The sequence below is a fragment of the Ruegeria sp. BH8 genome, assembly GCF_056538065.1.
Genome location: NZ_JBQFSP010000005.1, coordinates 57,672 through 173,014, shown reverse-complemented (window position 1 = coordinate 173,014; position 115,343 = coordinate 57,672). Strand labels below are relative to the sequence as shown.

Sequence of the window (115,343 nt, the reverse complement as noted above, 5' to 3'; positions counted from 1 at the left end):
CTGGTCATTGTAACGCACAGAACCAGTCTGCTGGAGCTTGTGGACAGGGTTATCGTTCTGGAAAACGGAAAAATCGCAGCTGATGGACCCAAGAGCCTGCTGACGCAGCACATGCGTCAGAAAGGGAGGCACCTGAATGTCGCAGCATCCTGATCTGGCGAAGTTGGCGCGCGAAATGCAGGGGCGGTCCCCCGTTCGTGGTTCATTGCTCTTGCTGTTGATCCTGTCGTGTATTGTCTCGGCCGGGTTGTGGGCGCATTTGACCGAATTGGATGACGTAACGCGGGTCGATGGGCGGATCGTGCCTTCGGGAGACATACAGGTGATCGACGCCGCCGAGCCTGGCGTGCTGCGGTCGCTTCATGTGCGCGAAGGCCAGTTGGTCGACAAAGGGGCATTGTTGATGGAATTGGACGCCACACAAATCGACAGCCAACTTAGCCAGGAACAACAGCGCGCTTTCGGGCTGCAAGCCCGTGCACAGCGACTGCAGGCAGAAATTGATGGAACACAATTGAATTTCGGTGCTCAGCTGATCGAAGGTGCGCCCAGTGTCGTGCGTTCGGAAACTGCATTGTATCAGGGTCGGCAAGCAGAGCTGGCAGCAGAAATCGCCATATTGGAACGTCAGCGTGAGCAAAAGCAGCGAGAACACGAAGAAGGTTTAGTGGATCAGGTAACAGCAGAAGAAACTTTAAAGGTGCTTGGGGAGGAGCGTGCAATCATAGCTCCGCTTGTTGAGCGGCAAATGGAACCGGCAACGACATTGCTGGCGTTACGGCGCAGCGAGGCTGAGTGGCGCGGCCGCAAAGTCCGTGCCGAAGCCGTGACCAGCAGGTTGCAAACCGGTTTAAATGAAATAGATGATCGGATTCAAGCTGCTCACAGCCGATTTCGAAGTGCGGCGCTTACTGAATTGGCCATTGCAACTGCGGAACTGGCGACCTTGCAACCCGCCTTGCCTGCCCTACGCGACCGCGCTGCACGAGCGCAGGTTCGCTCTCCGGTTCGCGGTATCGTCAACCGCATCCACCGAACCACCATTGGAGGTTTGGCGCGGAGTGGCGAAGATCTTGTCGAGATTGTTCCCCTGGACGACACACTATTGGTCGAAGCTTACGTAAAGCCCGAAGATATTGCATTCTTGCGTGCTGGACAGCCCGTAAAGGTAAAGATCACGGCTTACGATTTTGCGCGATACGGGGCGCTGGATGGTGAAATCGTACGGATTGGCGCCGATACCGTCACACGATCAGAGCGGAACGACGAAGAGGTGTTCGTTGTGGAAATTCGCACGAGCAACACCATGCTCGATGGAAATGGTGTCGCAGTGGAAATCATACCCGGCATGATCGCAGAGGTTGACATTTTGTCAGGTCGAAAATCCGTATTGGAGTATCTGCTGGAACCTGTCGTGAAGATAAAAGATCAAGCTTTGCGTGAGTGAACGCAAAGACCAAAATATTCGTTCTTGCGACGCTTACTGTGTTTTCTATCTACACTGCCTGACGCAGAGGGGATCGAAAGAAATTCAGGTTCACATTCTGGCCAACATAGCGTCGCTATTTCCAGTCGACATCCCCTAAAAAAATATACCCGGCACCGTAAATCGTTTTGATCAGGCGCGGATTCTTTGGGTCTTCACCAAGTTTCGTACGCAATCTGGAGATTCTGACATCCATAGCACGATCAAAGCTGTCGCCCGCTGCACCGCCCAAGGATTCCTGCATCTGCCCCCTGCTGATCAGCCGCTTGGGGCTTTCCAGAAACAGACGCAAAACCTCGCCTTCTGCATGGCTGAAAGGTGTTTCAGCCCCTGACCCGTCTTCCAGAACATACCGATCAAAATGCGCAATCCAGCCGTTGAATTCCGCCCTGTCCGATTGTGATGTCCGACCGCGCGGCGCGCGCAACCTGGCCCGTACCCGGGCTACGACCTCGGTGGGGTCAAACGGCTTGGTAATATAGTCATCTGCGCCAAGCTCCAGCCCTGTCACACGGTCCTGAACCTGCGCCCGGCCGGAAATAATGATCACTGCTGCACCCTGTTCCAGCGCCAAGCGATGAACAAGCGCCAGCCCGTCGGTATCTGGTAAGGACAGGTCCACAAGGCAGACATCAGGGGTTACTCGATTAAGGGATGCTTCAAACTCTCTGGCACGGGAAAAACTCTGCGTTCTGAAACCGGCATCCTCCAGCGCATCCGTCAGAATGCGCCGAATTTCGGGTTCGTCGTCGAGAATGGTCACCATTGGTTGCGACATCAGGCGGCCTCGGCTTGGATGAGAGCGGACAATTGGGCCTGTGAGAACGGTTTACGCAAAACAGGTGCCAAAGCAAGGGCCCGTTGATGCAGCGGATCTGAATTTGGCAGAGATGTCATAAGGATAAGCGGCAACCCCGGTTTCAACTGTTCAAGGATATCCAAGCCTGTACCGTGTCCTTCCAAACGGATATCGGACAAGACCAGCGAAATGTCCTTCACACTTGATATCAAGGCTAGTGCTTCATCAACTGAATTTGCTTCAATGACGGTAAAGCCCAAATCCACCAGCATGTCCCGAAACTGCCCGCGCAGGTCTTCGCTGTCTTCAACCAACAGTACCAATCCGTCCTGCGCCGGAGGAGCGGGCCGAAAAGGCAAACGCATGACAACTGAGGCCCCAGATGGCGTATTTCTTAGATTCAGATCGCCACCAGCAAGCTTGACCGTATCATAAACCATCGGCAGCCCCAGACCCGAACCGTCGCTCCCTTTTGTTGTGAAAAACGGGTTCAGCGCTTTTTCAAGCGCCTCGGGTGAAAACCCCGGCCCAGTGTCGGAAACCGTGACTTCGATCCAGATCTCACCAATGGCATGTGCACTGATTGTGATCTGGCCCGTGCTCCCGCAGGCATCCCTGGCATTCAGAACCAAATTCAAAAGCGCATCCTGAACCATACCCGGATCAAGCATCAATGTCTGTTTTGGCAAGGTGTTTACGACGGACAGGCCCACACCGCGAGGCAGCGAGGGCGTCGCCAGAATCCTCAGGTCTTCCAACAATCCCCCGATGTCAGTGGCCTGCGGTTGCGGCGTTCGGTTTCCAGTCATGTCGGCGATCCGGTTCAACAGCTGCCCGCCCCGGCGCGCCGTTTGTTGAGTTGCGGCCACAAGTTCCTGCGCGCCATCCGGCAAATCCATCTTGTCGAGGCGGGACTGCATCCCAAGGATGATAGTGAGCAGATTGGAGAAGTCATGGGCAAGCCCGCTGGTCATCTGGGCAGCCATCGCCCGGCGGCGGGTTTGCTGTAATGCAACGCGTGCCTGTGTCTCTTCGGTGATGTCCACCGACATCACGTACACACCCCCTGCCCCATCTGGCGTAAACGAAACCCGAATACGGCGGGAATCCTGATCTTCAGTGAACTCAAAGACCGACGGCTCTCCGCTATAGGCCTTAAGCAAATGGGCCTGAACCCGTTCAAAGGCGGCCGTGCCTAACGCTTCAGAAATATGAAGTCCCAGAATATCGGACGGACGCCCGGGCATGACGGCGCTCAGGCGGCGGTTCGAGTAATCGTAACGGCCGTCGCTGTCCAAATGCGCGATATGAGCCGGCATCATCTCGGTCACCATACGAGTACGCGCTTCGATTTCGGTCAGTTCCCGCTTGGCCTCTTCAAGCGCCGCGATCGTGGCCGCAAGTTTGCGGTTGGTTGCGGACAGTTCTTCCGCGTGGCTCAGCAACTGTTCCGACAGTTCCTCTGACCGCGCCCGCAACAGGTTTTCCGCCCGCCGCGTGCCGGTAATATCCGTGTAGACCGCGACCCACCCGCCTTGGGGCAGCGGCGCGCCTTCAATTGAAACAACCTGCCCATTGGGGCGCACGCGCTCCATGTAGTGGGGCTCAAACGCCAAGGCTTGCTGGACACGCAGATTGACCATTTCCTCGACACTTTCATCGTCGCCATACTCACCGCGGCTGGCAAGAAAGTGGATCGTGTCGCGAAACAGAGCGCCCCTTTGAACCAGCTCATCCGGCAAACCGAACATTTCCTGGAAGCGGCGATTGCTGAGCACCAGTTGCAACTTGCTGTCATAAATGGAAAGCGCCTGACCGATCAGGTTCAGCCCGGCGGTCGTCATCGCCTTGATACGCTTTTCGGTTATGTTCAAGTTGGTCTTCTCCACGGCTCATGCGTAGCATCAGAAATCACGCGCGGGTAGTGGAATTGAGAGGAGGCGTTTCGGACTCTGCCTTCGTTCAAGTGCTTTTGCCAATCCGCGAATGCGCAAAGAGAAATACGTCGACACACCTGCCCGTGACCGAGTGCCCGGTATAGTTAGAATAGATGAACGTTGACAAAAAACCGCGTTCTAAGATGTGTATCTGGGGCGGGATTTTGCACCCTCAGATGTGATCGAATGCAAGGACAATGTGTGGTCCATATTTTTCATCCGGTGGCGCAACATCTGTCGGCTTAACCGTGCGAGGTCCGTTGCAAAATCTGGATTCTCCGCGACGTTCTCGAATTCGCCCTTACCTTGGTGGTCGAACAGGATCGGGGGCAGATCGGCAGCGAACTCGACCAGTGTGAACCGTTCATCCCGCAATATTCCCAAACACGAGTCGCTGTTACCGGTCCCCAAGTCTTGCTGCCACAGCGTAGGGTTTTCAGGTTCTGAAAAATCAAGTTCACTGAAAGAATAGTCGCGCCAATCGTCTGGGATATTACCCCGCAACAATGGCAGCAAGGACCGACCATCCATAGCGTTCGGAACAGCCTGACCAATCCAGTCCAGTATGGTCGGAGTGACATCCACGGACTCGGTTGGAACGGTGATCTTGCTTCCTGCCATAGCTTCATTCCCGGGCAAACGGATCATCAGCGGTGTGTGATACGCTGCGTCGTAGACCGTCATTTTGCCCCAGCTGTGTCGATCCCCCAGCATTTCACCATGATCGGCGGTGATAACCAGCAATGTATCGTCGTATTGCCCGCTGTCCTTCAGGTACTGGACAACACGACCGATGTGGTGATCAACCTCGGTCGCCAGACCCAGATATATAGCACGCAAGGTGCGAATGTTTTCGTCCGTAGGTTCAACGTCATCGAAACCGTGAACGAATTTTTTCGCGCTAAAGGTATCCAGCTTTGGTCCAAAGAACGGGTGCACTGCTTTTTCTGCTGCTGCGCTTGGCAAGCAGTGCGGCAGAGGGATATCCGCCGGGTCATACATGTCATTGTACGGGGCCGGTGCGACCAAGGGCGGATGCGGGCGGATATAGGTCAAATGGGCGAACCAACCCTTTCCACGATGCGGCGCGATCCCATCAAGAAAGGCATCTGTCAGAAAAGCTGTATCGCTGTCTTCCGCCCGATACAGCGCGGGATCATTCAGCCGCGGGTGTCCACCGTCGGGCGAAACGGGCTTGTAGACATCCCAGTACTTTTCGAACTGGTACCCCTTTTTCATCAGATGCGCTTGCCAAGGATATGATTCTTCAAGGCGCATTTCGACAACTTCAACAAACCCGGTCATCGACTGTTCGTAAGACTTGAGGTCAGGGTCATTGGGATCATGGACGCGCGGGTCGGCGGAGGTATCTGTGTACCCAAACAACATTGGCAAGTAACCAGCTTTGCGCATCTCCGTGGCGATGTTTGGGGTATCGTGCCGTAACGGCGTTCCGTTTCTTACCGACCGATGATTCATCGCATATTGACCGGTCAGAATCGATGCGCGCGAGGGACCACAGGGATTGGTGACCGAAAAATGGCGGGTAAAGGTCACGGCCTCATCCATAAAAGCCCGCAAATTCGGAAGGTTCACATGGTCTGCCAAGGCCCCGGACAGGCAATCCGCTCTAAGTTGGTCGATGATGACAAACAAGACGTTCTTGGTCTGATGCATACCGACTTCTCCGATTCCGCGCCGTAACAAACAACGCGGAATGTGTATTGCTTCCCGCCATAGCGCAACCGATTTGTCGGTCAGGCAAAGGCGTGCTATCCCGACAAAGTTGTTGTGCGACAACCTCTGGCATGCACCTGTTCAGCATAGCTCCAATGCGACGGTCGGCGTGACGTCAAGGCCATCCAGCGCGGCAAAAAGAAGTCCAATGGCACAAAGCCATTGCGGTCACTGAATGTTTCACTTCACATGACCTCATGACGCAGCCTTCGATAATCTCAGAACACGATTCCAGCGGTACTCGTGTACGCATATCCGGAGAGCTGCTCACGCAATCGCTGCAAACCGTTGAACAAGGTTTTGCCTCTGTCCGCCCAACCGGAGACAGGCTTGTTCTCGATCTGTCCGAGGTCGAAGCCCTGGATACCGGCGGTGCCTGGCTGATCGCGGACCTTGGCAAACGCTTCACGTCACAAGGTGCAACACTTGAATTTCAAGGTGTGAAACCGGCACATGCCACTCTGATAGATACTGTAACCCGCAGCATACCCGACGAACCCGGTGAACTTGATAAACCGCGAAGTCTGTTGGATTTGATCGCACAGATGGGTCACATCACCGTAGGTGCCTGGCGGGATACGCTTTCCATCCTCGAATTTCTGGGTCTGACACTGCATCGGCTGTTTCGTACCATTGTCATGCCATGGCGACTTCGCAAGGCAGCGCTGGTCACACACATGGAAGAGACCGGGTTCAAGGCACTGCCAATCGTGGCCCTTATGGGGTTTCTGATCGGTGTCGTACTAGCATTTCAGGGCGCGACCCAACTGAAGCAATTTGGAGCTGAGATATTCGTGGTCGAGCTGATCTCGATCTCGGTTCTGCGTGAATTGGGCATATTGCTGACGGCTATAATCGTTGCCGGGCGCTCGGGTTCTGCATTCACTGCGTCAATCGGCTCGATGAAAGTGCAGGAAGAAATCGACGCAATGCGAACGCTGGGTCTGGACCCGATCGAAGTTCTGGTCATTCCGCGCGTTTTGGCCTTGTTGATCATGCTACCCATATTGGGTTTTGTCGCCGATATGGCAGGCCTGTTTGGCGGTGCCTTGATGAGCTGGATCGACCTGGGTGTAAGCCCCGGAATGTTTCTTACCCGTTTGAAGGAAAACACCGACGTCTGGCAATTGGCAGTCGGTCTTATCAAAGCTCCGTTCTTTGCGCTCGTCATCGGCGTTATCGCCTGCTGGCAGGCAATGCAGGTCAAGGGGTCCGCCCAAAGTGTCGGTCAACGTACGACAGCATCAGTTGTTCAATCCATTTTCATGGTGATCGCAATCGACGCTTTGTTTTCGATCTTCTTCTCAGAGATCGGGATATGACATGACCGGGGATACACCACAGCCATCAGCTGCCGCGACTAAAGGTCGTGAGGCTGTCATTCGTGTACGCGGGCTCCGAACTCAGTTCGGTACCCAGGTGGTACACGAAAACCTGAATCTTGATGTCTGGAAGGGAGAAGTTCTGGGAATCGTTGGCGGGTCGGGCACCGGTAAATCCGTATTACTCAGAACTATCGTAGGGCTGAACAAACCCGCCGCCGGAGAAATCGAGGTGCTGGGCGTCGATGTTCTGAATGGTCCGGAAGATGATCGTCGCAGAATCGAACGCCACTGGGGCGTTGCTTTTCAGGACGGGGCACTGTTTTCGTCACTGACCGTGCTCCAAAATGTGATGGCTCCTTTGCGGGAACACACAGGTCTCAGCGAAAAACTGATGGAGTCTCTGGGTGCATTGAAGATCAGCCTCGTGGGTCTGCCGCAGCTGAGTTGCGGCAAGTTTCCGTCAGAACTGTCGGGTGGCATGCGCAAACGCGCCGCGCTAGCACGAGCGCTTGCCCTTGACCCCGAGATCGTTTTTCTGGACGAACCGACCGCAGGATTGGACCCGATTGGCGCAGCCGCGTATGATGAGCTGATCGGCGAGTTGCAGCAGGCACTTGGGTTGACTGTTTTCATGGTCACCCATGATCTGGACAGTCTATACGCGATCTGCGACCGCGTTGCAGTGCTTGCAGAAAAGCGTGTGCTGGTTGAAGGTCCGATTGAGGATATAACCAAGGTCGACCATCCTTGGGTACAGGAATACTTCACAGGCCCCCGCGCCCGCGCGGCGCAACAGAAGGGGCAAAACAGGTAAAGGCAATGGAAACCCGGGCGAACTATATTCTGATCGGCGCGTTTACCCTTGCGGGGTTGTTGGGCGCATTCGGCTTTTTCCTGTGGCTCGCCAAGTTTGAGATCACGCGCCAATACGCTTATTACGATGTACTATTTGACAATGTCGCAGGTCTGTCGGCAGCCGGCGGCGTGAACTTCAACGGCCTGCCGGTCGGGCAGGTCGTTTCCTTGCAACTGGATGAAAATGATCCGTCAAAGGTTCGGGTGCGGATCGAAGTGGACGCAGACATTCCGATAACCAATGAGACAATCGCGCAGCTTCAGTCACTTGGCGTGACCGGTGTTGGCTATGTTGAACTGACCGGCGGATCGGCTAACGCTGAACGATTGCCACAAAAGAGTGTTATCAAGAGCAAACGCAGCGCAATTCAATCCCTGTTCGAAGGCGCGCCAAAAGTTCTGGATGAAGCCGTGACACTTTTGGAAAACCTGAACAAAGTCGTCGATGATAAAAACCGGGAAGCTGTGAGCGGTATTCTGGACAATCTTGCTTCGGCTACGGGTAAACTGGACAAGACACTGACAAGTTTTGAATCCGTCGCAAATGACATCGGCAGCGCTGCGCAGGATATTGGCGCGTTTTCAAAGCGGCTGGACCCACTGATCGAAACTGCGCAAACAACGCTCAAGACCGGCACGGAAACATTGGAAGCCGTCAAAACGGCATCCGGGTCCGCCAAAACGGCGCTGGACGAAGCTAAAACAACCCTTCAGACGGCGGACCGCATTTTGCAGCAGGACGTGAAGCCTTTCATCGAGCGAGGCTCGCAACTGGCTGAACGATTGACCGTTCTGTCTGATGAAGGCAGCATCACCCTTGGAATTGTAAACGAAACCGTGATGAACGCCAATACGACGCTTGGTTCGATTACTACGGCCATGGAGTCCGCCAAGGGGGCGCTGGCTTCGGCAGAATCCGCTTTTGACTCTGCAAATCGTGTCATGGAGGAAGACGTGGCACCTGTTGCGGAAGATGTCCGGAAGGCGGCCAATCAGGTGACTGAAACTGTCGCGGGCATAACGGAAAAGATTGACCAGATCTCGGACGACGTCCTGAGCGCGTCAAATTCCGCGTCCGAATTGCTGGGAACCATCGACGGCATTGTTCAGAGCAACCGCCGACAAGTGTCAGACTTCCTGCGGGTCGGGTTGCCTCAGTTTGTTCGTTTCATCGAAGAATCCCAGCGTCTTGTTATCAGTCTGGATCGCCTCGTAGACAAAGTTGAACGCGATCCGGCACGTTTCCTTCTGGGCACCCAAGCATCGGAGTTCCGTCAATGATCAAGCCTGCACTTGCAATGTTGATGGTCGCGTTGTTTGGCGGCTGCGCTGGTCTGGGCACGTTGCAACAAGCGGCGAAACCAAATGATTTGTATCTGCTGACCCCAAAAAGCACTTTTTCCTCCGCACTGCCCAGGATTGAAAAGCAGATCGTCGTTCAGGAACCCACGGCAACTGCCGCAGTGAACACGGACCAGATTGCCATTCAGCCCACCTCGTTGCAGGTTCAATATTTGCCCCGCGCCCGCTGGGTGGATCGCGCGCCCTTGATCGTTCAAACCTTGTTGGTTGAAAGCTTTGAGAACTCGGGCAAAGTCGCAGCTGTTGGACGCTCAACCGTTGGCCTGCGGGCCGATTATGTAATAGCCCCGGACCTTCGAGAGTTTCAGGGGGTCGTGATCGAAAATACCGAGAACGGAGCCAATATTCGCGTCGAAGTTCGTATTAACATCAAGGTGATCGACGAATACGAAGATAAAATCGTTGCATCCAGCTCGTTCCAGGAAAACGTCGTGGCGGCAAGCGATCAGACGCCGGATCTGATCAACGCGTTTGACCTGGCGTTGGGGCGCGCGATGAGAGACTCTGTTGAATGGAGCATTCGCAAGATCAATACCCACGTGGCAAACAACCCGCGATCCATTCCCAGATAACGAAAGTTGCATAAGACGGCGGAAAAAGCGGGCAACTACGGCCGCGCTTTCACATGACCAATCATCGCGCTACCCAATGTGGTTTTCAGAATTGTGCGGCCGAAGCTCGGTTCCAATCATCTGCAAATTCTTCGGGAATGTCGTCCTTTAACAAGGCACCGTCCTCCAGATAAATATAAAGCTCGGCATAGGTACGCTCATGCTCGTCCGCAGTTCGGCGCAGGATATCACGGGGATGTAACTCGGACGCTTTTTCCTTGCCCATCGCGCCCAAAAGCTCGCGGAAACTTTCCAGTGTGGCATCGTGATAGCGATGAACACGGCGGCGTTTCTGCGGCACGTTCACAGCGCGCCCGCGGATGGGATCTTGTGTAGCCACCCCTGACGGACAACGGTTTGTGTTGCAATGCAATGCCTGGATGCAACCCACCGCAAACATCATCGCGCGCGCCGAGTTGCACATGTCGGCACCAAGCGCCAACTTCTCGACCATGTCATAACCGGTCGCCACTTTTCCGGAACAGATGATCCGGATCTTGTCACGCACTCCGACACCGCGCAAACAGTTGCTGACAAAGATCAAGGCTTCGTTCAGGGGCATACCCAACCGGTTGGTAAATTCCACCGGGGCTGCGCCCGTGCCCCCTTCGGCCCCGTCAATTGTGATGAAATCCGGCAAGATACCCGTTTCAAGCATTGCTTTACAGATCGCCATGAATTCGGACGGCCTGCCGATGCACAGCTTGAACCCGACAGGTTTGCCGCCTGACATTTCTCGCAGGTGCTGGACAAAATGCATCAAACCTGTGGGCCCATCGAAGGCACTGTGGGTGGGCGGAGAAATCACATCCTGATGTTCGGGCACTCCCCGTATCTCGGCAATCTCGGCATCGACTTTGGCAGCAGGCAGAACACCGCCATGGGCGGGCTTTGCACCTTGAGACAGCTTGATCTCAATAGCCTTGACCACGTCCCTTCCTGCCTTTTCGGCAAACTTGTCCTTGTCAAATCCACCAGCAGGGGTCCGGCACCCGAAGTAACCCGTCCCGATTTGCCAGATGATGTCCCCGCCTTCGGCCAGATGATGCGGTGACAGCCCACCCTCTCCGGTGTTATGCGCGAACCCCCCATCCTTGGCTCCTCCGTTCAGCGCGCGGATGGCATTGGCGCTGAGCGCGCCAAAGCTCATGGCAGACACATTAAGGCGTGAGGCGCTGTAGGGTTGCGTACATTGCGGACCCCCCAGCACTATGCGTTCTTCACTTTTGTCTACATGTTTGGGGGCTAGTGAGTGGTTGGCGCGATGATACCCGGTTTCGGTAATGTCGTATTGCGTGCCGAACGCCTGTGTGTCCACCTGCCCCTTGGCCCGAGAATAAACCAGCCCTCGGACAATCCTGTTGAAAGGCCGTCCGCTTTCGTTGGTTTCCACAAAATATTGGCGAATTTCCGGGCTTACAAATTCCAGCATGTACCGGAAATGCCCAAGAACCGGGTAATTGTTCAGGACGTTATGCCTGGTCGTCAGAACATCATAAAGACCGATGATCGCGTACGGCACCAAAATGATCAGAAGCCAAAGCGCATGAGACCAGAAGAACCCAAGGATCAGAACCACCGGCAGACAGACACAGCTCAGAAAAAAGAAAATTCTGCGTACAATCATGTTCCATACTCCTTGTGTTATTATCGGGCTGATGAGCCATGCTGTCAGAACTCAACGTGAAACAGATTGAAATTTTATTTCAAGTGCCCGCGGAAAAATGTCTGCTGAGGGACGCAAACGTGAAATCATGTTACGAACCGCCCAACTGTTGAACCCGGTGCAACCGGCGGATAAATCACGCTTAACGGACGACAAAGGGCCGATCCTTGGCAAACACACAATCCCACCTCTGGCATGACCGAAAAAGCGTGATGTTTCTATCCGTCTTCGCAGGCGGTGCACTTGGGTCGTTGTTGCGTGAGGCGTTTACACTAGAGATCCCAGGTCTAAGCTTTCTCACCTCGACTTTTGGCATCAACGTAGTCGCCTGTTTTGTTCTGGGCTGGCTATATTCCGTGCGCCATAAGGTGCACGCGCATGTTCTGCATCTTGGCGCCGTCGGGTTTTGCGGTGGATTGTCGACCTTTTCGTCTTTTGTCGCAGATCTTGAACGAATAGCCGACGGCGGCCTATGGGTAACGTCCCTGGCAATCGGGCTGGAAGTTTCATTTGGCCTTGCTGCCGCGCTGTTTGGTGAAAGACTTGGACGGCATTTTCATTCCGAAAAGACGCCGTCATGAGCGAAGTGTATCTTCATTCCATGTTCGCGTTGGGCGGAGGTCTGGGGGCCGTGATGCGGCATTGGCTGGCGCTGAGGATTCGGCACGACTTGCCACTAGCAACCTTGCTCGTAAATGTGTTGGGTAGCTTGCTGCTGGGGATCTGGGTTGGGTTTTTAGGAGGTCCAGTAGACATTCCCGAGGACCAAAAACGCCTTGTTTTCGGGTTTTGCGGTGGTTTTACAACCTTCTCCAGCTTTGCCTACCAATCGCTCGAACTTCACCGCGAGCGCACATTGCTTTTGGCAGCAGGCAATATTCTGATCAGCCTTGCTCTGTGCTGGTTTTCTTTCTGGCTTGGCCTGTTGCTAACGAGCTAAAGTGCATCTAGCTGGGCAACAAGTTTGAACGCTGACCTGCTTTTCTTTCCGGCCAATGCTGGGTCCCAAGCCACACCAATAGTTCGACAAATAAAGAGTTTGAAAAGACTTATCGCAGTAAGCTGAACTGCATCGAGTGTTCTGGTGTGTGAGCAATGGCCTGTGTCCCTGATCCGGATATGGGCCATTTCTTTCTTGGATCAGACCCCATACCGGGCAAGAAACATGTCCACGGCTTGTGTCGCTACTTCAGCGATTTCTTCTTTGCTGAATGAATTCTGAATTCCAAATGCAGCCCGGGTCCAGATCCGTACTTTGCAAAGCTCGGAAAACTGCTCAGCCGCTATTTGGACATTTTCAACTGCTAACTCACCTTTAGCCACGGCTTTTTCAAGGTATTCTGCCATTTGACGCTGGCCGTTTTGCGGCCCCGCTTCGTAAAATGCGCGGCCAAGTTCCGGAAACCGGTCTCGTTCGGCAACACAAATGCGGAAAACCTGCTGCGCGAAATCTGAAACCAGAAACGCCGTCAACTGTGTGGCCGCGATCATCAAAACTTCTCGTGCTGGTTTGGTCTCGTCGATCATCGCAACGACCCGTTCGGCCATAAGACAGCATTCCGTTTGTGCAACTTCCATGAACAAAAGGCGCTTGTCCGGAAAATAGCTGTACAAGGTTGCTTTTGACACTCCAGCCGCGCGGGCAATGTCATCCACGCTTGCGCCCTCGAATCCGTCCGCCATGAAAACCTCTCGGGCCCCGCGCAAAACCTGATCAAACTTTCGGCCTGTGCGCAGGATGGTGGCGGTCTGGGTCATGTCATCTCCTCGATCAATACCTGTCACAGTTTATAAACCGTTCGGTTCAGATACAAGGATTCTCGTATTCCCCTTAACTCTGACCTCGCCCAATTTGGGGCGTTGAACTCTTGCGACGGTTCTAAACCGTGCTAGGACTTGGCCCATGGCCGATATCTTTTTGCGTACACTTCCCTTTTTTGCGATCATCGGCCTTGGCTTTTGGGCTGGGCGCACACGGTTCTTTACGGCCGAAGCAACCGCATATCTGACCAAGTTCGTATTCTTCTTCGCACTGTCGGCAATGCTTTTTCGATTTGCGGCGACCCTGCCCTTTGCAGAGATTTTCAACGCAAGACTGATCTTCGGTTACCTCATAGGCACCGCCGCTGTTTATGGCGTAGCCACTTGCGTAGCGTGGATTCGCGGCCTTGATGTGCCAACTTCGGCGGTTGAAGCACAATGCGCTGCCATTGGAAACGTTGGCTTTCTTGGCCTGCCAATGCTCGCGCTGCTGTTCACCGAAGCAGCTATTGGCCCGGTCATGCTGGTTCTGACCGTAGATCTGGTTGTATTCTCGTCTCTGATCGTGATCCTGATCAACGGTGGGCGTGACGGAAGGCTGACGCCAGCCACTTTCAAACTGATTGGAATGGGTCTGCTCAAGAACCCGATGATTGTCTCGATCTCTGCCGGGCTCGTCTGGTCATCCCTGCAAATCCCGGTTCCCGATCCGCTGAACAACTTTCTGACCATCCTCGGTGGTGCCGCAACCCCCGGAGCGCTTTTTGCAATCGGTGCGTCCCTTGCTGGCAAATCCGCGGAAAGATTTCAGATCGCAGCCTGGTTGAGTTTCTGCAAACTAGTGCTCCACCCGCTTTTCGTAGCAATCGCCCTGATCTGGCTGATCCCGATCGAAACATTCCCGGCAAGCGTTGCAATTGCAGCAGCAGCTCTGCCCGTAGCAGGAAATGTCTATATGCTGGCCGCGCATTACGGCATTGCCCCACAGCGCGCCTCGGCTGCTATTTTACTGTCGACGCTCGTCAGCATTGTCACCATACCACTTGTTATTGCGGCTCTAGGTACCCCCTGACCTTCACCCTTTCAAAAATACTCACTCCAAAGGCACTCGGACTTTACGCCGGGTCCGTGGATCGTTAGCCATGTTGCGACTCTAGAATAAGGACGATGCCTAATGGAAACCCTTTCGGAAAATGCCTGTTTCGGCGGAGTGCAAGGCGTGTATCGCCATGCTTCGTCGACATGCCAATGCGACATGACGTTTGGCCTTTTTCTTCCGGCCGAGGCGAAAGATGGCCCGGTTCCGATCTTGTGGTATCTGTCTGGTCTGACCTGCACCCATGAAAACGCGATGACAAAAGCCGGCGCACAAGCTTGGGCTGCGGAACAAGGCATTGCAGTGGTATTTCCCGACACTTCGCCACGCGGTAAAAGTGTTGCGGATCATGACGACTACGATTTGGGTCAGGGCGCTGGGTTCTACGTGAACGCCACGCAGGAGCCCTGGGCACCGCATTTCCGGATGTGGGACTACATTGCCGACGAATTGCCTACCCTGCTGTTCGAAAGCTTTGCCATCGATAGCGAACGTCAGGCCATTACGGGTCATTCCATGGGCGGGCATGGTGCATTGACGTTGGCCATGAACCTTCCAGGACGGTACCGCTCGGTTTCGGCCTTCGCACCCATCGCGAACCCGACGGGCGCTGACTGGGGGCGCAAACAGCTGGGCGCGTATCTGGGGGATGATGAATCCCTTTGGGCCAAACACGATGCTTCCCTGTTGATGAAAGAAACCGGTTTCGACGGCCCCATCCTGATCGATACGGGCACCAATGATCAGTTCATGGACCTGCTGCGCCCAGAAGCGCTTGCCCAAGCCATCGCTGAGCGTCGCCAGCAAGCAACCTTCCGCCTCCAGCCGGGGTATGACCATTCGTATTTCTTCGTATCTACCTTCATGGAAGATCACATCGTTTTCCACGCCGAAGCGCTGTACGGAGACTGAGATATGAGCAAATACGACTATGATCTGGTCATCATCGGGTCCGGGCCTTCGGGGCGTTCTGCGGCCATTCAGGCTGGCAAGCTCAAGCGACGGGTTCTGGTGATTGACCGAAAAGACCGTTTTGGTGGGGTGTCCGTTCACACCGGAACTATCCCATCCAAGACATTGCGCGAAACGGTTCTGAACCTGTCGGGCTGGCGCGAGCGCAGCTTTTATGGCCGTTCCTATCGGGTCAAGGACCAGATCCGCGCCGAAGATCTGAAAGCCCGCCTGCACATGACCCTCGATCACGAGGTCGATGTGTTGGAACATCAGTTCAACCGGAACCACGTCGATACTCTGGACGGTTTAGCCAAGTTCGTCGGGCCACATGAAGTGGAAGTCGCCACCGATGCCGGAGAGACCACACGTGTAACGGCCGCCAAGTTTTTGATTGCGACAGGAACCAAGACCTACCGCCCCGATTATGTTCCGTTTAACGGCAAGACCGTGGTCGATGGCGACGAGTTTCTGGAAATGGCGGAAATCCCGCGTTCACTGGTTGTTATCGGTGCCGGGGTCATTGGGGTCGAATACGCCACGATGTTCTCGGCACTGGACGTTCGGGTGACGCTGATCGAGCCGCGGGATACGTTTCTGGACTTCATCGATAGCCGCTTGATTCATGATTTCACCCATCAGATCCGCGAAAACGGTGTTGATCTGAGGTTGGGATCGGCTGTCGAAAAGATTGAAGATGCGGGCGAGCATGTGGAAGTGACCCTTGAAAACGGGCGCCACGTGCGGGCGGAAATGCTGCTGTTTGCAGCCGGGCGCATGGGCGCAACATCGAAACTCAATCTGGATTCAGTTGGACTGGAAACCGATCACCGCAATCGGATCAAGGTAGACCGCAAGACATATCAGACCGCGGTTCCGCATATCTATGCGACCGGGGATGTGATCGGTCACCCTTCGCTGGCCTCGACTTCATTACAGCAAGGGCGTGTGGCTGCCTGCCATGCGCTCGAGACACCTACACTGCCGGAAAGCCCGTGGTACCCCTATGGCATCTACTCGGTTCCCGAAATTTCCACCTGCGGCATGTCCGAGGAAGAACTTCAGGAGCGTGGCATTCCCTATGAGGTTGGCGTGGCCCGATTCCGCGAAACCTCGCGCGGGCATATCATGGGTCTGGAACACGGTATGCTGAAGATGCTGTTTTCGCTTAAAACCCGCCGTGTCTTGGGCGTGCAGATTGTGGGCGAAGGTGCGACCGAACTGATCCACATCGCTCAGGCGGTGCTGAACCTGAAGGGCACTGTCGATTACTTCGTTCAAAACACGTTCAACTATCCAACTCTGGCCGAGGCTTACAAGATCGCCGGGCTGGATGCTTTCAACCGGATGCCGATCCCGGACGAATTCAAGGTGCGGAAGAAACCTGCTCAACCAGAGAAAAAAGAGGCCAAAAAGGCGTGACAACGCTGTATGTCGATGGCGATGCCTGCCCTGTAAAGGCCGAGGCCGAACGGGTTGCAACACGACACAAGGTGCCTATGGCACTGGTGTCGAATGGCGGTCTTCGACCGTCAGCAAACCCGCTTGTACAGGTCATCGTGGTTTCGGAAGGTGCTGATGAAGCGGACAAATGGATTGCAGAACGCTGCGGCGCAGGGGATGTAGTTGTGACCTCCGATATCCCTCTGGCCGCAAAATGCGTCGAAGCGGGTGCCCGAGTTTTGCGCCCCAACGGCGAGGCCTTTACGGCAGCCAACATTGGCCAGCAATTGGCGATACGTGATTTGATGGCTGACCTGCGGGCCGCCAATCCATTGGGGGCCGGAGGCGGCGGCCGACCGTTCAGCAAAGCAGATCGTTCGAGGTTTCTGGATGCGTTAGAGCGGGAACTTCGCGCAGCGACCCGAGGGTAAGTGCAGTCACCGGCAAGCTAAAATGCCAGACGGTAACCAGAAACGCCCGTTTACAAGCCCGCCGAAAGAACGCAGGCTGCGAAAGACTTCTGATCAGGCTATTCGCAAACGGAGACCGAATTATGAAAGTACAGGGTGCTCATTACCGGTCGATTTGGTGGGACAAATCGGCAGGTGAGGTTCGGATTATCGACCAGCGTTGGCTGCCCCATGACTTTCGGGTGGTTGCCCTGAAAACGCTGGATGAATTTGCGACAGCGATCCGCGACATGTGGGTCAGGGGTGCGCCACTGATTGGTGCAACAGCCGCGTTTGGAATTGCCGAACAGATGTCCCGTGACAGCTCTAACGCTTCGTTCGACGCCGCGTATGACGTATTGCACGCGACCCGCCCAACGGCAATAAACCTGCGATGGGCCTTGGACAGATGCCGCGACTCGCTGATGCCACTTGCCCCAAGTGATCGTGCTGAACGGGCCTGGGCACTCGCACAGGAGGTTGCAGACGAAGATGTTGAGATCAATGCCTCGATAGGTCGCCATGGGCTGCAACTGATCAAAGAAATTGCAGCCCGAAAGCCCGCAGGTGAACCGGTGCGGCTATTGACGCATTGCAATGCCGGTTGGCTGGCAACGGTGGATTGGGGAACGGCGACAAGCCCGATGTATCACGCGCATGACGCGGGCATTCCGCTTCATGTCTGGGTGGATGAGACCCGACCACGAAATCAGGGGGCGCTGACATCCTGGGAACTTGGCGAACACGGCATTCCCCATCGTTACATCGTGGACAATGCAGGCGGTCACCTGATGCAACATGGTTTGGTTGACGCCGTCATCACCGGTACAGACCGGACCACGGCACAAGGCGACGTCTGCAATAAAATCGGCACCTACCTGAAGGCCTTGGCGGCGCGGGACAACGGGGTTCCGTTTTATGTCGCCCTGCCCTCGCCCACGATTGACTGGACGGTTCGGGATGGAGTGTCGGAAATCCCAATCGAAGAACGCGATAAAAAAGAAGTGACCCATGTCATGGGCGTGGATGGACAGGGGGATATTGCCGATGTTCGCGTCACCCCGAACGGGACGAAAGGTGGCAATCCTGCCTTTGATGTCACACCCAACCGGCTGGTGACGGGGCTTATCACCGAACGCGGCGTCTGTGCCGCCTCGGCCGAAGGCCTTGCAGGATTGTTTCCGGATCGAGTCGGCTAGATTAACACCCCACACGGCGTTACCGCTGGCACGCGCACGTAGGTCGAGCGCGAAACGTCACGTCAGGCGGGGACTGCCAGACGGTTCTCTCGGATAGGTAGATGAACGATGGCGCTGAAGGCCCCTATTGCCACACCGATCCACCAGACCAGGGCATAGTCACCATACTGGTCATACATACGCCCCCCCAGCCAGACGCCCAGGAAGCTGCCAACCTGATGGCTGAAGAAGATTATGCCATAGAGTGTTCCCATGTAACGCAAACCATAGAGGTGCGCGACAAGACCCGACGTGAGCGGAACGGTGGCCAACCAAAGCGATCCCATCACCAGCGAGAATGTAATGACGGACAGCGGCGTTATCGGGAAAACGATGAACAATGCCGCAGCAAGTGTCCGACCGGCATAGACCGAGGCCAGCAGGTATTTCTTAGGGAATTGATTACCTGCCCAACCCGCCAATAGAGTCCCGGCGATATTGGCCAAACCAATCAGTGAAATCGATACCGCGCCAAGTGCGGACGTGGATGTGATGCCGATGGAATACAGCACGCTGCCGGGTTCGATCGGGCCGCACATTTCGGTTACGAATGCCGGAAAATGAGCGGTGATAAATCCAAGCTGGTAACCGCAGCTGAAAAACCCAATAAATATCAAAGCATAAGAAGGATCTCGGAACGCCTTCCCCAGAATTTCTCCCATGCTTTCTTGCAACTCTGCCTTTGAAGCTGGTTGAGGCGCCCGCATGAAAGGCAAGGTCAATACAAGCGCAAGAATGGCAGCGGCAAACACGACGAAGACTTGTTGCCAGGGCAAGAATGACAGCAACCACTCAGCCGTCGGCGCGCCCAGAACCTGCCCGAAACTGCCCGCAGCAGTAACGATGGCCAGCGACATGGACCGGTTTTTATCAGAGGACGCGCGACCGACCACAGCCAAAACCACACCGAACCCGGTGCCAGCAATGCCAAACCCAACCAGCCACGCATAAACCTGATGCTCGAGCGGTGTGACGGACCAAGCCGACAGAACCAGACCAGCAGCATAGGTCAAGGCGCCGAGGATAATGGCCTTTCGGTCTCCTACTTTCTCAGCGATAGCTGCAAAGATCGGTTGACCGATGCCCCAAGCCAGATTCTGGATTGCAATCGCCAATGAGAAATCCGTGCGCAGCCAGCCAAATTCACTGGCGATCGGAATCTGAAACACGCCGAAAGACGCGCGCACGGCAAAGCTGACTGTGATGATGATGCATCCAACGATCAGGATCGGGTTCAACATGCGGGTGGATTGCGGCATAGAGACCTCGGGTAGCTTGGTCCGACGGACCGTACTGGATTTACGGGTTGCGTCAATTCAACAGATTTGCGGTCACGGATAATCAAATTTGATACGTCAGGGAAAAGGCTTCTTTTCAACGGGCTGGGTCATGGGTAAGGCTCTGGGTCATGACGGATCTGATTTCGCACTACGAAGCCCGCGTCGAGGATGGAACTCTGACGCGTGACGACGCTCAAGAAGCCGTGTTGCCCCAGTTTGAGCGCATCCGTGCGGCACTGGCCGAGCCGGTTAAACGAGGGTTTTTCCGCAAGGCTCCGCCTCCGCCTAAAGGCCTATACCTGTGGGGTGGCGTCGGACGTGGAAAATCGATGCTGATGGACATGTTCGTCGACACGCTGGGTGAAGTCCCCGCACGGCGCGTTCACTTTCATGCCTTCATGCAGGAAATCCATGCCGGAATGCACAAGGCCCGGAAAGAGAACGTCGAAGATGCTCTGGCACCCGTGGCAAAGGAGGTGGTGAAATCCGTCCGCCTGCTGGCCTTCGACGAGATGCAGATCACTGACATTACGGATGCGATGATCGTCGGCCGTTTGTTTGACCTGCTGCATGAAGGTGGCGTTGTTGTCGTGACCACGTCGAACAGGCATCCGGACGCGCTGTATAAGGATGGGTTGAACCGGCAATTGTTCCTGCCTTTTATTGCCCATATCAAAGACCAGTTGCAGGTATGGGAACTGGTATCGCCCACGGATTACCGTCAGAACAGATTAGAGGGGGCTCCGGTCTATTTTGCACCCATCGGACCAGAAGCGCGGCAGAAATTACGGGATGTCTGGAAAAATCTTGCAGGCGGACCTGCCGATCCGTTGATATTGCAGGTCAAAGGACGCGCCGTCGAACTGCCCGCATTTCGCAACGGGGTTGCACGGGCTTCGTTTTATGACCTGTGTGGCCGGATGCTGGGACCGGCGGACTATCTGGCTATTGCAGAAGCAATTAAAGTGTTGGTGCTTGAGGATATCCCCCGTTTGTCGAGAAATAACTTCAATGAAGCCAAGCGCTTTGTCATCCTGATAGATGCGCTCTACGAGGCAAAAGTTCGGTTGATCTGCTCGGCTGCGGCGGAACCCGAGATGTTGTATGTCGAAGGAGAAGGCACCTTTGAGTTTGAGCGTACTGCATCGCGCCTGCGGGAAATGCAGGACCAGAACTGGGGGAAGTAGGGGCTCTGCCCCCGTCGCGCTGCGCGCGCCTCCCCCGGAGTATTTGCGAAAAGATGAAGCTTAACCGTTTTCGCGCAGGATGTTTCCGGCAAGATAAAGGGAGCCGCAGATCAGGACACGCGCCTGTGGGTCTTTGTCCGTGATTGTCTTCAACGCTTCCGAAACACTTGCAGCGACTGAAGAAGGCAGGCCAACTTTGGTGGCAGCGGCGGCGGTTTCTTCGGCGCTGAGCGTGGCCGCCTCGCCCGGTATGGAGACGGCGGTCAGGCTTGCAACCTGTCTTGACAGTGGCGCGAGGTACCCAGTCACGTCTTTCGTGTTGAGCATACCGCAGATTATGTGCGTAGGGCGTTGCGGCATCTTTGCCAGCACATCGGCAAGCGCGATGCCTGCGGCCGCGTTATGCCCTCCATCCAGCCACAGTTCGACCTGGGGGGCTTGCTCGGTCAGCGGGCCGGTTTTGAGACGTTGCATACGCGCGGGCCAATTGGCATTGGACACGGCAGCCTCGTAGGCAGTGTCACCCATTGAAAGATGACGCAGAACCGCCAAGGCAGCACCGGCATTCTGGAACTGATGTGCACCCAGCAGGTTGGGGAGCGGCAGATCACGCAACCCGGTTTCGTCCTGATAGATCAAGCGCCCGTTTTCTTCATGAACGTGCCAATGCTGGCCATGTACAAGTAGCGGTGCGCCCAACCGGGCGGCTGTGTACTCGATCACCTCCAGTGCCTCGTCTTCCTGCGGGCCGACGATGCATGGCACACCGGGTTTGATAATGCCCGCCTTTTCGGCGGCAATCTTTCCCAGGGTGTCGCCCAGATACTGTTCATGATCGATTGAAACAGGCGTAATGACTGTCACCGCCGGTTCATCAATCACATTTGTTGCATCCAGCCGTCCGCCCAAACCGACCTCGAGCAGAGTGTAATCCGCTTTGCAGCGAGAGAAGGCCAGCAAGGCAGCGCAGGTTGTGATCTCGAAATACGTGATGTTTTCGCCGCCATTCGCCGCGTAGCACTCATCCAGAACCGCGGTCAGGCCGGGTTCCGAAATCAGTTCGCCCGCCAACCGGATACGTTCGTGAAATCGCGCCAGATGGGGCGAAGTGTAGGCATGAACGGAACGCCCTGCCCCTTCCAAGCCCGCCCGGATCATGGCCTGGGTCGAGCCTTTACCGTTGGTTCCGGCAATATGGATAACCGGAGGCAGCTTGAGCTGCGGATTGTCCAAAGCGGCCAGCAATCGCCAGACGCGATCCAAGGTCAAATCAATGATCTTGGGGTGCAGCGCCATCATCCGGTCGAGGATGGCGTCAGATGTCTTGGTGTTCATTTTTTCTCGGTCTCTTCGGCCTGAGCGACCTTGGCCGTTTCATCCGGTGCCGGTGCTGGCAGATCACCTTTGATCGCCGGTGGTTGGTTCATCAGCATCCGGGTGATGGTGATCAGTTCGTCACGCATCTCGGTGCGTTTGGTGACACGGTCCAGCATCCCGTGATCCAGCAGGTACTCGGCGCGCTGGAAGCCGTCGGGCAGCTTTTCGCGAATCGTCTGCTCGATAACTCGGGGACCGGCAAAGCAGATCAACGCGTTCGGTTCCGAGATGTGGACATCGCCCAACATCGCATATGACGCCGTCACACCACCGGTGGTGGGATGGGTCAGCACAACGATATAGGGCAAATTCGCTTCTTTCAGCATTTCGACGGCTACAGTTGTGCGCGGCATTTGCATCAGGCTGAGAATGCCTTCCTGCATCCGCGCACCACCAGCTGCCGAGAACAGGATCAGTGGGCGCTTTAGCTTAACCGCTTCTTGAGCGGCCGCGATGATTGCGTTGCCCACATACATGCCCATTGATCCGCCCATGAAGGAGAAGTCTTGCGCTGCTGCAACGATAGGCGTGCGCCCGATTTCGCCTTTGGCAACCAGCATCGCCTCTTTTTCGCCGGTCTTTTTCTGCGCCGCTCGCATACGCTCGGGATATTTCTTCTGGTCGCGGAAATGCAAGGGATCGTCTTTGGGTGCTGGCACTGCAACCTCAGTGAAAATACCGCCGTCGAACAGGTGATTGAATCGCTCGCGTGGGGTAATCGCCATGTGATGGTCACATTGGGTACAGACGTTCTGGTTTTCCGCAAGTTCACGATGAAACAGCATCGTTCCGCACTCGTCACATTTCTGCCAGAGGTTTTCGGGCACTTCGCGGCGAGAGAAGATCGAGTTGATCCGGGGGCGGACGTAGTTTGTGATCCAGTTCATGTCGGAACCTTGGCTTGTGCGGTGTTGACGTCAAATAAGACGCCACGGGAAGAATTGCAATCAACGCCTGAGCGCAAGCCGCGCTGCCAGCCAGCATACGAACATCACAGCCAAATCCACCAACAGCCAGGGACGAAGCTGTTCGGCGTCAGATGCATCGAAGGGAAGCGAGAAAAGCGCCAGCCCACTCAAGTTATCTGGCAAAGAAATGAACAATAATGCGATGATGTTATTGAAGAAATGCAAGGCGATAGCTGGCCCCAATGTGCCTGATCGCGCTGTGAGATCGGATGCAAGCATCCCAAAAACAAATGCCCACAGCACAAACAGAATTGCATTCTCTCCTGCCATCTCCGGTGTGTAATGGCCAGCGGCAAACAAAACAGACGGTATCCCCATCCAAATGACCGGCGACTGAAACCTGGCGGCAAGGGCTTGCTGAATGTACCCTCGAAACAGAACTTCTTCGGCGCTGGTCTGAATCAGGACGACCAATACCGAGACCGGAAGCAACAAGAGCCATGTTAAAAATGGCAGATTCTTTGACAGAGATCCCCCCAAACCGTAGGGCGGTAGCAAGACACCGACAGCGCCCAAGATGAGTAGGGCTTTCAGCACTTTCAGAAATTGGGCCGCAACCAGACCCCGCTGGCCGAAAATTGATCCTAAGGATCGGTGCTGCAGCTGACGTGCGGCCACTGCCACGCCAAGAATGATAAACCCGAAACTGGCCAGCAACAAAAGCAGCGCCAAAGGTGTGCTGCCTTGCAAAAGTTCCTGAGCCCACTTCGCTGAGCCCAACCCCGCGACCACGGTAAAAAACACCAGGTTCAAAACGCTGACCAACACGGCGATCAATGCCAGCCCCAGCAATAGACGCCAGAGTTCGGGTTTGGCGCGGGCTGTTTCGATCAAACGCGCATGAGCTGAATACGCACTAGGCATCCTTACCAATACCTTCCTGCACCGTTTCATCTGTCACGGGTGGAAACATGTCTTCGGCGTTCTGGGCCACGCTGATTCTGTTCGAAAGCGTCGTCAGATACCCTGCAACCGTCTGTAGCAACTGCATAGCGACCGAAGAATCGCTTTCAACAACGGCACGCAGCTCTTCCGCGCCAATACGCAAAAAGCTGCTATCTTCCGTCGCGACCAGATCCAGCTGCCTAAGTTCCCCTGTAATAATAGACAGGTCTCCGATAAGCCGACCGGGTTCTATGATCGAGATTGTACGTTTCGTTTCATCCTCGTTGGACCAATCCAGTTTGGCCTGTCCTGAAATGCACAAATAGGCCGCATCCGGCGCCTGACCGCGGGAAAAGATGACTTGCCCGGCGCTGGCTTCGTACCATTGCGCCGAAAACGCCAGCAGCCTCTGGTTTCTGCCATCCAGGCCTGAAAACAACTGCGTTGCTGACAGGATCTCGAGTTTCCGGCTCAGATCGTCCGACGTGCTGTCCTCATGCGCTGGTCTGCTTCGCGAGACGCCGTCGATCCGTCCATCCTTGATTTCCACAAACAAGTCATAGGCTTCGGGATGTGCAAAATGATCCTCCATGAATATCATGATGGAATCGGGCAGCAGTTCCCGCAGTTTCAGGCGCGTGCGCAACCGGCTTTCCGAGTCGTGGCTGGCTAGGGCTTTGTCCAGGATCAGGATGTCGGGGCGTTTGATGCCTGCGCGCGAAAAAGCGGCACGCTCCTGAAACACAGTTGGAAGGTTGTTGCCGCCCAGCCCGGACGGAAGGTCATAAATAATGGCCGCTGCCCGACGGCGCAGACCGGCTTCGTTCATGGCCTCTGCAACGATGTCTTCGATATCTTCGGCATGGGCACCCGCCATCAACGATATCCGGCCATAGATCGCGTTCTCCATCACGGTCAAGCGCGGCACATAGATGTCAGGCGCCACAGACATGAACAAACCGTCCATGGCACCACGCAACCGTTCAGCCTGGGTCTTGCGGATAGCTAGGATTTTTTCCTTGTATTCCTCTGGGAAATCCGGGCCGATCTGTTCTGCGGTCAGAAGGAAAGGCACTGTCAATAGCAAGGCGCGCTCCTGATCGCTCAGCGCGGCATTCCCTTTGGCTTTGCGCCGGTCCTGGATGTCGAGCAGCCGATGATACATGTCCTTTGACATGCCAAGCCGCAGAAACAGAGGATGGTCGGCCCCGTCCCGCCCAAATGTCTTGCCAAGAGTATCCATGACAGCATTCGATATGCTGATCGCGTCATCTGCCAGATCATGGGTGCTGAGCAATTGCACGAACCGCGCGTCTCCGGCCAGAATGTCTGGAGATATGTCTCGCGACGGTGCCGCGAACAACAGGTTGCCCCCAAGCGGGACGGCCGGGTTAAACTGGTTTGGATCGAACCTATAGACATACCGATCCAATCCTTTTTCTTTCAGCCGTTCTGCAATGGTTTCTCTCAGCCTGACTATTTCCTGTGCCAGTACAGGGTGTATTTCTGGATCAAACTGGGAGCGCAGAGTGCGCCGGAACATGAACTCGTCTATCCCCATAGCTTCCACCAGCTGGAACCACCAGTCACGTATTCCATCAATATCGTCCAGACCGGCAAGCCCCGGATCGATCCACTCATCTTCCAGCGAATCCGGTGGGTTACCCGCCCGAACAGACTCGATCTGACGACGGGACGGGGTTCTTATGGCATCTGCCTCGTGCTGCGGATGTGTGCGCAACGGCATCATGAGGTTATCGCCCAAAGTCCCATCAAACAGATAGGGGCGTGAATAGGCATACCCGATCCGGGCCGCGATAACTGATTGGTGCAATTCGTCCAGCTTGTGGCCAGCTATGACCACATCCCCCTGAACAGGTAGCACCTCGCGGGTCAGCAACTGGCCCAACGCACTACGTTCCGACGCATGGGTGGATTGAATTGCCACACGCGCGCCCTGCGGGATGGTCAGATCAATGTCTTCCAGAATGGTTTTGCCGTCGCCATCGCGAACGGTCACATTGCGCAATTCGATATCACCGGTCAGATGTGGGATGGTTTCCGGCTCTCCGATGAACAGCTCTTCGGGGATCATGTTGTCCGGGGCAAATCTTTCGGTGACCACCTCCCACCGCAGGGACATGTCCTGTACCTGGTTGTAGTAGGTCAGAAGGTCTTTCCAGGGCCCGCTTAGGTCTTTGTACGCGCCCAACGCGGCAACCAGTGCACCTACTGTCACCTCGCCCGTGATCGCCAGGTATCCGCCCACCGAATAAAACAGGAATGGCGTCATCTGAGTGATCAAATTGTTCAGGAACTTCATAAAGAATTTCTTGTTGTAGATCTTGAACCGGATCTCGAACAAGGTCCCCAGCCTGTGACTGAACTGGGCCAGACGATAGCGCCAGCCGCCATTCGTGCGCAGGTCACTGATGCCCGCCGCGCTTTCCCCGATTTCCGAGCTCAGACGCCGAACCTCCTGAATACGATCCTTGTTCAGCAAGTTGATCTGGCGTTGCAGCTTCGGAATTAACCAGGCTTGGAGCGGAATCAGCGCGACGCTTGCCAGACCGAACCAGATGCTTTGCATGAACAGAAAGGTGACGATTGTCATCATCTGGCCAAACTGAAACACCGGTTGCGCGACCGCATCCCCCATAAGGCCGCCCATCGGCTCGGCCTCGGATGTGATCATCGAGACCAGCTCTCCTTGGCTGGTGGTCGCGAAATAGGACTTTGGGAACCGCATCGTGCGTTGAATCAGGGTATAGCGCAGACGGCGCAGCATGCGTTCGGACAAGATGCCTTTCATCGTATTGATGCGCATCTTCATCAACCCACTGGCAACCACAGTAGCCAGAAATGCAAAGCATAATATCATCAGATACTGAACCTGAGACACTGTGATGCCCAAGATTGTCACCGTATCGCCTGGCGCACCGATGGCATCGTTGATGATTTGCTTAGGCAGCTCCAGCGACGCATATAGAAACGGGAAAGACAGGACCGTTAACAGCAGCAGGACAAGTTGCTGTTTTTTTGAATGCTTCCAAATAAAAGAAAATAATGTGGGCTCCATAGCCTGGCCTTATCGATAGCTGAACTGATGTTTGGCTGTTCAGGGGTAACCCATTTTTAGGAAACAGACGGTAAGCATTGACCCGACGTATTGCAAGAATTGACGGGGTCAGGCTCCAAATCCGGCACCTATCTTTTTTACGCTTAGCCACCAACCGGAAAACGTAGCGCTCAAGTAGTGTTTTTGTGATTGCGGGTTTATTCCTACTCATTTCTTTGACTAAAGAAGGACATTGTCGGACGAAGAGACCATGCGCAAGATTCTGGATCGCTATATTCATCGCCGGACGCTCGGCCGCTGGCGCCGGGCCGTGCGGCAGGCGCCAGATTCGGCGCAGGCCGAGTTGCGGGTGAAACGCGATCAGGCGCGCAGTCTGCGTGGACAACTGGATCGCCTGATCCAACTGGCGGATGCGCGCTTGCTCCGCCCGAAAATAGGATCAACTCAGTTTCACCGGCCTGTCGGCACCGACTGGAGCTGGCGACCCGACCTGTGGCGCGCGCCGTTGTTGCAATCCGGCATGGCCTCTGTTCCCCGTAAAACGGTAATGGACGATCAGGTCAGCTTATTTCACGACTGCCCATTGACCGAAATCGCTGTGCGGCAAATCCGCAACCGGGGGGCAAGTGATCTGGCCCCGTTCAGTCTGGAGGTCGAGGTTTTTGGCTTCGAGGGGTCGTTCCTGTCGGTATCTATCGATTTGCCGCGTGAGGTTGCCCGCGACCTGACACGCGAGCATCTGATCCGGTTGGAAACCCTGATTGACTGCGAGAAACCGTCTGGCGTGTTTGCACGTCTCAATGTTCAGCACGGGCCCAACATGGAGCAGGTTTTGCGGCAGCTAGACCCTTCTGACACCGTGAACGCAGTTGATTTCGACCTGGCTCACCTGCCTCTGAATGAACGTCGGATCGAAAAGATCTGGCTGGATCTTATTTTTGAGAAACCGCAGATGAACCGTATGAGTGTGCGAGACCTTACGTTTTGCCGCTTCCATCGCGCGGACTTGTGAGACGATCAAAGATGACACAACCATCCCTGACTTTCATTCGGTTCGAAAACGGTATTTGGCACGGCCATGTTGAGGCCGAACGGCAACCAGAGTTGGAGGTTCGATATCTGGGCAAAGCTCTGGAGGGTGTTGAGCTTTCACCTACAGACAACGGATGGAATCTGTATGTTCCGGTACCCGTCACAGCCCTGTCCGAAGGCGTGCACAGCTTCGTCATAGTCGACGCAGGCAGTGTCGATAAACTTGGGAGTTTCTCCATAATAGCAGGAGAGCCCGCCGCCGATGATCTCAGGGCGGAAGTGGACCTTTTGCGCGCGGAGTTGGATATGCTGAAACGCGCTTTCCGACGGGTAAGCCGCGGAGACGGCTGAAACGCTTGCGAAATCGGATCATCCATTCGGTTATGCGCTCTCTGCGCGACGCCTTCGGATTGCGCTGCTGGATGATGAAATGAAATCTCGCGAGACAGAAAGAAAAGGGCCGCGTGGTACGCGACCCATTGGTTTGGTTATTGGGACGGCCCGTGCGGGGTGAACGCTGACAAGCCTTTGAGGATGTCTATGGCATATGCCAGTTGATAATCCTCTTTCCTCAGCTCAGCGGTTGCTTCGGCCCTTGCACGATCTTCCTCGATCTGGCGGATTTCATCCTCGCTCAGGCTGTCATTGTTCAGACTGCCGCGCAAGTCAGCTTCGGACCGGGTACGCCCGTTGCTCTCTTCCTCTTCTTCTGCAGGTGCAGGGCGAGGCTGTTCAACAATGATGTCCGGGCTGACGCCAAGAGCCTGGATTGATCGTCCTGATGGCGTGTAATAGCGCGATGTGGTCAGGCGCATAGCGCCGTCGCCGCGCAGCGGCATGACCGTCTGCACGGATCCTTTGCCAAAGCTCTTGGTGCCCACAACGATAGCGCGGCGATGATCCTGCAATGCACCGGCCACAATCTCGGATGCCGAGGCCGAGCCGCCATTGATCAGCACCACAATTGGCTTGCCTTCAGCCAGATCCCCGGGGGTGGCGTTGAACCGCTCACCCTCATTCGGGTCGCGGCCGCGCGTGGAAACAATTTCGCCTTCGTTCAGGAACGCATCCGAGACTTTGATCGCCTGAGTCAACAGGCCGCCTGGGTTGTTGCGCAGGTCCAGAACAAAACCGTTCACCTTGTCGATGCCACCCGCTTCGGCAATCTGTTCCTGCAATCCTTCCTGCAGGTTCGGGAAGGTCTGGTCGTTGAACGTGGTTACACGCAGCACGACACTGGTGCCTTCGGTCCGTGCGCGCACAGCGGTCAACTTGATTGTATCACGGATAATAGTGACATCGAAGGGATCAGGCTCACCCTCGCGTACGACGGTGATGATAATTTCGGATCCGACCGGGCCGCGCATCAGGTCAACCGCTTTGTCCAGCGTCAGGCCCAGAATACTTTCGCCGTCCACATGGGTAATGAAATCCCCGGCTTCGATTCCGGCTGCGTCGGCGGGGGTATCGTCAATAGGTGAGACGACTTTGACAAAGCCTTCTTCCTGCGTGACTTCGATACCCAACCCACCAAACTCACCCCGGGTCTGCACGCGCATCTGTTCGGCGTCGTCAGGAGAAAGATAACTCGAATGCGGATCAAGCGATGTCAACATGCCGTCAATGGCCGCCTCGATCAGTTCTTCGGGCTCAACCTCTTCGACATACTGGGCGCGAATACGTTCGAAAATGTCGCCGAACAAATCCAGCTGTTCATAGACGCTTGCCTTGTTCTCGGCCTCCTGCGCCAGCAGGGGTCCTGCGATCTGAGTTGTTGCAAGAATTCCTGCCACAGTTCCAGCCAGACCGGCCACCACAAATTTCTTCATACGCGTTTATCCATCCTTGTCGGTCCGAAACCACGATTCCGGGTCCACGGGGCGATTGTCTTCTCTTACCTCTATATAGAGCGTTTCTGAGCGGTCAGTTCCAGTGCCATCACTGCTTGTTGACAAAATTGCGCCGATTTCCGGCATTTCACCGGGCATCAGACCAACTGGTGTGCCCTCTGGGATCACCTGACCGGTCCGGCCATAGACCTCCTGCAAACCGGAAAATACGAACAAAAGTCCCGATTGAGGTTCAAGTATTATCAGGTTCCCCAGGTCCAGCAGCGGCCCGCGATAGCGAATTGTCGCAGCGGTTGGCGATGTGACCAAGGCGCGCGGGCGTGTCCCCACGATCAGGCCGGGGCGCGTGACACCAGCGGCGTCCGTTTCACCCGCCTTGTGCAGCAAGATGCCCTGTACCGGCATTGATATCCGGCCTTTCCTGTCCAAGACGCTGGCATTGCTGTCGAGGATCTCTCCCTCCGAGATCTCGGACAGACCACTTGCAAAACCATCCAGTGTTTCGGTCGACGAGATCAGAATGGCCGTACGTACCGGGTCTTCCACGAAACGGCGGGGCAAATCCGTGCGGTCGGCGATTGCCTCGCTCAGACGGGTGCGGGCCGCCTGAACGCCCGTCAGACCCTCTGTCAAAGTTTCCGAGGCCTTTTGCTGCAAGACACGCAATGTCTGCACTTCATTTAGGTCCTGCGCCAGTTCCTGCGCGCTGGCGTTCAGGCCGGGGGTGACCTCGGACAACATAATACCCGCGCGGGCAGCCCCCAACGGGCCGGCGGGATGTAACATCAAAACGGGTGGTTCAGTCGTTTCAATGGTTTGCAGAACACCGAGCAATCGCCGGATTTCCTTTTCGCGCGTCCGCAAGTCGGCACTCAGTTGCGCCTCGCGCGTAGCCGCTTGGCGCAATCCCACCCGCATCGCACCCAACCCGGCCTCATAGGCATGGATCGTCTCCGTAAGAGCATTGACCCGGTCCCGGGCACTTTCGGCTTCGGATAACGCGATGGACGCCTGTTCGAGCATCTGCGCTGCATCCAAAGCAGCCTTGGAAGCGTCTGGCTGGGCCAGCGCCGGCAAGGCCAAAAACAGACACACTGCCAGAGCAGCCGGTTTCATGACAGCAGGCTTTCCCCGGTCATTTCCATGGGTTTAGGCAAACCCATCAGTTCAAGCAGGGTCGGGGCGAGATCGGACAAACGTCCTTGGCGCAATACAGCACCTTCTGGCCCGCCAACCAGCGCTATGGGAACAGGATTAAGCGTATGGGCCGTATGCGGACCACCGGTCACAGGATCAACCATGACTTCGCAATTGCCGTGATCGGCCGTGATAATCATCGCCCCCTTGACCTTTTCAAGAGCCGTAATGACTTGAGCCAACCCATGATCGACGGCTTCACATGCTTTGATTGCGGCATTCAGATCACCTGTATGACCAACCATATCGGGGTTGGCATAATTTGTAACAATCAGGTCATACCCGCCTTCGATGGCTTCGATAAACTTCGCCGTAACCTCTGCGGATGACATTTCGGGCTGTAGATCGTAGGTTGCCACTTTCGGCGAGCTCGGCATAAAGCGGTCCTCACCTCGTTCGGGCGTCTCCTTACCGCCATTCAAAAAGAACGTAACATGCGGGTACTTCTCGGTTTCCGCCAGTCGAAACTGACGGAGCCCTTGCTTGGCGACCCACTCGCCCAACGTATTTACAAGCGCGCGCTTTGGAAAAACCGTGGTCATGTAAGCATTATGCCCGTCAGAGTACTCGACCATGCCCAGCAGTGCTGAAAGCTTCGGGCGCGGTCCTGTCGCGAACTCGGAAAATCCGGGCTCTCCGATGGCGCGCAGGATTTCACGTGCACGGTCAGCGCGGAAGTTCAGGCAAAAGAAACCGTCGCCATCGTGAATACCGTCATATCCCGTCAATACGGTTGGTGTGACAAACTCGTCAGATTCGGACTGGTTATAGGCGTGATCAACCGCGCCATGGGCGCTGCTGGCTGTTCGGCCCTGCCCGTTGACCATTGCACCATATGCTTCACTGACACGCTCCCAGCGATTGTCGCGATCCATGGCAAAGTACCGCCCGCTCACGGTGACGATGCGTACGTTTTCGGGCAGGCGTTCTTCCAGCTCAGCGATGTAAGTCAGAGCTGACCTTGGCGCGACATCACGCCCGTCCGTCACTGCGTGCAGTGCAACCGGGACACCGGCATCCGTTATGGCAGTGGCTGCGGCAAGGATATGGTTCAGATGACCATGCACGCCTCCATCCGAGATCAACCCCATCAGATGCGCAGTACCGCCAACGGACTTAACACTGGCGATGAAAGCTTGCAGAGCTTCGTTTTCAAAGAATGTCCCGTCTTCAATGGAAAGGTCGATCTGGCCCAGATCCATGGCGACCACACGCCCTGCACCGATATTGGTGTGCCCGACCTCTGAGTTGCCCATCTGCCCGCTAGGCAGACCCACATCGGGGCCGTGGGTGATCAGGGTTGAATGCGGGCACTCAGACATGATCGCGTCAAACGTCGGCGTGTTTGCCAGATAGGGTGCGTTGGCTTTTGTGTCCTCGGACAGGCCCCAACCATCAAGAATGCACAGGACTACAGGTTTGGGGGTGGCCATTGATGTACTCCATTTGCTGCTCTTGGGTCACCTTCTATCCTTTGGACTTCGACGGGTGAACCGCCTTTTGCAATGATGTACAATTATAACCAACACAGAGGTGTTAGTCCTTCAGATAGCTTTGGAAAGGGCGCACCTTGCGATTGCGGTATTTGACTGTCAGATCCAGTGGTGCATCGTTTTCATCATAAACGCCCAGAACAACACCCCTGCCCCGGCTTTTGGTGCGCATTTCAATCAATTGCTGCTCGGACCGGGTCGTGCGCTGTGACGCCCGCCGCGTCCAGGCGAACAGGTGCTCGTACATTTCGGCGATTACACCGGCATGTTCGGCGCTGTCACCCAGATCGTTCAACTCATCAGGGTCATTCTCCAAATCGAACAGGATTGGCCGGTACCCACCTTCACAATGGATCAGTTTCCATTTCTTGCTTGCGACCATGAACATCACCGCATCGCGGACGGACATGTCCAAAACATTTGCGATTGGCGAAGCCGAGTAGTCATATTCGCAGATCACCACATCGCGTTGCAACGTGTCCACCTCCCCATAAAGGATGGGCAGCAGGGAGTGACCTTCCAGAATATGCGTCGCCACTTCCCCACCAGCCGCATCGACAAAGGTCGGTGCAAGGTCGATGGATTCTACAAGCGCATCGCTGACTGTGCCACGTGTCGCGTCCGCCTCGGGCGACGGGTCATAAATGATCAACGGCACTCTGGTTGAGGCGTCGTGGAAAAAGGTCTTCTCCCCCATCCAGTGATCGCCCAGAAAATCACCGTGGTCTGATGTCAACACGATCATCGTGTTTTCCATCCGCCCGGCTCTCTCCAACCAATCCAACAGGCGGCCCATCTGGTCATCGGCTTGCTTGATCAGCCCCATATAGGCTGGGATAACCGCCTCACGCACATCCTGCCGCGAAAAGGTCTGGCCGATCTTTGTGTCCATGAAGGCTTTGAGCACGGGATGCGCATTCTGACGTTCCGCCTCGGATCGCACCACAGGCAACACATGTTCCGGCCCATACATCGAGGCGTATGGGTCCGGTACGATGTACGGCCAATGCGGCTTGATAAAGCTCAGATGGCAGCACCACGGGCCATCATGCGTTTCCATGAACTCGATCCCGCGCCCGGTCAGATAGGGCGTTTCGCTGTCTTCCTCGGCAATATTCGCGGCTTCGGGTGAATTCTTCAGAAACCAGCCAGACAGAACGTTGCCATCCGCATCCAGTCCGGAATTGGCAAAGTCATGCCAGGGATTGTCACTCTCATACCCCTTTGCTTTCAGGAACTTGTTGTATTCCTTTGCCCCGTCCGGGTCATAATACCCATCCGGACCTTCGGGCAGCATACCGTCATCCCTTTCATATACGTCAAACCCACATTCGGCGACGCGCGCACCTATCAAGCTGTCAGGTTCCAGACCAAGCCGCGCCATCCCTTCGGCGTCTGCACGCATATGGGTTTTGCCGACCAGCCAGCAATCCATCCCCGCCTTCCGCAGGTGATCACCCATCGTTATCTCGCCGACTTTCAACGGAATTCCGTTCCACGACGCGCCGTGAGAATGCACATAGCGCCCTGTGTAGGTGGACATGCGAGAGCTGCCGCAGATCGGTGATTGGATATAGGCGCGGTTGAAGCGCACGCCTTTGGCAGCCAGACGATCGATATTTGGAGTATGCAGATGTGGATGGCCGTAACAGCTCAGATAATCCCAGCGCAGCTGGTCGAACATGATGAACAGGATGTTGTTTGCCTTGGCCAAGTTGACGCCCTTCCCCAAAAGTCACGAGGGCCTAGTTAGCCCCTTCTATCCGCAGAACGAAGCAAAACCTGCGTCAGGCCTGACGGTCCATTTGTTCCAGCATCTTCTTGGCGCGTTTACATTGCAGCTTGTCGCGCAGTGGGCTGTCGGGGTCGATGTCTTTTTGGCAGACAACGCATTTGTCAGCGCCCGAGATCGCGTTTAGACCACCGCAGCTGCCTTTGATGGTCTTTCCCATCAGCATGACACCCAATGACATGCCCACCATGACGAGAGCGAGAAGAATGAAGGCCAGAATAAAGGTACTCATCTCAGCTCCAACAGTCAGTTCAATCCCAGCGCGTCTTTGAACGCCGCACTATGGGCAGTGATATAGGCATCTTCGCCGCCTGTCACATCCCGCGAGATGAAATACACGGCAAGTTTATGCTCCTCCGCCAAAGCAAGACCCTTTTCCTGACCCAAAGCCAGCATGGCTGTTGCCCAGGCATCGGCCATCATCGCGTTTTCGGCCAGCACGGTAACCGAGGTGGTGCGATGCGTGATCGGGTGGCCTGTTGTCGGATCGATGATATGCGAATAGCGCACTCCATCCTGTTCAAAGAAATTCCTGTAATCGCCCGAGCTGGCCATGCCCCGATCATCCAGTGAAACAACCAGTTGGATGGTTTGCGAACCCGTTTCAGGTTTCTCGATACCAATGAGCCACGCTTCGCCCTCGTCATTCTTACCTTTGGCCACAAGATCGCCGCCAATTTCGACCAGATAGTTTTCGATGCCAGCGGCCTGCAAGGTTTCCGCAACAGCGTCAATTCCATAGCCTTTTGCAATCGCGGACAGGTTAATGCCCACACTGGCGTTTGACTTGGCAAGCGTACCAGCATCGGTATCGAGCGCTAGCAGGCGTTCTTGACCTACACCGTTCAGCGCTGCGTTGATATCAGCATCAGATGGCACCGGGTCCTCGGGTTTGCGTGGGCCAAAACCCCAAAGCTCGATCAGAGGGCCGAGGGTTACGTCGAAGATGCCACCGGATTTCGCGTGCACTTCGTTCGCCGCCGAAAGAACCAGCGCAAATTCGTCGGAAACAGGCATTGGATCTGTGCTGGACGACGCGGAAAAAACGGAAACCTCGGAGTTCGGATCCCAATTGGACATCTTGGCATTCACAGCTGCCAACTTATCACTGACGGCCGCAGTCAGTGCGTCTTCGTCAAGGTCTTCGCCAATTGCGGTGATATTGTAGGTCGTGCCCATTGTCTCACCGGACAGACGGACCACTTCGGGTTCCTTGTCAAAAAGACAGCCTGAAAGAAGGGTGAAAAAGGCCAGTATGGGCAAAAGACGCATTGGGCGTTCTCCGGGACATTCTGTGCCCGGCATATGACAGCGGTCCTTGCCAGAGTCAAATTGGCATTACAGTTTCAGCGGAAGGAAACCCAACAGCAAAAGACCAGTTCCGGCCGGAATACCAAACAACCACGCGCGTTTGCGCCACCCGGGCTGCTGTTGCTTCCACGCCATACGAAAGTTGTGACCGCACACAACAGCCGCAAAGAAGATCAGCGCGGCAACGGGGGGCGTAAGATAGAGTTCATTCAAAGGCTTAAGCTCCCTTTGCTGACCTGCGTTTGGCCAACTCGTGCAATTGTACCCTATACAGGTCGTTTAGCTGCGCTAAGGTGAAAGGGAAAGACTTTGCAAGAACCAAAAGGAGATTGCCCATGGCTCCAACCTCTTACCAGTCGCCGTCGCGCGGTGACAAGGCTGACAAGACAACCTACAGCCAATCAGCGGAATCAAACCTGTCGCATTCGCAGACGACCGTGGCCAAACTGCTTGAGGGTAAAGGGGATGCGGTGTTTTCGGTGCGGCCTAATGATACCATCCATTCGGTGGTGAACACGCTCAAGGAAAAGCGGATTGGCGCTGTTCTGGTGACAGATCAGAACGGGGCATTGCAAGGGATCTTGTCGGAACGCGACATCGTGCGTCGCATGGCCGATACGCCCGGACAGACCCTGCCACAGTCGGTCGAAGACCTGATGACTAGGGATGTAAAGGCCTGTATGCCCGAGGATACGCTGAATGACGTGCTGAAAACCATGACCGAAGGGCGTTTCCGCCATATGCCGGTTCTGCGTGATGGCAATTTGTGCGGTGTCATCACTATCGGTGACGTGGTGCATTTCCGTCTGAGGGAATTGGAGTATGAAGCGCTTCGCATGAAGCAGATGATCGTAGGATAGTTTCAACCGGTTGAAAAAAACCTGACACTGCCGCCGTTTATTTCAGCGGCAGTTAATCTGCCTGAGGCAAAGGCACCTGTATCGATCGACACAACCCGGTTTCTAATCTGGGGGTGGCTTACAATAGTATGACCGTGAACAACCCATTGCGCGTCGCTGCGTGCAAGCCGTGGAAACATCGGATGACCCCAAAGACAGATCTGGCGATCCTGGGATTGAATGGATTGCCGCGGATCAAGTGCCGCGTGGACAAAGGTGACGTTGCCGCTGGTCCAGGTCAGCGGCAGATTTGCAAGCCAGTCCAGCAAGCTGTCGCCCATCTTGTGCCGCAGACGCTCTGCCAGTTCAGGCAGATGCTTGCCACCGTCCAACTCGTCGGGACATTCGAGACCGAAAGATGCCAAAGTTTCCGCTCCGCCGTTATGAAACCAAAGCCTGGCGTATCGTTCCGGGTCGTTTACAAATTGCAGCAGCATCTCTTCGTGATTGCCAAGCAGGCATTGCACCCGCCCGTCTGACGCCTCACTCAGGTGATGCAAATGCCGCAGTACCTGCGCGCTGTATGCCCCCCGATCGATGTAATCGCCCAGAAAGACCAGCGGGCTTTGATCGTCGAGTCGTGGCAAAACCGCCTGAAGCAAATCAAGACGGCCGTGAATATCACCGACAGCTGTCACCTTTTCCGCGGGTGCCACGTCGCATGGCATCGCATTGGTGCTTTCCTTCGCCGCGGATTGGAACCGCCGTCTGATCCAGTCTTTCATCATGGCATTTGATCCCTACCCGCCCTGCGTAGTGGTCGCAATCAACAACTGTTTGAGTAGGCAAAGTGTTGACCACGAGCCTTAGATTGTCCGATATGGCCCGCAGGATGTTCGCAAGCAGTTGATCTGATGATAGGATCAACGCCTTTCGATCAGCGATGAATTTGCAGTGAGTTCTGAGGGTTTATGAAACGAGTTTTGATTACAGGTTCTGCCGGGTTCATCGGATTCCATCTGGCCAAATTGCTTCTGGCAGAAGGGTTTCAGGTACATGGCTATGACGGGATTACCGACTATTATGATGTGACCCTGAAACAGCGTCGACATCAGATACTGCTTCAAACCCCGGGATTTACGGCAACTGAAGACCGTTTGGAAAACTTTGACCGTCTTGTGCAGGTCGCTGAGGAGTTTCAGCCCGATGTCATCGTCCATCTGGCCGCGCAGGCAGGCGTGCGGCACAGCCTTGAATATCCTCGCAGCTATATCGAGTCGAACGTTGTGGGCACGTTCAATGTGATGGAAATCGCGCGTCAGCACAAAGTGGAACACCTTTTGATGGCGTCGACCTCATCAATCTACGGTGCAAACGAGGACATGCCGTTCATCGAAACAGAAAAAGCCGACACCCAACTGACGATCTACTCCGCCACCAAAAAGGCAAATGAGGCGATGGGGCATTCCTATGCCCATCTGTGGGATTTGCCGACCACCATGTTTCGATTTTTTACCGTTTACGGCACTTGGGGGCGCCCCGATCTGGCCTATTTCAAATTCGTCGCTGCGATACTGGATGGCAGACCAATCGACATCTACAATCATGGCGACATGTATCGCGACTTCACGCATGTAGAAGACCTTGTGCGTGGGATCAGGTTGCTGATCGATGTTCCGCCGGTCCGCCCAACCAGCCGCGCGGATATCGAAGATGGTGACAGCTTGTCGCCCGTTGCACCGTACCGCATCGTCAACATTGGCAACGGAGACAAGGTGCGTCTGATGGATTTCATAGAAGCCATCGAAGAGGCTGTTGGCCAGAAAGCGGTCAAAAACTTTATGCCAATGCAGATGGGCGATGTTCATGCCACCTGGGCTGACAATCAGCTGTTGCAGCGGCTGACGAATTATCGCCCGCAGACCGACCTGAAGGACGGTATCGCACAGTTCGTCGCCTGGTATCGGGACTATTACGGAAAATAGGTCGATCTGGCGCCGGAATGAAAAAACCGGCGCACTCAGCGCCGGTTACTTTAGTTACCCGCCAAAATCGTCGAGCATGATGTCTTCGCGATCCACGCCCAGATCCAGCAGCATGTTGATAACCGACTGGTTCATGATTGGCGGCCCACACATGTAGTATTCACAATCCTCGGGTGCCGGGTGGTTCTTGAGGTATTCGTCGAACAGAACGTTGTGGATGAAGCCGGTATAGCCTTTCCACTCATCCTCGGGCTGGGCATCCGACAGAGCGACATGCCATTCAAAATTGTCGAACTCTTCCGCCAGTTGGTCGAAATCCTCGACAAAGAACATCTCTTTCTTGGACCGCGCACCGTACCAGAAACTGATCTTGCGGTCGCGGTTCTCAAGGCGTTTGAGCTGGTCAAAGATGTGGCTGCGCATCGGTGCCATACCGGCGCCACCACCGATGAAGACCATTTCCTTCTTGGTTTCACGTGCGAAAAACTCGCCAAATGGACCCGAGATTGTGACTTTGTCGCCCGGCTTCAGGTTAAAGATGTAGGACGACATCTGTCCCGCCGGAATTCCTTCTGAGCCCGGAGGCGGTGAAGCAACCCGGACGTTAAGCATGATCATGCCCTTTTCATCCGGATAGTTGGCCATCGAATAGGCGCGCTCGATAGGTTCGTTCACAACCGACTCGTATTGCCACAGATTGAAGCGATCCCAATCCTCGCGATATTCTTCCTGCACGTCGAAATCAGTGTATTTCAACTGATGAGCAGGCGCTTCGATCTGGATGTAGCCACCGGCGCGGAAATTCACGTCCTCACCTTCGGGCAGGTCTAGGGTAAGGGCCTTGATAAAGGTCGCGACATTCTCGTTCGAGCGAACGGTGCATTCCCATTTCTTGACGCCGAAGACCTCTTCTGGAACTTCGATTTCCATGTCCTGCTTGACCGCCACCTGACAGGACAGACGGTCGCCACAGGAGGCTTCGCGCTTTGTGATATGGCTTTCTTCGGTCGGCAGGATCGAACCGCCACCCGAATGCACTTTCACGCGGCACTGGGCACAGGTACCACCACCACCGCAGGCTGACGGAACAAACAGTTTTTCGGCCGCCAATGTTTGCAGCAGTTTGCCACCAGCCGGAACCGAGATAGTCTTTTCACCGTTGATGGTGATGTTGACGTTGCCGGTCGACACCAGCTTGGAACGTGCAGCCATAATGATGGCCACCAGCGCCAGAACGATCAGGGTGAACAGGACAACGCCGAGCGAAAAGGTTTCCATTCTCACGCCCCCCTTACAGTTTCACGCCCGAGAAGGACATAAAGGCCATCGCCATCAGCCCGGCAGTGATAAAGGTGATGCCCAGCCCCTGAAGCCCGTCCGGCACATCCGAGTATTTCAGCTTTTCGCGCACGCCTGCCATCGCGGTGATCGCCAGCGCCCAGCCGAAACCGGATGAGATGCCATAGGTGGTCGCCTCGGCAAAATTATAGTCGCGTTCGACCATGAACAGCGAACCACCCAGAATGGCACAGTTCACAGTGATCAAAGGCAGGAAGATCCCCAGCGCGTTGTAGAGGGGTGGAAAATACTTATCGAGGATCATCTCGAGGATCTGAACCATCGCTGCAATCACACCGATGTAGGAAATCAGCCCGAGAAAGGTCAGATCCACGTCCGGGAACCCGGCCCATGCCAATGCGCCCGGTTTCAGCAGGAAGGACAGCAACAGGTTGTTGGCGGGCACGGTGATGGCCTGCACCACCATGACTGATATTCCCAGCCCGATGGCAGTCGAAATCTTTTTCGACACGGCGATGAAGGTACACATGCCAAGGAAAAAGCTGAGCGCGAGGTTTTCGATAAATACGGCCTTCACGGCCAGAGAGATAAGCCCTTCCATCAGTGCGCCTCTACCTGCTGGATTTTGTATTCACGTTCTTCGACCTGGTTCGGCTTCCACGTGCGGAAAGCCCAGATTAGCAGGCCGATCACAAAGAACGCCGACGGCGGCAGCAGCAACAGGCCGTTGGGCACGTACCACCCGCCATTGTTGACCGTTTGCAGGATTGTCACCCCGAACAGGCTGCCCGATCCAAACAGTTCGCGGATGATGCCCACCAGCATCAGGATCAGGCCATAGCCCATGCCGTTGCCCAAACCGTCGATGAACGATGCTACCGGCGGATTTTTCATAGCGAATGCCTCGGCTCGGCCCATAACGATACAGTTGGTGATGATCAGGCCGACGAACACAGACAAAGTCTTGGAAATCTGAAAGGCATACGCCTTGAGGATCTGATCCACCAAAATCACAAGCGAAGCGATGATCACCATCTGCACGATGATTCGGATCGAACCAGGAATCTGGTTTCGCAAAATCGAAATGAACATCGACGAAAACGCGGTCACAAAGGTCACCGCCAGCGCCATCACAAAGGCCACCTGCAACGACGAAGTCACCGCCAGAGCCGAACAGATGCCCAGCACTTGCAGGGTGATTGGGTTGTTGTCGACAAGGGGGTCGACCAACAGCTCTTTCTTGGTCTGAGACATCAGATCTCTCCTGCTTGCAGCTTGGCCAGGAACGGAGCGTAACCCGCATCGCCCATCCAGAACCTCACCAGGTTGTCGACACCGACAGTGGTCAGGGTCGCACCTGCCAGGGCGTCGATGTAATAGTCGGGCCCGGCCGCAGGCTGCGACTTGGCGACGGTGATCTGCAACACTCCCGCGTCGTCGCGCAGCTTCTTGCCGTTCCACAACGTCTTCCAGCGCGGATTGTCCACCTCAGCACCCAAACCCGGTGTCTCACCATGCTGATAGAATTGCAGGCCGAAAATGTCGTTGCCGTTCTTTTCCAGCGCGATGAAGCCGTAGAGCGTAGACCACAACCCATAGCCATGCAGCGGCAGGATCACCTTGTCCAACGCTCCGCTGTCGTCGCGCAGCAGATAGATGACCCGATACTTTGCCTTGCGACCAATGCCTGCGGGATCGTCGTCAAGCGCGACGCTCAGGTCCGGATCGCCGGCAGCGGCCAAATCGTCAAAGGTGGCCGGCTCGAACTGATCGTCCACAAAATCGCCCGTTGCCAGGTCCAGCACATGCGGCTCGAATGCGGTAAATGCTTCGGTGACATTGACGCCGGGTTCATACACCCCCGCCACCTGCAGGATATTGACCTGCTTGTCCTTCAGCTTGTTGGCCTCCTGCACCGGGCGCAGGCTGACCGCGGCGGCCGACACGATCATCGAGGCAACGAGACAGACCGCAACAGCAATAAAGATCGTTTTGCCAACTGAATCTGGTGAGGCCGCCAGAAACCGGGCAATCGCGCCCTTGCGTTCAGGGGATTGCGTATCAGACATGGCGACGCGCCCTCCGTTTGATGTTGGCCTGAACGACAAAATAATCGATCAGCGGTGCAAAGACGTTGCCGAACAGTATGGCCAGCATCATACCTTCGGGAAAGGCTGGGTTGATCACACGTATTAACACAACCATGACACCAATCAGGGCGCCATAGACATAGCGACCGGCATTGGTGTGGCTGGCCGAGACCGGCTCGGTCACCATGAAAGCCAGACCAAAGGCGTAACCACCCAATACGACATGCCAGTACCAGGGCATAGCGAACATCGGGTTCGTCTCGGACCCGATCAGGTTCAGCAGCCAGGTGAACGCAATTGTGCCTGCCAGACATCCCACAATCAGCCGATAGTTGGCGATCTTGGTGATCAGCAGGAAGGCCAGACCGATGATGCAGGCCAGCGTCGAGGTTTCCCCTATACTGCCTTGGATGGTGCCATAAAACGCGCTCCACCAGGTGATACCGTCAGCGGCCAGCGCCTGATAGCCTTCGGCAGCCGACACAGCCAGAGCCGTCGCACCGGAAAACCCGTCGACCGGGGTCCACACGGCATCGCCCGACATCTGCGCAGGATAGGCAAAATACAAAAACGCCCGCCCCACCAAGGCAGGGTTGAGGAAGTTCTTACCAGTGCCACCGAAAACCTCTTTGCCGATCACGACACCAAAAATAATTCCCAGGGCAACCTGCCACAGAGGCGTAGTTGCTGGCATGATCAGGGCGTAAAGCATCGAAGTGACAAGAAAGCCTTCATTCACCTCATGCCCGCGGACCGTTGCGAAAATGACCTCAAAAATACCGCCTGCCACCAGCGTGACGACATAGATCGGCAGGAAGTACATGAGCCCGTGCATGACATTGGCAAAGATGCTGTCCGGACTAAGCGAAATGCCAAAAACCTGAAGAATTGCAATTCGCCAGCCGGTTGCCGACTCTGGGCCAAGCGCGGCAATGGCCGAATTTGCCTGATAACCGGTGTTCCACATTCCCCACAGGATGCAAGGAATAGTGGCAATCACGACATATGTCATGATCCGCTTCATATCTACATAAGACCGCGCATGAGGAGCAACGGTGGTTACGGTTTTCGGAGTGTAGATGAAGCTTTCCACCATCTCGTAGATCGGAAAAAGCTTCTCGTACTTGCCGCCCTTGGTAAAGTTCGGCTCGATCCGGTCAAAGAAGTTACGCAATCCCATTCGGATCAGCCCTCCTTTTCAATCTTGTTCAGGCAGTCGCGCAGTGCCAGCCCGTATTCGTATTTCGCCGGACAGGCAAAGCCCACAAGGCCCAGATCCTCTTCGTCCAGTTCAAGCGCACCCAGTGCCTGAGCCGTATCCGTATCCATCACCAGCAAGGCCCGAAGCAATTGTGTGGGCAGGTAATCCTGCGGCATCAACTCTTCGAACACGCCTGTTGGCACCATTGCACGGCGGCCACCGTTCAGGTTGGACGTAAAAGCATAGAGTTTTCTGGAAAAGGCCGAGCCCAATACTGGCTGGACGGAATACTTGGAAGGCATTGGCCGGATCCAACCCATCGGAATCTGATCGTGATCCTCTCGGATGATACAGATTTGACGGGCAAACCGGCCCAGATATGCGGTCGGTCCGTCGGCATGTTGACCCGACAGGATCGAACCCGAGATAATGCGGGGCGTTCCGTCCACACTTACCTCACCTCGTGTCAAGTCGTCCGTGGACGCGCCCATCACGGTGCGGATCAAACGCGGCTGACGCGCACCGGGCCCGGTCAAGGCGATCACAACACTCGGATCCAGACGCCCGGTCTGCATCAGGCGGCCAATCGCGATGGTGTCCTGATAACCGATAGTCCAGACTTGCTTTTCCCCCGCAATCGGTTCGAGGAAGTGAATATGCGTTCCTGCCAGGCCCGATGGATGTGGACCGGAAAACGCCACGGCCTCGACACCGGCAACATCCGCGCCGGGGATCGTGTCGCCTTGTTTCTGGCAAAGATAGGTTTTGCCCTCTGTCAGCTTGCTGATTGCTACCAACCCAGCGGCAAAGGCCTCGGGTGCCTCGGCAATGATCGTGGCGGCATCAGCCGCCAATGGGTCACTGTCCATGGCTGTCACGAAAATCGCGTTCGGTTTGGCACCGGGTTCCGGCATTTTCGAATAAGGCCGCGTGCGGAATGAAGTCCATAGACCCGCGGTGCACAGTTTTGCAGTCACGCCTTCGGCGCTATGCGCATCGCCCACGCTCGAAAAATCCAAGCCCGTGTCATTGGTGTCGGACACTTCGATGACGACGCTCTGCAACACCCTGCGGGCACCCCGGTTGATGGCAACAATCTTGCCAGTCACCGGTGCGACCATCATCGCGTCAGGCGCATCTTTGTGACAAAAGAGCGGCGTACCCCGCTCGACACTATCACCTTCCTGCACCAGCATCTTTGGCTTCAGGCCAATGTAGTCCCCACCCAGAACACCAACGGTCGAGTATTCCGGACCCGGATGAATGGTTTGGTCGGGAGCGCCTTCCACTGGCAGGTCCAACCCTTTTTTAAGTTTGAAAGTTTGCATACCGCTACGTTCTTCCAAGCCTCTTTCCTGCGCCAGCCCTGCCGACACCCTTTAGGGGTCATGCAATAACGCGGTTTTTTCCGGTGCCCATCGCAAAAGCGTCGAAACGGGTCCAAATTCCGCAGGCGTATTTCTGATCACGGACCCTTTACGCGCGGATGCCCGCAAACGCAAACCTGTTACCGCCGAAAGTTAAGATCAAACTGCAAAATCTTGGAGTTTTCCCTCAAGATGGCCAAAAATTCGGGTCAAAATTGCGTGTCGCGCCCGCTGAACTTCCAGTGTAAGCAACCGGAATGAAAAAAGACACAGACTTCGAAATCTTTCTGATTGCCACCCCGGGCCTTGAAGCCCCCCTCTGTGCCGAGGCGCAGTCCAACGGGTTCGCTCAGGTCAAGACGATTCCAGGGGGTGTCATTTGCCGTGGTTCGTGGTCCGAGGTCTGGCGCGCCAACCTGACCTTACGCGGTGCAAACAAGGTTCTGGTTCGTCTGGGCAGTTTTCCTGCCGTGCATTTAGCCCAATTGGACAAACGTGCGCGCAAATTCCCGTGGGGCGAGTTCCTGCGCTCCGGTGTTCCGGTCAAAGTCGAGGCCACCAGCCGCAAATCCAGAATATATCATGCCGGTGCCGCACGGCAGAGAGTTGAACAAGCGATATCCGAAACTCTGGGCGCTCCGATATCTTCCGACGCCGATGTCAGGATCTTGCTGAGAATCGAAAAGGACATCTGTACATTTTCCGTCGACAGTTCTGGAGAGCTTTTGCACAAGCGTGGTCATAAAGAAGCAATTGCCAAAGCGCCAATTCGCGAAACGATGGCAGCCATGTTTCTGCGTGACTGCGGATTTAGCGGCAATGAACCGGTGTTGGACCCGATGTGCGGTTCGGGTACTTTCGTGATCGAAGCCGCCGAGATTGCCCTGGGGCTGCGCCCTGGTCGGTCCCGCAGTTTTGCGTTTGAAAACCTTGCGGGCTTCGACCCTGACCGCTGGCAAGACATGCGCAGCGAGTCAGAGGTCGCTGAGTGTTTTCTCACCTTCTGTGGCTCTGACCGCAACGCCGGAGCTATCGAAGCCGCAACAGCCAACGCCCATAGAGCGCAGGTTAACGCCAACACGCGTTTTCAACAGCTTTCCGTCAGTGACATCAAACCCCCTGCGGGACCCGCCGGGCTGGTCATTGTGAACCCTCCCTACGGGGCGCGAATTGGAGATGAAAAGCGTCTGCGCTCTGTCTACGGAGCCTTGGGTAAATCTTTGATGAGCCGGTTTCGAGGATGGCGTGTTGGGATTGTGACCAGCGCTCCGGCTTTGGCTCGGGCGACCCGCCTGCCTTTGCTGGCGCCCGGTCCGGTCGTGGACCACGGAGGCACCAAGATCCGTCTGTACAAAACGGATCCGCTGCCATGAGAGTCTCGTGACCTGTTTAGCCCGTCCGTTACCGATCCAAAGACGGAAGATTAGGATGATCGCTTCTCAAAATCCTCTTGCGCATCGGCAAAGCCGCGTATAGATCACCCGCCACGGTCGGAGTGTAGCTCAGTCTGGTAGAGCACTGTCTTCGGGAGGCAGGGGCCGGAGGTTCGAATCCTCTCACTCCGACCAATAATTCCAGATACTTAGCCCGTTTAGCTATGACCCTTGTTGAGGGTCGGTCCGGATTATGCGGCTTTTGAGGCGGTTTTTGGTGAGTTCAGCCTCCTCAGAAACCGAAAGGCCGCTGACTGGGCTGGCACCCACGTCAACGGCCAAATCGAAAAGATTGCTCAGACTGGATACCAGATTGCGCCCGTGATCGCAATCGCGGGAGGGGCCGATGTCTGAGCTTCTGCCCTTCTGCAAGATCAAGCTGCAATTCCTGCTCGAGATGGTCACCGACCACGAGTTGGACGACAACGCCCTGCGCGTCGCCCTCTACTTGGCGTTGGCCCATGCGGACCACGAGACCGGCGAGAGCCGCCCATCTTTTGAGACCATCGGCGCGGCCATCGGCAAGCACGCCAAGTCGGTCAAGCGGGCGCTGAACAAGGTCGAGGCGGCGGGCTACATGACCATTGAGCGCGGGACCAACAAAGGGAACTCGTCGCGCTATCGTCCGACCGAAGCGGCCCTGAAACGGGCAACGGATCGTCGCCAGGAGGGGGACAAGAACGCGCCCTGCTTCGGTCAAAAGAGGTTCCGGGTCTGCAACATGGGTAAGCACTGTGTGCATTATCACGTTATCAACTGAGCCATCATCCAGGGGCAGCGACGCTCCACCAGCGACCTCAAACTCCACATTGTCGTGGCCCCCAACCCGCGCTCTTGCTTCGGTCACAAGCCTACAGACGGCTCGAAACCAATGACCCGCGCGGGTTTGGCCTTCTCCGCAATGCGGCGCGTGACAGCTCCCGCACCGCACCCGACTTCAACCGTCAGGCTATCTTTGGCAAACTCAAGTTTGGTCAGATAGTTTTAAACGATCTTTTCCATTGTGGGATCGGCCTGACGCGCGTCCATCGAGTCGGCAAATGCGGAAATGAACTCCGCACCCGCAGCATCTACATCTTGAAACGGATCAGCCATCCCAACCACCCTCCATTAATGCTCAGTATTTTCTACCAAAAAACCCTAGCATCACCTGAACCAAGAACAAGCCGTGCCAAAATGGGTATACTTGGGACAAACAGGAGGTTCATGCCATGCGTCAGCTAGTTTCAAATGGAAATCCGATGGAAGAAATCGTTGGGTTCAGCCGAGCAGTTCGGGTTGGTCCCCACATATCTGTTGGCGGCACCGCACCTGTCGATGCTGAAGGCAAGACCGTAGGGGTCGGAGATGTATTTGCCCAAACAACCCAGTGCTTTGAAATCATCAAGGCGGCTCTCGAACAGGCAGGTTCCGGAATTCAAGACATTGTTCGGACGCGAGTCATACTGACAGATATCGACAATTGGAAAGAAGCCATCGAGGCAAGGAAGAAGTATTGCGTCGATGCACGACCCGTCGACACAATTATGGCGATCAATCGGTTTGTGAACCCTGAATGGTTGGTCGAGATCGAAGTCGATGCAATCATAGCCGACGACGCATAGCTGAGAAGGCCACTACGCGGTTACGTAGCTGTCACTTACAGCTCGCAACTGCCTTGGATGTGATCTCGTTGCCTTATTTGGCCGATTGTCACCAAGTGTCGTCAGAACCTTCCTGGATACAGACTCATCATGTTCTGCACGTCCAGTTCACTCGAAAACGCAGCGGGATTACTCCAGATCACGTCATTAATATAGTCGCGTTCCGCGTGAAGATCGTTGGCTGTAGGCTGCGGCTTACGGGTTTCGGGGCAGGCTCTTTTGGTCCAACCGAACAGTCCACCAAATACGGTCCAGATGCTGGGTGACATTGTATGGGAAGCCATCTCATGTTCCTTTCCGAGTTACTTGCGCTGTCGCAACAAAGGTAACTGTTCACCTGTTTTTCTGGTATCCGGCACAAGATTGTGCTGTTCTACAAAAATGAAGAATGGGTTCCGAAATTGGTCGGATATTCGTGTGTTCCTCTCCGTCTTCAGAGAAGGGTCGACGCTTGCGGCCTCTAGAAAGCTAAAGGTCTCCCAACCAACGGTTGCCCGACGCATTGATGTTCTCGAAAGAGAAACAGGCTTAACGCTTTTTGAGCGCGGTACGCACGGGTTCAAACCAACCCCAGAAGCCCTTCGCCTCGTTCCTCTCGCCGAAGCAATCGAGGCTTCAGTTCGCGAATTTGCCGATTGCGCGAAGGAATTGACGTCGACACAGCCCATCCGGATTACAGCTTATTCAGCAAACTTCTCTGCACGCATGATTGAGATCGTAAACGAGTTCTCTGCCGACAATCAGGATGTCGCATTCGAGTTCTTGTCCAGCGTTCGGGCGCTGGACCTGATGGCCGGTGAGGCTGATATCGCGTTGCGCCTGGCTCGAACCGATCCCGATCCTGACCTGATCTGTCGTAAGATCAGCACGGCCCGCTGGTCTTTGTTCGGCAGCAGAAATTACGCGGACAAATTTGGCTTGCCGGAGTCAACCGATGATCTGGCCGGGCATCGGTTTGTTACCTTTCAGCGGGACGATGTTCCGAATGTATTCCACGAATGGTTGACCAATCATGTGGCACCGGACCAGATCTCTATGTCTTTCACTGAACTCGAGCTGATGCATGCAGCGATCAGATCAGGCCAAGGCCTTGGGATCAGCAATGTGAAACTGGTTGAAACAGACGACTCCTTTATCCGGTGCTTCGACGAAATCCCCGAACTTGCGGTGCCGCACCTGATGCTCATTTCGCCGGAAGCTTATCGCCGGCCCGAGGTCAGAGCCTTCGTCAAGTTCTTCGCACCTCGCTATGCGGCAATCTACAAGTGATGGTTATCCCCGCATTGGACCGCGAACTGACGCTGATGCCAAGGGCGGAGAGCATCAGTAAAGAGCCCCGAGCGAACCTCGCATTCAGGCAGTTGGAGTAGAGGGCCGCATCATCTATCGTCGAACGCATGTCGAACAAGGGACAACAGTTGCAACGAAGGTTGGCGGCAATTCTAGCCGCGGATGTCGTTGGGTATTCGGCGCTTATGCACAAAGATGAGCAAGCCACAATTCTAATGCTTGATCACCTGGAAAGCGACATCGTCACCCCAACGATAGCCGGCCAATCAGGTCGTGTCGTGAAGAGCATGGGCGATGGTTGGCTGGTGCAATTTGACAGCGCGGCGCAAGCTGTAACCGCAGCAATGCAGCTACAAGAGCAGTTGGCTGAATACTCGTTAATAAACATGCGGATCGGTGTTCATGTGGGTGACATCACAGAAAAAGGTGATGACATCCTGGGTGACGGTGTGAACATTGCCGCACGGCTTGAGAGCATTGCGCCAACCGGTGGTATCGCAATTTCTGAACCCGTACATCTGAACCTTGAACACAATCTGGCGACGCTTTCAAAGCAGTTGGGAAGAAGAGGCTCAAGAACATCCAACGCAGCCTGGATGTGTGGATTCACGATGGACCACAACTGAGTGCACCGCAAAGTTCGCCTTCTTTTACAGAGACGAGCTTGCCAAAGCTATCCATCCATCCTGTCACGTGCAGCGACCAACGCGCTGAGCTCAAGGAAATGGCCGCAGCTCTCACTTCAGATTTCGGTTCTTATTTTCGGACGATCAACTGGTTAAACGCGGCAATAACCTCCACGGAAGCATCAGAGGGATATGCACTTCGCGGCGTGCTGCGTGGACACGGCGACCGATTGCGTCTGGAAGCACGCTTAAATGACTCTTCTGGTTCTGAAATCTGGACTCAGAAGTTCGACGGTTCGGTCGAAGCTATCTTTGATTGGCAAGACGAGGTTGTAGAAAAGCTGTTGGATGCCGTTAGCGGGATCTTGATCCAGTCGCTGACCGCAAAGCTCTCTGCTTTACCTGAAGACGAGCTGACTGCCGAACAGTGCGTCTTGATGGGCATGATCACATGGTCGGAGGCCAGCATCGACAGCTATAAAGAGACGTTGTCGTACCACGCCAGGGCCATCGAGGCCAAACCAACCCTCGCCGCCGCTTATGCCGAAGCTATTTGGACAATGAATGGTGCGAGAACCTATGATCTTCGACGCGATCTGTCATCCAACTACGAGAAGCTGCCACACTGGATCGAGGCCGGACGACACATGGCGGGTCAAAGCCCAACGCTTGATCTGAGTGTTGCAGTGGCTGACTACAATGTCGACGGGGACGCGGATCGACTTTCCGTGGCGCTGGAGCAAATCCGGCAACGAGCGCCACTAGATGCCCGCCTGCATTTGTTCATGGGTTGGGGATACAACTGGGCCGGGTTTCCTAAAATGGCACTAAGCTGCTTTCAGACGGCGCTCCGGTTGGGCCGATATGGGGCCGTTTTCGTGGGTGCTTCCGGAGGGGCCGCCACCTCTTGCGTAATGCTTGGTCGAGACCATGATGCTATCGCCTATGCTGAGGCAGGTTTGCGCTTTTCAAAGAACTATGCCGCACTTCACAGCACGAGAGCCGCTGCTCACGCTATGCTTGGGGAACCTGAAAAGGCGTCTGCGGCGTTGGCGCAAATGCTGCAAATGGAACCTGATGAAACGATCTCGAAATGGCGTAGCAACGTGGACTATGGCGGTTCAGAAGGCGCTGAACGTTACTTTGAAGCGCTTCGCCGGGCAGGGTTGCCAGATTAGCGGTGCCGGAACCAAGTTGCGCTGGGAAAACCGGCAGCTTGATCGCGCATTTCAGTAACTGCAAAGCTCGGATTTGAAGGGCCGCTTAGGGCTGCGAGCGGTCAATCATGCTCATCGCAGAAAATGGCAGCGCTGAGCCCAAAGCGGACTGAAATGTGCTCACCAAAAATGAAGTGCGGCGATAGACATTCTCTTGAGCGGTCTAACCCATCACTAAATGCATTCACCGCCATCGATAACCAAGGCTTGCCCCGTCATAAAAGCGGATTCATCTGAAGCTAAATAGACGATCCCATGGCCAATCTCTTCAACTGTCGCCCACCGACTCATAGGGATCGCCTGCTCGATGTAGCTTTCCAGTTTGGCACGGCCACCCATCTGCTTTTCGAAGCCTGCATTGAAGGGGGTGTCTACAAATCCTGGACAAAGGGCATTGAAACGGATTGCATGGACGGCGTAGTCGGCTGCCATCTGCCGGACCATCGCAACAGCTGCGTGCTTTGTAGTCGCATAGGCGATCATGCCCCGGTCGTATTGAACCCCAGAATTGGAGGCCGTGACGATCACGCTGCCTCCACCTTGTGATTTCATATGGGGGACGGCTGCGCGCGCGGCAATGAAGTGAGCGCGGACATTCAATGCCCAAGAAGCATCCATTCCATCTGGTTCCACTTCTTCCAGCGTTCCTTCGATCTGCAACCCAGCATGAGAGTGCAACACGTCAAGCCGACCGAAGTTTTTTACTGCTTCGTCTATGGCTTTGGTAAGGGCATCGTCATCGGTCACATCAAGCTGTATGGCAGATGCTTGATTCCCCTGCGCAACGATCGCGGCCACAGTGGCTTCAGCAAGTGTTGCATCGCGATCCGTTACCACAACATGCGCACCCTCTTGTGCCATTGCCATTGAACCCGCCCGACCAATTCCTGATCCCGCGCCCGTCACGAGCGCGACTTTACCTGCAAGCCGCATTTCACTTGGCTCCTTTATTTAACTATTCGATTTTGAGGCGCCTCGGCGCAAAAGCAGTTGCGCTGCAACGAGCAACAAGAGCGACGCGCCCATAACCATAGTGCCGATGGCATTGATCTCGGGCGTTACGCCGCGCCGGATGGATGAGAATATGTAGATAGGCAGGGTTGTTTCTGAGCCAGCTACGAAGAACGCTATGATGAAATCATCAAATGAGAAAGTGAAGCTGAGCAGGAAGCCCGCCAAAATTGCCGGTGCTATCAACGGCAGGGTCACCTGCCGAAAGGTGCCCCAGGGCGTCGCAAAGAGGTCAGCCGATGCTTCCATGAGGGCACGGTCCATACCCGATAGCCTTGCACGTACGATGATTATGACCAGCGCCATTGTGAACATGGTGTGTGCGGCGACAAGCGTGGGCATCCCCATGGAAAGTTGCGGGGGATTTGCTCCATCGGGCCATAGGCTCGCAAGAAGCGGGTTTAGCCAGCCAAATACGGTGACCAGGGCAATGAGTGTCGCGATACCGATGACGATACCTGGTATCATTATCGCAATATAAATCATCGCATCGAATAAAGTTCGGAGCCATCCCTTAACCCCTTGTAAAGCGATGGCCGCCATGGTTCCGAGTGTGGATGCGAGGCAAGCAGTTATGAATGCCGCAAGCAGACTGGTCTCGAGCGCGTCCATAACAAATGGGTTGTTGAGCGCTTTGCCATACCATCGGGTCGAGAACCCCATGAACTGGCTTGCGTGTCGTCCGGCATTAAAGCTGAAAAGCGCGATGATGCCGATTGGAATATAGAGAAAAAGGTAGACGCAAATCGCGTACAAGCGCATCGGACCCTCACATCAGCGAGACATCTTCGCGCTGGCCACCCAGGCGCGAGATGAATTTCATGTAAATTGAGACAGTGACAAGCATTACGACAACCAGCGTCATTGCGACCGCCGATCCGTACGCCCAGTTTCGAGACTGCAGGAACAGGTCCACCAGCGCATTTCCGACGAAAAACACTTTTCCGCCACCTAAGATCGCTGGGATCAGAAATTCGCCCATGAGTAGGATGAAGACCAGCATGCAGCCAGTTGCGATACCTGGTATTGACAGAGGAAGTGTTACCTGACGGAACGTACGCCACGGAGTAGAGCCGAGATCCGCTGAGGCTTCCAGAAGGCGTTTATCCAGTTTGTCCAAGCTTACAAAAATTGGGAAAACCATCAACGGTAGATACCCATAGACAATCCCCACAAGCACAGAGAACGGCGTATTTATCAGGCGGACATCATCGATGCCGATCGACTCTAGTAAAGCGGGCAAGCCACGCCCCCCAAGGATGAAAATCCATGCGTATGATCGGATCAGGATCGATGTCCAGAACGGCACGATCACCAGGATCAACAGCGAAGTTCTCCACTTTGGTGAACAACGCACCGCAAGAAAGTAGGCGAGCGGGTAGGCAATTACCAACGCAGCGATAGTCCCCAGAGGTGCAAGGATCAAGGTGTTCTTAAACGCCGTCCATCGCGCAGGAAGGTTGGCATATTGTTCCAAAGTGAACGCTGGAACATAGCCTCCGGCGGCACCCCGTTCGCCAAAGGAAAAGACGAAGACGACCAGTAGTGGAAGGGCAAGCATTACCAAAAGCCATATTCCTGCCGGTGCCAGCAACAGTGCTTTTCTGCCTCGTTCGGTCATATTGTCCTCGTCTTTTCCGATATTGCGGCCTTGCCGCTTAGGCCGACTTGAAGCGGGCGAGCAACTCGGCACGGTTTGGATCGGTTAGCGTAGCCGCCGCGCCAAACTCGAGCGCATTCAGAAGGTCAGCTGCCGGATAAAGGATCGGATCTTCCAGCAATTCCTTCGGCAGCAACGCATTGGTGCGAGCATCAGCCGATGGATAGCCATGAGCGAGGACTTCTTTCGCATTAACTTCCGGGTTCAGCAGGAAGTCGATCAAGGCATAAGCGGCATCCATATGGGGTGCGCCCTTAGGAATAGCGTAGTAGTCGGACCAGAGTTCACCGCCCTCGGCTCCCAGAACGTAGGCGATTTCCGGCATGTCGACATTCATCTGCTTGCCGTCACCTGTCCAGCACATCGTCATCCACGCGTCACCGTTACGCATCGGTGGCTGATAATCCGACGAGATTGCAAACAGATGCGGTTTAGCATCCAGCAACAATTTCTCGGCATCCGCCAGTTCCTTCTCATCGACCGAGTTGAAGGAGTAGCCGAAGTATTTCAGGGCATTACCGATGGTGGTGAGTTGGTAATCATGCACCATTGTCCGACCTGAGTAACCTTCCATAGTAAGGTACCAGAACTCTTTCCAAGTGGTTGGAGTCGGAGCGCCGTCAAGCTTACTAGTATTCACTGCAAAGCCGGTCGTGCCCCAGTTTTTCGGCACCGCGTAAAGCTGGCCATCGACAGAGCCGGCATCTGAAAAGCGCTGTTCGAATGAACCTGCGTCGTAGTTTGGCAGTTTGGACGTATCGAGCGGGATGATCAGATCTTCGCCCACATACGTAGTGATCGTGTAATTGGTTGGAACGAACACGTCCCAGCCAGACCCTCCGGCTTGCAGTTTTGCCAACATCTCTTCGTTCGAGCCAAAAACATTGACCTGAACGTGGGCGCCAGTGGCTTCCGTGAAGGCTTCGAAGTTCATCTCGTCATGGTAGTTCGGCCACGTGGCGAGGATCACTCGGTCGCCAATGTCTCCGGCAGCAAATGCCGGGCGTGGACGCAACCCAGGCATAGCCGTGCCCAGAACGGCCGTTGCCATCCCAAGACCTGTCACGCCCAAAAAATGTCGCCGTGTGACCGAACCCTTTTGGTACCGGCGAAGCTCTTCCATGAACTTTTGCTTGGAAATAGTCCCATTATCCTTAGTCATTGTGAACCTCTCTGTTGTTGGATTGCGGGATCTGTTAATTTTCCAGGATCAGCAGTGCGCCTTCGCCCCATGAAACAAAGGCCTGTTCTCCTGCATTGAACGTCCCCTCGTTCAATTCCGCTTGCCTTGGCACAAGTACGTGGAAATCACCCAGTGCTTCGTTGCGCGCAAGGTATTCTGTGTGCTCCCCAAGGAAGATCCGATTTTGAATGGTAACTGGCAAAGCAATTTCAGCTGCGGGCAGCGCGCGGGTCAGCGTGATCTGTTCAGGACGGATACTGACGCAAACTTCCTGCCCTGCATCTATTGGAATCTCCGGAGTTCCGTGCACCTTTTGGCCACTCGCTAAACGCACAGTGATTTGGTCGGCTACTGCGTCAGTTACAGTTGCATCAAAGAAATTTGAGGTGCCTACAAATCCAGCCACGTAGCGGCTGCGGGGCATGTCATAGAGTTCGCGTGGGCTGCCAACCTGCACAATACTGCCGCCTTCCATCACACAAATTCGGTCGGACATTGAAAGCGCTTCTTCTTGGTCGTGCGTGACGAGGACAAAAGTTATTCCCAGTTGTCGTTGCAGGTTCTGCAGTTCAAACTGCATTTCTTTTCGAAGCTTTCGATCCAGAGCAGCCATTGGTTCATCAAGCAGCAAAAGCTTGGGCTCGTTTACGATCGCACGCGCCAAAGCGACGCGTTGCTGCTGACCACCAGACATCTCCCAGATGCGACGTGGGCCAAACCCACCAAGACGGACAGTTTCCAGCGCTTGCTCAACCTTTGTCGCGATTGTTTGTTTGTCTACGCGTGGTCGTCGTTGGCGCAGGCCGTACGCGATGTTGTCGAACACGCTTAGGTGAGGAAAAAGAGCGTAGTGCTGAAACACCATGTTGACTGGGCGATGGTGCGCATCCAAGTCGTTGACGACTTCGCCATCGAGCAACACCTGACCTTCGGTTGGTTTCTCGAAACCCGCCAGCATCCTAAGTGCAGTGGTTTTGCCGCAACCAGATGGGCCTAAGAACGACAGGAACTCTCCTTTCCCAATGGAAAGATTCAGGTCTTTGGCGGCGACCACATTCCCGAAGGTCTTGGTCACTCCTCTGAGTTCCGCAATCGTCTGCATGGTGACGCTCATGTCAAAGCTCATATACTGCTGTTTTCCTTTTGCTTGATTTTTTGGCATTTGCTGGCATACCACTCAAACAAGGAAAAAGTAACAATAACTCGGATTAACTGTATATACCACAATTGGGGTATAGAGGTGCTTTTCGAAAATCTGGAGCGGCGTGTGTACGATTGGATGGAAGAGGCCGGCAGGGTCGTAGAGAAGATCGGAACCCCAGAATTTCCATGTGCTTTGGCAGATGGCTTACGGCAGGTCGCACCATTTGATTTTACGGTGGTGTTTGGCCATGTCGGAACCGAAGCACCAATAGACCTTCACGACGATTTTCCCAAAAGCAAACGGCGTATTTTTGTTGAGGATTACCAAGCAGGGCCCTACGTACTTGATCCATTTTTTTTGGCCGCGACAAAACCGATAACACCGGGTCTGTACCGCATGCGCGATATCGCACCGGACAGGTTCTATCAGGGCGAATACTATCGCAGCTATTACAAAAGGACTGGGTTAGCAGAGGAGATTGGCTACTTTATCGATATCCCAAGCACTGGGATGGTTGTGGTCTCGCTCATGCGATCAGCGAAGCCTTTTTCAGCCAAGGAAATTCGTCATTTGCACGCTCTATGGCCGCTCGTTCGGGCAGCCTGTTGCAAACATTGGAGTGACTTTCCAACGATGGCCCGCGGCGCCGCAGCGAATGGCGTTAGTCGTCGCGTTGATCTAGCATTCCAGGCATTTGGCGATGGCGTTCTGACGCCACGAGAACGAGAAGTCGTTGAGTTCACATTGAAGGGCCATTCGGCAGAAGCTGTTGGCACAATTCTCGGCATCTCTCCAGGCACAGTCCGCATCCACAGACGCAACATTTACGCGAAACTTAGGATCAACTCGCAGGGTGAGCTTTTTTCAAAGTTCATTGAAAAGGCTCTTTAAAAGGTTCCTTGAACACCCACTTTATCCGTTTTGCCGACCTTGCTACCTTGTGACCCGGAAAGCACCAAACATTTGGACGGCACTGTCTGATAGCCAAGGAACCCAAAGTGAGAGGATTGGGACGCCCGGGACCCGTGTCGGGCTAAATTAATACCCGGGAACGCTTTCGGGCCATTGTCTATCTAACCGGATCAGCCGTTTTAAAAATGGCGTCAAGATTCGAAAGGCAAAATTTCATGGACGCACCAGTTATCCAGTTGATTTTTATGTTCATCTTGCTGGTTGTCGTGATCTGGCTTTATATCCTGCCGATCACGATGGCGGGACGGCGCAACCGATCTAGTTTTATCTGGTTCCTGATCGGTTTGGTTGGATCACCCCTTTTGGCTATCCTTTTGCTGCTGGCTCTGGGTGACGCACCCGAGCAACCAACAACCTAATTTTGCGGACGATACCGTCTGACACCCAAAAGGGCTTAACCGGAGGGTATCTAGACGCTCGTGAGCCATAAAGGACTGCTCAGCATGCAATGAGGGTGCCAATTGAGACCCTATACTTCCGAAAGTGAAGACTACTAGTCCTTCTCACTCTCCACAACCGTGTACTGTAAACCCAAGGATGGCCGATTTGTTTGGAGAACCATAGACCGCTTTGCCCGTATTGCTGCCGCTCGCGACATTTCAGCGAGCGTCTGTCTCGAGCCCAAACCGACACTTTAGGTTCAGTGATTTAGAGGTCATTGCGATGCACCCTTCCATCCTTCATGACAAAACGGATGACCGACGGGAATAACCTAGATTCGGTTAGGATTTACACAATCCAGAATTTTCTGAGCAGCTAACTGAACCGACTTTCTCAACTGCATGATCTCTGAGTTCGCAGCCAGCCGGGCCTTCATCTCTGCGTCCCCAAGGAGTTGGTTAATCGAATTATCCAACTGCTCCGGTGTCCAATCCCATCGATTTACCCTGAGTCCGACACTGGTCTCAACTGCCCGCTGGGCGTTATCGTGTCCGTCCCAGCAATAGGGAAGGATCAGCGACGGGACCCCGAAATACAGCGCTTCGCAAAAGCTGTTGTTGCCGCCGTGGTGAATAAACAGATCGCATTGTTCAACCACGGAAGGCTGCGGAAACCATTCCTGCAGATGAACATTGTCTGGGACTCTGGAATAGGCGTCGATTTGGGCCCCGACATTGACCAGAAACCTCATGTCCATTGTCTTGAATACGTCGAACAGGCTCTCAAAGAATGGGACATCCATGGCACCCAGACTGCCAAAACTCACGTACACCAGAGGCCCGTCGTTACGGGGCATTTGAGGTACACGGTAAGGACCTTCCTGGCGAACGCAGCCTTCGAGAAAGGTGAATTGTCCAGAGTCCAGTACCTGATCACGATCATGGCGAATGATAGATGGCGCTAAAAGAAGGTTTTGATGCGGTGATGTTTCTAGGAACTCACCTTCAGGCAATAGCTCAAGCCCCTTATCCAGGCGAAATTTGTTGTAGCGAGCATGAATTGGGCCAAGGGTCTCCAGGTACTGGTCTCGGAATGCCGCACACCCGGCGGCGTCAGATGCCGGCAGACCGGACAGGTACGGCGGTAGGCAGTTGTCTGGCAACTCGGTTTCCGCGCAAGAAATAACCCTGACCCATGGGCGCTCGGATCGTACGATGGCCGGGAACATGATGACGTTGTCGAGGACGACGACATCTGGGTTGGTCCGCTCTAGCGCCGTTTCCAACCCCTGTTCGACCGATTCCGCTGTCTCGACGATTGCGTTCCAAACGGGCTCTACATAGGTGGTCAGTTGGTCAGTTGGATGCATGTTAAAATGCGGCAGATGATGGCTCAGGAATTCCTGCCAGTAGGTCTGGGTTTCCTCTTCTGTCAACTCTGATTGAACAGGGACGGCGAACTCGTCAAAACCGTAATCTGCGAATACGCCACCAAAGCCACCGTGGGTCAGGAAAACGGGGTGTGCACCCATTGCGCGAAGTTCCTGAGCGATCCCCACACAATTCAGTGCAGCCCCAAAACTAGCTTCGGGGAAAAACGCGATTACGGGTGCTTCCTTGCGGTTCATCATTCACTCACCGGATTGACCCGCAGGTTGCTTGGACTAGCGCCGGAGCACCACGATTGGCGACGCTGGGCCTTTGGTGCATTGAAAGCCGCAAGTGCACCCTCATCTGATCCGCCGCAAGATCGAAATGATCTTGTTCGATGAAATCAAGTATACGCAGATGTTCATCGAGCGCCTGCCTCATCCGAAAGTCGATCATACCGAATGATCCGCCCGGCAGGTGGCGCAACCCATGATGGGCCATGAGAGCAGAAGCTAGATACTGGTTTCCGGACGATCGAGCGATGAGCTTGTGAAAGGCAAGATCCGCGTCTTGAAAATCCTGGCTATTGAAAGAGTTTTCCGACTGCGCCAGAAGCGCTTCGGTCTGGCTGCGGACCAGATCGGCGCGCTTGGTGTCCAACTTGAAACCGTCGGACAGAATGGCCTGCGGTTCCAGTATCAGACGAAATTCGTAGCTCTCTATTCGTCCGGAGCGGTCTCCCGGCATGCGCGTGAAAACCCAGGATTGACCTTCGGCTTTCTGAATCACGCCTTGGGCCAGGAGGGCTTCGAGCGCACGCTGTGCAGCGCTGCGGGAAACCGAATATCTGCGGATCAGGTCTGTGACATTGATGGCACCGTCCAGGCGTCGGGCGCCGCGATCTCGTAGGATGGCACCAGCGAGATCCACACCTGCTCCGACCGCATGCTGGTTGAGTATCGAATGCCCCTTTTCGGGTTCGCATTCTAGGACAAACCCGCCTTCTGCCGCTTTGCGTGCCATCCCCTCCTTTTCCAGCAGCCTCAATGCGGATCTAACCGGAGTGCGAGAGACGCTGCACGAATCAGCAAGGGTTTTTTCCACCAGTCTGTCGCCCTGATGCAAATCGAGATCCATCGCAACATCCAGTATTTTTTGAGCAAGTTTCAAGTATTTGCTTGGTGGCATAAGAAGACGGCTTTCGTCATACCTAGTTAATATACAATAAAAACGGTATCTTAAATGGCTTCTCCGGGCCATACAAAAATGATTCAAAAAAATGTTGAGTTTTATTTCATCAAAAAATACCGTGATTGCATCATATATCTCGCCCCAGAAGCGAGCGCGGATGTCAAGGGAGGAAGACATGACCAACAAGTTCACCAATTCGTTCCGTTTGCCATTTGCTTGGCTCACCACCGGGGCGGCCTGCGCACTCAGCTTATTCGCCGGAGCGGCCCAAGCAGAAAAAATCGTGATCTCGAACTGGGACGGCTACATGCCGCCGGACCTGCTGGAGAATTTCACCAATGAAACAGGTATCGAGGCCGAGCTCTCGGTGCATGGCACTAACGAAGAAATCATGGGCAAGGTCGTAGCCGGTGGAGGCAAGGGCTACGACGTTCTTTTCGTCTCGTCGCCTTTTGCCGAGGCGTTAAACAACCTGGGGCTGGTGGCTGCAATCGACCACGACAAGGTTCCGAATGCCTCTAACCTGTATGACGAAGCTAAAGAACTAGCCCATGATCCGGGCAACAACTATTCAATGCCATACGCTTGGGGCACGACGGGCTTATGCTACCGGTCTGACCTGATGGCAGAGCCAACTTCGTGGAACGATCTGCTCAAACCCTCTGAAGACCTTAAAGGCAAAGTGACAATGCTCTCGACGGATCGCTGGCTGATGGGGGCTGCTGCGCTAGCCCTCGGAAAGTCGCTTAACGATACGTCGGATGAGACGTTGGCGGCTGCAAAGGACCTGCTGGTTGCGGCGAAGCAGGATCTGCTGGCCTACGATGACGCAACTTTTTATCTGAAGTTGGTATCGGGCGAGGCAACGATGGTTCACGCCTGGGATGGCTGGTGCAACTACGGCATCGGTGAAAACGCGGACATCAAGTACACGATACCATCAGAAGGATCGGATCTGTGGGTAGATGCGCTAGTCATCGCGGATGCATCTGAAAACAAAGATGCGGCGCATGCCTTTGTGAACTATGTCTTGGGCGCGGACGTCGGTGTCTGGGTTGCCAGCAATATCCTTTACAAAACGCCGAACAAGGCTGCGATGGAGGCGCTGGACCCGTCCTTGATCGAAACCTTCCCGAACATGGGAATGTCGCCTGCAGACCTTACCAAGTACGAGCAGTTGCGCGATCTCGGCAATGGCCAGAAACCCTTTGCACGGACCGTGACCGAAATCATGGCCGCACAGTAAGTGATCAAACCCTGAGCAAAACCCGACCCGAACAAAGGGTCGGGCCTGTACGACATCACTCCACAGATTGCCAAGTATATGACCAATCGACTGAAATCGGTGATCTTGCTGGGGCCGGGCCTGGGCTGGCTTGCGCTTCTTATGGTGGTGCCGTGTGGCCTTATTTTTACCTATGCGTTCTTTGAACGCGGTATCTATGGCGGCATCGACCACGTCTTTACGTTTGAAAATTTTGTGCGGGCCGCCGATCCTCTTTACCTCGGGATCTTCTTACGCTCGGCCAAGATCGCGTTTCTGGCCACGATAATCGCGATCCTGATCGCCTATCCGGCGGCCTATGCCATCACGCTGGCGCCGCGCCGTTGGCAGACCGGTTTGCTGATCTTGGTGATCTTGCCGTTCTGGTCCAACTACCTAATCCGCACTTACGCCTGGATCGTGATGCTTAACCGCGAGGGCTTGATCAATAATACTCTCCAGGGGGCAGGCTTGATCGATGAGCCGCTGTCTCTGCTTTATAACAATTTCGCGGTGATCGTTGGGCTTGTCTACAACTACACCCCCTTTGTGGTTCTGGCGATCTATTCGTCGCTGAACCGCATAAATGTCGAAACCATAGAAGCCTCGGAAGATCTTGGAGCGCCCGCTTGGACCACTTTCTACCGGGTGATACTGCCACAGACCGTTCCCGGGATTGCGGCAGGTGGTGTCTTTGTTTTTGTATTGTCGATCGGCAATTTCATTACGCCCGATTTGCTTGGCGGCGGGCGACTTCAGATGGTTGGAAACCTGATCTATGACCAGTTCCTGAGCGCCCGCGACTGGCCGTTCGGAGCAACGCTGTCGATGTTCCTGATTGCGATTATGATGGGGCTTTTGTTCGCACAGGCGGTATTGGCCAATCGCGCAGCGGGACAGAGAGGGCAGGACTGATGCGGGACCGATCCAACATGGGCCTGAAGCTGCACCTGGTTTTGTTTTACACCTTTCTCTATGTGCCGATCCTTGTGCTCATGGCGTTAAGCTTTAACCGGGCCGGACTTCCAACTGTATGGACCGGGTTTTCGTTGGAATGGTACGGCAAGTTGTTTACCGCGGATCCAATACTGTCGGCGGCGCGCAACACGCTAATCGTGGCCTTAATCTCGACCGTTCTGGCGACAATAATCGGCACGCTTTTGGCGGTCGGTGTCGAGACACGGCGTAATTCTTCAGTTCTAGACGCGGTTCTGTTCGCACCGATGATCATCCCCGACATAGTTCTGGCCATCGCGCTCTTGTCCTTTTTCACCCTACTCAACATGACGTTGGGGCTTCATTCGATCATCCTCAGCCATGTCGTATTTAACATAGCCTTTGTTGTCGCCGTGGTGCGTACGCGGATGCGCAATTTCGACCATTCGATACTTGAGGCCAGTGCCGATCTTGGGGCCAGCGAATTCACCACCTTTCGCCGCATCCTGCTGCCCGCCATCGCGCCGGGGGTTATCGCCGGGGCGCTGTTGTCTTTCACCCTGTCTGTGGACGAATTCATTATTGCCTTCTTTACCGCCGGTGCTGGGCAATCCTCGACCACGTTGCCGATGCAGATTTACGCAATGATCCGATTTGGCGTCACGCCGGAAATCAATGCGATGGCTACCATCGTCATGTTCGTTTCATTCACGCTGGTCTTCTTCGCACAGCGTACCGACAAAGAGGTTTTCAGCCGATGAACCAAGGGGTTCAACTCAGGAATATAACCAAGCGATACGGTTTGGTGACCGCGATCGACAATGTTTCACTGGATATTCGCGATAACGAGTTCTTTGCACTTTTGGGCCCATCGGGCTGCGGCAAGACCACACTATTGCGGACGCTGGCGGGATTCGAAACGCCACAGGAAGGACAGGTAATCGTTGCCGGGCAGAACGTGACAAACATACGTCCCAGCAGGCGGCCCCTGAACCTGATGTTCCAATCCTATGCCTTGTTTCCGCACATGAGCGTCGAAAAAAACATCGCCTATGGGTTAGAAATGGAGAAATTGCCTAAGGACGAAATTGCCACGAGAGTGGCCGAGGTTCTGGAAAGTGCGAAACTTTCGGGATTTGCCGGGCGCAAGCCGGATCAGCTTTCTGGTGGGCAGCGACAGCGGGTTGCTTTGGCGCGCGCGCTGGTCAAAAGGCCAAAAGTCCTGTTGCTGGATGAGCCCCTTTCAGCTCTGGACAAGAAACTACGAGAAGAGATGCAGCTGGAGCTCAAACGGTTGCAACACGAGGTGGGGATTACATTTCTAATTGTGACCCATGACCAGGAAGAGGCCTTGGTCATGGCCGACCGGATCGCGGTCTTGCATGATGGTAAGCTGGCGCAGGTCGGTACTCCTCACGAGCTCTACGAACACCCCGGATCGCGCTTTGTTGCAGATTTTATAGGCGTGATGAACTTTCTGGATGGTAACGCCGTCGACGGCGGTGTCGATGTCCACGGGGCGGGAATGCTGAGGGGCGTTTCCGAGCTGCGCGGTGCTGCCACGATTGCTGTGCGCCCGGAACGGGTCAGCCTGATGCAGACCGCCCCTCGAGATGGGCGCAACTGCCTTCCAGGCACTGTCGAAGAAGTCGCCTATCACGGATCAGACCTGGGTGTGCATGTGCGCGTTCGCGGTGGGAGGAGCACCCTTTCCGCCCGCGTTCCCGCCAGCCAAGCCGACCGTGAAAATATCCAGCCGGGTCAGGATGTCCACTGCGTATGGGACGCGAAACATTCCCGCATCCTTCCCAACTGCTAAGCCAAATCTAACCGGAGACCTACAATGTCACAGAAAACCATCGCCTTCTTCCCCGAAGCTGCCTTTGGCCCTGCGCTGAATTCGGTTGGCATCGCGCAGGCCTGCGAGAAACTGGGCCATAAGGCTGTATTTCTAAGCGATCCCGGCTTTGTCGAGGTATATGAAGGTTATGGGTTTGAGGCGCATCCTGTTGCCCTGTCCGAGCCGATGGAACCCGAGGCGATGGCAAAGTTCTGGGAGGATTTCATCAACGGTCACATCCCAAATTTTCGCAAAGCCCCGATTGACCAAATCGATAACTACGTCAAGGATTGCTGGGAGGCGATCGTCGACAGCGCAAAATGGGCGCAAAAAGATCTGCCCGAGGTATTGGCAAAAATCAAACCAGATATGATCTGCGTGGATAATGTCATTATGTTCCCAGCCATCAAGCAGTTCGGCGTACCGTGGGTGCGGATCATCTCATGTTCCGAAAACGAAATCCCGGACCCGATTGTGCCGCCGCACTTATCGGGCTGTCGGGTGGATGACCGCGAGGGCATGGAGGCCTATGAGGCGAAGTTCCACGATGTGATCAAGCCGATCCACGACGACTACAATGCGTTCCTAGCCAGATGCAACGAAGACGCCTATCCGATTGGAGAGTTTTTCGAAGCGTCGCCCACAATGAACCTTCTGCTTTATCCCGAGCCGGCAAAGTACGAACGGCAGAACCCACTGGACCCAAACCGGTTTCAGTATCTTGAAGGTTGCGTGCGCGAAGAAGAACCCTTTGAGGTGCCAACGTTTAAGTCCAACAATGACAAACCACTTCTCTATGTATCTTTCGGGTCGCTTGGCGCAGGCGACACCGACCTGCTAAAGAGGATCATTTCGACCATTTCCAGGTTGCCCTACCGGGCGCTCGTAAATGTCGGGGATTACATTGACGAATACACAGACATTCCCGACAACGTGCACATACAGAGCTGGTATCCCCAGCCTTCGGTAATTCCGCAGGTTGACGCGGTGATACATCATGGCGGTAACAACTCGTTCACAGAGTGCCTATATTTCGGCAAAACAGCAATCATTATGCCCTATGTCTGGGACGGCCACGATAACGCCACCCGTGTTCAGGAAACCGGCCACGGGTTCGGGTTTCACCGATACGACTGGACCGATGATGAATTGGCTATTGCCCTCGACAAATGTATCAACGATCCAGGAATGCAGGCGAAGATGGCGGCAACCTCTGCTCACATGCAGTCACGGCATGGCCCGACCAAGGCAGCTGGCATTCTCGACGAAATCCTGAAAGCCGCGGAATGAGCAGCGCCCCGCATCTTTCGGAAATCTCGACCCGCACCGACCTCACGGACTGGGGGCTACAGCCGGACATGATTGAAGGCCAGTCGCATTCATCGGGTATGCTGGTTCACAAGGGTCCTGACAACCGGCCGGAGATCGGCGCATGGGTCTGCACTCCAGGCCGCTGGCGCCTAACGATACCGCGTGACGAGTTCTGCTATTTTGTGCAGGGCCGCGCGGTCTATCGGTCGGATGCAGGCGAAAGCATCGAAGTTACGCCCGGAACGGCCGTACTATTCCTCGCCGGTTGGGTAGGGGAATGCACGGTCGAGGAAACATTGCGCAACACCTACTACCTAACGGATCGCGAACCTGAAACATGACCACGCCACGTATGCAAAACCCGCTCCAGCAGACTGATCTTGTCGATTGGGGGGTAATCCCGACGATGATTGAAGGGCAATCCCGCACCTCGGGAAAGCTGATCCACAAGGGGCCTGACGGCCAGTCCGAATGCGGCCTTTGGGTCTGCACTCCCGGTAAGTGGGAATGTCACGTCACCAAGGACGAGTTCTGCCACTTTCTGGAAGGCCGCTGTACCTATATCCATGAAAGCGGCGAGGTAATTGAGATTACGCCCGATACGGCGGCCTTTTTTCCGCAGGACTGGAAAGGCGTTTGCACTGTCCACGAGACGGTCAAGAAAGTGTACATGATCCGCTAACGGCGCAATGCCTGTCAAACAAGGGGGCTGCCCAATGCGTGACCCGTTCAAATCTACCTACTACCTCAACCCCAAGCATGTGCCATTGGAGGGTGGTGGGACCACTCTGGTCAACCCGTCTACCTTGCAGCCCGTCGGGGTTTTTGGTGAGCCGTCGCCGCAGATCGTGAACCAGGTCCTGGACCGGGTAAATGCGGCGCAAAGGAGGTGGTCCGCGATGGACTGCAAATCTCGCGCGCGGGTATTGCACCAGATCGCCAACGACATCGAAAGCGGCGACATGACTGAGATCGCCCGCTTGATGACATTGGAAACGGGCAAACCTTACCCTGAATCGATCGGCGAGATTGCGAACATCCCGCCGGTTTTCCGCTACTATGCCGAGATGGCGCGCAATGACGCGGGCAAGATTGCCGGCACGATGCAAACTGGATCTTTTCAGTATCAGACATACGAGCCCTACGGCGTGTCCGTGCATGTGGTTCCGCACAATTTCCCCCTCATTCTTGGCTGCTGGTCGATGGCCGCATCACTTGCGGCAGGTAACGGTGTAGTGTTGAAAGCCTCACCTGCAGGAACTTTGTGCACGATGGCGTTCATGGAGTTTTTTCGGGCGTTGCCCCAAGACCTGATTGCTTGCCTGCCGGGTGGTGCAGACGTGGGCAAACAGCTGATTGCCAGCCCCAAAACCCATGTGGTCGCTTTTACAGGGTCCGTGCCGACAGGTCGTGCAGTCGCAGTGGCCGCAGCGGAGAACCTGAAACCCGCAGTGATCGAGGCTGGGGGAAGCGATCCACTGATCGTCAGTAAACACGCCGACATCGCGGTCGCTGCTGCCGGGGCGGTTACCGCTGCATTTTTGCAGTCGGGCCAGGTTTGCACATCGTCTGAACGGATTTTTGTAGTGGATGACGTGTACGACGATTTTGTCGATGAATTCGTGACCCGAACCCGGAAACTGCGCATCGGCGACGGAATGGGGGTGGCGGAAATCGGACCTTTGGCCTCCAAGGAGGCACGCGACAAGGTCGAGCGTCTGGTGCGCGATGCAACTGAGAAAGGCGCGGTGGTTGAGGTAGGAGGCGGTACCCCGGATCACGTCGGGCCGGGTTGGTTTTTCGAACCAACGATCCTGACCGGCGTGACGACGGACATGGCGCTAACTCAGGAAGAGGTTTTTGGGCCAGTCGCCTCGGTCATTCGGGTGAGCGACTTTGACCAAGCGCTTGAACTGGCAAACGCGTCACAATTCGGTCTTGGCGGATGCCTGTTTACCGGCGACTTGGACGAGGCATTTCAAGGGGTGAACAAGCTACAGGTGGGGATGGTCTGGGTCAACAACCCGCTCGTGGACAACGATGCCTTGCCTTTTGGCGGCGTCAAGAATTCTGGGCTTGGGCGTACGCTAGGCCTTCAAGGCCTCGAGGCTTTCAGACGACCCAAGATGGTCGTGATTGATCCGAAGGCGAAGGAGGCGGACTGGTGGTATCCATATCCCGACGACTGGTTCTATTCAGATGACGTACAGGGCGGGAGAAAGCACACCGGCTAGGGTGATGATCGGTGCGACCTGATCGACTCTACAACTGAAGATGAGCTAACGGCAGGATTGTCCGCGTCTTACCCATTTGCGGGCAATGACGCGGATGGTAGTGTTTCCCGATAGCATACATTCGTGCATCGAGCGGCGAAGGTGCAAGGAGAGCCCTGAGCGGCCCTCTCAAATTTACGCTGCGTGTGCATAGTGTAGCGAATTTTCTGCGCAGGCGAAAAAGTCCGCGCCGCCACGCGGCGGCGATCTCGGCCATTCGCGCATCGCGCAGCATTTATTGAGGTGGGAATTTACAAGTCGCGGACTTAGCAGCCAATAGCGTTCACCGACGCAGTGTCCGCACCCAGACAATTAGGGAACATTCAAGTTCGCGACCCAGGGCTGTGTATGTCTATCTCAGCAAGTGCAGTACTTGTACGCCTAAAAATAGGAAAGCGGACGTTAAGAGTTGAACTTTAGGAAAGTGTCCGCGTCCGCTTATGCATGCTTCGCGAGGTTGGTGTGGTGTTAAGTCCCTGCGCTAGATGCTCCACAGATCATTGACCAATGGTCGCTCCCAGATCACTGTCAGTCATGACTCATGAGTCATGAGTTAGGCAAAGCGCAAGTTGCGACCAGACTCCACCGACTAAACAGCTTGAGCTTGCGCGAATGGCGCACTGATCCATCGGTTGCGAGTGTTTTGGGCATTTTGCATGGCATGCGGACAAGACGGAGGGACTGTCAGGCATCTGCACTTATCAAGTCGCTTGCCTTTTCGCCTATCATAATTGCTGGCGCATTAGTGTTGCCACTGACGATATCCGGCATAATGGAGCAATCAGCTACCCTTAGGTTCTTTATTCCATGCACATTTAGTTTTGCGTCGACAACGGACATGCCATTGCTTCCCATCGCGCAAGTTCCGGTTGGGTGATAGATTGATGCGGTGTTGGATCTGGCCCAATCTAGCGTGCCTTCGTAATCGTCGCAACTCAGCTCTGCCGTCGGTCGAAATTCCTCGGAAATTTTTGAAGCCAGAGGGGCCAGTTTGGCAATCCCACGTGCGATATTCACGCCATCGACGATCGTTTTGCAATCCGTTTCCGTGGACAGGTAGTTAGGGACGATTTTGACGTGTTTAGACGGATCGGGACCGTTCAACCGCAATTCTCCGCGGCTTTCCGGGCGCAGTTGGCACACCGACATCGTGAACGCTGAAAACGGATGCACTCCCTCGCCAGGACTGTCAGCGGACCAGGGTTGGACGTGAAACTGAATGTCGGGGGTTTCAACCTCGGGGCGGGTTTTCATGAAACCGGTGGCAAGGCTGGCGGCCATGGTCATCGGGCCTGCGCGGAACAGCGCGTATTTCAGGGCAATTCGCGCCTGATTGAACAGGCTGCGGACTTCGTCATTCAAAGTCGGCTCGTTACATTTAAACACAAGCCGCGCCTGTAAGTGATCCTGCAAACCCTTGCCGACACCCGGCAGGGCGTGCAGCGGTTCGATACCGTTTTCCTTTAGATGATCTGGGTCTCCGATTCCCGACAACATCAGAATTTGGGGGGAATTGATCGCCCCACCGGACAGAATGATCTCGCGCCGGACTTTTAGAGTTTGTTCAGCACCCGAACGATCCCGATAAACCAGTCCGGTTGCCTTTTTCCCTTCTAAAACCACCCGCGCTACCAAGGCATTGGTAATGATGTTGAGGTTCTGACGACCCCGGATAGGTTTTAGATACGCCACGGCTGCGCTGCAGCGTCGACCATTGCGGGTGGTCAACTGAAAGTACCCGACGCCCTCTTGTTCGGCCCCGTTGTAGTCTGGATTGAACGGATAACCTGCGGCCTGCGCTGCAGCGACCCATGCGTCGCAGATGGGACGTTGGATGCGCATGTTGGACACAGACAAAGGTCCACCGACACCGTGGAATTCATCCTCGCCGCGCTCTTGATCCTCGCAGCGTTTGAACAGTGGCAACACGTCCTCCCAGCCCCAACCTTCGTTGCCCATCTGACGCCAACGGTCGTAATCCTCTTTCTGGCCGCGCACATATAGCAACCCATTCAAAGAGGATGACCCACCCAGCACCTTACCGCGTGGCCAATCGATGGATCGACCGTTCAGGCCGGGATCGGGTTCGGTCCGATAACACCAGTCGACCGATGGATTGTGCATTGTTTTGAAATAGCCAACAGGGATGTGAATCCACGGGTTCGTATCGCGGCCACCAGCCTCAAGCAGCGCAACCGTCGTATTGGGATCAGCGCTTAGCCGATTGGCAATGACACAGCCCGAAGACCCCGCGCCAACAACCGCATAATCCACCTCCATGACTGCCTCCTCCGAAAGTTGCTGAAAAAAACTCTATGCAAGTTGATCGAATTATACTAGCCTTTTTTGATACAAAACGTCTCAATAATTGTGATCAGGGAGGTAAGCAATGGAGATTGGTCGGAAACTAAGTGGTATTTCGCGTCGGAATTTCTTCCGAGTTGCGGGCCGTTACGGCATGAGCTCGACCTTATTGGCAGCAGGCGGGTTCGGTGGCGCAATGAGCCTGGCGAATCTGGCACAGGCTGCCGAATCAACTTACGAGAAACGCTTTTCGAAAGAACCGAAGCACACGCTGAAATTCGGCGCGTCGGGCTTCAACACCCGCAACCTGCTGATTGAACGCGCAGGCGCAATCGAGTTCGCACGGGATCTGGAAGAGCGAACGGATGGCGAGATTCGGATTGAATTCATCGGTGACAATCAGATCTGCGGACAGTTGAGCTGTGTTGAGAAGACACAGCAGGGTATCGTCGACATCTATGCGGCATCGACCCAGAACTCTGCCGGCGGTGCGCCCTATCTGAACGTGCTGGATTACGCGTATATGTTCCCCAGTCGCGCGGCACAGTATCATTTCTTCTACAGCCCGGCGAGCCAGCGCATCCTGCGTGATCCGCTGGAGAAACGGCATGGGCTGAAGTTCCTGTTCACTCATTGCGAATTGCGCGGTCTGCAAATGGGATCGACCTTTTCAGACAAACCGACCGTCACCAAACTGGAAGAACTGTTTGGCACCAAAAACCGCGTGACCGGCACGCAGTTGGGCCGGATTGCGATGCAGTTATTGAACCTGAACCCGGTGCCGGTGGCATGGGAAGAGACTCTGGACGCGCTCAAGACTGGTCTGATCGACGGGGCCGAAACATGGGCCTCGGCCGTTGCCTATGCCAACATGGCGCCGGTGGTCTCGCAGTCAGTGAACCTGAAATTCTTCTGCGGAACCGAACATACCTCAATGTCAGCAAAGGTGTTTGATGGGCTGAGCGGCGAGTTACAGGATGCTGTGATGGAATCTTCGTACTTTACGCAGGCGCTGATTCAGGGCGCGAATGAGGCGGCGCTGTTGAACACCGTGGGCTTCTCGGACCCGCAACTGCCTGACACGATCTTTGCCGAAAACGGCGTGCGCCCGGCATTTCTGGCGGATGATCAGATCAAACTGGCCGAGGAAATGTGCGCCCCAAACTACAACCCCGAGCCCTGGGCGCAATGGCGTGAACGCCTGAACAAATGGGCAGGTGGCATCGATACCTATCAGGAAATCTATGACATCGCGCGTGAGATTCCAGCCGATACACTACCGGAAAATGTCGAGCCGCGCCGTTGGTGGAAGGGCGAAGCCTGATAAACTTACACGAACCGGCCCCAGGCGGGCCGGTTCATCCAATTACCGACTGGGAGGACGGGGTACATGTCGTTTTGGGCAGACATAGGCGCAATTTTCAGCGCCTTTCTCAGCCAGGATTCGTTCGAGATTCAATCCGCACTGGAATCCGACGCGACCTGGGTGTTGGGCGCGATTGTCTCGGCTCTGGGCGGGTTCGTGATCATGCTGATCTATCGGGCCGTGCCCTTCATTGAACGGCATCTGGAACGATCGGTAATGGTGTATTCCTACCTTGCCATTGCCTTGATCATCTTTTGGGGCGTGATCGACCGGTTCGTGTTCAACGATCAAGAGCCCTGGTCGACCACTATTCCGCCGCTGCTGTTCATGGTGATGGCGTGGTTCGGGGCCTCGTATAACGTCCGCCTACGTACACATCTGAGCTTTAGCGAATTCCGCTCTGCCATGCCGCGCAGTGGTCAATTGGCCTGCCTGATCCTTGACGCCTTGCTGTGGTTCATATTCGCAGTGATCGTCATCGTGACCACGTCCCGGCTAGTCGCCCTTTCGGCATCGAACTTTCAGATCGTTCTGGGGACTGACAATATCATGCAGTGGTGGTTCCTTCTGGCCGCACCACTGTCGTTCTTTCTGATGGTCGGTCGGGTGTTTCAAAACCTCGCCGACGATCTGCACAACTGGAAAACAGGTGAGCCGCTGATCAAGCAGGCCGTGATCGGAGCAGACTGATGACAGATGGAACCATGGTCACACTGATCTCGCTTGGGGTCACTTTTCTGTTCATGTTGGGCGTGCCGGTCCTGTTGGTCATCGGTTATTGGGTCATAGGCTGTTCATTTGTCCTTGGCCTGACGCTGGACAACATGGGTGCCGAATTGCTGAACGTGTTCAACAAGGGTTTTGCCCTGTTGGCGATGCCACTGTTCATCCTGACCGGAGACCTGATCAACAAATCGGGTATTGCGCGGCGTCTCAGCGATTTCGCCTATGCCTGTCTGGGCTGGATACGCGGCGGGCTGGCGATGGCCTCGCTTGGCGCCTGTGGGTTGTTCGCAGCAATCTCAGGATCCAACTCGGCGACGACAGCAACCATTGGCTCAATGCTGCATCCCGAGATGGTGAAAGGCGGCTATGACGAACGTTTCAGCGCGGCCACAGCGGCGGCGGGTGGTACGGTGGGCATCATCATTCCTCCGTCGATTATCTTTATCGTCTACGGATTTCTTATGAACCTGCCGATTTCCGAACTGTTCGTTGCAGGCATCCTTCCGGGGGCACTGATGGTCTTTGGCATGCAATTCGCGTGCTGGATCATTTGCCGCATAAACGGTTGGGGGTATCTGATCCCGTTACAGCTGAACCGAGTGTTGAAAACCGCCTTTGGTGCATGGCTTGGGTTCTTCGCAATTGGACTGGTGCTTTGGGGCATCTATACGGGCAAATTCTCTCCGACCGAAGCAGCGGGCGTGACGGTTGGATTCTGTGTGATCGCAGGATTGGTCAGCTATCCGATCAACCGGATCATGGGCGCGCGGAATGATATTTCGCCGACCGAGAAGAGCTATGCCGAGATGTTCGTAGTCGAAGGGTTTACTATCCCCGAGATCCCATCGATCGTGATCCGTTCGGCCCAGATCACCGGAATTCTTGCACCGCTGATCGCGATTTCGGTGGTGATGCAGCAGATCCTGTCCTTGCTTGGCGCACAGCAGACCATTGGGGATTTCGTAACCTCAATGGGTGGGTACCATGCGGTTCTGTTCACCTCGATGGTGGTCGTCTTCTTCTCGGGCATGGTGCTGGAAAGCCTGCCTGTGACGATCATTCTGGCCCCGATCCTTGCCCCGATTGCGGCGTCAGTTGGAATTGATCCGATCCATTTCTCAGTGATCTTCCTCGTGGGGGCGTCTATCGGGTTCATCACTCCGCCATATGGCTTAAACCTGTATGTGGCCTCTGGCGTGACCGGAGTGCCCTATTTCCGGCTGCTGCGGTACACAGTACCTTATCTGGTCGCATTGCTGTCGGTGTGGATTTTGGTGTCACTTGTGCCCGATCTGGCCTTGATCCTGCTGCCAAATAACTAGACTGTTAAGGAATGGCCGCAACGGAAACACAAGATAAAGAGACACAGATACCGACCAACTTGCGCCTTCTTCTCATCCTTGAGGAGGTTGCGCGACGCGGGGTCGCCGTCAAACCGTCAGACCTGATCGAGTCACTGGGCCTGGCCAAGCCAACCATCCACCGCCTGTTGCAAACCGCAGAAGCCGAGGGCTTCCTGCAGCGCGATCTGGATGGGCGTTCATACGGCCCTGGACACCGGCTGCGATTGCTTTCGGTCAATACGATGTCTTCCGAGCACCTGCGTACGGCGCGTCTGGCGATCTTGCGCAGCGTCGCCGAGCAGGTTGGTGAAACCTGCAATCTCGCCATTCCAGACCGAGAGGGGATGATCTATCTGGACCGGGTGGAAACGAAGTGGCCACTGCGGATTCAACTTCCGGTTGGTACTCAGGTACCCTTCCATTGTACGGCCAGCGGCAAGATGTACCTGTCCACACTTCGGCAAAAAACGCTGGGCGGTTTTCTTTCAGCGGGAAATCTACAACCTCAGACGGAGCGCTCACTGACTGATCCCAAGTCGCTGCGAGCGGAGATCCAACGTATCACTGAGAATAGTTATTCCACCGATGACGAGGAATTCATGACCGGAATGACTGCCCTAGCTGTACCCGTTCAGGATGGGCAAGGCCGATTGGTAGGCACGCTTTCGGTTCACGCGCCGACACAACGTCATGACGTCAACAGTCTGATGTCGTTTCTGGGAATACTGCAAAAAGGGGCGGATGAGCTTTCGGCTCTTTTGACCGAGTGACTAGTACCGGAGATGACAGTCAAAACGTAAACTTTTTTACCAACTGCGAATTCGGTAATCGACCGGTTTGGAGAATTCTGCACCTCAGTGAGTGAGAGTGTGATCAAAGTCCAGTGTGCGCCGTTCGTTCAGCGTTGTAGAGTCAACATTTGCGCACTGCTGCCATTCCTGGCTGGTGCAGCATCTGCCGCTCTGGGCTCCGAACGGCCCAATGCATCCGCAGCGTTTCCCAAAGAACGCGCAACCGACAACGGCCATTCAAATCACAAGTAAATTGAGGCGTCAGCACGGTGCTGATGTCTGGGTTTGGCGGGAGGATTGGAGGGCGCACTATGCCAAGAGTCCAACTTCCTGCTGTCACCCCGAAACGAAGAGTCTGGAACAAGGGCCGGATCATCGGCCAGAAACGACCACTGTTGCCGAAACAGGTCTGGGCGATCCGCGCGCGGCTCGAACTGTCGGGCAACCTGCGCGATCTTGCGCTTTTCAACGTGGCTATCGACAGCAAACTACGAGGATGCGATCTGGTGAAACTGGCGGTTGCTGATCTGGTCAAGGATGACCGCGTGCGGGAGCGAGTTTCTGTGATCCAGAGTAAAACCAAGCGGCCCGTTCAATTCGAACTGACGGGAAACACGCGCGAAACTGTCCTGGCTTGGGTCAAGTCGCCCGAGATGTTTGCGTGCCGGTGCATGTTCCCGAGTCGGTTCCATGACCGCCCGCACATCTCGACGCGCCAGTACGGTCGGCTCGTCCGCGACTGGGTGACGGCGATTGGTTTAGAACCGAGCGGGTACGGCACCCATTCGCTTCGCAGGACAAAGGCGGCCGAAATTTACCGAAAGACCGGCAATCTTCGCGCAGTTCAGCTGCTACTTGGTCACACCAAAGTGGACAGCACCGTGCGCTACCTTGGCGTTGAGCTGGAAGATGCGTTGAGCATCGCCGAGCAAATCGACATTTGAACCACGTTGGCGGGCGGCACTTGCCGTTCGCCAATCCGAACCGGACCTGCGTTCGCGCCGCAGCAGCGGTTCGGATCGAGCCCCTGTCTACCATTTGATTGACGCGTGATCTAGCCGACGATAGGCAGAGTTCTATGGAAAACACTACGATAATCGCAACGACTTGGTGGCTGGCCTCCTAACAAGGTGGCCGGATGACCAAACGTATTCCGAGGCCGCCGCATGGGCGGCCTTTTGTTTTCCGAGCTTCCCGATGCGCTGCCTCTCTCGTTTCATGGGAAGACGCAAATGAACAGACCAACCATTCTGACAGGCGACCGCACGACGGGGCCGCTTCACATCGGGCACTATGCAGGCTCGCTTGCAAACCGGCTGCGCTATCAGGACAGCCATGAACAATTCCTGCTGCTGGCGGATACCCAAGCCCTGACCGACAACGCCCATGACCCGGAGAAGGTGCGGCGCAGCGTGATGGAGGTCGCGCTGGACTATTTGGCCGTGGGCATTGATCCCTGTCGCACCACCATCTGCCTGCAATCGCATCTTCCGGCGTTGGCCGAGTTGTCGATGCTCTACCTGAACTTCGTCACGGTCGCGCGGCTGGAACGGAACCCGACGATCAAGGACGAAATTCGCGTGCGCGGGTTCGGACGGGATATTCCCGCCGGATTTCTGTGTTATCCGGCGGCACAGGCGGCGGACATCACAGCCTTCAAGGCGACGGTCGTGCCGGTCGGCGAGGATCAGGCCCCGCTGATCGAACAAACGAATGAGATCGTGCGGCGCATCAACGCAACCTCAGGCCGCGCCGTGTTGCCCGAGGCGCGGGCGATCATCCCCAGGGCGGGCCGGTTGCCCGGTATCGACGGCAAGACCAAGATGTCGAAATCCGGTGGCAACGCCATTGCGCTGTCCGCGTCGTCCGAGGAGATCCGAAATGCTGTCAAGGCGATGTTCACCGATCCGAACCACCTGCGTCTCGAAGACCCGGGCTGCATCGAGGGCAATGTTGTCTTTACCTATCTCGACGCCTTCGATCAGGACCAGGACGGGCTTGCCGAGCTCAAGGCACAATATCAGCGCGGCGGGCTTGGCGATGGCAAGATCAAGGCGCGTCTGGAAGCTATCCTTCAGGACCTCGTTGCACCAATTCGCGAGCGCAGGGCACAGCTCTCTGAGGACCGGAGATACGTTATTGACGTGATCAAAGAGGGCACGGAACGGGCGCGAGAGCGCACCGAGGCGACAAAGCGCGATGTGGTTAGTGCCTTGGGTCTGTTCCAGTTGTAGGCGGGCAGTGGCGGGCGATCCGGATGAAGGTCCGTTTCGTCCGCTCCTCGTGTGTCGACCAAAGCTGCGGCGAAAGAGAGATTTGGATTAGGCCGAATTTTGCGCCGATGAATGACCGCAAACGAGAAATCCTCTGCGATGCAACAAATGGCGTGTCGCGCCTGCGAGGGGTTTCTGCGTCAGCAAAAGCGGCGTGAGCAAAAGTCGGCTCCATCCCGCAACTCGGAGTTTGCAAAGCACGATTTTGAAGGTCCGGTTTGGGTTGCCCTTGATCACTGATGGGATGGCAAGCGTTTCTTGCGGTATGCTGAAGCCGGCATACCCACATATCTTCGAAAGGCATTTCGGAAGCTTGATGGCTCGGTATATCCAACTTCAGTAGCTATTTCGTCGATGGGCAAATCGGTCGTCTCAAGCATTTGCTTGGCTTCCTCTACCCTGAGAGTCTGAATGTACTCGACTGGCGTCTGCCCCGTGGCTTTGCGAAACCGCCGCAACAGACTACGCTCCGTCAAACCGCTTCGGGCGGCCATGGCGGTAACCGGGGTTGGCAGGGCATAGTTATCCGCGGCCCAAACCTGAGCATCTGCAACCAGAGCATCCTCGTGCTGTGCTCCCGCAGTCAAAGAAGCGTAGTGCAACTGTCCTTCAGTGTGAGGCTGGAGCAGATAAATCTTGGCGAGGCGTCGGGCCTCATCCTGGCCAGCAACTCGGCCGACCAGATACAGAACCAGATCACCCCACGCAGACGCTCCGCCTGCCGTCACGATCCGGTGCCCGTCACCCGCAGGTATCAGAATCCGTTCACGGCGCACGCGGACATCCGGGAATTTCCGGGCAATGACATCACAGAAACTCCAATGGCTGGTGGCATCAAGCCCATCCAGCAATCCTGCCGCCGCGAGTAAGAGCGCACCAGAACAAACAGAAGTTATGATCGCGCCGTCAGCATGCGCCTTGATAAGCCACGGGACCACAACCGCGAATTCATCTGGCAACGGTGCGTCAGGCGCAAGATGCAGGTCAGGAACGATTACCAAGTCAGGCTGACCAAATTCGGCCAGTGATCCGTCCGGCGTGATACGTCGTCCGTTGATGTCGACATAGGGTGCTCCATCTACCGACAACATTTTGGCGTCAAAGATCTTCGCCTTGGGACGGGCCCCATGCAGCATTTCCCAATCCCGGCCGACCGAAGCGAGCGCATCGAGAATACTGTAAGCCGTCGAGGTTCCGACGCAGGGCAAAGTCACAACCACTGAACGGCAGGGAGCTTTGAATGCTGGCATCGATATGTCCGATATTCACCGATTTGGTCATTTGCAGGCATATCACGACTCGCAAACCTGCGGCAATACCGACGCAGAAACAGGCGAGATGAACCCCAAAAGTATCGGAGAAACCACATGAACGAACAAACAGCAGTCACTTTTGATGAGGCCAAGGCAGAGCTCTTTGGTGAGCAGATGGTCGGCACATTAAATAGTGCCGCGCTCGCGTTGATGATATCGATTGGCCACCGCACCAAACTATTTGACACGCTCGCCGAACTACCCAACGCGACGTCCTCAACTCTAGCCAAGAAGGCTGGCCTGGCCGAGCGCTACGTACGCGAATGGTTGGCCGTGATGGTGACTTCGGGCGTGGTCGATTACGCCCCCGGAGCCGAAACCTACACTCTTCCCCCTGAACACGCAGCGCTGCTCACCCGCGCGGCAAAACCGGACAACATGGCTGTAACCTGCCAGTTCATTGGTGTCATGGCTTCGGTCGAGGAAGACATGGTCGCGCGGTTTCGAGATGGAGCGGGCACTCATTACCATGACTACTGCCGCTTTCACGAAGTGATGGCAGAAGACAGCGCCCAGCTGGTGGTATCAGCCCTGATCGAGCACATCCTTCCTGTAGAACGTGGTCTGATTGAACGTCTTGAACACGGGATTGATGTTCTGGACGTGGGCTGTGGCGCAGGCCGCGCGATGATGGAACTGGCCCAGGCCTTTCCCGCAAGCCGCTTTGTCGGGATCGATCTGTGTGAAGACGCCTTTACTGAAACGCAAGTCTCAGCAGCACGCATGGGTCTGAAGAACCTGACATTTCGAGTGCAGGACCTCTCCAAAATCAAATCTCTGGGAAGCTTCGACCTGATCACAGCGTTTGATGCGGTCCACGATCAGAAAGACCCGCAGGGACTATTGGACCTTGTCTACCGCTCACTCGCCGGGGACGGATTGTTCCTGATGCAAGATATAGGCGGGTCCCGAAATCTGGAAACCAACATCCAGAACCCATTTGCACCCCTGCTTTATTCCCTGTCGCTGATGCACTGCACGCCAGTGTCGATTGGACAAGGCGGGCCAGGTCTCGGGGCAATGTGGGGCATTGAGACAGCACAGGAATATCTCGCCAATGCAGGCTTCGGTCAGGTCAAGACCCATCACCTGCCTCATGATCAACTCAACGCATACTTTTTCGCGCGCCGTTAAGCGCACTGTTTTTGGAGTTCTCAAATGAAAGTTCCTCATTCAACAACCGCCATCATTATCGGAGCCGGTCTTTCCGGGCTGGCTGCGGCCTTTGAGCTGCGCGCCCGGAATATCCCGTTCACCATTCTGGAAGCGTCCGACAGGGTGGCCGACCCGTGGCGCGCACGGCATCCGAAGTTGCGACTGAACATTCATCGCCATTTCGCCAGCCTCCCCGGACATCACGCACCTCGTAAAGCGGACACCTTTTTGCCCCGAGATGCTGTTGTCGACTACCTGAGCGAGTATGCGCGTCAGTTTGCTTCCGATATCCATTTCGAGACCCGTGTCCTGTCAATCCGCCGTGAAGACGACATCTGGCAGATCGAAACCAACAGGGGCACCTATTTCAGCGCCCACCTGATTGTCGCAACGGGGCGGGAGAAAGTGCCTGATATGCCCGTTTGGCCGGGCATGGAGGAGTTTGGCGGTCAAATCGTTCACGCCGCCGACTTTGGTGACCCCAGTGAATACGACGGGAAGAAAGTCCTTGTCATCGGGGCCGGCAACTCAGGCACAGATGTGTTGAATCATTTGTCGCGCAGCAATCCGGCCCAGGTCTGGGTATCGGTCAGGCATGGGCCATCGATCCTGCCATCGCGCGTCTTCGGCTTTTCGTTACAGCGGCTGGCCAACCTGTTCACGCTATTCCCCAAATGGTCACTCGATCCGATCTTTTCGATCATGCAGCGCGCCTTCTTTGGAAACTTGCGCCGCTATGGCCTGCGCCGCCATGTCATGGGCGGTGGTTCCCGGATGCTGAAAGACGGAGTTACCTTCGCTCTGGATGATGGATTCGTTTCTGCGCTGAAATCTGGTCAGTTTACGGCCGTCAGCGAAACCGTCGGCTTTTCGCCCCACGCCGTTGAACTGGCCAGCGGTCGAAAGTTCCACCCCGACGTGGTGATCTGCGCCACTGGATATGGAGCAGATCTGGATGAACTCTTCGGGCACATGGGTGCGTTGGACAACAAGGGTTATCCACTACATCCAATGGGTCAGGAAGATCCTCAAAATCCCGGTCTTTGGTTCACTGGGTACGGATTGTTGTTTCAGGGATTTTTCCACGCAGCAGGCATAAGCGCAAGTCGTATTGCAAACCAAATCGAAGCGTGTGCCAATGCGTCGTCCCAAGCTCAATCATCAGGGTATCTGTCACAAGGAGCAAATCAAGGCGTTCAGTCTTTGGAAGGAGCGGTGCGATGAACTTTTCAAACTCCGCACTGATGTTGTCGCCGCCAAGGGGTTGGCGGCTGCATATCACGAACGCTTACCGACTCTTCAGACACTTACTGCGCCGGAAACGGAAGTATTGCCGCATGGATGAATTGCCTAGCCATCTGTTGCGGGACGTAGGTCTTGAGCGCCTCATTGATGTGAAACCTGATACTAGGTTCCAGCACCGTCTGATGTAGCACCGTTCGAGTGCCCGCTTTGGGCTGCCTTCAGTCGTAGACACGGGAGGTAGCGGAGGTCGACTACGAGCCCAGAGTGCAAATTGCTGCGGTCGGCCCAAATACGTGCGAAGCGTGCGTCGCTGCCGTTGGCCCTACAATGGACGGCCCATTCCGGACGTTGACCGCCACTCGAAGTGCCGCAACGCAGAGTTCTTCACAATCATATTTGATCCTATTGCATGTTCTTTCTGCTCACTCAGACGCGACGGGCTGTTAACGGACCATGGACGCATCTCTTTTTCGTTGTGCGTCTCGGACCAGCGCCGCAAGCCGATAGAAGCCGTGTGCCATTTTTGTGTAGGGCGTCAGCAGGAAGAAGGTCAGGACCGATCCGAGGTGGATGGCCAGCAGTGCGGGCATCAGAGGTGTTGAACCGAGGGCGTAAAGAACCAGCCCGCTGAGCCCCACAAACCCGAGCAACAGGATGAAGCCGATATCCCCGCCCCAGGCCGACGGATCGCCGAGGTCTCGGTCTGACTTTAGCTTGAGCAGCGCCATCGCACCGCACCCCACCGTCAGCAGAAGCCCCCCGGAAATCCCGAACAGTTTCGGCAACGACCAGAACCCGTAAGGCGCGTACATTCCGAAGACATAGTGCATGATCGTCGCCACCGAGGTCGACGCAAAGCACAGCAGAAAACCATACATAACAGCGTGGTGGATGTGACGTCGGCCCTGACTGAACCGGTCTTCGTCCTCGAAGTTACAACCCTCGCCATGGCCTGCGGCCAGATCCTGCATCTTGCCCGCGCGTTTGAGCGCAACCGTCAGATCAGACATCTGGATCGGTTTGCCACCAACCTCTGCCCAATAGCGCCTCAGGCTGAAGGCGATACTGAACAGAGGAAGCAGGAATGCAGGCGCAAAGATCGCGACCATCGCGTTGTGGGACAGGACGGCATAAAACCCTTCGCCTCCACTGGAACCGATGGCGCGGGTCGCCCAGAACAACAGGGCAAATCCGACCACCAACGCCAGGGCGATGGCTCCGCCATGGGTGTGGAACCGGCGTGCCAGCGGCTGCGGCCAGGCGAAGCTTTCCCAACTGTCTCGCCGCACTTCAGCCAGCGCCTTGGGCAGGTTCAGGTCAAACGCGTGCGGGGCGGTGTACTGACAGGCGTAGTAACAGCCCCGGCAGTTGTGGCACAGGTTGGCCAATTGCGTGATGTCCCCATCCGAGAACGCGCGCTCTGCGTGCAGCGACGGGAAGACCGAGCAATAACCCTCGCAATAGCGGCAGGCGTTGCAGATCTCGGCCTGGCGGCGGGCTTCCTGAATAAGATCAGTTTGCATAAGCGGCGGCCTCTCGTCCTGCGATGCGTCCAAAGACAGTTCCGATGGTCATGCCAAAGCCCGCCAGATAGCCTTGCCCAAGGATGGACCCGGCCATCGTTTCCCCGGCCGCCCAAAGGTTTTTGATCTTGCCGCTTGGGGTCGAGCACTGGGCTGTCTCGTCAACCTTCAACCCAAGATAGGTAAAGGTCACGCCGGTCCGCATCGAGCAGCCGTAAAACGGCGGTTCGGTAATTGGGCGCGCCCAGTTGGTCTTGGGCGGGATCAGGCCCGAGGTCGCCACCCCGTCCAGTTCGGTCGGATGAAACCCGCTGGTGTCACCGCAGGCGGCGTTGAATGCGCTGACGGTTGCTTTCAGTTTCTCCGCGGGCAGGCCCATCATCCCGGCCAATTCGTCCAACGTGTCCGCCTTTAGCGGAGGGAACACGGACGGCATGAACAGGTTCAGCGATTTGGCGTCGATGATGGCATATCCCACCTGATCCGGCTGCGCCGCCACCAAACGGCCCCAGATCGCGTAGCGTTTGGGCCAGACGTCTTCGCCCTCGTCATAGAACCGCTCGGCATGTTTGTTCACGACGATGGAAAACGGAACGCAGTCCAGACGGGTGACGATGCCGCCGTCGAATTTCGGCGCGCGCCCGTCGATGGCAACGGCGTGGCATTGGGTCGGGTCGCCAACGCTTTCTACTCCTTGGTCCAGTAGATCAGACAGGACAACGCCTCGGTTGTAAGGCGTTCCCCGGATCAGGAAGTTCTTGGCAGGTTCACCCCAGGCTCGGGTGAGCCAATCCGTGTCGGCCTGAAAGCCGCCGGAGGCAACGATGACCGCCTTGGGCGCGATGCGATGAGACTGGCCTTCATAGCTATAGTCGACCCACTCGATCCGATCACCATTCAGTTCCAAATGCGTGACGGCGGCTTCGTACAGCACATCTACACCCAAACCTGCCGCCGTGCGGTAATAGGCATTCACCAGAGATTTGCCGCCCCCCATGAAAAACGCATTGGTCTGTGCCAATGACAATGTGCCGGAAAGCGACGGCTGAAACCGGACCCCGTGTTCTTGCATCCAGGGAAGGCATTCTTCCGACGTGCGGATCGCCAACCGGGCAAGATGTTCATCGGTTTTTCCACCGGTGACTTTCAGCAGATCCGAGAGGTATTCGTCTTCGCTATACGCCTCGACGAGCGGACCCAACGGGCCCGAATGCATGCAGCGAAAATTGCGCGTATGGCGTGAGTTTCCGCCGCGATAAGGTTTTGGCGCCGTTTCAAGGATCAGAACACGGGCGCCTGCCTCGGCTGCAGTCATCGCAGCGCAGAGAGCCGCATTGCCGCCACCGATCACAGCGATATCGTAAGCTTCCTTTGGGGTGGCCATATCCTGTCTACCTACTGGCTTTCGTCGATTGAGCGGTCGCGGTCCTGCAACGCGCGGATGCGCATCCGCTGCGCAGCCTGAATATGCGCGCGCATCTCTGTCTCGGCCGCTGCGCCATCGCGGGCCTTCAAAGCCGCCATGATGCGCCGATGCTCGGCCACTGCGGCCTCGGCGCGGTCGCTATCCAGCAATTGCGAAGGCCCCAGGATCAACAGCGCCTTTTGCAAGGAGAGCATGGATTTTGCCAGAAACCGGTTCTTGGCCGCATCCAGAAGTGTTTCGTGAAAGATCTTGTTGATTTGGGCCGCATCGGGGCCAGTACCCGCCTCGGCCAGCCGGTCGTTCAGAACTTCAAGCTCGTCCAGTTCGACATCAGACGCCGCGCGGGCTGCCAGACGGGCCGCTGTCCCTTCAAGCACGGCGCGCATCTCATAGAGTTCCATGACCTCGGCGTAATCCAGACTGCGCACGGTGGCACCTTGCCGTGGCACATGCGTGACCAGCCCGTCGGCCTCCAACTGCCTTATCGCCTCGCGTACCGGGGTACGGCTGACGCCCAACCGTTCAGACAGCTCAATCTCACGCAGCCGGTCGCCGGGCAAAAGAGTGCCCTCGCGAATCTCGCCCAGCAGGCGCTGATACGCAGAATTGCCTTGTGGGCCAGGTTGTAACGGGTCGTCCTGAAGGGTCATCGCAGGCTCTCTTGTCATCTTGCGTCCAGTTGTATACACATGGATACATTATAAGTCAATGAAGCTGGAACGCTTACCTTGCACAGCCAAACTGATACCCCCTCTCTTCTGACGAAACGGGCCGTCACGCTCGGCCTGGCGGTGTTGGGCACAGGGGTATTTTGGGCGCTAAACCTGCCGCTACCTTTTCTGTTCGGGCCAATGAGCGCATGTTTGATTGCAGCTCTTGCGCACGCACCGATGGAAGGCTTTGGACAGGTCTCGGTTGCCGCCCGCACTATACTGGGCGTGGCGGTAGGGGCATCGATTACGCCGGCTCTGTTTGCTGAATTGCCAAAAATGGCCGCGTCAATTGCGCTGATCCCGTTCTTCATCCTGCTAATCGCGCTGGTAGGTGTGCCATTCTTTCGCAAATTCTGGGGCTTTGACTCCACAACGGCTTTCTACGCAGCCATGCCGGGCGGTTTGCAAGACATGATCATCTTTGGCACTGAGGCGGGGGCCAATCCGCGTACCTTGTCCTTGATCCACGGTACGCGCGTGCTGATCATCGTGACGTTGGCCCCCTTGTTCCTCACCGTGTTCTATGATGCCCAACTCACCAATCCGATTGGCGAGCCCGCGCACAACCTGCCAATACATGAATTGGCGCTGATGGTTCTGGCCGCCATTATCGGCTGGAAAGGCGGGGAGCGGATCGGCCTGTTCGGGGCGTCAATCCTGGGGCCAATGATCCTTACGGCCGCCTTGTCACTGGGCGACTTAATTCATACCCGACCGCCTCGCGAGGCCATCCTTGCAGCGCAGTTTTTCATTGGCTGCGGAATTGGTGTGAAATTCGTAGGTGTCACATGGGTCGAACTACGCCGGGTAGTGGCAGCGGGCTTCGCCTATGTCATTGTCCTTGCCGTCCTGGCAGCCACTTTCACCGCCGTTGTCACCACCTTGGGACTGGGCCAACCTGTCGAGGCGTTTCTGGCCTTCGCGCCCGGTGGGCAGGCAGAGATGACGGTGCTGGCCATCGTCTCGGGCGCGGATTTGGGCTTTGTGATCACCCACCATCTGACAAGGATCGTGCTGGTGATCATTGGTGCGCCCATCGCCGCGAATCTTATTCTGCGTTGGTCCAAACCTCGGGGTTGATCATGTGGACCGGAGCGCCTTCGGCATAGGCGTTCACCTGATCGAAAATATCCGCGAATTGCAGGTCGAACTCGTCTTCAGTGACAAAGCCGATATGTGGGGTCGCGATCAGGTTGGGATGTGACAAAAGCGGGTCGGTCGAATCAATCAGTGGCTCGGAATCAAACACATCAATCGCCGCTTTGCCGGGGCGACCGACTTTCAGCGCCTCAAGCAAAGCACCAGGTGCGATCAGCCCGGCTCGCGAGGTGTTCACAAACAGCGCCTTCGGCTGCATCTGTGCGAAATCCGATGCGGTGATGATCCCGCGCGTATCCGGTTTCAAGCGCACATGGACCGAGACAACATCGCTGCTGCCAAAGAACGCTTCACGGCTGGGCGCGACCTGTGCGCCATCCGCCTGCGCACGCGCCCGGCCTTCTACGGATGACCACCAGACCACATTCATCCCAAAGGCCTCGGCATAACTTGCAATGGCGCGAGCAATGCGGCCATAGCCATAGAGCCCCAACTGACGCCCCCGCAGCGTCTTGCCCACGCCCGCCTGCCAGTGCCCTGCTTTGACCGAGGCCATTTGTGCGGGCAAATCCCGCATCCCGACCATGATTAGCGCCCAAGTAAGTTCAGCTGCAGCATAAGACGGCGTTCCGCCGTGCATGTTTGAGCACAGCAGCACGTCTTGATCTGTACAGGCTTCGACATCGACATGCGGATAAACGCTGCGCTGGCTGATAAGTTTCAGGTTTGGTAATTTCTCCAGCAAGGCGCGGGTGACTTTGGTACGTTCGCGGAACAGGACAAGCACCTCCGCGTCATGCAGTCGTTCGGCCAGAGTGTCAGTTTCTTCGACATGATCCGTCCATAACGTCACCTCATGACCGGTGAGTTTCTCAAAACAAGGCAGGCCACGCAGCGTGTCAAACCAGTCATCAAGAATGTGGACCTTCATCGGCTTTCTATACCCTGCTCGGTGTTCAGTTTTCTTGGCGTCGGCACAAAATGACATGTGTTGAGAGCGGAAAGTGCATTGCGGACTCGTTCGCTTTGATCCAGCAGATGGTTGAACTGCTCATCGCAGCCAGCAATCGGTGTCGGGTAGTCCGCGATGTCCCGCCGTAGGGCCGACTGCGCCAACATGAGTTCCTGACGCGCGATATCGAGGCATTCCGAGTAGTTGTCCATCGTGTCACTCCCACTATGTATACAATAGTATACTATTTGGGTTGCACTTGATCAACTCCCGTTCCAAACAGACTCAGGCACATAAACATGCCCGTCCGCCAACTTGCGCGCGGTCCGCACCAAACCCGCCGCGTTCACTGTGAACCCGTCGGTGGTGGAAAAATCCACCAACACGTCGATATTGCCCGAGGCGTGTTCCAGAACGACTTCAGCCGGGCTTGTCGTGGGGCGATCCAGCAAACCGTCGGCGACGGTTCCGGGAGTCAAAGCGCAAGACGCCATGCATTGCGCGCCGGTGACCGCCATGGTCGGGTGGGTTTTCCACGGCATGAAATACCGCACTGCGAGCGTTCCGCCTTCTTTGGCCGGAGCAACAAGGCCGAACTTAGGGGTGACCGATTTGGACACATCCCCCATACCCATCCGCTGCCCTGCTTCGATCCTAACGGCCTCCATCCGGTCAAAGAACGCGCGGTTTGCGTCCAGCTCATTGGCGCTCTCATAGCCCGTCAATCCGAAGTCTGTGGCGCGGGCGATAGCCATCGGCATAGCGACATCCATGCAGGTCAGTTCGACGCCCTGAACTGCATCGCGCAGGTTGCCCGTAGGCAGGAACGCTCCGGTGGCCGAGCCCACCACGCCCATGAAACTCAACTGCACCGGCGCTGAATGACCGGGAACGCCGGCGATCTCCGCATCACCCTCATAGGTCAATTCGCCCCCGGGTGTATTCACCTTGGCCACGATCCGAGCCCCAGTGTTGACGGCCCGAATGCGAACTTCAGTTTCATCACCCTGCGGTTTGAACAAGCCCATCTCGATGGCAGCAGGGGCAACGCCAGACAGGATATTGCCGCAAGTGGGTTTGAAATCGACCAGCTTGTCCTCGACCGAGACCTGCGCGAAGAAATAGTCGATATCGGCCCAGTCATCCTCGCCGACCGACAGCATCGCGACCTTTGTGGTCACCGCCGCGCCGCCGCCGATGCCGTCGATGTTCAGCGACTGCCCGGACCCAAGAGCGGCGATCAACACCTCGGCCAGCGCGTCCAGATCCTCAGGCAAATCCGAGCGGCGGAAATACGGGCCTTTCGACGTGCCGCCACGCATCAAGATATAAGGGATTGCGGTTTGAGTCATTTTGAACCCCTCACTTCAACGGCCAGGGCAGGCTGACCATGTCCTGCAACAGACCTGGCGGGAAATCGCGGTTCAGAGCGCCCGCCATCAGGCACATGAACCCGATGCCGCAGGCGGTCAGGATCAGAGTCATCTGCCAGCTGGACCCGGCGCGGATACGGAGAAAGGCGATCAGGAACCCTATCAGGGCGAGGATGAAGCCCACCACCCACGTGGCCGCGATCAAACTGGCGAACCACGCCAGAGTGGACCACAGACCGTGGGGTGCGCTGGCGTCTTCACCGGCGATTTCCTTGTCGGCAAAGATCACGTCGCCTTCGGGACGTCGCATCATCTGGATCAGAAGGATCACGCAACAGAATAGCGAGACGCTGCCGATAACCAGCGGGATGATCTTGTCGGTCATATTGTAGTCGGGGATCATGTTGGCGTTGACCAATGCGACGATCAGATAGGCCATGATCACCAGCAGAAAGATAAGCGGCGCGCGTTTGGTACCGGCCTGAACATCACCCTCGGCCATGATCATCTTGGCCTGCCGGATACCCAGAATGACCGAAACAACCGTGACCACGATCAGCACGATGACGATAGGGCTGAAGACATATTCCATCCCCTCGCCAAAGCTTTTGCGGAACCGGAATGAGGCGATCTGGAACGCCTGATTGGTGAACTTCTCAACCGGGTTCGACAGAACGAAACCGATCAGGAAGGCCGGGCGCGACCAGTCGAAACGGCGTAAAAAGATGCCGATCAGGCCGATCACGAACAGGGCCAGCAAGTCTTCGAAGTTTTGGCCGGATTGGAACGCCGCAAAGCTGATCAACATGAACAGGAACGGCGCCAGATAGGTGAAGCGGATCGTGGTCAGCTTGGCGATCCCGCCCGATGCCGCGATGCACAGGATGGTCCCGACGACGTTGGCCAACGCCAGCAGCCAGACGATCGAATAGGTGATGTCGAGATTGTCCTTGAGCATGCTCGGACCGACCTCGATATCGCCTGACCCCAGCAAAGCCACCGCGCCGATGAAGATCGCCATCGAGCCTGAACCAGGGATGCCAAACAGCAGAGTTGGCACCAGCCCTCCACCCTCTTTGGCGTTGTTCGAGCTTTCCGGGCCGATGACGCCGCGCACTTCGCCTTTGCCGAAATTGCTCTTGTCCTTGGTGGATTGCACCGAGTGACCGTAGGCGATCCAGTCGACAACCGAGCCGCCGAGGCCGGGAATGACTCCAACAATCACGCCAATGATCGAACAACGCACCGACAGCCATATATTTGCGAACCAGTCTTTGACGCCGTCCAGCCAACCGGCGCCCAGTGAGGCCCCCTTGGCAATCGACCGATCTTGACGCAGCAGCGATACGATCTCGGGCACCGCAAAGATACCCAGGCCAACGATGACCAGCTTCAAACCGTCCGTCAGATAAGGAATGTCGTAAGTTGCCATGCGCAGCGAACCGCCTGCATCCGCCTCACCAATCGTGCCAACCATCAGGCCCAGACCGGCGGCGGCGACTCCTTTCAGCGGGATCCGCCCGGCCAAAATGGCGACCATCGACAGGCCGAGAATTGTGATCATCAACATCTCGGGCAGGCCGAAGGCCAGAACGATGGGTCGCGCGATAAGTATGAACATGGTCAGGAAGGTCGCGCCGACGAGCCCTCCGAATAGGGACGAGGAAAAGGCTGCTGACAAGGCCCGTGCAGCCTCGCCCTTTTTCGCCATCGGAAAGCCGTCCAGCACGGTGGCCTGCGAAGCAGAACTGCCGGGGATGCCCATCAAGACGGACGCAAACGTGTCCGAGGTCGGCACCACCGCAACCATCCCGATCATCAGCGCCAGACCAAGGATCGGGTCCATTCCGAACATGAAAGGCAACAGCAGGGACAGACCGGCAATACCGCCAAGCCCCGGAAAGACGCCCACAGCCAGCCCCATGACGACGCCGAGAATGAGATACCCCAGAACGATGGGTTGCAGGATCAAACCCCACGCGTCACCAAGCGCAGGTAGAGCGGTGGCGAAAACCTCCATAGCGGCCGCCTTTCATAAACTGTTTTGTATCTAGAGAAACGCACGCCCTTCGTTGGGCGCGACGACGTGTCAGCTTAGTTCAGCTCGACGCCGTAGGCCTCTTTCAGCCAGTTCAGGACGTATTGCTTGGCATTGTCATCCACATTGGTCGCCGTCTGCAGAGCAGATTTCGAGCCGTCGCCGACGAACACCGGATACTTGCCGACGTGCTTCGAGGAGATATCAGCAAAATCACCCCGCTCGGTCACTGCTTGGAACGCTACGGTATAGGCGTCGACGACCTCTTGCGGCGTGTCACCGGGCAGGAAGGCCAGCTTCTGAACCGGGAAACCTGCCACGAAGAAGGCTTTCCATGCGTCCCATGCCTCACCACTGGTTTCGCAGCCATCGGTGGCCTCGCAGACCTCCTTGAAAGTCGGAATGTCCGGGAAGGTCGGGTCACGAACGATATTGCCATCAGCATCCAATGCGCCCCAAGTCATCATGGGAACGGCCTGACCGGCTTCGACCAACGGAGCCGAGCCGCCCAGAAAACCGGACGAGGTCTGGTAGTCGATATTGGCTTCGCCACGTTCGAACATCAGGCGACCATCACCACGGCCTTTGATGCCAAAGACCGGCTCCACATTCATACCCAACATCTGCCACGCCAGCAGCGGGACCAGATCCAGCCGGGTCGCGCCCTGCGAGCCGTAGATGAAATTGGTGTCTTTCAGCGCATTGGCAGAGCCATCGAATTTGGCTCCGTCCTCTGCGTTCAGATAGGCGACACCGCCGGTGCCCGACGCCATGACAGGAATCCAGTCATTGTATTCATAGCGGACGCGCGGGTCACTCAGCAGATAGGGGAACTGTGTCGAGCCAGAGGTGCCGAACAGCAGCGTGCCGTCGTCATGGCTCTGCTCCTGAAACCAGTTCGCACCCTTGGTCGATCCTGCACCGGGCATGAATTTAACCACAACGGTTGGCTGACCCGGCAGAGCCTCGGACAGAAGCGGCGCAAAGAAGTTGGCCCATTTAGCCGACCCGCCCGTTTCCGAGAACGGAATGACCCATTCGATGGTCTTGCCCGAGAAATCGACCTCGGCGGCGGCAGGTGCAGCGAATCCGGCAGCGGCGATCAGCCCCACGACGGCACGACGAGTGAAGTTGGAAATGGCCATTAGTTCCTCCCTGTTGACCAGACAACCACGTCAGCGTCCTTCGCACCACCGTGATTGCAAATAGAACTGCGGGGTTGATTCCCCCTCCCATCTGGCGATCATGGAACGCCAACCTTGCGCGAAACTTGCGGGAGACCTGATGCGGATCGTCATCGTCGAGGATAACGAAACCCTCGCCAACGCAATTGCTTACCGCCTGCGGGATCGAGGCCATGCCGCGGATGTGCTGACTGATGGCGACGCCGCCGATTTGTATCTGGAGCAAGAAGGCGCAGATCTGATCGTTCTGGACATCAACCTGCCGGGTCGGTCTGGGCTTGAGATTTTGCGGTCCCTTCGCAACCGGGGTGACAGCGCGCCCGTCATCCTGCTAACCGCGCGCACCGAGACCAGCGACCGCGTTTCGGGTCTGGATATGGGCGCCGACGATTACTTAGTGAAACCCTTCGAGATGGATGAACTCGAGGCCCGCATCCGTGCCCTGTCCCGCCGCAAACAACTGGATTACGGTGCGCGCGAAACGATCGGAGACCTGGAATTCGACCGCACCGCCCGGCAGGTGAGCGCAAAGGGCCAAGTCCTCGATGTGCCGCGTCGGGAAATGGCTGTGCTTGAATGCCTGCTGGAACGTCGCGGCAGGATCGTCCCCAAAAGTCAGTTGATCGACTACGTCTACGGCGTGGGAGCCGATGTCGACGATTCGGCCGTCGAGCCGCATGTGTCACGACTGCGCAAGCGCCTTCAGAACCTTGGCATCCGGATCAAGACCGCCCGTGGCCTTGGATATCTGCTTGAGGTGCAGAAGTGATCCGGCACGGCTCACTCAGGCTCAGGCTTTTCATTCTGATTCTGACGCCCTTGGTGCTGCTTGCAATCCTGCTTGGATACTGGCGCTACACGGTGGCTCAGCAAACGGCGCAGGAGCTTTTTGACGACAGCCTGTTGTCCGCCGGTCTGGCTATATCGCGCGATGTGGCGGTTTCAGAAGGCGATGCCCTGTCGCCCACCACACGCAGCTTGATCCGCGACGCATCGGGCGGAGAGATTTTTTATCACGTGACCGGACCCGGTGGCATCTACGTCACAGGGTATGCATACCCTCCGACCGCTGCAAACCCGTCTGAGCAAGACGCGTACCAGCCGAGGTTTTTCGAGGCGATCTATCGGGATGAGCCGGTGCGCGTACTGAAAATGACCGAGCGCGTCACACTTGATAACCTGGTGGGCGATGCGACAGTAACAGCTTGGCAACGCGTTGCGGATCGCAACGCCTTTGCCAACGAACTGTCGATCCGCGCCGCGATCCTGATGGGTATCCTGCTGGCCACCCTTGCTGTTGTCGTGTGGTTCGGCGTCGCGCGAGGGCTGCGGCCCTTGCTGGATTTGCAGGATGCGATCGACCTACGCTCACCTGACGACCTGAGCGAAATCAAACGCCCGGTCCCGGTCGAGGTTCATGGCATTGTTCAGACCTTGAACCGGCTGTTTGGACAGGTCGAGCACAGCATCAACGCCCATCAGGTGTTTATCTCAGAGGCCGCGCATCAGCTGCGAAATCCGGCGGCAGCGGTCCAGTCCATGGCCGAGGCGTTGCGGGACGCAAAAACGGATGAGGACAAGGACAAACGGATAATCGAGCTGGTGGCAGCGGCAAAGAATTCGGCTACAGTGGCGGAACAACTATTGTCGCTGGAACGACTGCGGCAACCTACGCATCAGGATCAGATGGACAAGATTGATTTCCGTGCGGTTGTGGAAGAGGCCTGCGCTGATATGGGCGTTCATATCCTCGCAAAAGGGATCGATTTTGAAGTCACATTGCCAGAACCAACAATCTTGGTCTCGGGAGATCGGATCTTTTTGGCAGAGGCTATCAAAAACCTGCTGGACAATGCGCTTAAGCACGGCGGCGCTAAACTGAGTCAAATATCAGTTGTACTGCGTTGTGACGCGGGGAACGTCAAACTAACCGTATCTGATGACGGAACCGGCCTTTCACCCGACCAAAGCGAAGCCGTTTTCAGTCGATTTTCGCAGCTGGAATATTCCGAAGGTAGCGGTTTAGGGTTGTCGATTGTCTCAGCTGTCGCGAAGCGTCACGGAGGAGTGGTCGCAATCAACCAAGCCGAAAAAGGAGCAAGCGTTACGCTCGAGCTTCCCATAGCCCTGTAGTTTGTTTCAATTTCTGCTCGGAACCCGAAACCTGTCACAATCAAAGAGAGTTTTTCGATTACAGCGAATGACCGGTTTCCACCCCAGGTGCCGGGCACGGTGGTCTTGATACGTCTTCACCGGACTTTGAAGCCTTTTGCAGCGAAATGGCGCTTGGTCCGCATTGTGTGAATTCAGCCAGCCGATGAATTTGCGCTTGCAGCGAACGGCAGGTTCGGCGGGCCGCGTCACAGCACCAGTTGCCGACGGTTAATGGCCGGTTAGGGCCATTGGAACTTCCGGATGAATACAAGGTTGGAAAAAACGCACCGGTTTCAGTAGCAATCAGTGATCGTTAAAACCGAAAGGATTTGAGTTTTTGTAATGAAATCAATGTGCGGTTTCTACGAACGCGAAGCGAACGTACTTCCATCAAGACATAGACAAAGAACAAGAAAAAGAAATTGATAAAGAGCACTCCATCCGCTTGTGTTACGCAAATCACGGTCGCTGTGTTTGCTGCACGAAGGACGCTTAATCAGAAAGCGGCAACCAGATTGTTTTGCCGGTCCTTCTGTCTCGACCAGCTTCGCGTTCCTTTTGTCCGTCACGGATCCGGGTGCGGGGATTTTCAATCGGGTCTAGGCTGTTCAGATAGGGTGTCAGGCAATAGAAATCTTTCGGATGCTCACGCGATGGTTTCCAGGTGATCATCGCCCACATCCGCTTTAACATTTTAGCACCTGAACGTTTGTATTAGCTGGGTTTTTCACCTGAATAGCATTGCATGGATTGGGTTGTAGCGACCAGCGATTTCTCTGGGAATTGGGTATTCACCGAAAAACCTCATCTCCTTATTGTGACCTTTAGCTGTAATGTGCCAGCTGCCTACTTTTTTGCTGCAGCCAACGCTCCTTATGCCCGCAACCCGACCCCTTTGTTGTGCAACTCGATCACTGTAGCGACTCAAGTGATTAATCGGTGTGGGAGAAATTGTAGCGGTTAAAGTAAAGCTCTGATTTTGGATGCTCAATATAGCACCACCTACATTTTTTCAGAATGCTTAGGTTTCGGACGAAAGTGAGAATTAAAGGAAAGTCCTTTAGCTTGAGGTATCGAACCCCGTGAATCAGATTACTTTTCAGTCAGTTAAGGCCTGCCAATTCTGAGGTGGAAGTGTCGCAAGGCTTCGAGAAAACCAATTTCGTATACCACAGTTGGCACTCGCGCCGATTTTTCGGATAGCAAACAAGGAAGTTGAGAATGGTATTTTCAAAAGGTGGGCCAAGGGGTGGGCTGTAAATAGAATCAAAAACACAACGCATTGATAATTAGATGAATTTTTTGGGGATATGGTGCGGGTGGAGGGACTTGAACCCCCACGCCTTGCGGCGCCAGAACCTAAATCTGGTGCGTCTACCAATTTCGCCACACCCGCAACTCAGCGCCGCAGCGCTGGATTGAAGCGGTCAATAACAAAGCTTGCTTCCGAGCGCGAGGGGTAAAATACATGTATCGCCAAGTTTGTAGATCCTCTGATGAGATATGGGGCAACCACGCTATCTTATGAAAATGTATAGCCCCAAGAGGCTCGTCAGTGGAAAGTTGATGGGAACATCAGTGGCCGTGAAACCCGATATCCTGCGGGACAATGTCCACGCTATTTAGGAAGAGCTCTTCATTCGTGCCGAAGTTAAAAATTGACCCAGCTAGCCTGCGAAATATCGCTCTTACGTTGACCAAAGTCCTAGAAAAAGCCGACAGCTTGTTGTCAGATCACCAATGGCGAACATGGAAATCCTACTTCATTGCCCTTGCGCGTTCATAGTTGAATCCATGGGAGGAGGCGCGGGATTACTCGCCACGACACCCCAGAAAACGCATCTGCGACCCTTTCCAACTCAGAGAGCAACTTCAGGTTTCTGAAACAACAAGAATAACTTATCCGACTAAAGTGCCCTTCAGGGCCACACAGATTATTGAATAACCCGCACCGTCAGGTTCAGGCAATTGTGTTCCGCCGGTCTCCGCTCGGTTTCATACAGTAGGTGCGGAATGGCTCTTGCGTCATAGGCATTCCCGCGCAGGTTGAGGCATTCTCAAGAGAACTCCACCACAAAGCTGCCACATTTCAAACGCCAAAAAATCTTATTCACGTCAAAATAAGACCGCCTTGAAGGGTCTTGTTGTTTAGCAGGAGTTAATGAGTCTTTTTTGCCACTTTGGCGCCGGTACGAGTTTCCTGCTCAACTCCAGTACAAGGTTTACTGCTGTGACCGATCTGAATCCCTCCGCTACTGCCGAGCAAGAGGCTGTCTTCTTTGCTCGCGAAAGCTTTCTTGGCGAACTCAAGATCCTGAACCGGGACCACCCGAACACGGGCTTTGGGATATCGCTCCGAACCCATTCCGGAGACCACTACCTGCTGGCCAATGCGCGTATGCCATTGCCCGCGGTCAAATCCGAGGGTTTCCCGACCGGACGCCGCGTTGCGTGCCTTGAAAACGGCGATCGCTTCAGCTCGATCGAAGTGCTGGCTGACGCCAAGGCTTACGAAACCATCAGCCCGCGCGCCGAGGCTGACATTCTGGGCAACGCTTTGGACCTGATCGCACGTATCGACACGCTGACAGGAATTCCAACGGGCCGTCCTTCGCATGAACCCCGCATCGCAGCTACGGGAACCGGAGGTTAAGCATGGCGCGCAATGATCACCTGTTGTCTGTAGGCAACGAAGCTCTGGCGCCAATGACTTCGGCAATGTCATCACTGACGGCGCAGATTGATCAATTGACTGAGGTGGCTGATGCGCGCTCCTCGGCACGTCTGGCAACACTCAAGACCCGGATGGAAAACTTCACCGCCAGCATCACTATGGTCGGTCAGGTAAAAGCGGGCAAATCATCGATTGTAAACATTCTTGCGGGGCGCCCATCTTTGCTTCCGTCGGATGTGAACCCGTGGACGTCGGTCGTCACAACCCTGAATATCAACACGCGTCCACCGGGCGATACCAAGGCCAAGTTCACCTTCTTTGAGCAGGAAGAATGGGACAATCTGATGGTCGGGGGCGGCCGGTTGGGCGAACTGGCCAACCGAGCCGGTGCAGATGACGAGATGGAGGACATTCGCCGTCAGATCGGCGAGATGAAAGCAAAGTCGGAAGAGCGTCTTGGAAAGCACTTCGATCTGATACTTGGCCAAAGCCACCAATACGATCACTTCGATGAAGAACTGATCCAAAGATATGTCTGCCTGGGCGATGAGGACGACCCGGATATCAATCCAAAAACAGGCCGGTTCGCAGATGTGACCAAGTCGGCCGAGTTGTACATGGATATCCCTCAGTACCCGATTGCGCTGAAGCTTTGTGATACGCCGGGTGTCAACGATACCTTCATGGTGCGTGAACAGATTACCCTGCGCAGCCTGCGCGGGTCCGAAGTCTGTGTTGTGGTGCTTGCCGCAAGCCAAGCCCTGACCACCATGGACATGGCCTTGATGCGGATCATCGCCCAATTTGAGAACCGCCAGATTGTCCTGTTTGTGAACCGGATTGACGAGTTGTCAGACCCGGTCAATCAAGTCCCCGAAATCCGCGACCGGATTCTGGATACTCTGAAACAGAACAACATCGACGCAAAGACAAGTGTCGTGTTCGGCAGTGCCTTGTGGGCCGAGGCAGCGCTGACCGGGAACCCCGAAATTCTGAACGAGGAATCCCGCGAAGCACTCAATACATTTTACCTCGCTGCCGGGTTCGGTGATCAGGCCCCCTCGCTGGATAAAATCTGGGCATTGTCCGGTTTGCCTGACCTGCTGCTGGCGATAAACGAGCGTATTGCAGAAGGTGCCGGAACAAGGCTGATGGATCGGGTTCGCCATCGTGCCCGCAACATCGCCAGCCAGATTCGTGCCACCGCCGTGGCAAAGACTCTGTCAGAGGGTGAAGGCGTTGCGCGTGATCTTGACGGTGTTTCTCCGGAAGATGCAATTGCGAAAGTTTCTGCGGAATATGAAAAGAAAGCAGCCGAACTGACCAATGCATTACGCGACAAAGTATTGGAGCGCCTGAACTCAGCCGAGGCGAATTTTGTGAAGCGCGCCACGGATTCTCTGATCGCGCACCTTGAGAAGAATGGCGAGCAAGGCACGTGGCAATACGACCCTGCTGGATTGAGGACTTTGCAAAAAGCCGCTTATTTCAGTTTTGCCCGCGCAATGCGTAAGGATGCTGGCGCGCTCTACTCAACTGCGGCTGCGGATGTCGAAGCGCTGTATCACAAAATTCTTGGCAACCACCTGGGCGAATTCAGCATCGAAGCACCTATCGTGCCGCGCGTTCCACCACCATTGGGGATCGGCCGGACGATCGCTCTGGACTTGCAAAGTACCTGGTGGCGGCGCTGGTGGCAAAAGCGCAAAGGTTTTGAAGCATACGCTGCCGATTACACACGCCTGATCGCGTCCGAGGCGAATTCGATCACCAAGGATATCGAGGAAAACCAGATTGCGGCCGTGTTGGAAAACGTCCGCGCTATTCTGGCGGATTTCATGCGGGAACAGAAGGAAACGTTGCTGAGCATCTCATCATCAGCAGACAAAAACTCCAGCCAGACCTCGGCAGCGATGGCGGGCCTGCAACCTCAGAAATCGCGAGACGAGATTCTGGGTGACATCCTGAAAGACCTAAGCAACGAAGCGGCATAAGTAGAAAAATGGCAAAAGATTCACAAACACGCTTTGTTTCACCGAAAGCATGGGAACGTATCGAGCAGTGGTCCCGCCGCAAACCGGTTTTCGCTTTGATGGGTGAATTCAGCGCTGGCAAATCCACACTGATGAACTTTTTACTGCGAACGCAAACCTTGCCAACGCAGGTTACTGCAACCCAGTTACCACCGGTCTGGTTTAGCTGGGGCAGTGAAAAACCATATATCAAGCGGCATGACGGAAGCATTGAGCCAATCGAACTGGATCAGCTTGAGACTGTTGGCGTCAACGACGCGCAGTTCATTCGTATCTTCCTTGAGGCAGATATTCTGGAAGCCGTCGATCTGATCGACACCCCCGGCATCTCGGACCCCAAAATTTCGACAGATGTCTGGCAGCGCGCAGTCGGGCAGGCAAACGGCGTCATTTGGTGCACCCATGCGACGCAAGCCTGGCGCGAAACCGAACGTGCAACGTGGGTTTCGCTGCCGGACCGCTTGCAACACAACTCGCTGCTGTTGGTGACGCGGGCGGATGCACTAAACCTTAAAGACCGTCAAAAGGTTCTGCGACGCGTCAATCGCGAAGCCGGACATCTGTTCAACCGGTCCATTTTGTTTTCCGCCCGGGATGCGATCAATGCCCGTGACAAGACTGGCGACGCCGAAATGTGGTCGCGCAGCGGCGGCGGCAAGATGATCGACAGTTTTCTGGAAATCACAGAACAGATCATGGACAATCGCGCCGATCAGCTGGCGCGGTACCAGATCGACAAAAGCCAGTCCGGCGCATTCAAGGTTCAACCACTGCGCCCCGCCCGCAAACCAGACGACCGAGAGGCACTGGCGGACGGCATCGAAGCTACTCCTTTGCGGCTGGTCAATCCGCTGGAAAACGAACAGCAGCCAGAAGCCGACGATCATAATGTCGTAACAAGCTTCCCCATCCGGCCAGCCCGTGTAGAGCGACGCGTTGACGAAGGCGAACGGGTTCGGATCAACCCGGAAGACGCTGAACGGCTGCGGGCAGAAATGGTATCAGACACCGAGCAGATGTCTGAGGAAACCGACACCAGCGACGAGTTGCGTGCCTTCTTCAAGGACACCTCAAGCGATCCTCTTGAGTTGAAGAATGTCGCCGGTCTGGAAGAAGACGTGGACGAGTTCGACCTGTCCGGTGAATTCGGTGCTGCCGATAATGCTGACGACCTGCTGGGTGACGCTCCTGATGCTGAAACGGGCGACAAGTCCGTTGATGACGTGCTGACCTCGTTGAACACGACTCTGCGTGAAGCCGCGGCCGAAGCGGACGAAGTCGAAGTTTTCACGCCGGAAGTTGAATCGCGTGATGATCGGGGTATCGAAGTCTCGGTATCCTCCATTGCGGCTCTGATGGCCGCTCAGCCCGAGAACAACGCCGAGGATTACGAACCTGAGCCTGAGACAAACGGCTTGATAGAAGTCGTAGCCTCAGTCGAGGAAGACGCCCGCGATATCCGCCACGATGCGCACATCGATCTTCCAGAATCCGCAGCCGGGTCGCCGCTTAGCGCGTCGGATATGTGGCGGGAAATTACAATCAAGGAGGACCTGCCAAAGGACGCAGACGGGCTTCAGAACGTATTCAAGGCCTTTCTTGCCGAATTTGACCAGATCGCAGTTGAATATAGTGCGAAACATTCCAAACACGCCCTGCAAGCCATTCCAAAGTCAAAAGAAAACAGCAGTGCAGAGTGGCATGTTTTGTAAGGATGCCTTAATCAAGGCGCTGAGAAAAAGGACGATAAAGAGTTAAATGTCCATTCAGGATGCATTGAACACCGCGATTGAAACAATACCCGACTGCATCGCAGCCGGGTATATCGACATGGAGACCGGCATGCTTTTGGGCAGCAGTGTCTCTGATTCCGATTGCGCTGAAGCGCTGGACACTTTGGCAATCGCAGTGGCCAATCTGTTTCAGGGGCGGGGTGTCGCTGCATTTGAAGCGCTCTTGCACGAGGCCGGAAACACTGATGAGGAAAACGCCGGGTTCGGGGAAATCGCGGTGTTTTCAAAAGACCGATTGAACATCTTTTTGCGGACCCAGGAATATCCTGATCATGTGGTCTGCTATATCTGCCGCAACAGCGCGAATGTGGGACTGGCACTCACGAAATCGCATCTCAGCCTCAAGCCGGTTGCGGCCGCAGTCTGAACGGGACCAGAGGGGGTCACGGTATGATGGACACAGACATTCTCGACATGCTCGAAGATATCGGGCGGTCTTCGGTTGCCCGCCTGTCTCCGACGGTGATTGTCCCCGGTGAAACTGCTGCAGCCCGTCGGGCTGCTGTATTGCGTTTCATTCGCGGAACGATATTGCCCAGACGACTCGAGCTGACCGCGGCCAACGGAAGCTGCCTGAAAATCGAAGTAAACAGTTCCCGGATCACGGATGTGTTTCAGGTGCCGTCCGGGCAGATCCCAGATTTCGAAACGGAATCACGTACCGCGCTGGTCGGCAAACTGGCCCAACTGATTTCTGATATTTCAGCCGCCCCTGCCCCACTGGAACTGATGCCTGGAAAGCCAGCCTCGACGCTGGAGGCTGATGATGTTGGTATTACGCTGAGTGAGATCGAGAACGCCTGCGCCGGAATTGAGCTTTCCTCTGAGCCCATCGTGTCTGTTGTTCCGGACGTTGAAAAACCTTCAGACAACAGCCCTGCCCCGACAGCAGGGTCGGGCAATTCGTTGGCGCAACAGTTTTTTGACGGAGCTGCACGCTTTGCCACAGGTCGTGTTCTAGTGGACAGTATGGAAAACACTGCACTGGCTTGCGAAGGAACCTGCAACCCTTCCGAGGGGATGCACCCCAATCAAGAGATTTTGACACGTTTTGTTTCGGATCTTGCTGGTTGGAACAATGACACCCGGGGCGAATTCGAAGGCCCACATCTGATCGTCATGCGGCCATCGGGTGGTAAGGGTGCGGGCATGGCTGTTCTGAGCGACAACGAACAGATTGCTGTGGCCATTCATGATGCCCGCAAACTTGGTGCGGTAATCAATCTTTGGAAATCTTTGGAGGAGGCTGAGGAATGACCGCCCCCAAAGCATTCAAATTTTCGACTAATTCAATGCGTTGTTTTTTTGTAGTCAGGGTAAAGAGTAATGAGTGAAACACATCGCCGCGAGCTTATTCGCATCGCAGAAGACATGAACGGGACGAGCAATGACGAAACACGTCAGTTCATATCGCGCATCATTGGTGATCTGGGAAAACTGAAACCGTCAGTTGCCTTTGTCGGGCAGATCAAGGCAGGAAAGTCGCGCTTGATCAACGGCTTCACCGGTCAGGCAGAATACCTGCCGTCGGACGTGAACCCCTGGACAACCGTGATCACCGACATGCATTTCGGGCACCCGAACGGTCGAACCGAAGGGGCCGAATTCCATTTCTTCGACAACTACCAGTGGCAATCACTGATCGCCGAAGGCGAAGAGTTGCGCAACATGTTCCCGGATGACGAGGACAGCTACAAGCGCGAGATGATCGAAGAGCAGGTCGAAGCCATGAAGACCCGGGCGCGTCGGCGACTGGGGGACAGTTATGAACAGCTGTTGGGTCAACACCACGATCTGGATCAACTGACTTCCGATGATCTGGCGCGTTACGTGTGCGCCGGGGACGACCCCGCAGAAGACGGGACAGTTGACCCCGGCAGTGATCGGGGACTTTACAGCGACATCACGCGCAAGGCCGAGGTCTATTTCGACATCGGGCATTTCCCGTTCCCTCTGACCGTCACTGATACGCCCGGAGTAAATGACCCCCTGCTGATCCGTGAGGAGATTTCGCGTCAGTATCTCAAAGAATCCGATTTCTTTGTGGTGGTTCTGTCAGCGCATCAGGCGTTGTCGCGTGCGGACCTGAAACTGTTCAGGCTGATGCAGGCATTGGAACTTGGACAGATCGTTGTCTTCATCAACCGAGTCGATGAATTGGGCGGCGGGGCCGATGATGCGGCAAAGGTGCGTCTGGATGTTGTAGACGGGCTCGAAAAAGCGTTAGGCACGTCGAATATCGATGTACTGATGGGAAGCGCACAATGGGCGCATTATGCACTGACCGGCGATGAAACCGGTGTGAACCACGATCATATTCTGGCTTGGTTGCGGGCGCACCCGGAACAGATGCAACAGTACCTGAACGGCGTGGCCGAGATCAAACAAGGCCCGGGACCCATCAGCCGCGAGGCTGTACTACGGTTTGCCGCGATGATCGCGTCGGGCTTGCCCGACTTGCGCCGCCATGTCACTCAGGCGTTGGCGGACGGGCCGATAAACGAACAGCTGAGGATGGCGTGGCAGCATCTCGACAGCTTCGCGCGTGGCGATTTGGAGCGGTCACAGGTACATCTTCGTGCGCTGCAAGACGAAGGCAGCGCGGGGGCGCACAGCCCGGATGACAGCGACAAGACGCTTGGTGATCTGCGCAAATTGATTGCGGACAAATCGCAAGACATCGTCAAGGACATGGACGATGTTCTGTCAAACCTGCGTGGGGTCATGGATGACACAGTCTCTGAATCCGTCTTTGTTGTGGTGCGCGGACCTGAAGGACAATCCCCATTGCTTGCCAAAGGCGGCGCGACCGAATTGAATTTCACTCCTTTGCGCGAACAAATGCGCGAGTTGGTGCAGGGCGCGTCGCAAGTGGTGCGGCAACGCATGTTGAGCGAACTTTACGCGATCGACATGCAATGCAACGCCGCTTTGCGGGCACTGCCAGGGTGGCAGGAACCAGTCGACAATCGCATGAACACAAGTGCAGTGCGTTGGTTCCGTCCGGACACCACCGCCTTGACCCGTGGCATTACCGTTGAGCTGCGTGTAAACTGGTTGTCGCGTCTGATATCGCGCAACAGCGTTGTGGCGCGGGCCGAGCGCATGATCGTGCAGGAATTCGAACTGATTGGCGATGACCTGATCGACACAACGCGTGAAAATCTTCTGGAACGGTTGAAAACTGTTCTGGATCATTACTTGGCCCTGTTGGCAGGCCATCTTGAGCACCGTTCCGGAGCGGGTGAGTTGAATGCTCAGGCGGAAGCACAAGCTGCGTTCGAACGGGCGCGCCGTATTGCTGACGAGTTGGATAGTGTCTTTGGAACAAGCAACGTGGACGAACGACAAGCAGAGGCTGCGGAATGATTGAGTTTCCCGGAACCGAACAGGAAGTGCGCCAGCTGGAGCGTTTTCTGACATCGACAGAAAAACTGTCGTCGGACCCGAAATTGGAAGATATGCGCGCACGGGCTCTGGCCCACGCCGAACGCCTCTCCAACGCGGTCAACATCGGTTTCGCCGGAGAGTTCGGGGCGGGCAAGTCAAGCCTTGCAAACATGCTGGCAGGGGCGGATATTCTTCCAACCGGTCCGCAGCACCTGAAGCTGCCACTTGTCATCGTTGCCTACGCGGATACGCCAGAGACGACAGTCGGCTGGTGGAACAAGGAGCCAAAGACATATTCTGGTATAGCACTGGAAAAGGCCGCTGCGGATGAGCCTGACTTTATTTCGGTTGGATTGAACACACCTGCTCTCAAAGAGATATCACTGTTCGATCTTCCCGGCTCTGGCGCATTGGATGATACATACAAACAGACACTGGACCTGCTGAAATTCGTCGACTGTGCCATCTGGTGTACCAATGGCACAAGCGCATGGCGTGAAACAGAACGGCATTTGTGGGCGCAGGTGCCGCCCGAGCTAAGAGCCAACAGCCTGCTGGCAGTTACACATGCTGATTTGCCCCCGGTGCAGGCCGCTCTGGATCGGGTACTGGCTCGATTGAACAAAGAAAAAGAAGGACTGTTTCGCGCTGTGGTCCCAATTGGCACGCCCGTCGCGGTGCGCGCCATGGCACAAGAGCCGGAACCAGATTTTGATCTTTGGGAAAACTGTGGCGGCCAGGAACTCGCGGAAAAGGTCCTTGATGCGGCGTCTGACCGGCGGCGCAGTGACCTTGACGCTGCCCGGAAGGATCTGAAGCACGAGTTTCTGCCATTCCTGGAAACATTGAATGGGCCAGAGCCGGAACCTTCCGTCAACGATGCTGCGTCAATGCAGTCAACGCTGGGGTCTGCCCTTCCGCCACTGAACAACCCAATTCTTGAAGACTGGTTGGCTGCCATTGCCAGCATTTATGAAGATCTGCGTGACACCGCCGCCATTGAACCCGCAGCGTTTTTGCAAAGCTGCCAGGAAATCGTCGAAGATTTCGCGGAACGGCTGGACCAAGGTGGCGAGATCGATCCGGATGCTGACTGGATTCCGGCCGAGTTCGAAAAAGCGACTGACTTGTTGTTGTTGCTTCAGTTTGAAAGCGGAGATGCGCCTTTGAAAGACGCAATCAGCATACTTGTACAGCTTGGTGACAACCTTGCCTGGGCTGGCAGTACCGTTGCCGCAGCACAATCCAAAACCGGTACCTAGCACATTCCATCAGGATTGAAGCGCTGTTCAGCGATTCGAAGGGCCGAAGAATCGGCACTTTATTGTTTCGAATTCGTAGACCAAGAGACCGATTTGGGGTCGTCAGTTTTCATTTATTCCACCCCGTTAATCAATATATTGTGCTATTGCTTCGAACTAACGCCATATATGCCATAATCAAAAAAACGATCCTTAGTGAAGCCATCAGGCGGCCCCATTAAAGTCAAATTTGAAACGTCTAACCGTTCTCAAGTGTCCTGCGGTTGTTTTTGGTTGTGAGTTCGTGGGCTGCCGGCCCTGTTTAATTAAGCCGCAAAATGAGTAGAACGGGCGGATTAAAATGAGCCACAACCAGGCTGTCGGTGCAACGCACGACGAACCAAAAATTGAAGGACTGCAACCGGGCGCAAAGCTGTTGCGCGGGCAGTATGAGATCCTCCGATATCTCAGCAACGGCGGATTTGGGATCACCTATTTAGCACGCGACAGCCTGGAGCGTGATGTCGTGATCAAGGAATGTTTCCCCGGTGCGTTGTGCCGTCGCAACGGGGACTTGGTTGAGCCGAACGACCCGTCCTACAAGGATGATTTGCGCGCCATTATCGACCTGTTTATTCAGGAAGCCCGCAATCATGCGCGTCTGGTGCATCCGAACATCGTCGACGTTCATCAGGTGTTCGAAGACAACGACACAGCTTATATCGCTATGGATCTGATCCGTGGTTGCGACCTGCTGGACTATGTTGAGAATCCGGAAAACGACGGTGGTCCTGACTTTATCGTGCAAGTCACGGAAAAGATGCTGTCCGCGGTGTCGTTCATCCACCAAAGCGGGATGCTGCACCGTGACATTTCACCCGATAACATCCTGATTGACGAAAACGGAAACCCGGTCCTGATCGACTTCGGTGCCGCGCGTGAGCAAGCCGCAAACAAGTCGGCCGCATTGTTGACCCTGCGCGTTATAAAAGACGGATATTCGCCGCACGAGTTTTACGTCCGTGGTGCCGAACAAGGGCCCAGCAGTGACCTCTATGTCTTGGCCGCGACTCTGTATCACGCAATCAGTGGCGAACGCCCGGTAGACGGCCAGAGCCGCCTGAATGCCTTCAACAACGGGCAGGACGACCCTTATACCCCATTGGCAGGCCGCTTTGACGGATACCCCGATGGATTCCTCGAAGCAATCGACAAGGCAATGGAAGTACACGCAACGGACCGGTTGCAGACAGCCCTGGATTGGCTGCGCATGTTCCGCGGCCCTGGCGTGATGTTTGATACCTTCGCCTATCGCCCGGTTTCCGTGATTGTCGGCATGGATCGCAAGGACAAGGAAGAAGAAAAGGCGCGGATCAAGGCCGAAAGTGAAAATGCCGAAGCGGTTGTGACGGCTCTGCTCGCCGGGAACTCGGACATTGTTCGCGAAACCGAAAAAAAGAATGAACCCGAGATGGCAAAGATTTCTGCAAAAGCGGAAACACCGGTCGCAGTTGATACCGTGGTTCAGAGCGGATCCGGTGGCAGCGGCAAGATGATCGCTGGTGCAGCAGTGCTTGTGGCAGCGTTGGCTGCAGGCGGTTTCTTCGTGATGTCCGGCGACAAAGGTGAAGAACAAGCTGAGGTTACGACGACGCTGCCTGAAGCAACCACACAAACTGCCGAAGCAGACCCGCCCGCGGTGGAAGAACCCGTGGCCGAAACACCTGAACCCGACGTCACGGTCGCTTCAGAGCAACAACCTGAACCAGAAGAGCCTGTCGAGCAGGCGCAAGTTGAACCTGCGGAACCAACCGCTACAGAAACAGCGTCCGAAGCTACCGAGACTGCCGGTGCCCAGGAACAACCTGCAGAACAAGAGGTTGCGGCTGTTGTGGACGAACCCAAAACCGATGCCGCTTCCGGCACTCCGGTCGAACAACAGGTATCTTTCCACCATTGGGATGTTGAAATCCCCTTCCAGACGTCCCGCCGCCGGACCGCAACAGGTGCAACAATTGCGGTAACCGGTGTGGACGCCAATCAGGACATGAGCGTTATCGGCGAATGGGTGGAACCCGGAGTTGTGATCTTTACTCTGAACGGCAACCCGGTTCGTCAGGACGTCTCTTTCGCGGCGCAAGTCCTGGACAAGCTAAGCGTCGACCCAGACGGCTTTACACGGGTTGCAGCCCGCTACCGGCCGCTTGGAAAGACCCGCGCGCAGAATGGCCTGCTGGCACTGCCTGTGCTGCGCTCGGTCGGATTGGAGAACGGTTACTCGTTCACAGTCAGCAGCTCGGGAGGTGAAGGGTGGCAAACAAAAGTAAGCTCGGTTCCAGCCGAGGCGACAGGCAGCTTGCAAAAAGGCGATGTTCTGTTGAGCGAAAGCCAGACCAACATGACATTGAATACGTCCGAAAGCCTTGATGGCATGCTGGCTGCGCTGGTTTCCGACAGTCAGCCAGAGGCAAAGCTGACCGTATTGCGCAACGGTGCTGAGGTAGCTGCGACCATGCAGTTAGCGCAGGAGTGATCTGACCGGTTCAATTTTGATCTGCCAGTGTGTGTTTACTGAGGGTGGCTTTAAGTTTGCCGCCCGGCGGGAACCGGCCCGCCGCAGAGAGTACCAGTTTCCATGTTTTCAATTGAGTGTCTCTGCGTTGTTCCACGCAGGGTTAGGTAGCAGCCCCATGGCACAAAAGGTCCGTGCCAACAATTCGAAGGTGTCGACACCATGTTCAAATACAAAAGCCCTCTGAGCCGGCTTCTCGAAGGTGCCGGCAAATCCAAAGAAGATGATGTTGCTGAAAACGCTCATGCAACTGACAGCGCGGCACCTGAAACCGAAAAGCAGGAGCCTATCGCAGACTTCAACGCGCTGCGTGCCGCACTGGCCGGTGGAAACATGACGTCTGAATCCTATGAGGAAACAGACGAGCTTATCCCTGAAGAGAAAATGCCGGAATTCGACGAAGTTGCGGCGGAGAACACGGAAGAGCCGGTTGAAGTGTCCATCTTCGTTGAAGATGCAACTGACGAGGACGACCAAGATACCAAGAACTTGATGGCCGACCCCGACGATGACGAGGATATCTCGGACGATCAAATCATCACTTTGCATGTAGCAGACGAGCTTGCCGAAACACCGGATGAAGTTGCGCCGCCTCTGGATGTAGCTGAAATGAGCGCGCCGGAAACGGTGGAAGCTGAGGTTGCAGCCCCGTCCGTGCAAGAACCGGCAGTGGTGGAAGAGGGTGCCGTACAGGCTCAACCCACGCCTGCCGCCCCAGCCGAGGACCGTCGCTCGCGGGTCAAAACAACGTTCCTTGGGTTTGAGCGTGCGGACACGCATGTTCAGGAATTGATCGAAACATCAGAACCCGTCTCAAAAACCGAAGCTGCTCAGGAAACATTCCCGGTTGGCTGGCTGGTGGTGACGGCAGGTCCCGGGCGGGGCGCCAGCATCACCCTGACCGAAGGCCTGATGCAAATCGGTCGAAACGATGACCAGGCGATCCAACTGGATTTCGGCGACACAGGCATTTCACGTTCGAACCACGCTGTTATTGCTTATGACCCGGAAGATCGGAAATGCTATCTAGGGCATGGCGGAAAGGCCAACCTTGTTCGCCTGAATGGTAAACCCGTTCTGAGCACAATCGCACTCTCCAGCGGTGATCTGATCCGCATCAGTGAAACATCAATCCGATTTATGGCCTTCTGCGATGAAGGTTTTGATTGGCGGGATTCCTGATAGATGCTGGCTACTCCGGCATATGATGTTGCGCTGATCCTGAACCAGGGTCAGCGGGAAACGCAGGAAGACGCGATTGCTGCGCGCATGTTCGACGCATCGGACGCGGGCTATATTGCGATCGCTGACGGTATGGGTGGCCACGAGGCGGGCGAAGTGGCTTCGGAAATGGTGATTGCCGCTTGGCGGAACGCGCTGGATACCGAGCTAGAAGCCGATACCTTGAATGAAGGCGCCGCAATTGACGCGCTGCCATTGGCTGCCATGCAAGCCAATGCAGCAATATCAGACCATAACGAGGCACAAGGCCAGGGTTTCAACATGGGCTCCACCTTGTTGGGTGTCCTCTTTCTGGGTCAGCGTGTGTTCAGGATTTCGATCGGAGACAGCCCCCTTTACCTGTTCCGCGAAGGCAAGTTGACACAGGTGAACGAAGACCACTCGATGGCCCCCGTGATCGACGCAAAACTGGCCGCTGGTGAGCTTTCGGAAGCTGAAGCACGGGGATTGGACAGGAACCAACTGACGTCGGTGATCATGGGGGGTGCTATTCCAAAAGTGGATTGCCCTGAAGACCCGCTGATCGTGTCTCCGGCTGATATTCTGATCCTTGGCAGCGACGGGCTTCAATATCTTAGCGACGCTGAGATTCAGGATGTTCTGCGCCTGCATCAGCAGGAGCTAGCACAGGAAATCGCCGAAGCCTTGCAACTGGCAGTGCAGGCCAAGGGCGACCCCGATCAGGACAATCTGTCGATCGCAGTCGCAAAACTTACGAGAAAATAACCAGGCAAAGCAACAGGACCCATGAGAAAACACCTATTCATATCAAGCCTTGCCCTTGCCGCCGCCACAGGCGCGGCGTCAGCGCAAGAGGCATGTTCAAACTACGAGATTCAGCGTGGCGATAGTCTGCGGGAATTGGCAATCCGAGTTTACGCAACCGAAGATTATCGGCCAATCTACGATGCGAACAGGGATGTTATCGGCACAAATCCCAATATCATTCGTGTCGGCGATGTTTTGAAATTGCCTTGCCTGGAAGATGTCGGGCGCGCGCCCGAGTTGCCCGACACCGAAGCAGGACGCCTCGCGGCTGAAATGGCCTCAGAACTGGTAAAAGCGGCAGAAGAACGCGCGGAGAAAGCCGTGGCCGAAGCGGAAGCCCGTGTCGCGGCGGCAGAGGCTGAGGCAAAGAAGGCAAGTGAAGATGCAGTCGTCGCTGCACGGGCCGCTGCCAAAGAAGAGATTGAGGCAGCCCGCTCGGAAGCCGCCGCACTGATCAGAAATGCTAACGCTGAAACGCGCCCGGAAATTCGTGATCGTCAGTTGCTGTTGATTACCGGTGGGAACTACGCTCCGTTTACGGACGAAGCATTGCCCAACCGGGGGCTTTACACGCATCTGGTTGAGACAGCGATGCTGCGTGCCGCGCCGGAACAAGCGTATAAAATTCAGTTCGTGAACGATTGGTCGTCGCACCTGGATCTCTTGATGCCAACACTTGCATTTGACGGCACCTTCCCCTGGTCACGCCCAAATTGCGAAGATGCAGCAGCGTTGTCGGAAAGTGACCGCAATCGTTGTGAGACCTACGATTTCTCAAACCCGTTCTATGAAGTCGTGGATACATTCTTTGCGCGCGATGGATCGGGGTACGAGCAGACGCTGACCTATGCCGACTTTGCCGGGACAACAATTTGCCGCCCGGAAGGCTGGTCGCTTTCACATATGGACGCGGTAAGTCTTTACGAACCCGTCATCAAGCTGATGCGGCCAACATCGCCTGATGATTGCTTTCATGCTGTGATGGACGGAACTGCCGATATCGTGGCAATCGAAGCGCATCTGGCAGAGGAAGCCATCGCTCGGCTTGGCTATAAACACCGGATTATCGAAAACCCCAACCTGGCGGCGATCAAGTCGCTTAATGTCATGACCCATAAAGATAATCCTGATGGGGAAGCGATCTTAGAGACGCTGAATCAGGGTCTGGCAATCATGCAGCAGTCAGGCGAATGGCGCGATATCGTGTCGACCGCCCTGCGTCACCAAATGGAAAATGGATAAGGCCCCGTCTGGCCTGACAAACAAAAGTCTGGAGGAAGTGGAAATGTTTAACGAGAAAATTAAGAAACTGGCGCTGTCGGCAACTGCCATCACAGCTCTGAGTGCGGGAGCCGCCGCTGCACAGGAAGCGTGCACGAACTACACCGTGCAAGATGGTGACACATTGGCAACCATCGCCATCGCCGCCTATGGCACCTCGAACTACCAGCCGATCTTCAACGCGAACAGGAACGCGATCACAAACCCGGGGGCTCTTAATCCTGGGCTGGTGCTGGCCCTGCCCTGTGAAGACGGTAGCTTGCCGAACGGCCAAAGCGCGCAGGAAATCATCGCTGCTGAAGAACAGCGCGCCGCCAGCGTAAAGCGGTCGAATGTCTATGCGCCGCCGATCAAAATGGTGGCTGGTAACGGTTGGGAACCGTTCACAACCGAAACACTGAATGGCGGGGGCATCATGACTCGTCTGGCAACGACCAGCCTTCAGCGGGCAGGAAACAGCCGTGAGTATTCAGTCAGCTTTGTCGACGACTGGAGTTCGCATCTGGATACACTGTTGCCGCTTGGTGCCTTTGATATTTCAATTGCATGGACCGTTCCTGATTGTACCAACCGTACATACGAATGGTCCCCTGAAACCGAAGCTCGCTGCACTCAATTCGTAGCTTCGGTCCCGGTTTATGATATCGTCGGCGGCTTCTTCACACTGCCGGAAAGCGAATACGCAAGCGCGACCAGTTTCAAGGACCTGGAAGGCTCGACCATTTGCCGTATGGCAGGCTGGAGTATGGTTGTTCTGGAAGAACAGGGACTGAACCGCGAGAACACGACTGTGGTTCAGCCCAGCTCGGCCCGTGATTGTCTTGACGCTGTATTGACCGGAACCGCAGATGTTGCGGCATTCGAAGTTGATCTGTTCGCATCGACAATGAAAGACATGGGTTTGACTTCGGCTGACATCGTTGAGAACCCCTATGTGTCCACACTGTCGTCGATGAGCTTCCTTGCGCACCGCACCAACCCGTTCGCGCGCGAATACATCGCTATGATGAACAAGGGTCTGATCGAAATGCGTCAATCCGGTGAATGGTACGCGATCATCTCGGATACGCTGCGTGAGCAAAACGCAAAGTTGAACGCAGCTTCGAACTGATCCCTCGGTTCAGCTGAAACTTTGGGGCCGGTTCTTGAACCGGCCCCCTTTTGCTGAATTATCGGCGCGATTCAATCGGATGCCAAAATTCGGCCATTTATCTGCTTCAGAAATACCTCATACGCGCAGCATCTTGGGAACAAAGTGCAATCATCCCTCAAGTGACACGTCCGAGCGAGCAAGAGTGACATATGATACAGTGTGCCTTGAATATCCAAAGTGGATCTCTGACACGGGCGTCGTGGCCGGGTTTGGAAATTGCTGTTATCTTGCCCTGTTACAATGAAGCCGTTGCCATTGGTGAAACAGTCAAGCAGTTCCGCGCCGCCCTGCCGGAGGCGGTAATTTACGTATTCGACAACAATTCCACGGACGGCTCGGCGAGAGTGGCGCAAGAAGCTGGCGCGCTGGTATACTCTGAAACATATCAGGGCAAAGGTAACGTTGTCCGCAGGATGTTTGCTGACGTGGATGCGGATGTCTACGTCATGGCAGACGGGGATGCGACCTACGACAGTATGGCAGCACCTGAAATGATCAATCTGCTGGTCTCGCAAAACCTTGATATGGTCAATGGCGCACGGGTGAACGACGACATTCAAGCCTATCGACGGGGTCATAAGTTTGGAAACGCCTTGTTCAGCGGGCTGGTGAAATTCTTCTTTAACAGCAAAATCAACGACCTGCTGTCCGGTTATCGTGTTTTCAGCAGACGCTTTGTCAAAAGCTTTCCGGCGGTTTCCAACGGGTTCGAGATTGAAACTGAACTTACAGTGCACGCGATGCAGATGCGCATGCCGATTGGAGAAGTTGAGACAAAATACGTCTCACGGCTTCCGGATTCGAACTCAAAACTGGCCACCTATTCAGATGGGTGGCGAATTCTCAAGATGATTGGCCTTTTGATCAAAGACGAAAAGCCAATCGCGTTCTTCCTGTCTTTGGCATTGTTGATATTCTTACCTTCGCTGTCCGTATTCGTATCGGTTTTCCGCGAGTTTTTGGAAACTGGCTTGGTTGACCGAATTCCGTCCTTGGTTGTCGCGGTATCCGGTTTTGTCGGAACCATGCTGTCAATCGTGTGCGCGCTGATCCTGGAATCTCTGGCACTTGCCCGGCGTGAGGCGCGTCGCCTGTCTTATCTGCGACACAAAGGTGTTGCAGCGTACGGAACGAAAAGAACACAGACGCCGATTGCCAACCCAGAACCCCGGCGCGTTGGCTAAGACCCAATCTCCAGTATAATTGTGAGCACTCGATATAGTGTTCGTGTTCAACCATGGTTGAACTGCTTGGCTGCCCAGCAAATTCTGAGAACCAAAATGAAATGACCAGCACCCCAAATGCTGGTCATTCTCTGAGTGAGTGATAAGGCCCTGAGGCATCACCAGTGAAATTCTGTGTTATCCAAGGTTTAAAACAGTCAGAGCTGCCGTGCTATTAGGGGAATCCCGTAAGTACAAACAAATTCATTATAAAGCATTGTAAATGAATAATACTTTTCTCGACCCACTTTCCGTGACAGTGTCGACGATACAAAAAAGGGACCGCACAACTGTGCCGGTCCCTTTCCGTGTTTTGAACAGGCAAAGGATCACCTGTTTTGCCGTTAGCGATTAGCCGATGATTGCGTTCAACGTTGTGCTGGGCCGCATAACCGCTGCCGTTTTGGCCGGATCGGTGTGATAGTAACCGCCCAAATCCGCAGCTTGACATTGCGCTGCGGCCAACTCCGACAGGATTTGCCCTTCGTTGACGGCCAGATCCTTGGCCAGCGATGCAAACTCGGCAGCCAGTTCCGTATCTTCGGACTGGGCGGCCAAAGCCTCAGCCCAGTAGCGTGCAAACCAATAGTGGCTGTCGCGATTGTCCGGCTGACCAACTTTGCGGCTGGGTGAGCGGTTGTTGTCCAGAATACCCTGCGTCGCTGCTTCGGCCGCCGCACCCAGAATGCCCGCTTTCTCGTTGCCTTTGCTGTCAGCAAGGAAGTTCAGCGATTCACCCAACGCACAGAACTCACCCATCGAGTCCCAGCGCAGGTGATTTTCTTCGACCAACTGCTGCACATGTTTGGGCGCCGAACCACCGGCTCCAGTTTCGAACAAACCGCCACCGTTCATCAATTTGACGATGGAGAGCATTTTGGCCGAGGTACCCAATTCCAGGATAGGGAACAGGTCAGTCAAATAATCCCGCAGCACGTTGCCTGTAATGGCAATCGAGTCGTTACCAGCGGTGATCGTCTCCAACGACTGACGGGTCGCTTCACGCGGGGCCATGATCAGGAACTTGTCGGCCACGCCAGCAGCCTCAAGCGCCGGTTTGACATATTTGATAAGCTCCGCGTCATGGGCCCGGTTTGCGTCCAACCAGAAAATCGCTTCGGACCCGGTCAGACGCTGACGGTCCATAGCCAACTGAATCCAGTTCTCGATAGGCGCCTTTTTGACGGTGCAGGCGCGCCAGATATCGCCGGCCTCGACACTGTGGCTGTGCAACGTTTCACCATTGGCCAGAACGATGCGGATTGTACCATCGGCCGGTGCCTCGAAAGTTGTCGGGTGCGAACCGTATTCCTCGGCTTTCTGAGCCATCAGGCCCACGTTCGCCACGGCTCCGGCAGTGGACGGGTTCAACGCGCCATTGGCTTTGAAGAACTTGATCGCCTCATCATAGACGGTCGCGTAGCACCGATCTGGGATCACACAGTTGGTGTCACCTTTGGCTCCCGTCTCGTCCCAGCCTTTGCCCCCAGCACGGATCACTGCAGGCATTGAGGCATCAATGATCACATCCGATGGGACATGCAGGTTCGTGATTCCGCGGTCCGAATCCACCATATACATGGACGGCCGGTCCGCCTTGAGCGCGTTGATGGCAGCCATGATGTCGGCGTGGCCCTGTGCACGCTCCAGCAATGCACCCAGGCCTGAATTTGGGTTCACACCCAACGCATCCAGTTCCGCGCCGAATTTTTTAAACACGGGGGCCAGCCACGCTTTGACGGCATAGCCAAAGATGATCGGGTCTGAAACCTTCATCATCGTGGCTTTCATATGCAGCGAGAACATGGTCCCGTCTTTTTTGGTATCCTCAATGGCATCTGCAAGGAACGCAGACAGTGCCTTGACCGACATGAAAGTCGCGTCGGCTATGGTTCCTTCTTCCAGCGACCAGCCGTCTTTCAGAACGGTGACGTCACCATCTTTACCTACAAACTCAATTTTTGCATCGCCTGCTTGTGCTGCGGTGATGGTGGCCGAAATCTCGTTTGCATAGAAATCATTGGCCGGCATGGACGAAACTTTGGTCTTGCTGTCCGACGCCCATTCGCCCATCGAATGCGGGTTGTTCTGAGCATAGTTTTTCACCGCACGCGCCGCACGGCGGTCGCTGTTCCCTTCGCGCAGAACCGGGTTAACAGCAGAACCTTTGATCGCGTCATAACGGGCGCGGATCGCCTTTTCCTCATCCGTTGCAGGTTCTGCAGGGTAGGTCGGAATGTCGTAACCCTGCGATTGCAGTTCTTCTACGGCCGCAACCAACTGTGGAACCGAGGCAGAGATATTCGGCAGCTTGATGACATTGGCATCAGGTGTCTTCACCAGATCGCCCAAATCAGCCAGATCGTCGCTTACACGCTGATCGTCGGTAAGGTTCTCGGGGAATGCTGCCAGAATACGTCCCGCCAGAGAAATATCTTTGGTACCAACGCGGACGCCCGCAGCAGATGCGAACTTGCGGATGATGGGCAGGAACGAAGCACTGGCCAGCTCTGGCGCTTCGTCTACAATGGTATACAATATGTCGAAGTTCGATTTATCTGCCATATTCTTTTACCTTTTTTAAGCCTTTCGGGGCGTGCGATCCAAGAGTTGCAACCACAATTGCGTGGCGTGAGAGGGGCTAAACCACGATACAGCCCCTGGGTGACTCTGTTTTGACAGGGCTTCCCTTAAATCACGTTTGACTTGGAATCAATCGCATCTGCCCGCGCGTTTTGCCACGGGTCAGATAAAGTGTCGTGTAACTCTTGGGACGGGTAAGACTGTCCATGGGCTGGAAGGTCGTGACTAACGATACCGTTGCCCGGTCTCTGGATCAAAAAACATCACACGATCTGGCTGTATGGCGATGCCGATCCGATCCCCGGTTCTGCTTCGTTGGTCGTCCCGTTCCTCAATGATCAGCTTATCACCATTTGGCGTCCGTAGATATGAATAGGAAACGCCGCCCAAGGCTTCGGTCAGGTCCACGGTGCAAGTATCGGCCGAACGGTCAATCTGAATATGTTCGGGCCGCATGCCCAATATCACCTTGGTCCGACCGGAGGGGATAGTCGCAGAAACGGGCAACGGCTTGCCTAGCGCGGGATGGGAGACATGGCCATCCCCATAGTCACATTCCAGAAAGTTCATTGCAGGCGAACCGATGAAGCCTGCGACAAACCGGTTGTCGGGATCACGGTACAAATCCATCGGAGCCCCAACCTGTTCAATGCGACCATCCCGCAGCACGACGATCTTGTCGGCCATGGTCATGGCTTCGACCTGATCATGGGTCACGTA

102 protein-coding genes, 2 tRNA genes and 1 pseudogene (2 of these 105 cut by a window edge) are annotated in these 115,343 nt (G+C 55.4%); 59 read left to right on the top strand and 46 right to left on the bottom strand.

Going from position 1 to position 115,343, the window contains the following annotated elements; translation table 11 throughout:
* On the top strand, positions 1 to 153 hold the 3' portion of the coding sequence (locus ACR0AD_RS11860; RefSeq protein WP_480487486.1) for a type I secretion system permease/ATPase. The gene continues 1,995 nt to the left of window position 1, outside the view; 153 of the gene's 2,148 nt are visible here — the last part of the coding sequence; its start codon lies off the left edge, out of view; it ends in the stop codon at positions 151 to 153.
* Positions 137 to 1,447 carry an HlyD family type I secretion periplasmic adaptor subunit gene (locus ACR0AD_RS11855; protein ID WP_480487484.1) on the top strand — a complete coding sequence of 437 codons (1,311 nt, stop codon included), beginning with the start codon at positions 137 to 139 and terminating at the stop codon, positions 1,445 to 1,447. The genes ACR0AD_RS11860 and ACR0AD_RS11855 overlap by 17 nt, the downstream gene beginning before the upstream one ends.
* Before the next feature lie 115 nt (positions 1,448 to 1,562).
* Here ACR0AD_RS11855 and ACR0AD_RS11850 read toward each other — a convergent pair whose 3' ends face one another.
* The 3 genes from ACR0AD_RS11850 to ACR0AD_RS11840 all read right to left on the bottom strand — a co-directional run bounded on the left by ACR0AD_RS11850 (position 1,563) and on the right by ACR0AD_RS11840 (position 5,899).
* Positions 1,563 to 2,264, bottom strand: a complete 702-nt coding sequence (locus ACR0AD_RS11850; protein WP_480483716.1) for a response regulator transcription factor — start codon at positions 2,262 to 2,264, stop codon at positions 1,563 to 1,565.
* The gene (locus ACR0AD_RS11845; protein WP_480487482.1) at positions 2,264 to 4,159 is read right to left on the bottom strand and encodes a PAS-domain containing protein; all 1,896 of its coding nucleotides are present in this window, start codon (positions 4,157 to 4,159) and stop codon (positions 2,264 to 2,266) included. Before ACR0AD_RS11845 ends, ACR0AD_RS11850 begins: the two co-directional genes overlap by 1 nt.
* Before the next feature lie 201 nt (positions 4,160 to 4,360).
* On the bottom strand, positions 4,361 to 5,899 hold the full coding sequence (locus ACR0AD_RS11840) for an alkaline phosphatase family protein (RefSeq protein WP_480487480.1): 1,539 nt from the start codon (positions 5,897 to 5,899) through the stop codon (positions 4,361 to 4,363).
* Positions 5,900 to 6,156: 257 nt separating this feature from the next.
* Here ACR0AD_RS11840 and ACR0AD_RS11835 point away from each other — a divergent pair, with 257 nt between their 5' ends.
* The 4 genes from ACR0AD_RS11835 to ACR0AD_RS11820 are packed head-to-tail and all read left to right on the top strand — an operon-like array spanning position 6,157 to position 10,073.
* On the top strand, positions 6,157 to 7,281 hold the full coding sequence (locus ACR0AD_RS11835) for an ABC transporter permease (protein WP_480483714.1): 1,125 nt from the start codon (positions 6,157 to 6,159) through the stop codon (positions 7,279 to 7,281).
* 1 nt (position 7,282) lies between these two features.
* Positions 7,283 to 8,098: an ABC transporter ATP-binding protein gene (locus ACR0AD_RS11830; RefSeq protein ID WP_480487479.1), complete on the top strand. Its 816-nt coding sequence runs from the start codon at positions 7,283 to 7,285 to the stop codon at positions 8,096 to 8,098.
* Positions 8,099 to 8,103: 5 nt separating this feature from the next.
* Positions 8,104 to 9,420, top strand: coding sequence for an MlaD family protein (locus ACR0AD_RS11825; protein WP_480487477.1), 1,317 nt, complete (start codon positions 8,104 to 8,106; stop codon positions 9,418 to 9,420).
* Complete coding sequence (locus ACR0AD_RS11820; protein ID WP_480483711.1) at positions 9,417 to 10,073, top strand: ABC-type transport auxiliary lipoprotein family protein; 657 nt, start codon at positions 9,417 to 9,419, stop codon at positions 10,071 to 10,073. Before ACR0AD_RS11825 ends, ACR0AD_RS11820 begins: the two co-directional genes overlap by 4 nt.
* Before the next feature lie 85 nt (positions 10,074 to 10,158).
* Here ACR0AD_RS11820 and ACR0AD_RS11815 read toward each other — a convergent pair whose 3' ends face one another.
* Positions 10,159 to 11,739: an FMN-binding glutamate synthase family protein gene (locus ACR0AD_RS11815; RefSeq protein WP_480487475.1), complete on the bottom strand. Its 1,581-nt coding sequence runs from the start codon at positions 11,737 to 11,739 to the stop codon at positions 10,159 to 10,161.
* A gap of 251 nt (positions 11,740 to 11,990) precedes the next feature.
* On the opposite strand from ACR0AD_RS11815, the gene ACR0AD_RS11810 reads away from it, so the two are divergent.
* Both ACR0AD_RS11810 and crcB read left to right on the top strand, forming a co-directional pair.
* Positions 11,991 to 12,359 carry a fluoride efflux transporter FluC gene (locus tag ACR0AD_RS11810; RefSeq protein ID WP_480487473.1) on the top strand — a complete coding sequence of 123 codons (369 nt, stop codon included), beginning with the start codon at positions 11,991 to 11,993 and terminating at the stop codon, positions 12,357 to 12,359.
* On the top strand, positions 12,356 to 12,718 hold the full coding sequence (crcB, locus tag ACR0AD_RS11805; RefSeq protein WP_480487470.1) for a fluoride efflux transporter CrcB: 363 nt from the start codon (positions 12,356 to 12,358) through the stop codon (positions 12,716 to 12,718). The genes ACR0AD_RS11810 and crcB overlap by 4 nt, the downstream gene beginning before the upstream one ends.
* A gap of 200 nt (positions 12,719 to 12,918) precedes the next feature.
* Here crcB and ACR0AD_RS11800 read toward each other — a convergent pair whose 3' ends face one another.
* Positions 12,919 to 13,536, bottom strand: a complete 618-nt coding sequence (locus tag ACR0AD_RS11800) for a TetR/AcrR family transcriptional regulator (protein WP_480483707.1) — start codon at positions 13,534 to 13,536, stop codon at positions 12,919 to 12,921.
* Positions 13,537 to 13,681: 145 nt separating this feature from the next.
* On the opposite strand from ACR0AD_RS11800, the gene ACR0AD_RS11795 reads away from it, so the two are divergent.
* The 5 genes from ACR0AD_RS11795 to mtnA all read left to right on the top strand — a co-directional run bounded on the left by ACR0AD_RS11795 (position 13,682) and on the right by mtnA (position 18,677).
* Positions 13,682 to 14,611, top strand: a complete 930-nt coding sequence (locus tag ACR0AD_RS11795) for an AEC family transporter (protein WP_480487469.1) — start codon at positions 13,682 to 13,684, stop codon at positions 14,609 to 14,611.
* Positions 14,612 to 14,713: 102 nt separating this feature from the next.
* Positions 14,714 to 15,547, top strand: coding sequence for an S-formylglutathione hydrolase (gene fghA / locus ACR0AD_RS11790; protein WP_480483705.1), 834 nt, complete (start codon positions 14,714 to 14,716; stop codon positions 15,545 to 15,547).
* Between the two features lie 3 nt (positions 15,548 to 15,550).
* Positions 15,551 to 17,008, top strand: coding sequence for a Si-specific NAD(P)(+) transhydrogenase (gene sthA, locus ACR0AD_RS11785; protein ID WP_480483704.1), 1,458 nt, complete (start codon positions 15,551 to 15,553; stop codon positions 17,006 to 17,008).
* A complete protein-coding gene (locus ACR0AD_RS11780) occupies positions 17,005 to 17,460 on the top strand; it encodes a YaiI/YqxD family protein (RefSeq protein WP_480483703.1) in 456 nt (151 codons plus the stop codon). The genes sthA and ACR0AD_RS11780 overlap by 4 nt, the downstream gene beginning before the upstream one ends.
* A 122-nt stretch (positions 17,461 to 17,582) precedes the next feature.
* Entirely contained in the window at positions 17,583 to 18,677 is a 1,095-nt protein-coding gene (gene mtnA / locus ACR0AD_RS11775; protein ID WP_480483702.1) for an S-methyl-5-thioribose-1-phosphate isomerase, read from the top strand.
* 62 nt (positions 18,678 to 18,739) lie between these two features.
* Here the strand turns inward: mtnA and ACR0AD_RS11770 are convergent, their stop codons facing one another.
* Complete coding sequence (locus tag ACR0AD_RS11770) at positions 18,740 to 19,975, bottom strand: MFS transporter (protein ID WP_480487467.1); 1,236 nt, start codon at positions 19,973 to 19,975, stop codon at positions 18,740 to 18,742.
* Between the two features lie 149 nt (positions 19,976 to 20,124).
* Between ACR0AD_RS11770 and zapE the strand changes: the two genes are divergently transcribed.
* Entirely contained in the window at positions 20,125 to 21,183 is a 1,059-nt protein-coding gene (gene zapE / locus ACR0AD_RS11765; RefSeq protein WP_480487465.1) for a cell division protein ZapE, read from the top strand.
* A 60-nt stretch (positions 21,184 to 21,243) separates the two neighbouring features.
* On the opposite strand, the gene ACR0AD_RS11760 is transcribed toward zapE, so the two are convergent.
* From ACR0AD_RS11760 to ACR0AD_RS11745, 4 genes are all read right to left on the bottom strand, one after another.
* Positions 21,244 to 22,518 (bottom strand): bifunctional folylpolyglutamate synthase/dihydrofolate synthase, encoded by a 1,275-nt coding sequence (locus tag ACR0AD_RS11760; RefSeq protein ID WP_480487463.1) that lies wholly within the window; start codon positions 22,516 to 22,518, stop codon positions 21,244 to 21,246.
* Positions 22,515 to 23,447, bottom strand: coding sequence for an acetyl-CoA carboxylase, carboxyltransferase subunit beta (gene accD, locus ACR0AD_RS11755; RefSeq protein ID WP_480487462.1), 933 nt, complete (start codon positions 23,445 to 23,447; stop codon positions 22,515 to 22,517). Before accD ends, ACR0AD_RS11760 begins: the two co-directional genes overlap by 4 nt.
* 60 nt (positions 23,448 to 23,507) lie before the next feature.
* A complete protein-coding gene (locus ACR0AD_RS11750) occupies positions 23,508 to 24,296 on the bottom strand; it encodes a CPBP family intramembrane glutamic endopeptidase (protein ID WP_480487514.1) in 789 nt (262 codons plus the stop codon).
* Positions 24,297 to 24,384: 88 nt separating this feature from the next.
* Positions 24,385 to 27,492 carry an ABC transporter transmembrane domain-containing protein gene (locus ACR0AD_RS11745; protein WP_480483697.1) on the bottom strand — a complete coding sequence of 1,036 codons (3,108 nt, stop codon included), beginning with the start codon at positions 27,490 to 27,492 and terminating at the stop codon, positions 24,385 to 24,387.
* A 250-nt stretch (positions 27,493 to 27,742) separates the two neighbouring features.
* Between ACR0AD_RS11745 and ACR0AD_RS11740 the strand changes: the two genes are divergently transcribed.
* Both ACR0AD_RS11740 and ACR0AD_RS11735 read left to right on the top strand, forming a co-directional pair.
* A complete protein-coding gene (locus ACR0AD_RS11740; protein ID WP_480483696.1) occupies positions 27,743 to 28,504 on the top strand; it encodes a DUF6478 family protein in 762 nt (253 codons plus the stop codon).
* An 11-nt stretch (positions 28,505 to 28,515) separates the two neighbouring features.
* Positions 28,516 to 28,875, top strand: a complete 360-nt coding sequence (locus tag ACR0AD_RS11735) for a hypothetical protein (protein ID WP_480487460.1) — start codon at positions 28,516 to 28,518, stop codon at positions 28,873 to 28,875.
* Positions 28,876 to 29,012: 137 nt separating this feature from the next.
* On the opposite strand, the gene ACR0AD_RS11730 is transcribed toward ACR0AD_RS11735, so the two are convergent.
* The 7 genes from ACR0AD_RS11730 to ACR0AD_RS11700 form a co-directional block, all read right to left on the bottom strand.
* Complete coding sequence (locus ACR0AD_RS11730; protein WP_209507125.1) at positions 29,013 to 30,353, bottom strand: S41 family peptidase; 1,341 nt, start codon at positions 30,351 to 30,353, stop codon at positions 29,013 to 29,015.
* Between the two features lie 6 nt (positions 30,354 to 30,359).
* Positions 30,360 to 31,490, bottom strand: a complete 1,131-nt coding sequence (locus ACR0AD_RS11725; protein ID WP_480483694.1) for a murein hydrolase activator EnvC family protein — start codon at positions 31,488 to 31,490, stop codon at positions 30,360 to 30,362.
* Positions 31,487 to 33,004, bottom strand: coding sequence for a 2,3-bisphosphoglycerate-independent phosphoglycerate mutase (gene gpmI, locus ACR0AD_RS11720; RefSeq protein WP_480483693.1), 1,518 nt, complete (start codon positions 33,002 to 33,004; stop codon positions 31,487 to 31,489). Before gpmI ends, ACR0AD_RS11725 begins: the two co-directional genes overlap by 4 nt.
* Before the next feature lie 103 nt (positions 33,005 to 33,107).
* Entirely contained in the window at positions 33,108 to 34,778 is a 1,671-nt protein-coding gene (locus tag ACR0AD_RS11715; RefSeq protein WP_480487459.1) for a sulfatase-like hydrolase/transferase, read from the bottom strand.
* A 73-nt stretch (positions 34,779 to 34,851) separates the two neighbouring features.
* Complete coding sequence (gene nqrM / locus ACR0AD_RS11710) at positions 34,852 to 35,088, bottom strand: (Na+)-NQR maturation NqrM (RefSeq protein WP_267366293.1); 237 nt, start codon at positions 35,086 to 35,088, stop codon at positions 34,852 to 34,854.
* Positions 35,089 to 35,102: 14 nt separating this feature from the next.
* On the bottom strand, positions 35,103 to 36,128 hold the full coding sequence (locus tag ACR0AD_RS11705) for an FAD:protein FMN transferase (protein WP_480487457.1): 1,026 nt from the start codon (positions 36,126 to 36,128) through the stop codon (positions 35,103 to 35,105).
* Positions 36,129 to 36,194: 66 nt separating this feature from the next.
* Entirely contained in the window at positions 36,195 to 36,380 is a 186-nt protein-coding gene (locus tag ACR0AD_RS11700) for a hypothetical protein (protein ID WP_480483690.1), read from the bottom strand.
* Positions 36,381 to 36,502: 122 nt separating this feature from the next.
* Here ACR0AD_RS11700 and ACR0AD_RS11695 point away from each other — a divergent pair, with 122 nt between their 5' ends.
* Positions 36,503 to 37,027: a CBS domain-containing protein gene (locus ACR0AD_RS11695; RefSeq protein WP_480487455.1), complete on the top strand. Its 525-nt coding sequence runs from the start codon at positions 36,503 to 36,505 to the stop codon at positions 37,025 to 37,027.
* A gap of 2 nt (positions 37,028 to 37,029) precedes the next feature.
* Here the strand turns inward: ACR0AD_RS11695 and ACR0AD_RS11690 are convergent, their stop codons facing one another.
* Positions 37,030 to 37,794: a metallophosphoesterase family protein gene (locus ACR0AD_RS11690; protein ID WP_480487454.1), complete on the bottom strand. Its 765-nt coding sequence runs from the start codon at positions 37,792 to 37,794 to the stop codon at positions 37,030 to 37,032.
* A 183-nt stretch (positions 37,795 to 37,977) separates the two neighbouring features.
* Between ACR0AD_RS11690 and ACR0AD_RS11685 the strand changes: the two genes are divergently transcribed.
* Positions 37,978 to 38,991 carry an NAD-dependent epimerase/dehydratase family protein gene (locus ACR0AD_RS11685; RefSeq protein WP_480487453.1) on the top strand — a complete coding sequence of 338 codons (1,014 nt, stop codon included), beginning with the start codon at positions 37,978 to 37,980 and terminating at the stop codon, positions 38,989 to 38,991.
* A 54-nt stretch (positions 38,992 to 39,045) separates the two neighbouring features.
* On the opposite strand, the gene nqrF is transcribed toward ACR0AD_RS11685, so the two are convergent.
* From nqrF to ACR0AD_RS11655, 6 genes are read right to left on the bottom strand one after another with little or no spacing between them, the layout of a single operon-like run.
* The gene (gene nqrF, locus ACR0AD_RS11680) at positions 39,046 to 40,269 is read right to left on the bottom strand and encodes an NADH:ubiquinone reductase (Na(+)-transporting) subunit F (protein ID WP_480483686.1); all 1,224 of its coding nucleotides are present in this window, start codon (positions 40,267 to 40,269) and stop codon (positions 39,046 to 39,048) included.
* Positions 40,270 to 40,282: 13 nt separating this feature from the next.
* The gene (nqrE, locus tag ACR0AD_RS11675; protein ID WP_209507136.1) at positions 40,283 to 40,891 is read right to left on the bottom strand and encodes an NADH:ubiquinone reductase (Na(+)-transporting) subunit E; all 609 of its coding nucleotides are present in this window, start codon (positions 40,889 to 40,891) and stop codon (positions 40,283 to 40,285) included.
* The gene (locus tag ACR0AD_RS11670) at positions 40,891 to 41,544 is read right to left on the bottom strand and encodes an NADH:ubiquinone reductase (Na(+)-transporting) subunit D (protein ID WP_209507137.1); all 654 of its coding nucleotides are present in this window, start codon (positions 41,542 to 41,544) and stop codon (positions 40,891 to 40,893) included. The genes nqrE and ACR0AD_RS11670 overlap by 1 nt, the downstream gene beginning before the upstream one ends.
* Positions 41,544 to 42,359 carry a Na(+)-translocating NADH-quinone reductase subunit C gene (locus ACR0AD_RS11665; RefSeq protein ID WP_480487451.1) on the bottom strand — a complete coding sequence of 272 codons (816 nt, stop codon included), beginning with the start codon at positions 42,357 to 42,359 and terminating at the stop codon, positions 41,544 to 41,546. The genes ACR0AD_RS11670 and ACR0AD_RS11665 overlap by 1 nt, the downstream gene beginning before the upstream one ends.
* Positions 42,352 to 43,560, bottom strand: coding sequence for an NADH:ubiquinone reductase (Na(+)-transporting) subunit B (locus ACR0AD_RS11660; RefSeq protein ID WP_480477168.1), 1,209 nt, complete (start codon positions 43,558 to 43,560; stop codon positions 42,352 to 42,354). Before ACR0AD_RS11660 ends, ACR0AD_RS11665 begins: the two co-directional genes overlap by 8 nt.
* Before the next feature lie 5 nt (positions 43,561 to 43,565).
* On the bottom strand, positions 43,566 to 44,909 hold the full coding sequence (locus ACR0AD_RS11655; RefSeq protein ID WP_480487449.1) for a Na(+)-translocating NADH-quinone reductase subunit A: 1,344 nt from the start codon (positions 44,907 to 44,909) through the stop codon (positions 43,566 to 43,568).
* Positions 44,910 to 45,205: 296 nt separating this feature from the next.
* Between ACR0AD_RS11655 and ACR0AD_RS11650 the strand changes: the two genes are divergently transcribed.
* The 3 genes from ACR0AD_RS11650 (at position 45,206) to ACR0AD_RS11640 (ending at position 47,141) form a co-directional block, all read left to right on the top strand.
* Positions 45,206 to 46,321 (top strand): THUMP domain-containing class I SAM-dependent RNA methyltransferase, encoded by a 1,116-nt coding sequence (locus ACR0AD_RS11650; RefSeq protein WP_480487447.1) that lies wholly within the window; start codon positions 45,206 to 45,208, stop codon positions 46,319 to 46,321.
* A 118-nt stretch (positions 46,322 to 46,439) separates the two neighbouring features.
* Positions 46,440 to 46,516, top strand: a tRNA-Pro gene (locus ACR0AD_RS11645).
* Positions 46,517 to 46,727: 211 nt separating this feature from the next.
* Positions 46,728 to 47,141 carry a helix-turn-helix domain-containing protein gene (locus ACR0AD_RS11640; RefSeq protein ID WP_480483682.1) on the top strand — a complete coding sequence of 138 codons (414 nt, stop codon included), beginning with the start codon at positions 46,728 to 46,730 and terminating at the stop codon, positions 47,139 to 47,141.
* Here the strand turns inward: ACR0AD_RS11640 and ACR0AD_RS11635 are convergent.
* Positions 47,112 to 47,189 (bottom strand): annotated as a pseudogene (locus ACR0AD_RS11635) (hypothetical protein); the annotation flags it as partial. The gene ACR0AD_RS11640 and the pseudogene ACR0AD_RS11635 sit on opposite strands and share 30 nt — an antisense overlap.
* 403 nt (positions 47,190 to 47,592) lie before the next feature.
* Here ACR0AD_RS11635 and ACR0AD_RS11630 point away from each other — a divergent pair.
* Positions 47,593 to 47,985, top strand: a complete 393-nt coding sequence (locus tag ACR0AD_RS11630; protein ID WP_480432013.1) for a RidA family protein — start codon at positions 47,593 to 47,595, stop codon at positions 47,983 to 47,985.
* A 101-nt stretch (positions 47,986 to 48,086) separates the two neighbouring features.
* On the opposite strand, the gene ACR0AD_RS11625 is transcribed toward ACR0AD_RS11630, so the two are convergent.
* Positions 48,087 to 48,308 carry a hypothetical protein gene (locus tag ACR0AD_RS11625; protein ID WP_170825504.1) on the bottom strand — a complete coding sequence of 74 codons (222 nt, stop codon included), beginning with the start codon at positions 48,306 to 48,308 and terminating at the stop codon, positions 48,087 to 48,089.
* A 133-nt stretch (positions 48,309 to 48,441) separates the two neighbouring features.
* Between ACR0AD_RS11625 and ACR0AD_RS11620 the strand changes: the two genes are divergently transcribed.
* From ACR0AD_RS11620 to ACR0AD_RS11610, 3 genes are all read left to right on the top strand, one after another.
* The gene (locus ACR0AD_RS11620; RefSeq protein WP_480487444.1) at positions 48,442 to 49,293 is read left to right on the top strand and encodes a LysR family transcriptional regulator; all 852 of its coding nucleotides are present in this window, start codon (positions 48,442 to 48,444) and stop codon (positions 49,291 to 49,293) included.
* Positions 49,294 to 49,421: 128 nt separating this feature from the next.
* A complete protein-coding gene (locus ACR0AD_RS11615; protein WP_480487442.1) occupies positions 49,422 to 49,940 on the top strand; it encodes an adenylate/guanylate cyclase domain-containing protein in 519 nt (172 codons plus the stop codon).
* Between the two features lie 38 nt (positions 49,941 to 49,978).
* A complete protein-coding gene (locus ACR0AD_RS11610; protein ID WP_480487440.1) occupies positions 49,979 to 51,118 on the top strand; it encodes a hypothetical protein in 1,140 nt (379 codons plus the stop codon).
* A gap of 213 nt (positions 51,119 to 51,331) precedes the next feature.
* Here ACR0AD_RS11610 and ACR0AD_RS11605 read toward each other — a convergent pair whose 3' ends face one another.
* From ACR0AD_RS11605 to ACR0AD_RS11585, 5 genes are read right to left on the bottom strand one after another with little or no spacing between them, the layout of a single operon-like run.
* Positions 51,332 to 52,090, bottom strand: a complete 759-nt coding sequence (locus tag ACR0AD_RS11605) for an SDR family NAD(P)-dependent oxidoreductase (protein ID WP_170463241.1) — start codon at positions 52,088 to 52,090, stop codon at positions 51,332 to 51,334.
* Between the two features lie 18 nt (positions 52,091 to 52,108).
* Positions 52,109 to 52,930, bottom strand: a complete 822-nt coding sequence (locus ACR0AD_RS11600) for an ABC transporter permease (protein ID WP_171176822.1) — start codon at positions 52,928 to 52,930, stop codon at positions 52,109 to 52,111.
* A gap of 7 nt (positions 52,931 to 52,937) precedes the next feature.
* Complete coding sequence (locus ACR0AD_RS11595) at positions 52,938 to 53,789, bottom strand: ABC transporter permease (RefSeq protein WP_171176820.1); 852 nt, start codon at positions 53,787 to 53,789, stop codon at positions 52,938 to 52,940.
* 37 nt (positions 53,790 to 53,826) lie between these two features.
* Positions 53,827 to 54,990 (bottom strand): ABC transporter substrate-binding protein, encoded by a 1,164-nt coding sequence (locus ACR0AD_RS11590; RefSeq protein ID WP_480487438.1) that lies wholly within the window; start codon positions 54,988 to 54,990, stop codon positions 53,827 to 53,829.
* Between the two features lie 34 nt (positions 54,991 to 55,024).
* Positions 55,025 to 56,125: an ABC transporter ATP-binding protein gene (locus ACR0AD_RS11585; RefSeq protein ID WP_253282989.1), complete on the bottom strand. Its 1,101-nt coding sequence runs from the start codon at positions 56,123 to 56,125 to the stop codon at positions 55,025 to 55,027.
* A 165-nt stretch (positions 56,126 to 56,290) separates the two neighbouring features.
* Between ACR0AD_RS11585 and ACR0AD_RS11580 the strand changes: the two genes are divergently transcribed.
* Together ACR0AD_RS11580 and ACR0AD_RS11575 are read left to right on the top strand one after the other, a co-directional pair.
* Entirely contained in the window at positions 56,291 to 57,046 is a 756-nt protein-coding gene (locus tag ACR0AD_RS11580; RefSeq protein ID WP_170463244.1) for a helix-turn-helix transcriptional regulator, read from the top strand.
* A gap of 236 nt (positions 57,047 to 57,282) precedes the next feature.
* Complete coding sequence (locus ACR0AD_RS11575) at positions 57,283 to 57,486, top strand: hypothetical protein (RefSeq protein WP_170666102.1); 204 nt, start codon at positions 57,283 to 57,285, stop codon at positions 57,484 to 57,486.
* Positions 57,487 to 57,839: 353 nt separating this feature from the next.
* On the opposite strand, the gene ACR0AD_RS11570 is transcribed toward ACR0AD_RS11575, so the two are convergent.
* On the bottom strand, positions 57,840 to 59,138 hold the full coding sequence (locus ACR0AD_RS11570) for a nucleotide disphospho-sugar-binding domain-containing protein (protein WP_480484405.1): 1,299 nt from the start codon (positions 59,136 to 59,138) through the stop codon (positions 57,840 to 57,842).
* Positions 59,139 to 59,142: 4 nt separating this feature from the next.
* The gene (locus ACR0AD_RS11565; RefSeq protein ID WP_170666104.1) at positions 59,143 to 60,261 is read right to left on the bottom strand and encodes a GntR family transcriptional regulator; all 1,119 of its coding nucleotides are present in this window, start codon (positions 60,259 to 60,261) and stop codon (positions 59,143 to 59,145) included.
* On the opposite strand from ACR0AD_RS11565, the gene ACR0AD_RS11560 reads away from it, so the two are divergent.
* The 8 genes from ACR0AD_RS11560 to ACR0AD_RS11525 all read left to right on the top strand — a co-directional run bounded on the left by ACR0AD_RS11560 (position 60,245) and on the right by ACR0AD_RS11525 (position 67,654).
* Positions 60,245 to 61,315, top strand: coding sequence for a polyamine ABC transporter substrate-binding protein (locus tag ACR0AD_RS11560; protein WP_480487436.1), 1,071 nt, complete (start codon positions 60,245 to 60,247; stop codon positions 61,313 to 61,315). The genes ACR0AD_RS11565 and ACR0AD_RS11560 overlap by 17 nt on opposite strands.
* A 78-nt stretch (positions 61,316 to 61,393) precedes the next feature.
* Entirely contained in the window at positions 61,394 to 62,248 is an 855-nt protein-coding gene (locus tag ACR0AD_RS11555) for an ABC transporter permease (protein WP_170463247.1), read from the top strand.
* Positions 62,248 to 63,030, top strand: coding sequence for an ABC transporter permease (locus ACR0AD_RS11550; RefSeq protein WP_170666106.1), 783 nt, complete (start codon positions 62,248 to 62,250; stop codon positions 63,028 to 63,030). Before ACR0AD_RS11555 ends, ACR0AD_RS11550 begins: the two co-directional genes overlap by 1 nt.
* A 44-nt stretch (positions 63,031 to 63,074) precedes the next feature.
* Positions 63,075 to 64,088, top strand: a complete 1,014-nt coding sequence (locus ACR0AD_RS11545) for an ABC transporter ATP-binding protein (protein ID WP_480484407.1) — start codon at positions 63,075 to 63,077, stop codon at positions 64,086 to 64,088.
* Positions 64,089 to 64,112: 24 nt separating this feature from the next.
* On the top strand, positions 64,113 to 65,399 hold the full coding sequence (locus ACR0AD_RS11540) for a glycosyltransferase (RefSeq protein ID WP_480484408.1): 1,287 nt from the start codon (positions 64,113 to 64,115) through the stop codon (positions 65,397 to 65,399).
* Complete coding sequence (locus ACR0AD_RS11535; RefSeq protein ID WP_170463251.1) at positions 65,396 to 65,761, top strand: cupin domain-containing protein; 366 nt, start codon at positions 65,396 to 65,398, stop codon at positions 65,759 to 65,761. The genes ACR0AD_RS11540 and ACR0AD_RS11535 overlap by 4 nt, the downstream gene beginning before the upstream one ends.
* Positions 65,758 to 66,102 (top strand): cupin domain-containing protein, encoded by a 345-nt coding sequence (locus ACR0AD_RS11530; RefSeq protein WP_170463252.1) that lies wholly within the window; start codon positions 65,758 to 65,760, stop codon positions 66,100 to 66,102. The genes ACR0AD_RS11535 and ACR0AD_RS11530 overlap by 4 nt, the downstream gene beginning before the upstream one ends.
* Positions 66,103 to 66,136: 34 nt before the next feature.
* A complete protein-coding gene (locus tag ACR0AD_RS11525) occupies positions 66,137 to 67,654 on the top strand; it encodes an aldehyde dehydrogenase family protein (RefSeq protein WP_480487434.1) in 1,518 nt (505 codons plus the stop codon).
* A gap of 723 nt (positions 67,655 to 68,377) precedes the next feature.
* Here the strand turns inward: ACR0AD_RS11525 and ACR0AD_RS11520 are convergent.
* On the bottom strand, positions 68,378 to 69,973 hold the full coding sequence (locus ACR0AD_RS11520) for a GMC family oxidoreductase (protein ID WP_480483846.1): 1,596 nt from the start codon (positions 69,971 to 69,973) through the stop codon (positions 68,378 to 68,380).
* A gap of 109 nt (positions 69,974 to 70,082) precedes the next feature.
* Here ACR0AD_RS11520 and ACR0AD_RS11515 point away from each other — a divergent pair, with 109 nt between their 5' ends.
* The 6 genes from ACR0AD_RS11515 (at position 70,083) to trpS (ending at position 76,457) form a co-directional block, all read left to right on the top strand.
* Positions 70,083 to 71,321 carry a TRAP transporter substrate-binding protein gene (locus tag ACR0AD_RS11515; RefSeq protein ID WP_480483847.1) on the top strand — a complete coding sequence of 413 codons (1,239 nt, stop codon included), beginning with the start codon at positions 70,083 to 70,085 and terminating at the stop codon, positions 71,319 to 71,321.
* 66 nt (positions 71,322 to 71,387) lie between these two features.
* A complete protein-coding gene (locus ACR0AD_RS11510) occupies positions 71,388 to 72,053 on the top strand; it encodes a TRAP transporter small permease (protein WP_480487433.1) in 666 nt (221 codons plus the stop codon).
* Complete coding sequence (locus ACR0AD_RS11505) at positions 72,053 to 73,411, top strand: TRAP transporter large permease (RefSeq protein ID WP_480487431.1); 1,359 nt, start codon at positions 72,053 to 72,055, stop codon at positions 73,409 to 73,411. The genes ACR0AD_RS11510 and ACR0AD_RS11505 overlap by 1 nt, the downstream gene beginning before the upstream one ends.
* Positions 73,412 to 73,422: 11 nt before the next feature.
* Entirely contained in the window at positions 73,423 to 74,202 is a 780-nt protein-coding gene (locus ACR0AD_RS11500) for an IclR family transcriptional regulator (protein WP_480487430.1), read from the top strand.
* Between the two features lie 332 nt (positions 74,203 to 74,534).
* A complete protein-coding gene (locus ACR0AD_RS11495; protein ID WP_480487428.1) occupies positions 74,535 to 75,167 on the top strand; it encodes a tyrosine-type recombinase/integrase in 633 nt (210 codons plus the stop codon).
* Between the two features lie 288 nt (positions 75,168 to 75,455).
* A complete protein-coding gene (trpS, locus tag ACR0AD_RS11490) occupies positions 75,456 to 76,457 on the top strand; it encodes a tryptophan--tRNA ligase (protein WP_480487426.1) in 1,002 nt (333 codons plus the stop codon).
* Between the two features lie 272 nt (positions 76,458 to 76,729).
* Here trpS and ACR0AD_RS11485 read toward each other — a convergent pair whose 3' ends face one another.
* On the bottom strand, positions 76,730 to 77,746 hold the full coding sequence (locus ACR0AD_RS11485) for a GlxA family transcriptional regulator (protein ID WP_480487424.1): 1,017 nt from the start codon (positions 77,744 to 77,746) through the stop codon (positions 76,730 to 76,732).
* Positions 77,747 to 77,863: 117 nt separating this feature from the next.
* Between ACR0AD_RS11485 and ACR0AD_RS11480 the strand changes: the two genes are divergently transcribed.
* Both ACR0AD_RS11480 and ACR0AD_RS11475 read left to right on the top strand, forming a co-directional pair.
* Positions 77,864 to 78,943, top strand: coding sequence for a class I SAM-dependent methyltransferase (locus ACR0AD_RS11480; protein ID WP_480487422.1), 1,080 nt, complete (start codon positions 77,864 to 77,866; stop codon positions 78,941 to 78,943).
* A gap of 24 nt (positions 78,944 to 78,967) precedes the next feature.
* Positions 78,968 to 80,188 carry a flavin-containing monooxygenase gene (locus ACR0AD_RS11475; RefSeq protein WP_480487420.1) on the top strand — a complete coding sequence of 407 codons (1,221 nt, stop codon included), beginning with the start codon at positions 78,968 to 78,970 and terminating at the stop codon, positions 80,186 to 80,188.
* Between the two features lie 464 nt (positions 80,189 to 80,652).
* Here the strand turns inward: ACR0AD_RS11475 and tcuB are convergent, their stop codons facing one another.
* Genes tcuB through ACR0AD_RS11460 form a run of 3 tightly spaced genes read right to left on the bottom strand, consistent with a single transcriptional unit; the run spans position 80,653 to position 83,808 of the window.
* On the bottom strand, positions 80,653 to 81,732 hold the full coding sequence (tcuB, locus tag ACR0AD_RS11470; RefSeq protein WP_480484173.1) for a tricarballylate utilization 4Fe-4S protein TcuB: 1,080 nt from the start codon (positions 81,730 to 81,732) through the stop codon (positions 80,653 to 80,655).
* Positions 81,722 to 83,116: an FAD-dependent tricarballylate dehydrogenase TcuA gene (gene tcuA, locus ACR0AD_RS11465; protein ID WP_480487419.1), complete on the bottom strand. Its 1,395-nt coding sequence runs from the start codon at positions 83,114 to 83,116 to the stop codon at positions 81,722 to 81,724. Before tcuA ends, tcuB begins: the two co-directional genes overlap by 11 nt.
* An 11-nt stretch (positions 83,117 to 83,127) precedes the next feature.
* Entirely contained in the window at positions 83,128 to 83,808 is a 681-nt protein-coding gene (locus ACR0AD_RS11460) for a GntR family transcriptional regulator (RefSeq protein ID WP_480484186.1), read from the bottom strand.
* A 78-nt stretch (positions 83,809 to 83,886) separates the two neighbouring features.
* Here ACR0AD_RS11460 and ACR0AD_RS11455 point away from each other — a divergent pair, with 78 nt between their 5' ends.
* Positions 83,887 to 84,951, top strand: coding sequence for an AbrB family transcriptional regulator (locus tag ACR0AD_RS11455; RefSeq protein WP_480487417.1), 1,065 nt, complete (start codon positions 83,887 to 83,889; stop codon positions 84,949 to 84,951).
* On the opposite strand, the gene ACR0AD_RS11450 is transcribed toward ACR0AD_RS11455, so the two are convergent.
* From ACR0AD_RS11450 to ACR0AD_RS11430, 5 genes are all read right to left on the bottom strand, one after another.
* A complete protein-coding gene (locus tag ACR0AD_RS11450) occupies positions 84,920 to 85,900 on the bottom strand; it encodes a D-2-hydroxyacid dehydrogenase family protein (RefSeq protein WP_480487415.1) in 981 nt (326 codons plus the stop codon). The two genes, ACR0AD_RS11455 and ACR0AD_RS11450, sit on opposite strands and share 32 nt — an antisense overlap.
* Complete coding sequence (locus ACR0AD_RS11445; protein WP_480487414.1) at positions 85,897 to 86,133, bottom strand: hypothetical protein; 237 nt, start codon at positions 86,131 to 86,133, stop codon at positions 85,897 to 85,899. The genes ACR0AD_RS11450 and ACR0AD_RS11445 overlap by 4 nt, the downstream gene beginning before the upstream one ends.
* 51 nt (positions 86,134 to 86,184) lie before the next feature.
* Positions 86,185 to 87,273, bottom strand: coding sequence for a 4-oxalomesaconate tautomerase (locus ACR0AD_RS11440; protein WP_480487412.1), 1,089 nt, complete (start codon positions 87,271 to 87,273; stop codon positions 86,185 to 86,187).
* Positions 87,274 to 87,283: 10 nt separating this feature from the next.
* Positions 87,284 to 89,314: a tripartite tricarboxylate transporter permease gene (locus ACR0AD_RS11435; RefSeq protein WP_209194861.1), complete on the bottom strand. Its 2,031-nt coding sequence runs from the start codon at positions 89,312 to 89,314 to the stop codon at positions 87,284 to 87,286.
* 74 nt (positions 89,315 to 89,388) lie between these two features.
* Positions 89,389 to 90,477, bottom strand: a complete 1,089-nt coding sequence (locus ACR0AD_RS11430; RefSeq protein WP_480484167.1) for a tricarboxylate transporter — start codon at positions 90,475 to 90,477, stop codon at positions 89,389 to 89,391.
* A gap of 139 nt (positions 90,478 to 90,616) precedes the next feature.
* Here ACR0AD_RS11430 and ACR0AD_RS11425 point away from each other — a divergent pair, with 139 nt between their 5' ends.
* The gene (locus ACR0AD_RS11425; protein WP_480484166.1) at positions 90,617 to 91,285 is read left to right on the top strand and encodes a response regulator transcription factor; all 669 of its coding nucleotides are present in this window, start codon (positions 90,617 to 90,619) and stop codon (positions 91,283 to 91,285) included.
* A 53-nt stretch (positions 91,286 to 91,338) separates the two neighbouring features.
* Positions 91,339 to 92,649, top strand: a complete 1,311-nt coding sequence (locus ACR0AD_RS11420; protein ID WP_480484165.1) for a sensor histidine kinase — start codon at positions 91,339 to 91,341, stop codon at positions 92,647 to 92,649.
* 1,332 nt (positions 92,650 to 93,981) lie between these two features.
* Here ACR0AD_RS11420 and ACR0AD_RS11415 read toward each other — a convergent pair.
* A tRNA-Leu gene (locus ACR0AD_RS11415) sits at positions 93,982 to 94,066 on the bottom strand.
* Between the two features lie 834 nt (positions 94,067 to 94,900).
* Between ACR0AD_RS11415 and ACR0AD_RS11410 the strand changes: the two genes are divergently transcribed.
* From ACR0AD_RS11410 to ACR0AD_RS11350, 13 genes are all read left to right on the top strand, one after another.
* The gene (locus ACR0AD_RS11410) at positions 94,901 to 95,323 is read left to right on the top strand and encodes a hypothetical protein (protein ID WP_209507691.1); all 423 of its coding nucleotides are present in this window, start codon (positions 94,901 to 94,903) and stop codon (positions 95,321 to 95,323) included.
* 2 nt (positions 95,324 to 95,325) lie between these two features.
* A complete protein-coding gene (locus ACR0AD_RS11405; RefSeq protein WP_480487410.1) occupies positions 95,326 to 97,338 on the top strand; it encodes a dynamin family protein in 2,013 nt (670 codons plus the stop codon).
* Between the two features lie 8 nt (positions 97,339 to 97,346).
* A complete protein-coding gene (locus tag ACR0AD_RS11400) occupies positions 97,347 to 99,089 on the top strand; it encodes a dynamin family protein (RefSeq protein ID WP_480487409.1) in 1,743 nt (580 codons plus the stop codon).
* 46 nt (positions 99,090 to 99,135) lie between these two features.
* On the top strand, positions 99,136 to 99,537 hold the full coding sequence (locus ACR0AD_RS11395; protein ID WP_480483676.1) for a hypothetical protein: 402 nt from the start codon (positions 99,136 to 99,138) through the stop codon (positions 99,535 to 99,537).
* A 23-nt stretch (positions 99,538 to 99,560) separates the two neighbouring features.
* Positions 99,561 to 100,427 carry a hypothetical protein gene (locus tag ACR0AD_RS11390; protein WP_480483675.1) on the top strand — a complete coding sequence of 289 codons (867 nt, stop codon included), beginning with the start codon at positions 99,561 to 99,563 and terminating at the stop codon, positions 100,425 to 100,427.
* Between the two features lie 69 nt (positions 100,428 to 100,496).
* A complete protein-coding gene (locus ACR0AD_RS11385) occupies positions 100,497 to 102,539 on the top strand; it encodes a dynamin family protein (RefSeq protein WP_480483674.1) in 2,043 nt (680 codons plus the stop codon).
* Complete coding sequence (locus ACR0AD_RS11380) at positions 102,536 to 103,822, top strand: dynamin family protein (protein WP_480483673.1); 1,287 nt, start codon at positions 102,536 to 102,538, stop codon at positions 103,820 to 103,822. Before ACR0AD_RS11385 ends, ACR0AD_RS11380 begins: the two co-directional genes overlap by 4 nt.
* 340 nt (positions 103,823 to 104,162) lie before the next feature.
* Complete coding sequence (locus tag ACR0AD_RS11375) at positions 104,163 to 106,334, top strand: serine/threonine-protein kinase (protein WP_480487408.1); 2,172 nt, start codon at positions 104,163 to 104,165, stop codon at positions 106,332 to 106,334.
* A gap of 201 nt (positions 106,335 to 106,535) precedes the next feature.
* A complete protein-coding gene (locus ACR0AD_RS11370) occupies positions 106,536 to 107,555 on the top strand; it encodes an FHA domain-containing protein (RefSeq protein WP_480487406.1) in 1,020 nt (339 codons plus the stop codon).
* Between the two features lie 3 nt (positions 107,556 to 107,558).
* Positions 107,559 to 108,341 (top strand): PP2C family protein-serine/threonine phosphatase, encoded by a 783-nt coding sequence (locus tag ACR0AD_RS11365; protein WP_267366226.1) that lies wholly within the window; start codon positions 107,559 to 107,561, stop codon positions 108,339 to 108,341.
* A 21-nt stretch (positions 108,342 to 108,362) separates the two neighbouring features.
* The gene (locus tag ACR0AD_RS11360; protein ID WP_480483670.1) at positions 108,363 to 109,625 is read left to right on the top strand and encodes a type 2 periplasmic-binding domain-containing protein; all 1,263 of its coding nucleotides are present in this window, start codon (positions 108,363 to 108,365) and stop codon (positions 109,623 to 109,625) included.
* 43 nt (positions 109,626 to 109,668) lie between these two features.
* Positions 109,669 to 110,775: a transporter substrate-binding domain-containing protein gene (locus tag ACR0AD_RS11355; protein WP_267366224.1), complete on the top strand. Its 1,107-nt coding sequence runs from the start codon at positions 109,669 to 109,671 to the stop codon at positions 110,773 to 110,775.
* 191 nt (positions 110,776 to 110,966) lie between these two features.
* Entirely contained in the window at positions 110,967 to 112,001 is a 1,035-nt protein-coding gene (locus ACR0AD_RS11350) for a glycosyltransferase family 2 protein (RefSeq protein ID WP_480487404.1), read from the top strand.
* A 390-nt stretch (positions 112,002 to 112,391) separates the two neighbouring features.
* Here the strand turns inward: ACR0AD_RS11350 and ACR0AD_RS11345 are convergent, their stop codons facing one another.
* Positions 112,392 to 114,605: an NADP-dependent isocitrate dehydrogenase gene (locus ACR0AD_RS11345; protein WP_480487402.1), complete on the bottom strand. Its 2,214-nt coding sequence runs from the start codon at positions 114,603 to 114,605 to the stop codon at positions 112,392 to 112,394.
* A 243-nt stretch (positions 114,606 to 114,848) separates the two neighbouring features.
* Positions 114,849 to 115,343, bottom strand: partial view of an ABC transporter ATP-binding protein gene (locus ACR0AD_RS11340; RefSeq protein ID WP_480487401.1) — the 3' end only. It continues 564 nt past the right edge of the window; 495 of the gene's 1,059 nt are visible here — the last part of the coding sequence; its start codon lies beyond the right edge, outside the window — the gene reads right to left on this strand; the stop codon is at positions 114,849 to 114,851.

Bases quoted from the DNA above. Each gene is read 5' to 3' on its own strand.
- ACR0AD_RS11370 (WP_480487406.1), top strand. From the start codon at position 106,536: ATGTTCAAATACAAAAGCCCTCTGAGCCGGCTTCTCGAAGGTGCCGGC.
- ACR0AD_RS11450 (WP_480487415.1), bottom strand. From the start codon at position 85,900: ATGAAGGTCCACATTCTTGATGACTGGTTTGACACGCTGCGTGGCCTG.
- nqrM (WP_267366293.1), bottom strand. From the start codon at position 35,088: ATGAGTACCTTTATTCTGGCCTTCATTCTTCTCGCTCTCGTCATGGTG.
- ACR0AD_RS11575 (WP_170666102.1), top strand. From the start codon at position 57,283: ATGGACGCACCAGTTATCCAGTTGATTTTTATGTTCATCTTGCTGGTT.
- ACR0AD_RS11495 (WP_480487428.1), top strand. From the start codon at position 74,535: ATGCCAAGAGTCCAACTTCCTGCTGTCACCCCGAAACGAAGAGTCTGG.
- ACR0AD_RS11460 (WP_480484186.1), bottom strand. From the start codon at position 83,808: ATGACCCTTCAGGACGACCCGTTACAACCTGGCCCACAAGGCAATTCT.
- ACR0AD_RS11735 (WP_480487460.1), top strand. From the start codon at position 28,516: ATGACACAACCATCCCTGACTTTCATTCGGTTCGAAAACGGTATTTGG.
- ACR0AD_RS11625 (WP_170825504.1), bottom strand. From the start codon at position 48,308: ATGGCTTCCCATACAATGTCACCCAGCATCTGGACCGTATTTGGTGGA.
- ACR0AD_RS11810 (WP_480487473.1), top strand. From the start codon at position 11,991: ATGTTTCTATCCGTCTTCGCAGGCGGTGCACTTGGGTCGTTGTTGCGT.
- ACR0AD_RS11630 (WP_480432013.1), top strand. From the start codon at position 47,593: ATGCGTCAGCTAGTTTCAAATGGAAATCCGATGGAAGAAATCGTTGGG.
- ACR0AD_RS11685 (WP_480487453.1), top strand. From the start codon at position 37,978: ATGAAACGAGTTTTGATTACAGGTTCTGCCGGGTTCATCGGATTCCAT.
- ACR0AD_RS11375 (WP_480487408.1), top strand. From the start codon at position 104,163: ATGAGCCACAACCAGGCTGTCGGTGCAACGCACGACGAACCAAAAATT.
- ACR0AD_RS11395 (WP_480483676.1), top strand. From the start codon at position 99,136: ATGTCCATTCAGGATGCATTGAACACCGCGATTGAAACAATACCCGAC.
- ACR0AD_RS11600 (WP_171176822.1), bottom strand. From the start codon at position 52,930: ATGCGCTTGTACGCGATTTGCGTCTACCTTTTTCTCTATATTCCAATC.
- ACR0AD_RS11730 (WP_209507125.1), bottom strand. From the start codon at position 30,353: ATGAAGAAATTTGTGGTGGCCGGTCTGGCTGGAACTGTGGCAGGAATT.
- tcuB (WP_480484173.1), bottom strand. From the start codon at position 81,732: ATGCAAACTGATCTTATTCAGGAAGCCCGCCGCCAGGCCGAGATCTGC.
- ACR0AD_RS11530 (WP_170463252.1), top strand. From the start codon at position 65,758: ATGACCACGCCACGTATGCAAAACCCGCTCCAGCAGACTGATCTTGTC.
- ACR0AD_RS11595 (WP_171176820.1), bottom strand. From the start codon at position 53,789: ATGACCGAACGAGGCAGAAAAGCACTGTTGCTGGCACCGGCAGGAATA.
- ACR0AD_RS11605 (WP_170463241.1), bottom strand. From the start codon at position 52,090: ATGCGGCTTGCAGGTAAAGTCGCGCTCGTGACGGGCGCGGGATCAGGA.
- ACR0AD_RS11550 (WP_170666106.1), top strand. From the start codon at position 62,248: ATGCGGGACCGATCCAACATGGGCCTGAAGCTGCACCTGGTTTTGTTT.
- ACR0AD_RS11345 (WP_480487402.1), bottom strand. From the start codon at position 114,605: ATGGCAGATAAATCGAACTTCGACATATTGTATACCATTGTAGACGAA.
- ACR0AD_RS11525 (WP_480487434.1), top strand. From the start codon at position 66,137: ATGCGTGACCCGTTCAAATCTACCTACTACCTCAACCCCAAGCATGTG.
- ACR0AD_RS11725 (WP_480483694.1), bottom strand. From the start codon at position 31,490: ATGAAACCGGCTGCTCTGGCAGTGTGTCTGTTTTTGGCCTTGCCGGCG.
- ACR0AD_RS11825 (WP_480487477.1), top strand. From the start codon at position 8,104: ATGGAAACCCGGGCGAACTATATTCTGATCGGCGCGTTTACCCTTGCG.
- ACR0AD_RS11390 (WP_480483675.1), top strand. From the start codon at position 99,561: ATGATGGACACAGACATTCTCGACATGCTCGAAGATATCGGGCGGTCT.
- ACR0AD_RS11850 (WP_480483716.1), bottom strand. From the start codon at position 2,264: ATGTCGCAACCAATGGTGACCATTCTCGACGACGAACCCGAAATTCGG.
- ACR0AD_RS11830 (WP_480487479.1), top strand. From the start codon at position 7,283: ATGACCGGGGATACACCACAGCCATCAGCTGCCGCGACTAAAGGTCGT.
- ACR0AD_RS11365 (WP_267366226.1), top strand. From the start codon at position 107,559: ATGCTGGCTACTCCGGCATATGATGTTGCGCTGATCCTGAACCAGGGT.
- ACR0AD_RS11440 (WP_480487412.1), bottom strand. From the start codon at position 87,273: ATGACTCAAACCGCAATCCCTTATATCTTGATGCGTGGCGGCACGTCG.
- ACR0AD_RS11585 (WP_253282989.1), bottom strand. From the start codon at position 56,125: ATGAGCGTCACCATGCAGACGATTGCGGAACTCAGAGGAGTGACCAAG.
- ACR0AD_RS11665 (WP_480487451.1), bottom strand. From the start codon at position 42,359: ATGTCTGATACGCAATCCCCTGAACGCAAGGGCGCGATTGCCCGGTTT.
- ACR0AD_RS11740 (WP_480483696.1), top strand. From the start codon at position 27,743: ATGCGCAAGATTCTGGATCGCTATATTCATCGCCGGACGCTCGGCCGC.
- ACR0AD_RS11770 (WP_480487467.1), bottom strand. From the start codon at position 19,975: ATGCCGCAATCCACCCGCATGTTGAACCCGATCCTGATCGTTGGATGC.
- nqrE (WP_209507136.1), bottom strand. From the start codon at position 40,891: ATGGAAGGGCTTATCTCTCTGGCCGTGAAGGCCGTATTTATCGAAAAC.
- ACR0AD_RS11795 (WP_480487469.1), top strand. From the start codon at position 13,682: ATGGCCGATATCTTTTTGCGTACACTTCCCTTTTTTGCGATCATCGGC.
- ACR0AD_RS11480 (WP_480487422.1), top strand. From the start codon at position 77,864: ATGAACGAACAAACAGCAGTCACTTTTGATGAGGCCAAGGCAGAGCTC.
- ACR0AD_RS11855 (WP_480487484.1), top strand. From the start codon at position 137: ATGTCGCAGCATCCTGATCTGGCGAAGTTGGCGCGCGAAATGCAGGGG.
- ACR0AD_RS11520 (WP_480483846.1), bottom strand. From the start codon at position 69,973: ATGGAGGTGGATTATGCGGTTGTTGGCGCGGGGTCTTCGGGCTGTGTC.
- ACR0AD_RS11475 (WP_480487420.1), top strand. From the start codon at position 78,968: ATGAAAGTTCCTCATTCAACAACCGCCATCATTATCGGAGCCGGTCTT.
- ACR0AD_RS11445 (WP_480487414.1), bottom strand. From the start codon at position 86,133: ATGGACAACTACTCGGAATGCCTCGATATCGCGCGTCAGGAACTCATG.
- zapE (WP_480487465.1), top strand. From the start codon at position 20,125: ATGACGGATCTGATTTCGCACTACGAAGCCCGCGTCGAGGATGGAACT.
- ACR0AD_RS11540 (WP_480484408.1), top strand. From the start codon at position 64,113: ATGTCACAGAAAACCATCGCCTTCTTCCCCGAAGCTGCCTTTGGCCCT.
- fghA (WP_480483705.1), top strand. From the start codon at position 14,714: ATGGAAACCCTTTCGGAAAATGCCTGTTTCGGCGGAGTGCAAGGCGTG.
- ACR0AD_RS11760 (WP_480487463.1), bottom strand. From the start codon at position 22,518: ATGAACACCAAGACATCTGACGCCATCCTCGACCGGATGATGGCGCTG.
- ACR0AD_RS11505 (WP_480487431.1), top strand. From the start codon at position 72,053: ATGACAGATGGAACCATGGTCACACTGATCTCGCTTGGGGTCACTTTT.
- ACR0AD_RS11570 (WP_480484405.1), bottom strand. From the start codon at position 59,138: ATGATGAACCGCAAGGAAGCACCCGTAATCGCGTTTTTCCCCGAAGCT.
- ACR0AD_RS11835 (WP_480483714.1), top strand. From the start codon at position 6,157: ATGACGCAGCCTTCGATAATCTCAGAACACGATTCCAGCGGTACTCGT.
- ACR0AD_RS11695 (WP_480487455.1), top strand. From the start codon at position 36,503: ATGGCTCCAACCTCTTACCAGTCGCCGTCGCGCGGTGACAAGGCTGAC.
- accD (WP_480487462.1), bottom strand. From the start codon at position 23,447: ATGAACTGGATCACAAACTACGTCCGCCCCCGGATCAACTCGATCTTC.
- ACR0AD_RS11815 (WP_480487475.1), bottom strand. From the start codon at position 11,739: ATGATTGTACGCAGAATTTTCTTTTTTCTGAGCTGTGTCTGTCTGCCG.
- ACR0AD_RS11660 (WP_480477168.1), bottom strand. From the start codon at position 43,560: ATGGGATTGCGTAACTTCTTTGACCGGATCGAGCCGAACTTTACCAAG.
- ACR0AD_RS11385 (WP_480483674.1), top strand. From the start codon at position 100,497: ATGAGTGAAACACATCGCCGCGAGCTTATTCGCATCGCAGAAGACATG.
- ACR0AD_RS11590 (WP_480487438.1), bottom strand. From the start codon at position 54,990: ATGACTAAGGATAATGGGACTATTTCCAAGCAAAAGTTCATGGAAGAG.
- tcuA (WP_480487419.1), bottom strand. From the start codon at position 83,116: ATGGCCACCCCAAAGGAAGCTTACGATATCGCTGTGATCGGTGGCGGC.
- ACR0AD_RS11360 (WP_480483670.1), top strand. From the start codon at position 108,363: ATGAGAAAACACCTATTCATATCAAGCCTTGCCCTTGCCGCCGCCACA.
- ACR0AD_RS11515 (WP_480483847.1), top strand. From the start codon at position 70,083: ATGGAGATTGGTCGGAAACTAAGTGGTATTTCGCGTCGGAATTTCTTC.
- mtnA (WP_480483702.1), top strand. From the start codon at position 17,583: ATGAAAGTACAGGGTGCTCATTACCGGTCGATTTGGTGGGACAAATCG.
- ACR0AD_RS11650 (WP_480487447.1), top strand. From the start codon at position 45,206: ATGAAAAAAGACACAGACTTCGAAATCTTTCTGATTGCCACCCCGGGC.
- nqrF (WP_480483686.1), bottom strand. From the start codon at position 40,269: ATGGAAACCTTTTCGCTCGGCGTTGTCCTGTTCACCCTGATCGTTCTG.
- ACR0AD_RS11670 (WP_209507137.1), bottom strand. From the start codon at position 41,544: ATGTCTCAGACCAAGAAAGAGCTGTTGGTCGACCCCCTTGTCGACAAC.
- ACR0AD_RS11840 (WP_480487480.1), bottom strand. From the start codon at position 5,899: ATGCATCAGACCAAGAACGTCTTGTTTGTCATCATCGACCAACTTAGA.
- ACR0AD_RS11800 (WP_480483707.1), bottom strand. From the start codon at position 13,536: ATGACCCAGACCGCCACCATCCTGCGCACAGGCCGAAAGTTTGATCAG.
- ACR0AD_RS11655 (WP_480487449.1), bottom strand. From the start codon at position 44,909: ATGCAAACTTTCAAACTTAAAAAAGGGTTGGACCTGCCAGTGGAAGGC.
- ACR0AD_RS11705 (WP_480487457.1), bottom strand. From the start codon at position 36,128: ATGCGTCTTTTGCCCATACTGGCCTTTTTCACCCTTCTTTCAGGCTGT.
- ACR0AD_RS11555 (WP_170463247.1), top strand. From the start codon at position 61,394: ATGACCAATCGACTGAAATCGGTGATCTTGCTGGGGCCGGGCCTGGGC.
- gpmI (WP_480483693.1), bottom strand. From the start codon at position 33,004: ATGGCCACCCCCAAACCTGTAGTCCTGTGCATTCTTGATGGTTGGGGC.
- ACR0AD_RS11510 (WP_480487433.1), top strand. From the start codon at position 71,388: ATGTCGTTTTGGGCAGACATAGGCGCAATTTTCAGCGCCTTTCTCAGC.
- ACR0AD_RS11355 (WP_267366224.1), top strand. From the start codon at position 109,669: ATGTTTAACGAGAAAATTAAGAAACTGGCGCTGTCGGCAACTGCCATC.
- ACR0AD_RS11350 (WP_480487404.1), top strand. From the start codon at position 110,967: ATGATACAGTGTGCCTTGAATATCCAAAGTGGATCTCTGACACGGGCG.
- ACR0AD_RS11425 (WP_480484166.1), top strand. From the start codon at position 90,617: ATGCGGATCGTCATCGTCGAGGATAACGAAACCCTCGCCAACGCAATT.
- ACR0AD_RS11640 (WP_480483682.1), top strand. From the start codon at position 46,728: ATGTCTGAGCTTCTGCCCTTCTGCAAGATCAAGCTGCAATTCCTGCTC.
- ACR0AD_RS11405 (WP_480487410.1), top strand. From the start codon at position 95,326: ATGGCGCGCAATGATCACCTGTTGTCTGTAGGCAACGAAGCTCTGGCG.
- crcB (WP_480487470.1), top strand. From the start codon at position 12,356: ATGAGCGAAGTGTATCTTCATTCCATGTTCGCGTTGGGCGGAGGTCTG.
- ACR0AD_RS11745 (WP_480483697.1), bottom strand. From the start codon at position 27,492: ATGGAGCCCACATTATTTTCTTTTATTTGGAAGCATTCAAAAAAACAG.
- ACR0AD_RS11430 (WP_480484167.1), bottom strand. From the start codon at position 90,477: ATGGCCATTTCCAACTTCACTCGTCGTGCCGTCGTGGGGCTGATCGCC.
- ACR0AD_RS11435 (WP_209194861.1), bottom strand. From the start codon at position 89,314: ATGGAGGTTTTCGCCACCGCTCTACCTGCGCTTGGTGACGCGTGGGGT.
- ACR0AD_RS11380 (WP_480483673.1), top strand. From the start codon at position 102,536: ATGATTGAGTTTCCCGGAACCGAACAGGAAGTGCGCCAGCTGGAGCGT.
- ACR0AD_RS11690 (WP_480487454.1), bottom strand. From the start codon at position 37,794: ATGATGAAAGACTGGATCAGACGGCGGTTCCAATCCGCGGCGAAGGAA.
- ACR0AD_RS11615 (WP_480487442.1), top strand. From the start codon at position 49,422: ATGTCGAACAAGGGACAACAGTTGCAACGAAGGTTGGCGGCAATTCTA.
- ACR0AD_RS11485 (WP_480487424.1), bottom strand. From the start codon at position 77,746: ATGCCAGCATTCAAAGCTCCCTGCCGTTCAGTGGTTGTGACTTTGCCC.
- sthA (WP_480483704.1), top strand. From the start codon at position 15,551: ATGAGCAAATACGACTATGATCTGGTCATCATCGGGTCCGGGCCTTCG.
- ACR0AD_RS11820 (WP_480483711.1), top strand. From the start codon at position 9,417: ATGATCAAGCCTGCACTTGCAATGTTGATGGTCGCGTTGTTTGGCGGC.
- ACR0AD_RS11535 (WP_170463251.1), top strand. From the start codon at position 65,396: ATGAGCAGCGCCCCGCATCTTTCGGAAATCTCGACCCGCACCGACCTC.
- ACR0AD_RS11400 (WP_480487409.1), top strand. From the start codon at position 97,347: ATGGCAAAAGATTCACAAACACGCTTTGTTTCACCGAAAGCATGGGAA.
- trpS (WP_480487426.1), top strand. From the start codon at position 75,456: ATGAACAGACCAACCATTCTGACAGGCGACCGCACGACGGGGCCGCTT.
- ACR0AD_RS11500 (WP_480487430.1), top strand. From the start codon at position 73,423: ATGGCCGCAACGGAAACACAAGATAAAGAGACACAGATACCGACCAAC.
- ACR0AD_RS11580 (WP_170463244.1), top strand. From the start codon at position 56,291: ATGGAAGAGGCCGGCAGGGTCGTAGAGAAGATCGGAACCCCAGAATTT.
- ACR0AD_RS11560 (WP_480487436.1), top strand. From the start codon at position 60,245: ATGACCAACAAGTTCACCAATTCGTTCCGTTTGCCATTTGCTTGGCTC.